Below are 109,189 nucleotides of genomic sequence, written 5' to 3'. Positions count from 1 at the left end.
GCATCGGCCCGCGCATCCGCGACCTGTACGAGGCGGGGGAGGGGGTGTTCGCCCTGTTCGGCGTGCATCAGGACGCCACCGGCGGCGCCCACGCCCTCGGACTGTCCTACGCCGCCGCGCTCGGCTGCGGCCGCAAGGGCATCCTCGAGACGACCTTCGCCGCCGAATGCGAGAGCGACCTGTTCGGCGAGCAGGTCGTGCTGTGCGGCGGGGTGGCCGAGCTGGTCGACGCCGCCTTCATGAAGCTGGTCGAGGCCGGCTATCCGCCCGAGGTGGCCTGGTTCGAATGCTTCTACGAGGTCAAGCTGGTCACCGACCTGATGTTCGCGCGCGGCGTCGCCGGCGCCTTCACCCGCATCTCCAACACGGCGGAGTACGGGGCCTATCTGACCGGCCCGCGGATCATCGGCGAGCCGTCGCGGGCGGCCATGGACACGGTGCTGGGCGAGGTCCGCGACGGGTCCTTCGTCAGACGTCTGATGGCCGACTATGACGCCGGCTCGCCCGATCTGCTGGCCCGCCGCAAGGCGCTGGCCGGGCGCACGATCGAGACCGTGGGCGCGCATCTGAAGGCGGTAGCGGATAAGGCGGGGGATTGAGAGGGGGGATTGAGGCCGGGGGACCTCGGGGCCCCGAAGGGCGGTCTCGTCTTTCCGGGGAAAGATGGTCGGAGTGAGAGGATTCGAACCTCCGACCCCTGCGTCCCGAACGCAGTGCTCTACCAGGCTGAGCCACACTCCGACTTGAGGAGGGGGCTTATAGCGAGGGGGTTTGCCCCCCGCAAGCGGGGAAACGCGCGGCCGCGAAATAGTCTCGAAAGCGGTTCTTGCATCCCCCGCGGCCTTGTCGTATCTCGCACGCCTTCCGGCGCTTCGGCCCCGGAAACGCCGGACCTGCTGGGGAATGGTGTAATGGTAACACTCCGGTTTTTGGTACCGTCATTCTAGGTTCGAGTCCTAGTTCCCCAGCCATCCGCCTCCGCTGACAGGGTCATCCCGCGGGCTTCCGTTCAGGCGCGGGCGGCTCAGTGGGTCCTGGCGGACTCCAGCGGCAGACGGATGCGCACGCCGACGCCGGCCTCCGGGGCCGTCTCGATGCTCATCGCTCCACCCAGATGCTCGACCAGACCCTGAACCATCATCAGGCCTTCGCCCGGGACCAGGGTCGTGGCGCCGAGGCCCGAGTCGCGGACCACCAGGCTGACGCCGCCCACGGCGCGGGAGAAGGCCACGGCGATGGAGCCGCGCCGGTTGTCGGGGAAGGCGTGACGGCAGGCGTTGGAGATCAGTTCGTGGGTGATGATCGCCAGCGGCAGCAGGTGGCTGTCCGGCAGCAGCGCCGTCTGCCCCCGCACGTCCACCCGCACCGGCCGCCCCTCGCAGGCGCGGGTCCAGAAATCGGCCACGTCTTCGAGATAGCCGGCGAAGTCCAGCGGCCCGTCCGCGGCCATCCGGCGGCTGATCAGCTCCATGGCGGCGGTGACGTCACTGAGCCAGGTCAGATGGCGCACGCTCTCCGGATCGGTGACCGCGCGCAGGCGGATTCCGACGAGGGTCTGCAACAGCTGGTATCCGCCGACCAGCCGCCGTTGAACCTCGACCAACCGGTCTTCCGCCGCCGCCATCGTCCCCCCGTGGCATCAAAAAAGCCAGAAATTCTTAGCCCAGCCTGAACCGAATTGCCATCAGCGCGTTCCGTGTCCGCTAACGGACACAAAGAGTGTTAATGCGTCAGGTTAGCGCCGGGGGAATACAGTGTCTGATGCGCCCGACCTTCGGGTCATGATTGTCGAAGACCAGGCCCTGCTCGCCATGGAGCTGGAACTGGTGCTGGCCGAATCCGGCTGGGACGTCGTCGGCTGCGCCATGGACAAGGCGGGCGCCCTCCTCATCGCCGACCGCGAGCGGCCGGATCTGGCGCTGATCGACATCAATCTGCTGGACGGCATGACCGGCCCCGGGATCGCCCAGCATTTGGTCAGCGAGTACGGCTGCGCTGTGATCTTCCTGACCGCCAACCCCGAACAGATCCCCGACGGATTCGCCGGCGCGCTGGGGGCCGTGTCCAAGCCGTTCGACGAGGAGACCATCCGGTCGGTCGTGGCCTTCGCCGGCCGATTCATCCAGCACCGCACCCTCGGCGATCCGCCGCGACGCTTTCGCCTCGCGCCCTGGCTGACCACGCCGCCGGCCGACATCGCGCCGCACTGACCCTCCGGCCGGCGCGGCGCGCGTCGTCCTCAGTCGATCGTGACCCGCGCGAAGATCATGCCCCCGTCAGGATCGCCGCCGTAGAGCGGCTCCAGCCCGGCCGGCACGCGGTTGACGCTGTAGAGCGCGCCGAGGCCGAAGCGCATGTTCCGCGCCACCCGCCAGTCCCGCACCGCCCCGATCGAGGCCTTGGATACGGTATAGAGCGGTCCGTGCCCGCCGCCCGGGCCGGCGACCAGTTCGTCGGTCTCGATTCGCTCGGCGCGCGCGAACACCGTCCAGACCCCGTCCGGGGTGAAGGCCGTCTCCGCCAGCCAAGCATCTTTCGATTCGTCGTGGTCGTTGGTCTTGCGGCCCCACGCCAGGGTCGAGGACCACCAGCCGTCGGCGCCGATGCGCCGGGTGTGGAGCACGCTGGCCGACAACTTGGTCTCGTCTTCGCCAGGCTCCAGCTGCTCCGGCGCGGTCACGTCGGCGTATGACGCCTGCAGCGACCATTCCGGGCCGGGATTCCACGACGCGCGCACCGCCCAGCTGTCCAGTTCCGGCGACTCGATGTCATAGCGATCCTCATCCGGCTCGCGGCCCCGGAACGACGAGGCCTCCAGTTTGAAGGCGTCGTGCGCCCACCCCACCGTCGCCACCCCGAAGACGATATGGGTCGAATCCAGCCAGTGGTGGGTGATCGGCGCTTCCGGGCTGTCCATGGCGCTCATGCGATGCATGAAGGGGGGCGGGCCGAACGCCGGTTCTCCGGGCAGGCCGATATAGGCGAAGACGCTGTCGTTCTCGCCCAGGCGTCGGGCGTAGGAGGCCGATAGCTCCATCACCAGTTCGTGCGGGTGTTGGCGGTCGACCAGCGGGCTGACTCCGTCGGCGGTCTCGCCGGCCGCCAGCAGCAGGGGGAAGCCTTCCTTGCCCATGAAGGGATCGGGGCTGAGCATTGCGCGCAGGTTCAGGGTCGAGCCGTCGTCGAAATCACGCCGGGCCGCGCCCATAATCATGCCGCTGACGAAGGTCTTTTCGTCGCCTCTCGGCCCGTTCTGCCGGTCATGGACGAGGTTCAGCCGGGCGTGGCCCATCAACGACCAGTCGCCGCGCCTGTCATGGACGCCGCCATGTTCGGACAGGTCCGGCTGCCAGCTGGTGCCCGAGGCGTCGCGGGTCATCGGCCAGGCGCCGAGCGCGCTGATCATCAGATGATCCATCGTCGCCATGTCGTGCGCTGCATGTGGATTGTCCCCGGCCGCCGTCGGCGGGGGCATGACGTGACCGGCGTGCGGATCGGCCGGGACGCTCTGGACGGGCGGCGGGATCTGGGTCGGCGGCGTGGCGTGGTGGGAGGAATGGTCCTGGGCGGCGGCGTGCGGCGCCGACGCCAGCAGGGACGCGCCGGCGAGCGACGCGAGAGGATGGACAGCCATCATGGCCTCCTGAATTGCATGGAGATCGCGCGCCGCCGTGAGCGGCGCCGTGAATACGGGACGCGATCAGGCCTTGGGCGGGCCGGGCTCCGGCGCGGGCGACAGGCCGACTGGAAGGCAGGCCGGGGCCGGCGCCGCGGGCGCTTCAGGATGGGCGGTCAGTTCGCGCGCCGGCGGCTGCGGCGCGGGCATGACGACGCAGGCGACACAGCAGGCCATGGCCATCGGCCTGTGGCGCTCTGCGGGAGCCTGGTGGTGCGTGCCGGTGGCCGCCGTCGCCTCGTGACACGGCGGCGCTGTGTCGCCCGTCATGGCCGAAGCCGGGACAGCGCCCAGCATCAGCACGGAGAGGGCGCCCAGCAGCATCAGGATGATCTTCAGGCTTCGCACGGCCTTGATCTAGGGCCGATGCGCCCCCGACTCAAGTCAGGCCGCCGGTCAGATCCAGGCCCGGCCCCGTCGGAGGCGCGCCTTCGGGAGCCAGGTCCAGCTGCATCAGGGTGACGTCCAGCCAGCGTTCGAACTTCCACCCCACCTGGCGATAGACCCCCGCGTCGCGGAACCCCAGCGACCGGTGCAGGGCGATCGAGGCGCCGCTGGTGTCGCTGTCGCTGATGGCGCCGATCATGTGCCGCAGGCCCCGGGCGCGGGCGTGTTCGATCAGGCCTTCCAGCAGGGCTCGCCCCACACCCCGGCGACGGGCGCCCGCCTCGATATAGATCGAGACCTCGACTCCGTAGCGGTAGGCGGGCCGCGGACGGAACGGCGAGGCGTAGGCATAGCCGGCGAAACCGCCGTCGATCTCGGCGACCAGCCACGGCAGGCCGTGGCGCTTCACCGCCGCAAAGCGCTGCGCCATCTCCTCGAGACCGGGCGGGGTGGTCTCGAAGGTCGCGGTGCCGCCCTCGACCTCAAGGGCGTAAAGCGCCGTGATCGCGGGCAGGTCTTCGAGGGTCGCATCGCGGAGAAACGGCCTCATCTGTCCAGCCGAGCGCTGGAGAGATCGTCAGCAACTGTCAGTAGCGTCACGGGAAAACCCTGTTATCTTGCGGGCGTATTCAGGGGAAGGGGATCATGAGAACACATCTCTTCATCGCGGCGATAGCCGTTTCGCTGGTCGCCGGCACGCCGGGCATGGCCGCCGCCCAGAGCAAGCCCGGCATGGCCCCGCCGGCGCCGGTGCGGCCGGCCACGGTCGATGTCCGGGTCTGCAACGAAAGCGGACGCAACGGGACCGTCGCGATCTCCTATGTCGAGGTCGGCACCGGCCGGTTCATCAATCGCGGCTGGTATGTCGTCAACGACGGCGCCTGCACCGAGCTGGTCTCGACCGACAATTCGAACTTCTACATGTACGGCGACACCCTCGACGGCTCGGGTCGCACCTGGTCCGGCAATCACGCCCTGTGCGTCCAGTATCCCGGACCCTACACCTTCTGGTCGGACGGCAGCGATACCTGCCCGGCCGGCTACGAGATCCGCAATTTCGTTCCCATGCGCGCCGAGGAAACGGGCCCCTTCACCTGGACGCTCGAGCCCTAGACGGGAGGGGGAGGGGCCCTCAGGCCCCCTCCCAGCCCCTGTCGATGGCCCAGACCGCGAAGGCGTAGTCGTGGGCGACCTCCTTCAGATAGTCGAAGCGGCCCGATGAGCCGGCGTGGCCGGCCTCCATGTTGATCTTCAGCAGGACCGGCTTGCCCGAGGTCGTGGCCGGCCGCAGCTTCGCGACCCATTTCTCCGGTTCCCAATAGGTGACCCGGGGGTCGGAAAGGCCTCCGGTCGCCAGCACCGCCGGATAGGCCATCGGGCCCACCTGATCGTAGGGGCTGTAGCTCATCATATAGTCGTAGGCCTCCGGGTCCTCGATCGGATTGCCCCATTCGGGCCATTCCGGCGGCGTCAGCGGCAGGCTGGTGTCGCTCATGGTGTTGATCACATCGACGAACGGCACCTGGCCGATCACCCCGGCCCACAGATCCGGCCGCATGTTGTTGACCGCCCCCATCAGCAGGCCGCCGGCCGACCCGCCCTGGGCCACGATATGCCCGGCCTTGCCGTGGCCGCTCGAGATCAGGTGTTCGGCGGCGGCGATGAAGTCGGTGAAGGTGTTCTTCTTGGTGAAGCGCCGGGCGTCGAGGAACCAGCCCCAGCCCTTGTCCGAGCCGCCGCGGATATGGGCGATGGCGTAGATCCAGCCACGGTCGACCAGCGACAGCCGGTTGGTCGAGAAGCTGGCGGCCATCGGGATGCCGTACGAGCCGTAACCGTACAGCAGCAGCGGCGCCGAGCCGTCGACCGGCGTCGACTTGCGGCGCAGCACCGTCACCGGCACGAGTTCGCCGTCGGGGGCAGGGGCGTTCAACCGCTCGACCACATAGTCCGACGCGTCGTGGCCCGACGGCACCTCCTGCACCTTGCGCAGGGTCCGCTCGCGCGTGGCGAGGTCGTAGTCATAGGTCGAGGTCGGCGTGGACGGAGAGTTGTAGCCGTAGCGCATCACCGTCGTGTCGAACTCCGACGCCCCGGCGAGGGACAGGGAGTAGGCGGGTTCGTCCACCGCGATCTCGTGGTCGGCGCCGGCGCGGTCGCGGATGACGATCTTCGTATTGGCGTCGGCCCGTTCCTGGCGGGCGAGGTGGGTCTTCACCAACGCCATACCCTCGATGTACCGGCCCGGCGTGTGCGGGACGAGGTCGGTCCAGTGCGCCTTGCCCGGCGTCGCCGTCGGGGCCTCGACGATCCGGAAGTCGATCGAGTCGTCGGCGTTGGTGCGGATCACCCAGCGGTCGCCCCAGTGGTCGGCGTCGTACAGCCGCCCGACGTGCCGCGGCTCAAGCACCGCAGGCGTCGCCGTGGGCGTGGCGGCCGGAATGACGCGGGCCTCGGACGTTTCCTGGTTGGCGATAGAGATGATGACAAAGGCGTCGTCGGCGGTGCGGCTGACGCTGATGAACATGCCGTCATCGGTCTCCTCATAGACCAGCGAGGCTTCGCCGCCGCGGGCCGGGCGCCGGAAGATCTTGTCCGGACGGCCGTTGTCGTCGCGGTTGGTCCAGAAGATCCACTGACTGTCCGGCGAGAAGGTGAAATTGCCGGTCGCCGAGCCGATCGGATCGGGCAGGACCTCGCCGGTCGCGAGATCCTTGACGAAAATCCGGTGCACCTCGGACCCTTGCGCGTCCTCGGCATAGGCGAACAGGGCATGGTCGGGGCTGTGGTCGGCGCTGGAGACCTCGGAATAGGCCTTGCCCTCCGCCAGAGCGTTGGCGTCGAGCAGCAGTTGGGCCTCTCCCGCGCCCGCCCGCGGCTTGCGCATGTACCGGGGATGCTGGTCGCCGGTCTTGTACTCGACGAAATACTCCCAGGCGCCGTCAGGCGAGGGGACCGACGAATCCGCCTCCTTGATCCGCCCTTTCATCTCCTCGAACATCGCCGCCTGCAGCGGCAGGGTCGAGGCCATCATGGCCTCGCGATAGGCGTTCTCGGCCTCCAGAAGTTCCTTCACATCCGCCTTGATCAGGGTCGGATCGCGCAGCACCGCCTGCCAGTTGTCGTCCTTCATCCACTGATAGTCGTCGACGCGGACCCGCCCCAGCTGCTCGATGCGGACCGGAATCTTCTTGGCGACGGGCGGGACGGGGGTTCCTTGAGGCATCGGGGCTCCGGATGGGCGGGCTTGGACGGGAAGGGCGGTTGCGGCGAGCGCGGCGGAGGCGGTGGCGAGAAGATCGCGGCGATTCATGACAGGGTCCCCGATTGTCCGGCGGACCTTGTGCGCGCGGGCCGCCCGCCGTCAAATGAACAAACGCCGCTGGCCGGATAGGAACGATGTTCGACCTTCAGACGCCGCCCGAGCCCGTTCAGGAGCCGCCCATCGCGGGCCTTGCCGCGCCGGCCTGGGACCTGACGGTCGGCCTGATCAGCGCCACGGTGCAGCTCGACCAGAACAACGGCGACGCGACCCGGCGCGTCGGCACAGGGTTCCTGATTGAGGCCCCGCGGCCGGATGGATCGCCGCGCACCGTTCTGGTGACCGCCCATCATGTGCTGGCCGGCATGGCCGCGCCCGAGGCGCGCATCGGCTGGCGCGTCGAAATGCCCGGCGGCGGCTGGCGGTTCGCCCCGGAGCCCTTGCGGATTCGGGACGAGGCGGGGGAGGCCGTCTGGACCAGACATCCCGAGCGTGACATCGCCGTGATGGAGATATCGGCCCCGCCGGTCTTCGCCCGCGCCGCCATCCCGCTGGGCTGGCTGGCCAGCGGCGACGACCTGACGGCCTGGCAGGTCGGGCCGGGTGACGAACTGCTGACCCTCGGCTTTCCGCGAGGATACTCCTCGAACACGGCGGGGTTTCCCATCCTGAGGGTGGGACGGATCGCGTCCTGGCCGCTGACGCCGATCGAGAGCTTTCCTGTCTTCCTGCTTGATTTTCCGGTCTTTCCGGGAAACTCGGGCGGTCCGGTGTTCTGGACGCCCGCGGCGCGCAAACTGCCGGGCACGGTTCAGCCCGACCATCCGTTCATCGCCGGCGTGCTGACCTCCGAGGTGCGTCCGTCTGATGAACCGCTCGGCATCGGTCTGGTCGCCCATGCGAGCTTCGTGCGCGAGGCCATCGCCTTGCTGGACGCCACGGACGTGACGGAACAGGGGCCTTAACCGCCTCAGGGCTCCACCGGCCTTTAATGCGCATAAGAGATATTATGCGAAATCAGATATGCGGTTTCGGCCCACTCAACGGGGCTCGCGACCCCTTGCGATCCGCCACAGCTCCAGCACAGAGACCAGTTGCCGCGCGCGCCACAGTCCAACCAGATAGACGACGGCCACGACCGTCAGGATCGACAGCATGTACCAGAACGCAAACTGGTTGGCCTTGAACGCCGCGATCAGATTGTCCGGCATCAGCTCGGCCGCGCCCAGAATGACTGTCACCGGAATGCTGAAATAGACCAGGGCGACGAAATGGAACATCTGCTCGTGCCGCGTCAGGTTCAGCCGGGCCAGCGCGACCACGCCGTCAAACTGGTCCGGCGCGGCGTCGAGCAAGGCGAAGGCCTTGTCGGTGGAGTCGTTTCGCCGCAGGCCCGTGACGAAGTCATTGCCGAAATAGCTCCACGATCCCGGTGAACCCACGGCCTCAGACGGCGCCGTCCAGATCGCGAACAGACTCTTCAAGGACCACCATAGCGCCCAGACCGGATGCGGCGGATTGCGCGGCAGCCAGAAATGGCGGGCCCGGCGGCGTCGCGGTGGCGTCAGCGCCTCGGCTTCCGGTCCTGCAATCTCGCCGCCAGGCTCGATGTGTCCCATCGCGATCCCCCCATGGATTGCACCTCGGAATAGAATTGATCGACCAGCGCCGTCAGCGCCAGATGCGCGCCATTGGCGCGGGCTTCATCGAGCACCAGCCCCAGGTCCTTGCGCATCCAGTCAACCGCGAAGCCGAAGTCGAACTCGCCCGCGGCCATGGTCTTCCAGCGGTTGTCCATCTGCCACGACTGGGCCGCGCCCTTCGAAATGGCGTCATAGGCCGCGTCCGTGTCGAGGCCCGCGACCTCGGCGAAATGCACCGCCTCGGCCAGGCCCTGGACGACGCCGGCGATGGCGATCTGGTTGACCATCTTGGTCAGCTGGCCGGATCCCGACGGACCCATGTGTTTCACGGCCTTGGAATAGGCCATCAGCGCCGGTTCGGCCCGCGCCAGCGCCGCCGCGTCTCCCCCGGCCATGACGCTGAGCTGGCCCTTCTCGGCCCCCGCCTGGCCACCCGAGACGGGCGCGTCGATGAAGGCGCGCCCCTGCCCCGCCGCCAGCCCGGCCATCTCGCGCGCGACACGGGCCGAGGTCGTGGTGTGGTCGACGATCACCGCGTCGGCGGCCAGATGCGGCAGCGCCTCGCTGACCACCTGCCGGACGTCGTCGTCATTGCCGACACAGAGAATGAACAGTTCGGCCCCGTCCGCGGCGTCCGCCACCGTGGCGGCGAAGCGGCCGCCCGTCGATCCGGCCCAGGCCCGCGCCTTGTCCGGCGAGCGATTGAAGCCGGCCACCGCGTGCCCGGCCTCGACGAGATGCCGCGCCATCGGCGCGCCCATGACCCCCAGGCCGGCCAAACCGATCTTCATGCCCCGGGCTCCTCGGCGACGCCGTAGCGTCCACGGAAATAGGTCAGGCCCGCCCCCGCCCGGGTCTCGAAGGCCGTCACGGCCCCGACGATGGTCGAATGGTCGCCCATCACGATCCGCTCCGTGGCGAGGCAGTCCAGCCGGGTCAGGGCGTTTTTCAGCCGCGGCGGCTCGGCGCTGGAGCTGTCGAACTCGTCCGACGACAGCCGGCAGACGCCCCAGGCGAATCGATCCGACATTTCACGGTCCTCGACCGGCAGCATGTGGATCGCGAACCGTTCAGCGCCCGCGAAGGCGTCGTGGCGGTCGGAGGACCGGTCGAGGCACCACAGCACCAGCGGCGGGTTCAGCGACACCGAGGTGAAGGAGTTGACGGTGATCCCGTAAGGCCCGTCCGGCGTATGGGCCGTGACCACGCAGACGCCGGTCGCGAACCCGCCGAGGGCGCGGCGATAGGCGGCGGAGTCAAAGGCGGCGGGATCGGTGATGCTCACGTCTGACGACTATGCGACCCCCCGCGTCCGGGCAAGGCGCGACATGGGAAACGCCGCCTTAACCTTGATCCCCCCACCCTGCCCCCAGTTCTCCGCCAAAGGTCCGCGTCCCCATGTCCCTGAGCGATCGCCCGATCCTCATCAAGAAGGTCAAGAAGGTCAGCGGCGGCGGCCACCACGGCGGCGCCTGGAAGGTCGCCTACGCCGACTTCGTCACGGCCATGATGGCCTTCTTCCTGCTGATGTGGCTGATCAACACGACGGATCCTGAACAGAAGCGCGGCATCGCCGAGTATTTCGCCCCGGCCAGTGTGTCGCAGACCACCTCGGGCTCGGGCGGCATCCTCGGCGGCACCTCGCTCGGCGACGACGGGGCCAAGGGGTCGGGTTCGCAGTCCGTCATCAGCGAACTGGCGCCCGAGGCGCCGCAGGATGCACCCCAGGAGGTCGGCCAGAACCAGAATCTGGCGGCGGCCAGTGAAGAGGCCCTGCGCGATGAGATCGCCCGGCGCGAGGCCGCCGAATTCTCGTCGGCCGCCGAATCGCTGCGCCAGGCCATGCAGTCGATGCCCGAACTGGCCGAGCTGTCGAAACAACTGATCATCGACCAGACGCCCGAGGGCCTGCGCATCCAGCTGGTCGACCAGGAAGGCCGTTCGATGTTCGAACAGAACTCGGCCCGGCCGAACGCCCGTGCCCAACTGCTGCTGCGGACCATTTCGCGGGTGATCAACCAGCTACCCAACCGCATCTCGATCACCGGCCACACCTCGGCCGCGCCCGGGGCGAACCGGGCCACCGGCCCCAATGACTGGACCCTGTCGTCGTCGCGCGCCAACGCCTCGCGCCTGATCCTGCAGAGCGCCGGCGTCGATGCGGATCGCGTCTACCAGGTCTCGGGCAAGGCGGGCTCTGATCCGCTGTATCCGGATGACCCGACCCTTGCGGGCAATCGTCGCATCGCCATCGTCCTGTTGCGCGAGGCGCCGGTCCTGCCGACGGACACCAGCCTGTGACTGCCCGCCCCGCACATGCGTGTGGGGTGAACGGACTTGCCCGCGGGCGTGCGCCGGGTGCAGATCAGGACATGAATCGACGTCCGCCCCACTGTCGGCGAAATCGGATGCGGATGTAGCGCCGTGACCTTTGTTCCCCAGCGCCAGCTTCGCTTCTACATGACGACCGTGGCCCCCTGCCCCTATCTGCCGGGGCAGACCGAGCGGAAGGTGTTCGCCAACCTGCCCTTCAGCGAGGGCGCCCACGTCAATGACGAACTGACCCAGGCCGGCTTCCGCCGCAGTCAGAACATCGCCTATCGCCCGGCCTGTGAATCCTGCGACGCCTGTGTCTCGGTCCGTCTGCCCGTGCCCGAGTTCGACTTCTCAAGATCGCAGCGCAAGGTGCTGAAACGCAACGCCGATCTGTCGCGCGACCTGGTCGAGGCCGAGGCCACGATCGAGCAGTTCGAGCTGCTCAGGCGCTACCTCAACGGCCGCCATCCTGGAGGCGGCATGAGCGCCATGACCTGGCTCGACTATGTCGCCATGGTCGAGGACACGGCCGTCCGCACCCATCTGATCGAATACCGCCTGCCCTCGCCCGACGGCGGGCCCGGCGATCTGGTCGGCGTCTGCCTGACCGACCTGCTCGGGGACGGGCTGTCGATGGTCTACAGCTTCTTCGACCCGACGCTGGAGGCCCGCAGTCTCGGCCGGTTCGCCATCCTCGACCATGTCCGCCAGGCCCGCATCGTCGGCCTGCCCTTCGTCTATCTCGGCTACTGGGTCCGGGGATCACGGAAGATGGACTACAAGGCCGGGTTCCGGCCGATGGAACAACTGACCAAGCTCGGCTGGGAACGTCTGGGCGATCAGCCCGCAGCGGGCGCCGAGGTCGCATAGCCGGCCGGCGGCCCGGACAGGGTTTCGCCGCCCCAGGGACCGGGATCCACCCCGCCGCCGAACCTGACCAGGGCGTCGACCCGTTTCTGGATCGGCGGATGGCTGGCGAACAGGCCTTCGAGACCGACACCGTCCGGCTGGTTGTCGAGGAACAGCTGCTGCAACTCGTCCGGGCCCTTCAGCGACGACCGGCCCTCGACCTTGCGCAGGGCCGAGATCATGGCGTCCGGGTTCTTGGTCAGCTCGACCGCCCCGGCGTCGGCGACATACTCCCGGGTCCGCGACAGCATCATGCGGATGACGATCGCCAGGGCGAAGCCGACCGCGGCGAAGGCCAGGCCGATCAGGATCAGCGGCATGGCGTTCTTGTTGTCCCGCCGGCCGCCGCCGCGCGAATAGACGAGACCGCGGAACACCAGTTCGGCGATGACGCTGATGATCCCCGCGAAGATCGAGGCGATCACCATGGTGCGCACGTCCTTGTTGATGACGTGGGTGAGCTCGTGAGCCAGCACGGCCTCGAGTTCATTGCGGGTCAGGGTGTTCACGAGGCCGCGGGTGACGGTGATGCTGTACTGACCCTCGTGCAGGCCGGTGGCGAAGGCGTTCAAACCCTCGCTGTCGATCACGCGCAGGGTCGGCGTCCGTAGACCGCGAGAGATCGCGAGGTTTTCCAGCAGGTTATAGAGGTCCGGCTCAGACTTCCTCTCAACCTTCCGGGCCCCGGTCATCACGTCGATCATGGCCTGGCTGCCGAAGTAGGAGATGGCGAACCAGATGCCGGCGACGATGAAGGCCAGCGGTATGGTGCCGGCCAGCCAGGAAGCGGCCAAGGCCATGTCGTCGCCCAGTCCGCGCCCGGTCCCGGGCAGGAAGCCGAACCCCATCAGCACCAGCTGCAGCCCGTAGATGATGAAGATCATCAGCACGGGGAAACCCGCCAACAGCAGGACCGAGCGGGTGTTGTTCGCCCAGATGTGGGTCTGGAGCCCGACGGCGGCCATCGATGCGGTTCCTTACGCCGTGAAGCTGACCTTGGGCGGTGCGGCGTTCATCGTGGCGCGCTCGCCCTCGCCCACGTCGAAGAAGGGCTTGTCCGAGCCGAAGCCGACCATGCCGGCGAACAGGACGGTCGGGAACTGGCGGCGGACGGCGTTGAACTCGCTGACGGCGTTGTTGAAGAAGCGGCGGGCGGCGGCCAGCTTGTTCTCGATGTCCGACAGCTCGCGCTGCAGCTCGAGGAAGTTGGTGTTGGCCTTGAGGTCCGGATAGGCCTCGGTCAGGGCGAACAGCCGGCCCAGGGCGCCCGTAAGCATATTCTCGGCCTCGACCTTGTCGTTGACCGAGGTGGCGGTCGTCGCGGCCGAACGGGCGGCGATGACAGCTTCCAGCGTGCCCTTCTCGTGGCTGGCGTAGCCCTTCACCGTATCCACCAGATTGGGGATCAGGTCATGGCGCTGCTTCAGCTGCACGTCGATGTCGGCGAACGACTGGTCGGCGCGCTGGTCCAGGGCGACCAGCTTGTTGTAGGCGCCCACGACGACGAACAGCACCAGGGCGACGATGACGGCGATGACGATCAGGGTGGTCAGCATGGCGGTCTCCAGCGTCGGCCGATGATCGACCGTTCAGTCAATATGGGGCCGGGCGACGCCGCCCCAAACTAAAATCGGCGTAACCGCGCGCCCACGCGCGTCACCGGAACTTCCTCAGCCCCCGCGGCCCCTGACGGCCGGCCCCGGCGCGCTTGCCCAGCCAGTCCTTCCAGTCCGGCCAGTTGCGGCGACGGCCGCCGCCGTCGACCCACTCCGGACCATGGGCGCCGTCGAACACGGCGACATCGGCGAGGCCGCCCTGTTTGTAGTTCTGCAGCTTCACCCCCTTGCCGCGGCCCATCTCGGGCAGCTCGGCGAGCGGGAAGATCAGCGCCTTGATGTTGTCGCCGATGACCGCGACCTGGTCGCCGTGGACGCGGATGGCCGCCAGCATCTCGCCGTTCAGCACCTGTTTGCCGCCCCGCTTCTGGGCCAGCAACTCGTCCTCGGGCGCGATGAAGCCATAGCCGGCCTTCGACGCGACCAGCAGCTTGCCGCCCGGCTGGTGCGCCAGAATGTTGATGATGTCGGCCTTCTCGTCGAGATCGATCATCAGCCGCAGCGGTTCGCCATGGCCGCGGCCCGATGCCAGCTTGTCGGCCCCGACCGTGAAGATGCGGCCGTCCGACGCCGCGACCAGGATCTTGTCGGTCGTATAGCCGGGCACGAGGAAGGCGAGGCTGTCGCCCTCCTTGAACTTCAGTTCAGACGGATCCTCGACCTTGCCGCGGGCGGCGCGGATCCAGCCGCGTTCGGACAGGATCACGGTGATCGCCTCGCGCGGAATGAAGGCCTCGACCGAGACGAAGGCCGATGAGTCCACGGCCTCGGCGATGGTGGTCCGGCGCGGCGAGACCAGCGCCTTGCGCACGGTCTCCAGATCCTTGCCGACCTGCTTCCACTGCTTGGCCGGCGAGGACGACAGCGACTGCAGCGCGGCAAGTTCGTCGGCCAGCGCTTTGTATTCATTCTCGATCGTCATTTCCTCGATCCGCGCCAGCTGGCGCAGTCGGGTGTCGAGGATGAAGTCCGCTTGGAGTTCGCTGAGGCCGAACCGCGCGATCAGGACGGCCTTGGGCTGTTCCTCCTCCCGGACGATGCGGATGACCTCGTCGAGGTTGAGGAAGACGATCCTCAGGCCTTCCAGCAGGTGCAGCCGCTTCTCGACCCGGTCGATCCGCCAGCCGGCCCGGCGCACCAGCACCTCACGGCGGTGATCGAGGAAGGCCTGCAGACAGGCCTTCAGCCCCATGACGCGCGGCGTCCCCGTGGCGTCCAGCACGTTCATATTGATCGGGAAGCGGATCTCGAGATCGGAGAGCTTGAACAGGCTCTCCATCAGCACCTCGGGCTCGACCGTGCGGCTCTTGGGCTCGATGACCAGCCGGATGTCCTCGGCCGACTCGTCGCGCACGTCGCCCAGCAGGGGCGCCTTCTTGTGCTCGATCAGGTCGGCGAGGTCGGCGATCAGTTTCGACTTCTGCACCTGGTACGGCATCTCGGTGACGATGATGCGCCAGACGCCGCGGCCGAGGTCCTCGGTCTCCCAGCGGGCGCGCAGGCGCACCCCGCCGCGACCGGTCTCATAGGCGTCGAGGATGGAGGCATGGCCCTCGACGGCGACGCCCCCGGTCGGGAAGTCCGGGCCGGGCACAATGCCGGCGAGTTCCTCCGTCGTGGCGTCCGGGCGGTCCAGCAGCAGATGGCAGGCGTCGATCAGCTCGCCGACATTGTGCGGCGGGATCGAGGTGGCCATGCCGACGGCGATGCCCGACGAGCCGTTGGCCAGAAGGTTGGGGAAGCCGGCCGGCAGGACGATCGGTTCTTCGCCCTGATCGTCGTAAGTGGGCCGGAAATCGACCGAGTCCTGATCAATGCCCTCCATCAGGAGGACCGCCGCCGGAGTCAGCTTGCACTCGGTGTAGCGCATGGCCGCGGCGTTATCGCCGTCGATATTGCCGAAATTGCCCTGCCCATCGACGAGCGGATAGCGCTGGGCGAAGTCCTGCGCCAGACGGACCAGGGCGTCATAGATCGAGGCATCGCCGTGCGGGTGATAGGTGCCCATCACGTCGCCGACGACCTTGGCGCATTTGCGCGCCGCCGCCTGCGGGTTCAGCCGCATTTGATGCATCGTGTACATGATGCGCCGGTGCACCGGCTTGAAGCCGTCGCGCACATCCGGCAGCGCCCGGTTGGTGATGGTCGACAGGGCGTAGGCGAGATAGCGGCGCGAGAGCGCCTCGCTCATCGGCTCGTCGACGATGCGTCCGCCTTCCGGCGGCGGGGTGTGAACGGTCATGGGCCTGCGAATCGGCGAAGAGAAGGCCTGAGTCTAGACCGGACCGCGGCCGAAGTGTTGGCGCGACCTGTGGGTCGATCCGGGGTTTCGTGGGCCCGACATCAGGGCGCCGGAGCCCGTTCCGCTGCCGGCGCAAACCGGTCGCCGTAGACGTTCCCCTCATACCAGAGCGGCGCGCGCTCGGCGTCGGCGATGGCCCGCGCGATCGCGGCGTTGACGCGAGCGAACCGGGCCGCGGCGCTCCAGTTCAAGGGCGTCGACAGGTCGTCGTTCGTCTTGTGATAGCCGTTGGCGAAGAACTGCCCCCAGGCCGCCTCGCCGCCGTTCGCATAGCCCGTGGCGAGCATGACCGAGGGGATCCCTGCCTGGACGAAGGAATAGTGGTCGGAGCGGGTGAAAACGTTCTGCTCCGGCATCGGATCGGGTGAGAGACGGACCCCCTCCGTCTGCGCCGCGGCGGCGACCAGCGGCCCCATGGTCGAGTGTTCCGCGCCGAACGCGACCACATCGGTGAAGTCGTAGGTCAGGATGGGCATGTCCAGATTGACGTTGGCGACCACGCCTTCGGCAACCGGATACCGCGCCAGATAGTCCGAGCCGATCAGGCCCATCTCTTCCGCGGACAGAGCCACGACGAGCACCGAGCGCCGGGGCGGCGCCTGCGCCAGCATGCGGGCCGCCTCCAGCATCGAGGCGACGCCGCCGGCATTGTCGAGGGCGCCGTTGTTGATCCGGTCCGGTCCGGTTCCGCTCAGGCCCAGATGGTCCAGGTGAGCGGTCATGATCACATATTCGGCCTTCAGTTCGGGATCGGAGCCCTCGATCATGCCGACGACGTTGGCTGTCTGCAGATCCTCACGTCGGGTGTGAACCTCGAACATCGCCTGTCCGGGCAGGGCGAAGCCCGCGGGCCGTCCGCCGGCGTCGGCGGCCTCCCGACGGATGTCCGCATAGGAGCGCGCGGCGCCGGCGAAGAGCGCTTCCGCGGCGGCGTCGCCCAGGAAGGCGGTCGCCCGGATGCCCGGGGCCTGTCGCCGCGGCGTGCCGTCCGGACTGATCCAGACCGTTTCCGTGCGCCCCGCGAACCGCCTCAGGAGCGCATCGGTGTATCGGCTCGCGCTGGCAGCGGTGTTCACCGTCACCGTGGCGATGGCGCCCTGCGCCTCGGCCGTCCGCGCCTTGGCGGCTTCCAGACGCTCGGCGACCGCCGGATCCGTCCCGACCGGCGCGCCGGACAGGAAGACGACGATCTTTCCGGTCACGTCCAGACCCGCATAGTCGGACATGCCCAATTCCGGCGCGTCGATTCCGAACCCGACAAACACCAGTTCGCCCGGCTGGACGAAACGGCCCGCCTCGCGGCCGATGCCGAACAGGGCCTCCTGCCCGCTACGCCAGATCACGGGCTCGCCACCCGCCGGAGTCCAGCTGAGCGTCGCGCCCTCCGCGGCGATGCCGAGCCGCGCCACCTTGAACGGCTGAAGCCATTGGCCCTCGGGTCCACCCGGGCGCAATCCGATGGACTGCATCCGGGACTGGACATAGAGCGCCGCCAGATCATAGCCGCGTTGACCGGTGCCGCGTCCCTCGAGGGCGTCGTCGGCGAGGAAGACGACGTCGGCCTCGATCCGCCGCTCGGCGCCGGGATCGGGCGCGACCTGGGCCGCCACGGGAGCCGCCTGCAGCAGGGCCAGACTGAGCGCAAAGGCGCGGACGACGGTCATTCTCATGGCGTGGGCTCCCCGATCACAGGTGGATGGCTAGCATGGCGACCGGCTCAAAGGCGACCCGCCTCGCGCAGCCTGTCGATCATCCACACCCGCGCCGGCGGGATCGGCCTGTTCTGCGGGTGGAAGACGAACTGTTCAAGGAAATGGGCGGTCAGGTCGAGGCCCGCCCCGACGTCGCCCTCCCCCAGCCCGGCCTGGGCGCCGAGCATGAAGGGCGGCAGCCGCAGGAGCTTGTCGGCATAGGGCGCGCCCGCGTCGGCGCTGACGGCGCGACCGGTGCGCGGGCTGACCCAGACCAGGTCGTCCATACCGCCGGTGACGGCGCAGCGGCTCAGGTCGAGACCGAAGCCGAGGTCCTCCAGCAGCCCCGCCTCGAAGCGGACGAAGATGGCGGGCCAGACCTCCGGCAGGGCGAAGGCCGACATCAGCGCCTCGAAGGCCAGGAAGGCCCCCGGATGCGGCTCGCGCTCCGGCAGCGATCCCTGCGCCACCGCCGCCGCCGCGGCGAGGCCGGTCAGGGCCAGCGGATCGTCGAACAGGGCGCTCGGCCCCTCCCCCACCGGCTCCAGCCGCGCCGATCCGAGATGGTCCGAGGTCCGCGCCTTGTAGTCGGCCGTGACCCGCGCCCCCGCCTGCAGGAAGGGCTTCATCCGACGCGAGGCCCCGCCGGCGACATAGGCGGCGCGGCGGCCGTGTTCCTCGGTCAGCAGTTCGACCACCACCCCGGTGTCGCCGTGGGCGCGGGCGGACAGGACGAAGGCGTCGTCGGTGAAATCCATCGCCCCCGCTTAGCCCGCGGGATGAGGGTTGGCCATACGTTCCACGCGCCCTCCCTGCTTGCGCGATCGGCGGCGACCCGCGAAAAGGGTCCTGCATTCGGGGGGATGATCATGGACAGATTCACCGGCCGCCGCCGCGCGACCTGGCAATCGAAGGCCCCCCTGTGGCCGTTCACGATCTCCGCCTTTGTTGTCGTCTTCCTGCTTTGCCTGGCCGCCAGCATCTTCGCGGTCGGCGTCCTTCTCGGCGACGGCACAGCAGGCGGGCGGGCGATCGTCTGGTTCAAGATGCTCTCGAACGTGCTCGTCCCGGCGATCGTCATCGGCCTGGCCGCCGGCTTCCTGCTGCACCAGCTGTTCCTGGCGCCGGCGGGTCGGGGCGGCGCCCTGATGTGGACCGGCCTCTTCATCCTGACCGGCGCCTTTGCGGGCCTGCCGGCCAATATCCTGCGGGGCTACACCGCGGACCGTCTCGGCTACGCCATGAAGCTGGACGCTTCGGTGGAAGAGGCGCGCACGGCCTCGCGGCGCAGCGAGCGGGAATTCTACCATCGCCTTGGGATCCTGATGCACAGCAACCCCTTTGATCCGGCGCGCCTGGCTGCTGAAGACGGGCTGGAAGGCGCGGGCCGGGTGATCGTTGTGCATCGCGATCTGGTCGCCGAGGCGCGCCGCAACTACGCCCCCGGCCAGGTGGAGGCCCGCGCCGCGCTCGCCCGCGCCATCGTCGACGAAATGGACCGCGAAGCGGTGCTCGAGCGGTTCGACGGAGTCGCGCCCGCGCGCAAGGCCCTGGTCGAACGGATCTGGGCCGCCCACGACCGCATCGCCGACCTGCGCGCCGACGAGTTGCAGGCCCTCAGCAGCAATCGCGGCGCCTGGCGCAAGGCCCCGGGCGGCGTCACCATCACCAGCGAAAGCCTGTTCAGCCGCGTCACCGGACTCGAACGGCGGATCAGGGAAGCCCGCGGCGACGCCAGCGCCGCCGAGGCAGAGCTCTACCGGCTCGACAGCGAGACCGACGCCGGGATCGACCGTGTGCTGGCGGCAGCCGTTTAACCGGACGGCAGCCGCCTGACCGTCGCCTTGAACAGGATTCCCCCTAGTCCGGGGCCCGGATCACGGCGACCACGGCGTCCGCCTTGTCGTTGGGCACGGCCAGGCTGAGGACATACTGCTCGATCTTCCAGCCGTCGTCGGTCAGGCGCATGACGCCCGAACCGCGCGTCTCGCCATAATGGGCGCTGTCCAGCCGCTCCTCGAACCAGGCGATGCAGCGGCAGTCGATCGGGGCGATGGTGATGGTCCGGTCCGTGGCCGGAAACGACCAGGCGGTGTCGCGGCGGAACCACGGCTCGGCGAAGGCCCGGAACTGCGGCATCGTCCAGTGCTCGGTGGCGTCGGTGCCGACATAGCGGGCGTCCGGCGTGAACAGGCTGAAATAGGTCGCTTCGTCCGCGGTGGACGACGCCTGGTTCAGGCGGTCCAGCACGGCGGCGACCTCGGCCTCGGCGGGATCGGGCGCGGTCTGCAGGGTCAGGGCGGCGACGGCGAGCAGCAGGGACATGGGACCTCCAGGATTGTGGAGGGCGAGGTTAGGCCGCCGGCGCGCTTTCGGGAACGGGATAAGTCGTCGGCTTCAACACGTTCGCCAGCGCCAGCAGATTGCGCGCGGCGTTGCGGCCGACCCGGTCCGAGTAGTCATGCCCCTGGTCGGTCTCGACATAGTCCGGGCCTGGGCCGGGGCCGAGGTGCCAGTAGGTCCAGCTCTGGCCCGGGATGGTGAAGCCCATGTCGATCAGGCCCTGACAGACGGTGGCGACGATGTTGTGGGCGCCGTCCTCATTCCCGGTGACCACCACCCCGGCGACCTTGCCGAAGGCGACCGGTCGGCCGCTGTCGTCGGTCTCCGCGAACAGGGCGTCCATCCGCTCAAGCGCGCGCAGGCAGACGCTGGACATCTGGCCCAGCCAGGTCGGGGTGGCGAAGACGACGATGTCGGCGGCCATGAGCTTGGCATGGACCGCGGGCCAGTCGTCCCCTTTCCCTTCGTCCGTCCGGATGCCGGGCTTGAGGTTCAGATCGACCAGCCGGACCATCTCGACGTCGGCCCCGCCCTTTTCGAGTTCGGCGATGACGACCCTGGCGAGGGCTTCGGTGCTGGACGTCTCGGGCGACGGCTTGAGGGTGCAGTTGAGGACGAGGGCTTTCATCGCAGGCTCCGGAGTTCGCCGGACGAACCCGCGCCGACGCCGGGTCGTTCCATGGCCGGAATCCGCTTTTATTTAACCGGTCAGTTGACAAGGAGGCGCGACGGACGCATTTAACCAGCGAGTTACACACGAAGTCCTGCGTCATGCAGACCGATCCCCTCTCCGCCAAATTCGCCGCCCTGGCCGATCCGACGCGTCGGGCCATCCTGGCCCGGCTGTGCGAGGGCGAGGCCAGCGTCAACGACCTGGCCGCGCCCTTCGACATGAGCCTTCCGGCCGTATCGAAACATCTCAAGGTGCTGGAGAAGGCCGGTCTGATCAGCCGCGGCCGCGAGGCCCAGTGGCGCCCCGCCCGCCTCGAACCCACGGGTCTGAAGGGTATCGCCGACTGGCTGGAACACTACCGCCGCTACTGGGACGCCAGCTTCGACCGTCTCGACGCCTATCTCAAGAAAATCCAGAAAGGGGACCCCGATGGCCCACGAAACTGACTCCAATCCCTGCAACACCGACGGCGTCGCCCATCAGCATGCGCTGGTGCTGCGCCGGGTCATCGACGCGAAGCCCGAGGCGATCTGGAAGGCCTGGATGACGCCGGAACTGCTGCAGCAGTGGTTCGTCCCCAAGCCCTGGTCGATTTCGGACATCCAGGTCGATCCCCGTCCCGGCGGCGTGTTCAACTTCGTCATGCACGGCCCGGACGGCGAGCGCATTCCGAACAGCGGCGTCTTCCTCGCGGTCGAGCCGAACCGGCGCTGGATTACGACCGACGCCTTCACGCCGGCCTGGGAGCCGGCCGGTCAGCCGTTCATGGTCGCCACGGTGGAACTCACCTCCATGGCGGACGGCAGGACCGAATATGTCGCCACGGCCCGCCACTGGAACGCCGAGACGATGAAACAGCATGAGGCGATGGGCTTCCACGACGGCTGGGGGACCTGCGCCGACCAGCTGGCTGAACTGCTCAAGACCCACTGACCCTCCCCGGCCGTGACCGGACCCGCTGAAGAGCCCGCCCGATGACCTTCGTCGATAGCATCGCCACCCGTCCGACCCTGCAGATGCAGCGCCAGTTCGACGCGCCGCGCCCGCTGGTGTGGAAGGCGTGGACGTCGCCCGAGGTCATGGTGCTGTGGCTGGGTCCGGTCGAATGGCCGGCGGTCAGCGCCACCCAGGACCTGAGGGTCGGCGGCGAATGGCGGGCCTGTCTGCGCTCGCCCGATACCGGCCAGGATCTCTGGCAGGGCGGGATCTATCGCGAGATCGTGCCGAACGAGCGGCTCGTCTTCACCTTCAAATGGGACGAGTCCCATGAGGACGGACCACCCGTGGATACGCTTGTGACCGTCCAGCTCCGCGACGCGCCGGACGGCGGCACCCTGATGGACTTCACCCACGAGGGACTGAAGTCCGAACAGAGCCTGATCGGACACAAACACGGCTGGACCAGCACCTTCGAGCGGCTGGAGGCCTTTCTGGCGGCGGGTGGCCCGTCCTGAGGGCGGCCCGGCCGGCGGATCAGTAGCAAACGCCTGGATCAACCTGCTCGAGGAGCAAGACCATGAAGATCGTGACCAGCCTCAGCTTCCGCGGCGAATGCCGCCAGGCATTCGAGTTCTACGCAAAGGTGCTCGGCGGCGAGATCACCGCCGCCATGCCCTATGGCGACGGCCCGCCCGACATGCCCATCGGACCCCAATACCGCGACTGGCTGATGCACTGTTGGCTACAGGTCGGCGACCAGGCGATCATGGGCGCCGACATGGATGTCGACTGGGCGCAGAACATCGACAAGCCGAAGAACGGCTTCGACGTCACCCTGCATACCGACGACGCGACCGAGGCCCGGCGCTGGTATGACGCCCTCGTCGAGGGCGGTCAGCCGACCATGCCGTTCGGCGAGACCTTCTGGTCGCCCGGCTACGGCGGTCTGATCGACAAATTCGGCGTGCCGTGGATGGTCAACACCACGCCGGCGATGACCTGTGAGGCGGTCCAGTGAAGGCCTCGCCCATGGTCTGGACCGGACGGGTGCTGAGCGGGCTGTTCGTCCTGTTCATGCTCGCCGCCTCGATCGCCCCGAAATTCCTTTTGGCCGACATGGTCGCCGAGCAGAGCCTGACGCCGCTCGGCTGGCCGGCGAAATACCTGCTGCTGATCGGCCTGATCGAGCTGGCCTGCGTGATCCTCTATGTCATTCCCCGAACCAGCCTGTTGGGCGCGGTGCTGATGACCGGGCTGCTCGGCGGCGCCATCGCGACCAATCTCCGGGTGGAGAACCCGCTGTTCAGCCACACCCTGTTCGGCGTCTGGCTCGGCCTGTTCATGTGGGGCGGGTTGTGGCTTCGCGACGCCTCGTTGCGGGCGGTCTTCCCGGTCCGGAGGGGCTGAGATGCGCAGGATCAGAACCGCGAGCTTCGTCAGTCTCGACGGCGTCATACAGGCGCCGGGGGGACCGGACGAGGACACAACCGGCGGCTTCTCCTTCGGCGGCTGGGTCTGGCCTCACTTCGATGAGGCCTCGGGCGGGCTGATGGGCGAGGCCATGGGCGAGGACTATGACCTGCTGCTGGGCCGCAGGACCTGGGAGATCTTCGCCGCCTACTGGCCGCAGATGGACGGCGAGATCGCCGACACCTTCAACGCCATCAACAAATACGTCGCCGCCGGGCCTGACACGCCCCTGACCTGGGCCCACAGCCACCGGCTCGAAGGCGACCTACCTGAGGCCGTGCGGGCTCTGAAGGCGACCGACGGCCGGGACCTGCTGATCCAGGGTTCGAGCGAGGTGATCCACACCCTTCTGGCCCACGACCTGATCGACCAACTGACCCTGCTGACCTTTCCCGTGATCCTTGGCGCCGGCAAGCGGCTGTTTGACGCCGGCGCGCATCCCGGGGCGTGGACACTCACCCGGACGCGACAGTCCGGTACCGGGGTCGTGGCTCATACGTACGAGAGGACCGAGCTGCCGCCGCCCACCGGGTCATTCGGCGAGATCGAGCCCGGCGAGGCCGAACTGGCGCGACGTGCGCGATGGGCCCGCGAGGGCTGACGCGACGATCTACGCAATCTAACGGGGTGGCCGCATCAGGCCCGGGGGCGTAGGCCACCCCATGGCTTCTTCCCGCATCCGCTCAACCGCCCTTCAATCGAAGATCATGAGCGCCGAGGCGGCGGCGGCGCTGATCCCGCCGAACAGCACGGTGGGGATGAGCGGCTTCACCGGCTCGGGCTATCCGAAGGTCATAGCCCCGGCGCTGGCCGCGCGCATCGAGGCCGAGCACGCGAAGGGCAATCCATTCCGCCTGAAGGTCTGGACCGGCGCGTCCACCGGACCCGAGCTGGACGGGGCCTTGGCCCGGGCCGACGGGATCGAGTTCCGCCTGCCCTACAACTCCGACCCCATCGCCCGGGAGAAGATCAACAGGGGCGAGATGGAATATCTCGACATGCACCTGAGCCAGGTCGCACCGATGGCCTGGCAGGGCTTCCTCGGGCCGCTGGAGACGGCGGTGATCGAGGTGTCGGGCATCCTCGAAGACGGCTCGCTGATCCCCTCGTCATCCGTCGGCAACAACAAGACCTGGCTGGACCGGGCCGACCAGGTGATCCTGGAGGTCAATTCCTGGCAGAATCCCGCGCTGGAGGGGATGCACGACATCTATTACGGCACCGCCCTGCCGCCGAACCGGGTGCCGATTCCGCTGTTGCGCGCCGACGACCGGATCGGTCAGCCCACCTTCCGCTGCGACCCGGCCAAGGTCGTCGCCGTGGTCGAGACCCATGCGCCGGACCGCAACGCCCCGTTCGCGCCGCCCGATGCGGCCGCGATGGCCATCGCCGGCCATCTGCTGGAGTTCCTGTCGCATGAGGTGAAGATGGGCCGCCTGCCCGCCTCGCTGCTGCCGCTGCAGTCGGGGGTCGGCAATATCGCCAACGCCGTCCTGACCGGACTGATCGACGCGCCGTTCGAGAACATGACCGCCTATACCGAGGTCATCCAGGACGGGATGCTGGATCTTCTCGACAGCGGAAAACTGCGCGTCGCCTCGGCCACCGCTTTCTCGCTGAGCCCCGACGCGGCGGCGGACCTCAACGCCCGGATGGAGGCGTTCCGCGAGCGGATCATCCTGCGGCCCCAGGAGATATCCAACCATCCCGAACTGATCCGCCGGCTGGGCTGTATCGCCATGAACGGCCTGATCGAGGCCGACATCTACGGCAACGTCAACTCCACCCATGTGATGGGGTCACGCATCCAGAACGGCATCGGCGGCTCGGGGGACTTCGCCCGCAACGCCTTCATCTCGGTGTTCATGACCCCCTCGACGGCCAAGGGCGGCAAGATCTCGGCCATCGTGCCGCACGCCAGCCATGTCGACCACATCACCCAGGATGTGCAGGTTCTGGTCACCGAACAGGGCCTGGCCGACCTGCGCGGTCTGTCGCCGAAGCAGCGGGCGGGCCTGATCATCCCCAACTGCGCCCATCCCGACTATCGGGATCAGTTGCAGGACTACTACGACCGGGCGCTCAGGGGCTCGTATGGCCTGCAGTCGCCGACGCTGCTGGATGAAGCCCTGTCGTGGCACCAGCGGTTCGTCGAGACCGGCACCATGCGGGTCTGACCGGTCAGCGGGCCATGGCGGTCGGGAACGCCCGCCCCATCGCCTCGGCCATGCCCTGCTGGGACAGCAGGAAAACGGCGTCGCGGGAATGGTAGTTGTTGGACAGGACGATCACCGTCACGTCCGCATCGGGCTGATACGTCACCATGTTCCGGAACCCCGACCAGCTGCCCGTGTGATAAATCTGGCGGTCGAGGAAGTCCGGGCTGACCCGGCGGCCGAGGCTGTTGGAGAACAGGCCGAAGCCCCAGTCGCGGCGGGGACGGCCGCGTTCGTCGGGCTTCGTTTCCGGGGCGTGGTCGGCGATCATCATCGCATAGCTGCGCGGCGTCAGAAGATGACCGCCATGCAGCGCCCGGTTCCAGACCAGCAGGTCGTCGAGGGTCGAGTACAGCGCCCCGGCGGCGAAGATGATGCTGACATTGGCGTCCGGCTGCTCGGTCGGGCCGCCGGCCAGGTTGGCGTAGCCCATGACCACGTCCGAGGCGTCGTCGTCATAGCCGGTGTCGGCCATGCCCAGCGGCTCGAAGAAGGCCTCGCGCAGATAGGTGTGGAGCGGTCGATCGCTGGCCTTTTCGACCACGGCGCCGAGCAGATTATAGCCGGCATTGTTGTACCGAACCTTCGTTCCGGGTGGAAACTGAAGTCCATAGCGCGCGGAGTCTGCTGTTAATTCTGCGACCGTCGCGGGCGTCACGCGGCGGATGCCCCAGGCCGGGCGCGCCATCAGGTCCGGCACGCCCGACGAGTGGCCGAGCAGGTGATACAGACGGATCGGCTCCCACGCCGGCGGGCACGGCTGGATCCAGCGGCACAGCGGATCATGCGTCGACAGCACCCCCTCGTCCTGCAGCCTCAATATGGCGGCGGCGGTGAACTGTTTGCTGACGGAGGCGAGGCGGAAGCGGGAGTTCAGTGCCAGCGGCTTGCCGAGATTGCGGTTGGCGAACCCGTGCACCTGCCGGAACAGCACCTCATCGCCGCGCGCGACCAGCACGCCGCCGGTGAACTGGCCCGAGCCGCCCCAGCGATCCAGCTGGGCCGTCAGTTGCGGCAGGGTCTCGACCGCCACCAGCGGCGGTCGCGGCGGCAGGGGGTCCGCCTCGGGCGTCGTCGGCAGGGGCCGCACGGTCGCCCAGGCGATCATCCCGGCGGCGAGAACGAACAGAACGGCGATGACGGCCAACGCCAGCCGGGGATGGCCCCCGGATTGTCTGGGAACGTGGAACAAGGGCCTAGACGTCGAAATCCAGCCCGAACTGGGCGTAGAGGGCTCTGGAGTCCTGCCATTTCGGGTCGACCTTGACCGTGATGAACAGGTGCACGGGCCGGTCCAGCAGCTCGGTCAGTTCCTCGCGCGACTTCTGGCCGATCCATTTCAGGGTCTGGCCGCCCTTGCCCAGCACGATGGGCCGCTGGCTCTCGCGCTCGACATAGATGATCTGTTCGATCCGGGCCGAGCCGTCGGCCTTGTCCTCGAAGGCCGTGGTCTCGACAGCCGCCGAATAGGGCAGTTCCTCGTGGACGCGCAGATAGACCTTCTCGCGCGTGATCTCGGCGGCCAGCACCCGCATCGGCACATCGGCCGACTGGTCCTCGGGATAGAGCCAGTGTCCCTCGGGCATCGACCGCGCCAGCCGCTGCTTCAGGTCGTCGACGCCGTCGCCGCTGAGCGCCGAGATCATATAGACCTCGGAATAGACGCCGGTTTCGAACAGGGCGTGGGACAGGGCCAGCAGGGTGTCACGGCGCATGCCGTCGATCTTGTTCAGGGCCAGGATGACCTGGGTCCCCGACGCCTTCAGATTGGCGATGATGGTCTCGGTGTCCTCGGCCGAGCGCCGGTCGGCCGCCTGGCCTTCCTTGCCTTCCGAGGCGATGTGCGAGGCCGCGTCGATCAGGTGGACGACGACGTCGGCGTCGGAGGCTCCGCCCCAGGCCGAGGCGACCATGGCGCGGTCGAGGCGGCGACGCGGGGTGAAGATGCCGGGCGTGTCGACCAGCACGATCTGGGCGTTCCCCTCGATGGCGATGCCGCGCACGGGAAAGCGCGTGGTCTGAACCTTCTGGGTGACGATCGAGACCTTGGTTCCTGTCAGGCGATTGACCAGCGTGGACTTGCCCGCATTGGGCGCGCCGATGATGGCGGCGAAGCCGGCCCGCTGGTTTTCTGTATCGGTCAAATCACGCCTTCACGCTGCAGCAGGCCGATCGCGGCCGCCTTCTCCGCGTCCTGACGCGAACGGCCTTGCGCGGTCAAGGGCGGATATCCGGCGACGCTGGCCTCGACGGTGAATGTCGGGGCGTGGTCCGAACCCTTGCGCTCGACGATCCGGTAGGCTGGCAGGGGCTTTCCGAGCCCCAGCGCCCACTCCTGCAGGGCCGATTTCGGATTGGTCAGCGATTTTTGCGGGGGGGCCGACAGTTCGTCCTTCCACGCCATGTCGAACACGGTCCGGACCGCCTCGAAGCCGCCGTCCAGCCAGACCGCCGCCAGCAGGGCCTCCATGGCGTCGCCCAGCACGCCCTCGCGCCGCCGCCCGCCCTGTTTGGTCTCGCCCGGCGACAGCCGCAGGGCGTCGCCGACCCCCAGGGCCTCGGCGACGCGGGCGCAGGCGGCCTTGTCGACGAGGGCGTGAAGGCGCGAGGACATCTCGCCCTCGTTCGATCCGGGAAAATCGCGCACCAGACGGTCCGCGACCAGCAGACCCAGCACCCGGTCGCCGAGGAACTCGAGACGCTGGTTGTCGGCGAACGGCCGGCCTCGCGCGTCGCGCTCGGCCCCCTCCCCCACGCTGGCGTGGGTCAGGGCCAGGTCCAGCAAGGCCGGGTCCCGGAAATCGTGGCCGAGGCGGCGCCTCAGCGCCTGAACAGCCTCGGCCCGTCTGTCAGCCATCAGTCGAGGACGGTGAAGAACCGGCTGGGACGGACCTTCTGGAACCAGCTGACCGGGTTCCACAGCGAGGCGCCGGGCTTCCACGAGAACAGGATGATCTCGGCCTTGCCGATCAGGTTTTCGGCCGGGACATAGCCCACACCGACCGACTGGTCGTAGCGGCTGTCCTGCGAGTTGTCGCGATTGTCGCCGATCATGAAGTAGTGGCCGGCCGGCACCTCGAACACCGGGGTGTTGTCGGAGATGAAGCCCGGACCCCAGTCCTGGATGTTGATCTCGCGGCCTTCCGGCAGCGTCTCGCGCAGCTGGATGGTCAGCTGGGTCCCGTACAGGTTCTGAACGTCCTGGCGGCTCATCTCGACGTCGCGCACGGCCGTTCCGTTGATGAACAGCACATTGTCGATCATCTGGATGCGGTCGCCGGGCAGGCCGATCAGGCGCTTGATGTAGTCCGTCGTATTGTCACGCGGCAGCTTGAACACCACGATGTCGCCGCGCTTCGGCTCCTGGCCGAGGATCCGGCCGTTGAAGATCGGCGGGCTGAACGGGATCGAGTGTTTCGAATAGCCGTAGGTCCATTTGGACACGACGATGTAGTCGCCCTCGGACAGGTTCGGCTCCATCGAGGCCGACGGAATGGTGAAGGGCTGGAACAGCACGACGCGCAGCACCAGGGCGATCAGCAGGGCGAAGAAGATCGTCTTGAAGATCTCCATGCCCTCGTTGCTCGAACCCTTGGACTTGCGCTTCTTGCCGCCCTTGCCGCGGGCATAGACCGGGGTCGCGTCGACGTCCTCGAACGGGGCGTCGCCGGAGTCGCTCCACACCGGAGCCTTGGTCGAGGCGGCGGCGGCGGCGACGGCCGCGCCCCCCGCGACCGCGGCGGCGATCGGGGCGGCGTGATCGTCGTGGCTGTGCGCAACCGGCGCGGCGTGACCGTGGTCGACGTCATGGGCGTGGGCCGCATCGGCCGGCGCGTCGTGGGCATGGGCGTCGTGCCCGTGATCGTCATGGCCGTGCGCAGACGGGGCGGCATGACCGTGGTCGTCATGACCATGCGCGGCAGAGGCGGCATGACCGTGGGCGTCGTGCCCGTGATCGTCATGGTGCGCAGACGGGGCGGCATGACCGTGGTCGTCATGACCGTGCGCGGCAGGGGCGGCATGACCGTGGTCGTCATGTCCATGCGCCTCGGCGGGGGCGTGGTCGTCGTGACCATGCGCGGCGGGGGCCGCATGTCCATGGTCGTCGTGGCCGTGATCGTCGTGGCCATGCGCGGCCGGGGCGGCATGGCCGTGATCGTCAGCGCCGTGGGCGTCGTGACCGTGGGCGTCCGCCGCCGGTTTGGCGGCGTGATCGTCGTGACCGTGGCCCGCATCGTGGCCGTGGTCGTCGTGCGGCTTGTGCTCGTCGCTCATCGTGACTCTGTCCCCCAGCCGCTATCCGCGGTCTTTGCGGCGAAATCGGTATAACGTGATTAAGCTATCGGCAAGGCTTCGATCACCACGAAGGCGAGTGCGTAGGGGTGTTCGTCGCTCAGCGTCAGATGTATCCGCGCTTCGTGACCGGGCGGTGTCAGCCTGGACAGGTGTTCCGCGGCGTGTCCGGTCAGCGCCAGGGTCGGCTGGCCGGAACGCATGTTCACCACCCCCATGTCGCGCCAGTAGACGTCCCTTCGCATGCCGGTGCCCAGCGCCTTGGCGCACGCCTCCTTGGCCGCGAACCGCTTGGCGTAGCTCCAGGCCGGGTCGGGCTTGCGGTCCGATCGGGCGCGCTCGACGTCGGTGAAACAGCGCGCTCTGAACCGGTCGCCGAACCGGTCCAGCGAGGTCTGGATGCGCCGAATGTCGGTCAGGTCGGCGCCGACGCCGACGATCATGCGGCCGCTTCCATGGCCGCGCGCATCCGGTGGACGGCCGTGGTCAGGCCGACGAACAAGGCCTCGCCGATCAGGAAATGGCCGATGTTGAGCTCGCGCACCTCGGCGATGGCCAGCATGTCGGCGGCGGTCACATAGTCGAGCCCGTGGCCCGCATGGACCTCCAGTCCAAGGTCGAAGGCCCGCGTCGCCGCCGTCTGCAGCCGCTCGAACTCCACGGCCCGGTCGTCCCCGGACAGGTGACAGTAGCGGCCCGTGTGGAACTCCACGACCTGCGCCCCCACCGCATGGGCGGCGTCGACCTGCTCCGGCGCCGGCTCGATGAACAGCGAGACCCGGATTCCGGCCCCGGCCAGCGCCTTCGCCACCGGCGCGATCCGCGCCTCATGACACGCCACCGCCAGCCCGCCCTCGGTCGTCACCTCCTCGCGCCGTTCGGGCACCAGGCAGGCGGCGTGCGGCCGGTGCCGGAGGGCGATGGCCAGCATCTCGTCGGTGACCGCCATCTCGAGGTTGAGGGGCCGCCCGGCCTCGGCGCACAACAGGCTCAGAGCCTCGATGTCCGGGTCGGTGATGTGGCGCCGGTCCTCACGGAGGTGAGCCGTAATGCCGTCCGCCCCGGCCGCCAGCGCCTCGCGTGCGGCCCGCACAGGATCGGGATGCACCCCGCCCCGGGCATTCCGCACCGTCGCCACATGGTCGATATTGACGCCAAGGCGCACCGGAGAGGTCATCGGTCTAACCCTTGCTCGCCAGCCGGCGGCTGCCGGGATCCTCGACCGGCAGGGCGGCCAGTTCGGGCGGCAGGGCGTCGGCCGGATAGGCCGGCACGTCCAGCGTCGCCAGCGCCACCAGCGGCACGCCGACATCGGCCCGTCCGCCCGATCGGTCGACGATACAGGCCGCCGCAACAACCGTTCCACCCGCCGCCTCGATGGCCGCGATGCATTCGCGCGAGCTCAGCCCCGTGGTGACGATGTCCTCGACCATGACGACCTTCTGGCCCGGCTCGACGTGGAAGCCGCGGCGCAGTTTGAACGTGCCGCCCTCGCGCTCGACATACATCGACGGCACGCCCAGCCAGCGGGCGGTCTCATAGCCGGGGATGATGCCGCCGACGGCGGGCGAGATCGCCACATCGACCGGCCCGACCGCCGCCGTGATCTTCTCCGCCAGCGCCTTGCACAGGCGGGCGCAGCGGGCCGTATCCATGAAGACCAGGTTCTTCTGCAGGAAGACGGGGCTGTGCAGTCCCGAGGACAGCACGAAATGGCCTTCGCGCAGGGCGCCGGCGCCGCGGAATTCGTCGAGAACGTCGTCTGAGGTCATGGCTGGTCTCTAGCTCAGCCGTGGCCGCAACAGAAGCCGTCCGCCCGGGTCATTCGATGTTTTCGCCCGGCTTCAGCCCTCCGGCCAGCAGGGCCTGCCACACGCCCTCGGCGTCCTCGGCGAAGCGGAACAGCTCGAGGTCCCCGGGGGCGATCATGCCATGCTGGACCAGGGCGTCGAAATTGATCACCGATCGCCAGTAGCCCTCGTCGAACAGCACGATGGGAATGGCGGGCGACTTGTCGGTCTGGCGCAGGGTCAGAAGCTCGAACAGTTCGTCAAAGGTGCCGAAGCCGCCGGGGAAGACCACCAGGGCGTTGGCCCGCATCGCCAGGTGCATCTTGCGCATGGCGAAATAGTGGAAGCGGAAGGTCAGTTCGGGCGTCGACCAGGGGTTGGGCTCCTGCTCGTTCGGCAGGGTGATGTTGAAGCCGATCGACGGGGCGCCGACATCATGGGCGCCGCGGTTGGCTGCCCCCATGATCCCCGGACCGCCGCCGGTGGCGATGACATTGTCCCGGGGCTGGCCGTTCGGACCGTGCAGCGCCCCGCCGCGTTCCGAAGCCAGCCGGCCGAACGCACGCGCCTCGGCGTACCAGCGGCTGTGCTGACCGTCGCCGTTCTCACCGATCCGGGCGCTGCCGAACACCACGAGGGTGGAGCGTACGCCCCAGGCGCGCAGGGCGCTCTCGGCCTTGGCGTACTCCATCAGGAAGCGCACGCCGCGCATCGGGTCGCTGAGCAGGAAATCCTGGTCGAAGGCCGCGAGCCGGTAAGAGGGCGAGGCCCTCTGGGCGGCGTTCAGGCCGGCGGCCGCCGGGTCGCTCACCCCCGCGCCCGTTCGACGGTGTCCACTGACGGATTGGTCCGCAGCGCCGCCATGATGGCGGTGGCGTGTTTGGCGTCCTCGACCTCCATGTCGATGTCGACGTCGAAGAAGTCCTGCTGTCGGTGGCTCATGACCAGATTGAGGATGTTGCCGCCGGCCTCGCCGATGATGGTGGCGACCTGGCCCAGAACGCCCGGCGCATTCTTGATGGTGGCGCGGATCCGGGCCGAGGCGACCGCCCCCTGCTCGGCCTGGGGCGTCCATTGCAGGTCCTGCCAGACCGAGTCGTCGTCGGCGTACTCCGCCAGTTGCTGGCAGTCGATGGTGTGGACCGTCAGTCCGGCCTCGGGCTCGAGAATGCCGACGATGCGGTCGCCGGGCACAGGCGAGCAGCAGTGTCCGAAATGGACGCTGATGCCCGGCGTCAGTCCGCCGCCGCGCACGAACAGACGCGCCTGTTCGTCGCCGATGCGTTTCCGGTCGGGCCCGGCCTTCAGCCGGCCCTTCAGCGCCGGGAACAGGGTCTCGCCGACCTTGGCCGCCGAAACCCGGCCGCGCCCGATCGCTTCGTACAGATCCTCCTCGGACGCGAAGGCGAAGGTCTCCAGCATGGCTTTCAGCGACACCTCGGCCAGGGTCTTGCCGGCGCGTGACAGGGTCTGATCCAGCGTCGCCCGGCCCAGTTTCTGGAACTCGCCGCGCTCGGAGGTGCGGATATGTCGGCGGATCGCCGAGCGCGCCCGGCCGGTGACGGTCAGGGAGCGCCAGTCGACCGGGATCTCGCGCTTGGCTCCGCGCACAATCTCGACCACGTCGCCGTTCTGTAGCTGGGTCCGCATCGGCTTGAGCTCGCCGTTGATCTTGACCCCCACGGCCGTATCGCCGACCTCGGTGTGGACGGCGTAGGCGAAGTCCAGCGCCATGCCCCCGCGCGGCAGGGTGATCAGCGATCCCTTGGGCGTGAAGACGAAGACCTGCTCGAGATACATCTCCAGCTTGGCGTGTTCGACCCAGTCCTCGCCGCCCTCGCCGTGCTCGATCACCTGGACCAGGTGGCGCAGGTTCTGCAGCGGGTCGCGGCCGCCGTCGGCCTCCATGGCCTCGCGGTCGAAGCCGTAGGACTTGTTCTTGTAGGCCCAGTGCGCCGCCACACCGTCCTCGGCGACCCGGTCCATCGGTTCGGTGCGGATCTGCATCTCGATGCGCAGACCCGACGGCCCGACCACGGTCGTGTGCAGCGAGCGGTAGTTGTTCGACTTGGGCGTGGAGATGAAGTCCTTGAACCGCTCCGGCACCATGGGCCAGGCGCGGTGGATCACCCCCAGGGCGCGGTAGCAGTCGTCCTCGGCCTCGACGATGACGCGGAAGCCGTAGATGTCGGACAGGGACGAGAAGCCCACCGACTTGCGCTGCAGCTTGCGCCAGATCGAATAGGGCGTCTTCTGCCGGCCGAACACCTGGGCGTGGACCCCGGCCTCTTCCAGCACGCGCTCGACCTCGCGGGAGACCCCGTCGATGGCGCGGCCGTGCTCCAGCTTCAGCGCCTCCAGCCGCCGCTCGATGGCGGTGCGGGCCGTCGGGTTCAGATGCTCGAACGCCAGCTCCTCAAGCTCGGAGGCGATCGAATGGATGCCGATCGACCGGCCGAGCGGGGCGTAGACCTCGAGGGTCTCGCGGGAGATGCGCTCGCGCTTCTCCGGCTTGACGTATTTCAGGGTCCGCATGTTGTGCAGACGGTCGGCCAGCTTCACCAGCAGGACGCGGACGTCCTTGGAGATGGCGAGGATGAATTTGCGCAGGTTCTCGGCCTGGCGCGTATGCTCGGCCTGAAGCTCCAGCCGCGACAGCTTCGTGACCCCCTCGACCAGCGAGGCGATCTCCTCGCCGAACATGCCGGCGATGTCGTCACGTGTGGCCGAGGTGTCCTCGACTACATCATGCAGCAGGGCGGTGACGATGGTGGCGGTGTCGAGCCGGTAGTCGGTCAGGATGCCCGCGACCTGGATCGGATGGGCGAAATAGGGATCGCCGGAGGCCCGCAGCTGCGAGCCGTGCATCTTCATCGCATAGACATAGGCGCGGTTCAGCAGCGCCTCGTCCGCGGTGGGATCATAGGCGCGAACCGCCTCGACCAGTTCGAACTGGCGCAGCACCCGCGAGCGGGGATGGAAGTCCGCGTCCACATGAGGGCGCGGACCGCCGGGGTCATTGAGATTGGCGGGTTCGGGCGTCGGCGCGGGCTGCCGCGCCGGCAGGATGGTGATACCGTTGGCGGGTTCCGCCGTCAGTAGCGTTCCTCCTGCCCGCCGTCGCGGTCGCTTTGCAGCGCGCGGATCAGCTCGGCTTCGGCCATGTTCATGTGCTGGGGTTCAGCCAGCAGGCCCACGATTTCGGCCTCGTCCTCGGCTTCGGTGCGCTCGTCGACGCGTTGCAGGGCGACGATCACCGTCTCGCGCAGCTCTTCCGGCGCGACGGTGGAGTCGGCCAGTTCGCGCAGGGCGACGACGGGGTTCTTGTCGTTGTCCCGATCGAGGGTCAGCGGCGCGCCGTTGGCGATGGCGCGGGCGCGGTTGCCCGCCAGCAGAACCAGGCCGAACCGGTTCGGCACCTTCTCGATGCAGTCTTCGACAGTGACGCGAGCCATGAATATCCTCGGGCGCGGGGGGAGAACCGCACAAACTATAGGGTCAGCCTCAATTGTGCAACGCCGCATGGGCGGGAATGAGGCGTCACGGCAGCGGGGTCGCGTCATTTCCCACGGAGGCTCGCTCGGCCAGCGCCAGGGCCGTCTGCCCGTCCGGATGCCGCCACCCCGGCGCGATCTCCGCCAGCGGGCCCATCACGAACTTCCGCACCGCCGCGCGCGGGTGCGGCAGGATCAGGCCCGCCAGGTCGCCGGTCGTGCGACCATAGGCGATCAGGTCGAGATCGAGGGTCCGCGGGGCGTTGGCGGCGGCGCGCTGGCGGCCGAACGCGTCCTCGATCCGGCCGAGGGCCGCCATCAGTTCGTGCGGACCGTGGGCGGTGTGGACGATCACCACCCCGTTCAGGAACGGCGGATCGTTCGGATCCGGCCAGGCGACCGAGCGCCACCATGACGACCGCGCCACCACATCGATGCCTTCGGCCCGGAACCGCGCCAGCGCCGCCTCCAGCGCCTGGCGGCAGTCGCGCCATGCGCCCGGATCATTGCAGCCCAGGGCCACGACCACGGCGTCGTCCAGCCCCTCCGCACCGGTGAACGGGACGGGCCGCGCCGCCGTGTTCTCCGGGCCGGGCTTTTCCATGCCCGCATATTACACCAATGAAGGCCGGCGCGCCCGCCCGTCGCCGAAGGATTCGCCCGCCTTGCCGATCGCCCCTTGTGAACCGCCCCGCGACTGTCCCCTGTGCCCGCGCCTGGTCGAATACCGTCGTGAGAACCAGCGCCAGAACCCGGACTGGTTCAACGGTCCGGCGCCCTCCTTCGGCGACCCGGACGCCCGGCTGCTGGTCGCGGGCCTGGCTCCCGGCCGCACCGGAGCCAACCGGACCGGCCGCCCCTTCACCGGCGACGGCGCGGGCTGGATTCTCTACGAGACGCTGATCAAGACCGGCTTCGCCACGGGCGTGTACGAGGCGCGGCCCGACGACACGCTTCAGCTGGTCGACTGCATGATCACCAACGCCGTCCGCTGCGCCCCGCCCGGCAACAAGCCGCTGCCGGCCGAGGAGGCCACCTGCCGTCCCTTCCTGACCGCGCGGCTGGCCGCCCTGCCCCGGCTCAAGGTCATTGTCACCCTCGGCGACGTGTCGCGGCGCAATGTGCTCAAGGCGCTGGGCCTCAAGGGCTCCGCGGCGCCCCCCGGGCACGGCGTCGAGGCCGACCTTGGCGGCTATGTGATCCTGAACAGCTATCACTGCTCCCGCCTCAACACGAACACCGGCCGGCTGACCCCCGCCATGTTCGAAGCGGTGTTCCGGCGCGCCCGTCAGATCATCGAAAGCTGACCCTCCCACTCGCCTGACCGGCGAGTGTGGCTCTCCCGCAACGCGAATCAGTGGGCGGCGGGTGTACCCTCCGGGGTCAGGAACAGTGCTGCGTACCTTGCGTTGATCGAACAGCTTTGGAGGGCTGTGATGCGTAGGTCGAACGGGGTCTTCTCACCTCAGGAACGCAAGACGGCGCTGTGGGCGCTGCTGATGGCGGGCCTGATCGCCGCCATGGGGATGGTGATCCAGCAATGGAGCCAGCCCTCCGTGGGTCCGGGCGGTATCGAAGCCTATATGACGGCGCCAGCCCCGGGGGTTCTGGACGCCCAGCCGGTCGTCGATCTCGGCTCGCCGTTGGGCTGACCGCGCCGCGGACCCAACGGGCGCGGATTTGACAGACGGATCGGCCGATCGTCTCTGAACCTCGGTTTGGGTGGAGTTGAAGATGCGCGGCATCGCAGCAGTCCTGTTCGGCCTCGCCGTCGCCGCGTCCGGATGCGCGACGGCGCCCGTCCATGAGGCGGTCGTGGTGAATCTCAAACTATCCGACGCTGAGTTCGGCGCGAGCGGCGAGACGTTCGCCCTGTATCCGGTTGAGGACGCCCTCAGCCGGGCTGTCGGCTCCCTCGGTGTCGTGGATGGACACGAGATCGGTGGCGGCTATTTCGTCATCTACATCTACGGCGAGAGCGCCGACCGGATGTACGAGGCCATCAAGCCGACCCTGAACAACCTTGGCGCAAGAACAGGGTCCTTCGTGGTCAAGCGCGGCCCCAACGATTCCATCGGCGAGCGGCTGGAACTCTAGCGACTCGCCCTTATCCCCGGTCCTTCATCAGTCGCGCCTTGTCCCGCTGCCAGTCGCGCTGGGCCGTGGCCTCGCGCTTGTCGTGCAGCTTCTTGCCCTTAGCCAGGGCGATCTCGATCTTCGCCTTGCCCGCCTCGTTCAGGTACAGCTTGACCGGAATGATGGTCTGGCCGTCGCGCTGGACGGCGCCGATCAGCTTGTCGATCTGCTTGCGGTGCAGCAGCAGCTTCCGGTGCCGGCGCGGCTCGTGGTTGAAGCGGTTGGCCTGTTTGTAGGGCGGGATGTCGGCGTTCACGAGCACGATCTCGCGCCCCTCCACCGCTGCATAGCTCTCGGCGATATTGGCCCGTCCGTCGCGCAGCGCCTTGATCTCGGTGCCGAGCAGCATGATGCCGGCCTCGATGTAATCCTCGAGGAAATAGTCGAATTTCGCCCGCCGGTTCTCGGCGATGATCTTCATCTTCGGCGCCGTGGAAGCCATCAGCCCAGACCCGCATCCGCCATGGCGCGGTCGATGGCCGGCTTGACCGCATCGGACGTCAGGGACAGGGGCAGACGGATCTCCTCGCCGCACAGCTGCAGGCGCGACAGGGCGTATTTCGTCGGCGCCGGCGAGTTGTCGAGGAACAGCGCCTTGTGCAGGCCGATCAGCCGGTCCTGCCAGTCGCGCGCCGTGGCGTAGTCGCCCGCCGCCGCCGCCTCATGCAGGGCGACCATGGCCTCCGGCGCAACATTCGACGTCACCGAGATCACGCCCACGCCGCCCTGGGCATGGTAGCCGAGGTAGCTGGGGTCGTCGCCCGAGATCAGGTCGAACTGCCCGCCGATGTTGGCCCGCATCCAGCTGACCCGCGACAGGTCGCCGGTCGCGTCCTTGATGCCGACGATGTTCGGATGCGCCGCCAGCCGGGCCACCGTCTCGTTCGACATGTCCACACCGGTCCGGCCGGGGACGTTGTACAGCAGCACCGGAAGCTGGACGGCCTCGGCGATCGCCTCGAAATGCAGGGCCAGGCCCGCCTGCGAGGGCCGGTTGTAATAGGGGGTGACGATCAGGGCGCCGTCGGCGCCGACGGTCTTGGCGAACCGCGCCAGCTCGATGGACTTGTCCGTCGCCGACGAGCCGGCGCCGGCGATCACGCGGATCCGTCCGGCCGCGACCTGCACGCACAGCTCCACCACGCGCTTGTGCTCGTCGAGCGTCAGGGACGCGCTCTCGCCCGTCGTGCCCATCGGCACGACGCCGTGGATGCCGGCGGCGATCTGGCGTTCCAGAAGTTGCGTGAAGGCGGCTTCGTCCACCTTTCCGTCACGAAGTGGTGTGATCAGGGCGGTGATCACGCCCTTGAACAAGGGAGCGGTCATTGAGACAGTTGGTCCTGCGTGGAAGATCGGGGCGACAGTCGCCGGATATTAAGCGTTGGAGGGTAGGTTGCCGGTCGCCCGACCGCAACCGCGACGCATGGAGATCGGACAGGCAATGATCGCTACCAGCCTTGCGGCCGCATTGGCCCTGCTTGTCCCCGCGCCCGAGAGCCTGCTGCCCCAGGAGGTCCCCTACAGCGCCGTGGCCTCGGGGCCGGTCAGCAACCAGGCCCGGCTGCTCAACGATCAGGACACCGTGCTTTTCCGCCAGGGTCTGGCCGCCGCCCGCGCGCGTGACATCTCCGGCGCCCGCAATGCCGCCGCACAGATCAGCGACCCGGTCGCCCGCAAGCTGGTCGAATGGGCCCTGCTCGATACCTCGGCCGCCCAGATGCCCTACAGCGATCTGGCCGCCGCCCAGCGCGGATTCGCCGGCTGGCCGCGCGCCGAGAGCCGCCGCACCGCCGCCGAACAGGTGCTGGACCGGTCCTACGCCGGCAGCGCCTCGGCGCTGGCCCTGTTCGCGCAGCGCAGCCCCACGACGATCGAGGGGGCGATCGCCCTCGCCGAAGCGCTCGAACAGGGCGGACGCGGCGAAGAGGCCCGCCGGCTGATCGGCGAATGGTGGCGCACCCGATCGTTCGAGGAGGCGACCCAGTCGCGCGTGCTGACCCGCTGGGGCGCCGCCCTGACCCAGGCGGACCATGAGGCGCGGCTGAACATGCTGCTGCTCGGCCCGCATGGACCGGCGACACGGGCCATGATCCAGTTGGTCTCGTCCGAGCGCCGCGCCGTCGCCGAGGCGGCCATGGCCCTGCGCACCGCCTACAGTCCGGACGCCGTGGTCGCCAACCTCAGCCCGTCGCAGGCGATGGATCCCGCCGTGGTGCTGGAGCGTGTCCGCATCCTGCGGTCCCAGAACCGCCAGTCGGAGGGCTTCGCCCTGCTGGCCGCCCTGCCGCCGGCCCCCTCACACACCGAGGGCCAGAACACCCTGTGGAGCGAGCGCCGCAACTATTTCCTCGACGCGCTGGAGCGTCGGAACTGGCAGGCGGCCTATGATTCCATGGCCGGCCACGGCTTCCCCGGCGGCGAACGCATGGTCGACGCCGAGTTCTTCGCCGGCTGGGCGGCGCTGGTGAAGCTGAACGACCCGGCCCGCGCGACGCGCCATTTCGAGGCCCTGCGTCAGATGTCGTCGACGCCGATCACCCAGGGCCGCGCCCTCTACTGGCTGGGTCGCGCCGCCGAGGCCCAGGGCAATACGCCCGCTGCGGTTCAGCACTATCGGGACGGCGCCCGCCACATCCAGACCTTCTACGGCCAGCTGGCCGCCGAGAAGGCCGGCCTGACCACGATCACCCTGCCGGCCGACCCGGTCCCGACCAGCGCCGACATTGCCGCCTTCGAGGCCAATGAGGTGGTGCGCGCCCTGCGCATCCTCGGCGAGACCGGCGAGGCCAGCCTGTTCCGTGTCTTCGCCTATCAGCTCGACGATGACCTGCCCGGACCCGAGGGCCTGGCCCTGCTGATGGACCTGTCGCGCAACTACGGCGAAGGCTTCACCGCCATGATGATCGGGCGGGCCGCCAGCCAGCGGGGCTTCCTGATGCCCGAGCGCCAGTATCCGATCCGGATTCCGCCGTCCGTGCCGGGCGCCGCGCCGCTGGAGTTCACTCTCGCCATCACGCGCCAGGAATCCAGCTTCGACCCCCGCGCCCGTTCCCACGCCAACGCCCGCGGCATGATGCAATTCCTGCCCGCCACCGGTCGCGCCGTGGCCCGCCAGCTGGGTCTGCCCTATTCCGACGAGCGGCTGTACGACGGCGACTTCAACATGACGCTGGGCAGTTTCCACCTCGGCGACCTGACCAGCGATTTCGGCGGTTCGATGCTGCTGACCACCATCGGCTACAACGCGGGTCCCGCCCGCCCCCCGCAATGGATCGCCCGTTGCGGCGATCCGCGCGGCGGCGCGGTCGATCCGGTCGACTTCATCGAGTGCGCGCCCTTCACCGAAACTCGCAACTACATGATGCGAGTCATGGAAAATATGCAGGTTTATCGGGCCCGCCTGAACGGCGGCTCGGCCCCGCTGACCCTGTCGTCCGACCTGCGCCGCGGCGCCCCGGCGGGCCCCAGCCCTTACACCTATGCCGGCGCCGACGGCGTGCGCGCGCCCGAGGGCGAACCGGCGGAGTAGCGACCGCTCGACAACAGCGGTCCGTCGGGTCCTTCGACCCACCGCGCCGTCAGCCCGAAAGTGTTCGCCATGACCGCCGGCGTCAGCGCCGTCATCGGCGCGCCGTTGGCCACAACCCGCCCTCTCTCCAGCACCACGACCCGATCCGCGAACCGCGCCGCCAGCGCGAGGTCGTGCAGGCTGACCAGCACCGCCTGCCCCGTCCTCGCCCGGCCTTTCAGCCGATCCAGCACCATCAGCTGCGCCTCGGGGTCGAGCCCGGCGGTTGGCTCATCGGCCAGCAAGGCCTGGGCGCCCGTCGCCAGCGCCCGCGCCAGCAGGACCCTCGCCCGCTCGCCGCCCGACATCTCGGCCACGCCCCGGTCCGCCAGATGCCCGGCCTCGACCTCGTCCAGCGCGGCGCGGGCGGCGGTCAGGGCGTCGACGCCGTTGAGAAAGGGCGCACCCAGGGCGGCGACCTCGACGGCGGGCAGGTTCCAGGCGATTCGCCGCTCCTGCGGCAGATAGGCGGCCCGCGCCGCACGCTCGCGCGGCGACAGACCGGCCACATCGTCCCCGTTCAATCGCGCCCGTCCGGCCGTCAGCGGCAGCAGGCCAGCCAGCGCCCGGATCGCGCTCGACTTGCCCGCGCCGTTCGGCCCGACCACGGCCACGAGCTCGCCGGCGGCCACCGACAGGTCGACCCCGTCCAGCACGGTCCTGGCGCCCAGCATGGCCGTGGCGCCCGTCAGGCCCATCGCGCTCACAGCCGCCACTCCCTTGCCGCCCGCCAGGCGATCAGCGCGAACAGCGGCGCCCCTACCAGGGCGGTGAACACGCCCAGCTTCAATTCCTGATCGGTCGGCGTCATCCGCGCCAGCAGGTCCGCGACCACCAGCATCAGCGCCCCCGCCAGGGCCGAGGGCAGCAGCAGCCGCCCCGGATCGCCCCGCACCGCGCTGCGCACCAGATGCGGCGCCGCCAGACCGACGAAGCCGATCACCCCGGCCACGGCCACCGCCGCGCCGGCCGCCAGCGCCGTGGCCGCCAAGGCCAGCAGCCTCAGGCGCGCCATCGGCAGGCCCGAGGTCCGCGCCGTTTCCTCGCCGAGGCTCAGCATCCGCAGCCCCGGCGCCGCCGCGGCCGCCAATGCAGCGGCCACCAGCACCGCCGGGGTCACCCAGGCCACGTCGATCCAGCTCCGATTCTGCACCGAGCCCAGCAGCCAGTTCATCACCTCGGCCGTGGCGATGGGCGATGGCGACAGGTTGAAGATCAGGGCGGTGGCCGCGCCGGCGAAGCTGGACACCGCCACCCCGAACAGGATCAGCGCCTCGGGCGAGCGCACCCGCGCTGAGAACAGGATCAGCAAGCCTCCCGCCAGACCGGCGCCGATCAGGGCCGAGACCTCGACCGCGCCCGGGATCGCCGCCGCGCCGAGCACAATGGCACCCGCCGCCGCCAGGGCCGCCGCCGCCGACACGCCCAGCACGCCCGGATCGGCCAGCGGATTGCGTAACAATCCCTGCATCACCGCGCCTGACAGACCCAGCGCCGCACCCACCATCAGCGCCGTCGCCACGCGCGGCGCCCGGACCTGCCAGAACACCTCCGCCGGTCCGGAGCCCGGATCGGTAAAGGCCTGGGTGATCTGCGCCATGTTGAAAACGGTCTCGCCCAGCAGGATTCCCATCACCGCCGCCACCGCGATCAGGCCTGCGAGAACCAGCGTAAGCCTGGACGGCCGGGTCACGCCGCGGCCTTCAGCATCGCCGCCGCATCGGCCGCGAACCAGGCCGGGCAGGTCAGGGCCTCCGCCGGCAGCCTTGCCGCCACCCGCCCCTTCGCCACTCGCCGCACGACCGGATGCCGACCCGGCCCGCGCCAGTCGCTGCGCGTCTGGTCGAAGAAGCCCAGCACGAACCGCGCGGGCGGAAACAGGGCGATCCGCTCGACGCTGACCGGGGCGAAGAACGGCCCCCTGGCCGCATTGCTGAACCCGGCCGCCTTCAGGATGGCGTCCACCAGCGTCCCCTTGCCGGCCGTGAACCCCCCCGCCGTCAGATACAGCGCCGACCGTTCCGGCGTCTCTGGACCGGGCGCGGCGTCCCGCAGCGTCGCATCCATCCGCGCCGCGAGGGCCTGGCCACGGGCGGGCACGCCCAGACCTTGCGCCACCGCACGAATATCCGCCCGCACCCCGTTGAAATCCGTCGCATCCGCTATGGTGACGACCCGCACGCCCGTCGCTTCCAGCCGGGCCAGAAGGCGCGGTTCGCCGCCCCAGTAGCGCACCACCACATCCGGCCGGAATGCGATCGCCGCCTCCAGCGTCGGGCGCACCCGACGTCGTCCGGCGGCCGCCTCGCGCAACCAGGCGTCGGGATCATCGGCGCGTGGCGACAGGGCCAGTTCGGCGTCCGGCCTCAGGGCCAGCACATACTGGTCGGCGCACTGGTCCAGCGCCATCACCCGCAACGGCCGGGCCTCGGCGACGCCGGCTCCGACCATCGCCAGCCCGGCCAGCCCCCATGCGAGCCACCTCACGGTTTCAGCAGGCCCGCGAACAACCCCTCAAGCAGGGTGGTCACCAGCGTCTCGCGATCGACCCAGTCAAAATAGGGTTTGGTGATCACCAGCGACACCACCCCATGGCACCCGGCCCACAGCGCCTGGGCCGTCGTCCGGGCGTCGCCGCGCAGCAGGCCGGCGGCCTCGGCGTCCTCGACCACCTGTTCGAACGACCGGTACAGCGAGCCGCCCAGCTCCTGCGCCGCCGACAGGGCGCCGTGCTGCAGCTCCGCCGGCCGGGTCATATAGATCAGCCGATAGGCGTTGGGGTTGGCGAAGCCGAATTCGATATAGGCCGCCATCATCCGCCTCAGCCGCGCCTCGGGCCCGCCCGGCTCGGCCACGATCGACTCGTTCATCTCCAGCAGGGCGGCGAAGGCCTGGCGGCAGATTTCGTGGAGGATTTCGCCCTTCTCGGCGAAATGCATGTAGAGCGCGGTCGAGGACAGGCCGACCTCGTCGGCAATCTTGCGGATCGTCGCCCCCTCATAGCCATGCTCGACGAAGATGCGTTCGGCGGCGGCCAGAATCTCCGCGCGACGCGCATGGCCTTCGCCCTTGGGCTTGCGTTGCGAACGCAGGTTCGGGGGGGTGGCGAGGGTCACGCGGCGGGCTCCGGACGTCCGGCCCTGAATAGCGGCATTCCCCGGCTCGCGCCAACCACTTGCTCCGCGCGAATCACCAAGGTAACCCTTGGTAGTGGAGAGGGCTGAGATCAGCGATCTGGAAGATCGCCGGCGCGACGCCGCGCGATATGGGCCGCCGCCCGAACAGAGCGCGGTCATGAGAGGTATCGCGCCCTTCCAGCTTGTGACACTTGTGGTCCTCGCGGTCGCGCTGGCCCTCATCGTGTGGCTTCGGCCCCATCAGCTGGCGAGCGGCGTCGTCGCCGGCGCGGCGGGCGTCTTCCTCGCCGTGGCGCTCTGGCGCGTGCTGCTGATCCTGGTCAGCGTCGTCCGCCTCCCTGAGCCCGCCATTCCGGAACACTGGCCCCGCTACACCGTCCTCGCCGCCTTGCATGACGAGGCCGAAATCGTCGGCCAGCTGATCGAACGCCTGTCGCGCATCGACTATCCGGCCGACCGGCTCCAGGGCCTGCTGGTGCTCGAGGCCCACGACCACGACACGATCGCCGCCGCCCGCGCCGCGCCGCGACCGGACTGGCTCGACATCCTCGTCACGCCGCCCGGCAAGCCGCAGACCAAGCCGCGCGCCCTGAACTACGCCCTCGCACGGGCTACGGGCGAGTTGCTGACCGTCTATGACGCCGAGGACGCTCCCGACCCCGGACAACTGCGCGAAGCGGCCGCGCGTTTCGCCGCTGACCGGACCGGCCGGCTGGCCTGCCTCCAGGCGCCGCTCCGCATCCGCGCCGCGCCCGGCTTCATCGCGCGTCAGTTCAGCGCCGAATACGCCAGCCTGTTCGAGGCGGTCCTGCCCGGCATGGCCCGGCTCGACCTCCCCTTCCCGCTCGGCGGCACCAGCAATCATTTCCGGGTCGACCGGCTCCGCGAGGCCGGCGGGTGGGACGCGTGGAATGTCACCGAGGACGCCGACCTCGGTTTCCGCCTGTGGTCGCGGGGCTGGCGGCTCGGCGTCCTGGCGCGGCCGACGTGGGAAGCGCCGCCGGGCGGGTTTCCTCTCTGGCTCCCGCAGAGAACGCGCTGGCTGAAGGGGTATCTGCAGACCTGGGGCGTGCATACGCGACAGCCCTGGCGGCTCGGCCTGCGCGGGGCGTTGGCGCTGTTGATGACGCTGGGCGCGGGCCTTGCCTCGGCGGCGATCCATGGCCTGTGCCTCGCCTGGGTCGCGGTCACGGTGCTGGTCCCCCTCGTGGCCGGACTTCCGCCCGAGACTCCGCGGCTGGCGCTCAGCGTGCTGGTGCTCGGGGCCGCCTCGGCCTGGCTGTCGTGCGCCATCGGGGCCCGGCGCGCCGGTGTGCCCTATGGCCCGATCGACATGCTCGCGGCGCCGGCCTACTGGGCCCTGTTGAGCGTGGCCTTCGCCCATGCCGCCTGGCGGCTGGTCCGGGAGCCCTTCGCCTGGGACAAGACCCCGCACCGGCGCGACGCATCGCCTGATACGGACGACCCCGCGCCGGCCACCGCCGAAACGCACGATGCGCTGGACGCGACCGCGCCTCTCCGCCTATCAGCGGGTCATGTCGCCGCGCCTGAACCCGTCGCCTGAGACCCTCGTCACCCGCGCCTGGGCGGATTACGCCCTGCTGGACAGCGGCGGCGGGCGCAAGCTCGAGCGCTATGGGCGCCATACCGTGGTCCGGCCCGAGCCCCAGTGCTTCTGGTCGCCGCGCGATCCGGCCGCGTTCGACGCCGCCGACGCCGTCTTCGATCCGACCGACGAGGACGAGACCGGCCGCTGGCGGTTTGCCGGAAATCCGATCGACAGCTTCCCCCTGGCGTGGCGCGACGTGCGCTTCACCAGCCGGTTCACTCCGTTTCGTCACCTGGCCTTCTTCCCCGAACAGGCCGCCAACTGGGAGTGGCTGGACGGACGCATTCGTCGCCTGAAGCAGCCGAAGATCCTCAATCTGTTCGGCTACACCGGCGTCGCCAGCCTCGCCTGCGCCGCCGCGGGGGCTGAGGTCACCCATGTCGACGCCTCCAAGAAGTCGGTGGCCTGGGCCCGCGAGAACGCCGAACTGTCCGGCATGGCCGACCGCCCGATCCGCTGGATCGTCGAGGACGCCCGCAAATACGTCGCCCGCGAGGTCCGGCGCGGCTCGAAATACGACGGCATCATCCTCGATCCGCCGAAATACGGCCGGGGCCCGACGGGCGAGGTCTGGCGGCTGTTCGAGGATATGCCGGCCCTGCTGAAGGACTGCGCCGCCCTGCTCTCTGACGACGCCTCCTTCCTGCTGCTCAACGCCTATGCCGCCCGCGTCTCCGGCCTGTCCCTGGCCCATCTGATGGCAGAAGCCACCGCGGATCGCGGCGGGGTCATCGACTGGGGCGAGTTGGCCTTGGCCGAGGACGGGCCGGACGGGCGAGCCATCGGCCTGAGCTTCTTCGCGCGCTGGTCGGCATGAACGACCGCCTGATCACCTCCCTGACCAATGATACGGTCAAGAACGTCCGCGCGCTGCATATGCGCAAGGAGCGCGAGGCGACCGGCCGGTTCCTCGCCGAGGGCTTGAAATTCATCGGCGAGGCGCTGGATCAGAACCGCGCGCCGCGGCTGCTGATGGTCGGCGAGGACGCCCGGCCGCATCCGATCCTCGACCGCGCCCGCGAGGCCACCCGGGCCGCCGGCGGCGAGGTGGTGATCGTGACCCACGCCATCCTCGAGAAGATCAGCCGGCGCGACAACCCCCAGACCGTGCTGGGCGTGTTCGACCAGGTCTATACGCCCCTGTCGGCCATCCAGCCCGCCACCGCCCCGGCCTGGGTGGCGCTGGAGCAGGTCCGCGATCCTGGCAATCTGGGCACCATCATCCGCACCGCCGACGCGGCCGGCTGCGGCGGGGTCATCCTGATCGGCGACTGCGTCGACCCCTTCTCGGTCGAGGCCGTGCGGGCGACCATGGGCTCGGTGTTTGCGGTCGCCATCGCCCGCGCCACGCCGGCCGAGTTCATCGCCTGGCGCCAGATGTGGCCCGGCAGCGTCATCGGCACGCGGCTGGACGCGACGGTCGGCCACCACGACGCCGCCATCGAATATCCGGCCCTGATCCTGATGGGCAACGAACAGGCCGGACTGACCGACGCGCTGGCCGCCGCCTGTGACGTCAACGTCAAGATTCCCATGCGCGGCCGGGCCGACAGCCTGAACCTGGCCGTGGCCACGGGGATCATGGTCTATGCGGTGACCGACAGGGCCTAGAAGCTGCGCCCGTCCACCCGCTGCGCCGTCCAGCTGAACGGTTCGATGTCGGTCAGGGTGCGGATGTTGACGGCGATCATCGCCTTGCCGTCGGCGGTCGAGCCGCGGGCGAAGGACTGGACGCCGCAGGTCTCGCAGAACAGGTGGCGGATCTTGTGGGTGTTGAACTGATATTCCGTCTGCGGCCCGTCCGCGGTCAGGCGGAAGGCGTCGGGCGCGACGAAGGCCAGCACCAGCCCCTTGCGATAGGAGTGCGAGCAATTGCACTCGATCAGCCCCTCCAGATCGGTCTCGACCTCGAACGCCACCGCGCCGCAGCGGCATGATCCGGTGTGGTTTTGGGCCATGTCAGTCTTCCGTGTTTCCAGCCCGGTCGAGCCGGAATACGCCCAGTTCGCCGGCCTCCCGAATCTCCTGCAAGGGACTTTCGGAAGCGGCCTCGAATATCGGACGGGCCCGCTCATCGGCCAGTGTGGCCAGTTGCGTCAGCGCCCAGAGCCGGGTGCCCGGGCGGTCGGAGGCTGCGAGGTCCATGCAGGCCGTCGTCAGAGCGCCCCAGTCCGGATTGACGATGGCCTCGAGACTGTGGCGCAGGCCTCGCATCATCTCACCGGGATCGCCGAAACTGGCCCGTTCAAGCAGCAGGGGGATCGCGGCTCTCAACCTCCGAATCGCCGCTACGTCGGCGAGGGCGGTGTAGAGATTCGCCCGATCCCAGGTCTGTTCGTCATCCCATTCGGCGCTGTCCTCGTCGGGAAGCGGAGCCAGGGCGGCCAAGGCCTGCAGGACCTCCTCATCCGTCCGTGCGGCGAAGCTCGCCACATGGTCGGCGATGACCTGGTGCGGCGGCCGATCCGGCCCTTCAGCCATCACGCATCCTCCAGCAACACCACCCCCGGCGCCGACTTCAGCGCCCCGCGCAGGGCGCCGTCCAGCCGGTAGCGGCCCGGCAGTTTCAGCTCGACCTCGCGGCGGCCGTCGAGGGAGGCGACCAGCGAGACCTCCCCGCCCTTGCCTTGGGCGCGCGCCTTCTCCAGCCGGGTCCTGAGCGCCTCCGCGTCGGCGGTCCGGGCCGAGACATGGATGCGCAGGCCCATGGCGCCGTCATCGATCAGCGTGTCGAGACGGCTGGCGTCGTCGCCGAAGAAGCGCACCTCGCCGTCGGCCGACTTGGCCCGCACCCGCACCATGATCGAGGCCCCGACCTCCAGCACCTCACGGCATTTGCGCAGCTGTTCGGGCGGGAACAGACATTCGAACTCGCCCGTCGGGTCGGAGAAGGTGACGAAGGCGAACTTCTCGCCGGACTTGGCGCTGGCCCGCTCCTGACGGCGGCGGACGACGCCGGCCATCAGGAAGGCCTCGTGGCCGCTCTCGGCCAGGGCCGTGGCCTCGGCGACGAAGGTGACGCGCTTGCGCTTCAGCGCCGGGGCCATGTCCTCCAGCGGGTGGCCGGACAGGTAGAAGCCGACGGCGGCCAGCTCCTGGTCCAGCTTCTCGGGCCCGACCCAGGGCTCGACCGGCTTGAGGCGTGGGCGGGCGGCGCCGGCCTGGTCGCCGCCGAACAGGGACACCTGCGACGAGGCGCGTTCGGCCGCCACGCTCTGGCAATAGGCCATCAGGGTGTCGGCCTGTTCGAACAGCTGGCGGCGGTTGGAATGGAAGCTGTCGAAGGCGCCGGCGCGGGCGAGGTTCTCGAGCGCCCGCTTGTTGACGCTTCGCGGGTCGACGCGCTCGAGGAAGTCAAAGATGTCGGTGAACCGGCCGCCGGTCTCGCGCACCTCGACCAGATGCTTCATCGCCTCGAGGCCGACGTTGCGGATGGCGCCCAGGGCGTAGAGGACGGCCCCCTTCCCGCCCTCCCAGGCGACGTCGAAATCGGCCGAGGACCGGTTCACGTCCGGCGACTTGATCGGCACCTCGAACCGGCGACAATCCTGATAGAAAACGGCCAGTTTGTCGGTATTGCTGAGATCGAGACTCATGGACGCGGCCATGAACTCGACCGGATGGTTCGCCTTCAGCCAGCCGGTCTGGAAGCTGATCAGGGCGTAGGCGGCGGCGTGGGACTTGTTGAAGCCGTAGCCCGCGAACTTGGCCACCAGATCGAAAATGCCGCCGGACTGTTCCTCGGACACCCCCTTCTCGGACGCGCCGGCGATGAAGCGCGCGCGCTGGAAGTCCATCTCCTCCTTCTTCTTCTTGCCCATGGCGCGGCGAAGAAGGTCGGCCTCGCCGAGGCTGTAGCCGGCCAGGACCTGGGCGATCTTCATCACCTGCTCCTGGTAGATGATGACGCCATAGGTCTCGGTCAGCACCTCGGTCAGGGAGGGGTGCAGATAGTCGACCTGCTGCCGCCCGAACTTCCGGTCGATATAGGTGTCGATCATCTCCATCGGCCCGGGCCGGTAGAGGGAGATCAGGGCGGTGATCTCCTCGATCGAACCGCAGCGCATCTTGCGCAGGGTGTCGCGCATGCCCTGGGATTCCAGCTGGAACACCCCGACGGTCTGGCCCGAGGCCATCAGCTCATAGGTCTTCGGATCGTCGAGCGGCAGGCCGTTCCAGTCGACGGCGGCGCCGCGCCTTTCCAGATACTGCCGCGCGCGGTCCAGCACGGTCAGGGTCTTGAGGCCGAGGAAGTCGAACTTCACCAGACCGGCGGCCTCGACCCATTTCATGTTGAACTGGCTGGCCGGAATGGTTGAGCGCGGGTCCTGGTACAGCGGCGCCAGCTCGATCAGCGGCCGGTCGCCGATGACGATGCCGGCGGCGTGGGTCGAGGCGTTGCGGTACAGCCCCTCCAGCTCCAGCGCCGTTTCCAGCAGGGTCGCCACCGCCTTGTCGCTGTCGCGGGCCTCGCGCAGGCGGGGCTCGATCTCGATGGCCTGGGCGAGGGTGACGGGGTTGGCGGGGTTGGCCGGCACCATCTTGGCGAGGCGATCGACCTGGCCCAGCGGCATCTGCAGCACCCGGCCGACGTCGCGCAGCACGGCCCGCGCCTGCAGGGTGCCGAAGGTGATGATCTGGGCCACCCGGTCCTTGCCGTAGCGGGCCTGGACGTAGTCGATCACCTCTTCCCGCCGCTCCTGGCAGAAGTCGATGTCGAAGTCGGGCATGGAGACCCGTTCGGGGTTGAGGAACCGCTCGAACAGCAGGCCGAAACGCAACGGATCCAGATCGGTGATGGTCAGGGCCCAGGCGACCAGCGAGCCCGCGCCCGAACCCCGGCCCGGCCCCACGGGGATGCCGTGGTTCTTGGCCCATTTGATGAAGTCCGACACGATCAGGAAATAGCCGGGGAAGCCCATCTGCTGGATGATGCCGACCTCCCATTCGAGGCGGGCCCAGTAGTCGGCCTCCGGCGCGACGGGAGTCACGGCCGCCAGCCGCGCCTTCAGCCCCTCGCGGGCCTGATGCATCAGCTCCTCGGGCTCGGTGCGGCCGGCGCCGGCGTCGAACCGGGGCAGGATCGGCGCGCGGGTGGGGGCGAGGAAGGCGCACCGGCGTGCGATTTCGATGGTGTTGTCGCAGGCCTCGGGCAGGTCGGCGAACAGCTCCCGCATGGCTGCCGCGGGCTTGAACCAGTGCTGGCCGGTGACGCGGCGGCGGTCCTCCTGTCCGGTGAAGGCGCCGTCGGCGATGCACATCAGGGCGTCGTGCGACTTGGCCTGGGCCGCCTTCGCATAGTGGACGTCGTTGGTGGCGACCAGCGGTGCGTCGTTCGCATACGCCCATTCGACCAGACCGCGTTCGGCCTGGCCCTCGCTGGCGAGGCCGTGGCGCTGCAGTTCGACATAGAAGCGGTCGCCGAAGACGCGGGCCATTTCGGCGAGGGCGGCGGCGGCCTCATCGGGCCGGGACTGGACGAACAGGGGGTCGACGGGGCCGTCAGGGCCGCCCGACAACAGGATCAACCCCTCGGACCGTTCGGCCACCATGGTCCAGGGCACGCTGGGCTCATCCATCGCGCCGGCGTCGAGGAAGGCCGAGGACGACAGGGCGCACAGGTTCAACCAACCGGCCTCGTTCTGGACCAGCAGGACGACGGTCGGGACCCTGGCCCAGCGCTCGTTGATCTTGCCGCCGATGCCCGTGACCGGGATGGCGCAGGCCACGACGGGCTGGACCCCCGCCCCTTTCGCCGCCTCGGAAAACTCCAGCGCCCCGAACAGGTTGGCGCGGTCCGCCACGCCGACCGCCGGCATGCCTGCGTCCGCCGCCAGGACCGGAACCTTGCCCGCCTTGATCGCGCCTTCCAGCAGCGAATAGGCCGAGCGGACCCGGAGGTGGATGAAGCCCTGGCTGTTCAGCGTCTCGGTCAAACCGGTCCCGTTCCTTCGCCTGCTCCTGTTCTGAACCGAGTCTCACATCGCGGGCGACGGCGACACCGGAAAGCGGCCGAACGCGCGCTCCCAACCGGGACCGTCTGTGGATAGCCGCCCCAGCCACCCCCGGGGCTCCGGGCCACACGGAAAAACAACCGTCCACATCGTTCACATCGACCGCGCCCGGGCTGCAACTCCTTGAATTCGCGGGACCCGACAGGTGGACGGTCCGGACTCCTCAGACCGCCGAGGTCATCAATGCCGCCTGCCACATCACCCAGACGAAGCCGCCGCACGACGCCAGCGACAATGTATCCCGAACCCAACGCGCCATGACGGCCTCCCTTGCGTGTTCTGGGTATGTTCTAAGTTGCGGCTTTGTTCTCGTCAAGCGGCGTTTGTCGAGTGACACAGGAGCGTGAAGGCGCGCTACACTGTCTGCGCGTCGCCTCCCCGCCCTCCCGGCGGTCTGCGTCCCAGGAGTTCAGGTCATGGCCAAGGGTCAAGTCAAATCCAACAAGGAAGTCCGTAAACCCAAGGCCGAAAAGCCCAAGCCGGCGGTGTCGGTCGGCAGCTCGCCCTTCACCACGCCGCCCGGGAAGAAATAGGATTTCCCTTCCCCTTCACGGGGGAAGAGTCAGGCCGACAACCGCGCGTCGCACTCGGCCACGCCGGCGGCGATTCCGGCCTCTGCGTACAGGTCCCGCGCCGTGGTCCAGGCCAGCCGCGCCGGCTCCTGACGCCGCAGGCTGTCGAGCGCCAGCGCCTTCAGTCGTACGGCGTTGGCCATGTCGAGCGAAGCCCCCTGTCCATTGGCGCGGTACAGGGCGGCCGCCTGTTCGGCGTGGGCCAGCGCCTGGTCTGGATGATCCGCCTCACGGTCGAGGTCGGACAGATGCCGCAGGGCACGGGCCTGCAGCAGGGGTGCGCCGCTCTCGCGGCTGAGAGCGGCGGCGCGGGCATAGCTGTTACGGGCGTCGGCCGCGCGGCCCTCGGCCATGGCCTCACGCGCCGTGGTCAGATGGGCTTGGATGGCGTCGGTCATCCGCCGACCCTAGCACGCCGGCTTCAGTAGGCGTGGCTCTCGGCCGGACGTTCTTCCAGATGGCCGTCCTTCAGGGCGAAGACCCGATCCATGTGCCCGGCCAGCTCCATATTGTGGGTGGCGATCAGGGCGGCGACGCCGGTGTCCTTGACCAGCCGGTGCAAGGCCTCGAACACGGTCTGGCTGGTGGCGGGGTCGAGGTTGCCGGTCGGCTCGTCGGCCAGCAGCAGGCGCGGACGATTGGCCAGGGCGCGGGCGACGGCGACGCGCTGTTGTTCCCCGCCGGACATCTGGGCCGGCTGGTGGGTCAGACGCTCGCCGAGCCCCAGGGCGACCAGCACCTCGCTGGCCCGCTCGCGGGCCTGGGCCTGGCCGACGCCGGCGATGCGCAGCGGCAGGGCGACGTTGTCGCGCGCGTCGAACTCGGCCAGCAGGTGGTGGAACTGGTAGACGAAGCCGATGCTGGCGAGACGGATATGGGTCCGCGCCCGCTCGTCGAGGCCGCCGACGTCGGCGCCGTCGATGCGGATCTCGCCCGAGGTCGGCCGCTCCAGCAGACCGGCGGCGTGAAGCAAGGAGGACTTGCCCGAGCCGGACGGCCCGATCAGGCCGACGACCTCGCCCGGCATGACGTCGAGATCAACGCCCTTGAGCACGGTCAGGCCGCCCGAGGCGGTCTCATAGGTGCGGGTCACGCCGCGGACGGAAAGGACGGGGACCTTACTCATAGCGAAGCGCCTCGACCGGATCCATTTTCGCGGCCCGCCACGACGGCAGCAAGCTGGCCACGCAGGACATGAAGACCGACCACAGGGTGACCCAGATCACGTCCATGGCGTCGACCTCGGCCGGGATGGACTCGAGCATATAGACGTCGGCGTTGAACAGCTGGACCTGGAACAGCCATTCGAGGAAATGCTGGATGGCCGCGATGTTGAGGCAGAAGACCAGCCCCAGGACCAGTCCGGTGATGGTGCCGGCCACGCCGATGGCCGCGCCGGAGATGAAGAAGATGCGCAGCATGGACATCTGACTGGCCCCGACGGTGCGCAGGATGGCGATGTCTCGCGTCTTGTTCTTCACCAGCATGACGATGCCGGAGATGATGTTGAGGGCCGCGATGGCGACGACGAGGCCGAGAATGATGCTCATGGCCACCCGCTCGACCTTCAGCGCGCCCCAGAAGGCGGCGAGGCGGTCGCGCCAGTCGCTGACGATGGCGCGGTCACCGGCGGCGGCGCGGACCGGCCCGGTCAGATACTCGACCCGGTCGGGCTCGGCGACCTTCAGCTCGATGACGTCCCAGACGCCCTCCTTGCCGAAGAACAACTGGGCCTGCTCCAGCGGCATGAAAATGAACAGCCGGTCGAAATCGGCAGTGCCCGAGGTGAACAGGCCGCCGACGCGATAGGTCTTCTCCAGCCCGCCGAGATTGCCGAAGGCGCTGTCGGCGCCGGTCGGGGAATACAGGGTGATCGGATCGCCGATGCGCAGGCCCATGCTTTCGGCCAGCGACTTGCCGATCAGGACGTTGTCTCCGCCGTATGGCCCCTGGCCGAAGGTCCGGCGCGCTTCGTCGGACAGGCTGTCGTTGACATAGGCCATAGAGTCGAGGTCGCCGGCGCGGATGCCGCGCACCATGGCCCCGGTCGTCTGGCCGGCCGCGCGGACGATGCTCTGGTTCTCGGTCAGCGGAGAAATGCTGACCACGCCGGGGACCGCCGCGATGCGTTCGACCGCGGCCTCGCGCTCGGCATCGCTGAGCACCGGGCCCTGGACGTACATATGGCCGTTGAACGACAGCATCCGGTCCAGCAGCTCGTTCCGGAAGCCGGCCATGATGCTCATGACGATGATCAGGGCCATGACCGCGAGGGCGATGGCGACATAGGAGATGATGGCGATCAGGGCGATGCCGCCCTCCTTGCGCCGGGCGCGCAGGTATCGGAACGCCAGTTCGAACTCCCAGGCCGAAAAGGGGCCGGCGGGTTTGGTCGGCTTCAGCGCCGCCGGGACATCCGTCATCCGCGCACCCTCGCCAGGGCCTCGTCCAGCGGGACCGAGACCTTTTCGCCGGTCGCCCGGCGCTTGAGCTCGACCAGTCCCTCGGCCACGCCCTTGGGACCGATGGTCAGCTGCCAGGGAATGCCGATCAGGTCGGCGGTGGCGAACTTGCCGCCCGGCCGCTCGTCGGTGTCGTCATAGAGGACGTCCTTGCCGAGGGCTTCCAGCTTGGCCACGGCCTCTTCGCAGGCGACGCAGACCGCCTCGTCATTGACCCGCAGATTGATCACGACGACGTCGAACGGCGCGACGGAGTCGGGCCAGATAATGCCGCCCTCGTCGTGGCTGGCCTCGATGATGGCGCCCAGCAGGCGCGACACGCCGACGCCGTAGCTGCCCATGTGGACGTCGGTGTCCTTGCCATCCGGCCCGGCGACGCGGGCCTTCATCGGGGCGGAGTATTTGGTGCCGAAATAGAAGATGTGGCCGATCTCGATGCCGCGCGCCGTCAGGCGGTCGCCCTCGGCCGTCTGGCTCTCGAACTGACCGGCGTCGTGCATTTCCTCGGTCGCCGCGTAGAGCCCGGTCCGCTCGTCGACGATGGCCTGCAGGTCGTCCCAGTCCACGCCGGCGCCGGGCGCGGGCATCTCGACCAGTTTCCGGTCGCAGAACACCTGGCTCTCGCCGGTGTCGGCCAGGACGATGAACTCATGGCTCAGATCGCCGCCGATGGGGCCGGTGTCGGCGCGCATCGGCACGGCCTTCAGACCCATCCGGGCGAAGGTGTTCAGATAGGCCACGAACATCCGGTTGTAGGCCTTGCGCGCCGAGGCCTCGTCGATGTCGAAGGAATAGGCGTCCTTCATCAGGAATTCGCGGCCGCGCATCACGCCGAAGCGCGGACGGCGCTCATCGCGGAATTTCCACTGGATGTGGAAGAGGTTGAGGGGCAGCGCCTTGTAGCTCTTCACGAAGCCGCGGAAGATGTCGGTGATCATCTCCTCGTTGGTGGGCCCATAGAGAAGCTCGCGCTCGTGCCGGTCGGTGATGCGCAGCATCTCGGGGCCGTAGGCGTCATACCGCCCCGACTCCCGCCACAGGTCGGCGAGCTGGAGAGTGGGCATCAGCAGTTCGACGGCCCCTGCCCGCTCCTGCTCCTCGCGCACGATCTGCTCGATCCGGTTCAGCACCCGCAGGCCCAGCGGCAGCCAGGCGTAGATGCCGGCGGCCTCCTGTTTGATCAGGCCGGCGCGCAGCATCAGCTGGTGCGAAACGATCTGGGCGTCCGAGGGCGCCTCTTTCAGCGTGGGCAGAAAATAGCGCGACAGGCGCATGGGGTCAGAATCTCGGCAAGCGAAGGGGAGACAAGCTTTAGCCGGGCGACCGGGGCGAAAGCTAGGCCGGGTCGGGGATTAGGGATGCGGCCGTGCGATCCCGTATCGCGCCGTCAGATAGGGGATGATCGCCTCGTCCTGCAGGAAGCGCCGACCGGTCGCCGCCGAAGTCAGCGCCTCGGGCCAGTCGAAAGATCCGTCCAGTACCAGGATGGGGCAACCCTGGTGGTCCTCGCCAACCAGTTCGATCACCGGAGGACGGGGCCGCGGGTGATCCAGGTAGCGGATTTCCAGCTGGTCCCGCAGGGCCGGGTGGAAAGCCAGCACGCCCTCCACGACCGCGCCGGCCGGGCAGTACCAGGGCCCGCCCTCGTCATCGGTCCAGCCGGGATTGAGCAGGAACAGGCGATCCGTCATCCGGGCCTCACGGAACCGGCGGCGCCAGGTCGGGCAGCGGCATCCAGCCGATGTAGACCAGCACCATCACCAGCAGCCAGACCAGGGCCGCGACCCAGGTGGTGGTGATGAATTTGCGTTTGAGATCGGGCTTGTCCGGTGCGCCCCACTGGCCGCCGTCGGTCGGCGGCTCGTGATGCTCCCTCGACGAGCCGAGGGGCAGGACGGTGAACAGCACGACCCACCAGCAGACGATGTAGATGGCGATGATCGTGAACGGTCCGATGGGCATCAGTGGCCTCCGTCTTTCGGCGTTTCCATCAGTTCGACCAGCACCCCGCCCATGTCCTTCGGATGGACGAAGATGATGGGGGTGCCGTGGGCGCCGATGCGCGGTTCGCCCGTGCCGAGGATGGTCGCCCCCTTCTCCCGCAGGGCGTCGCGCGCGGCCAGGATGTCCTCGACCTCGAAACAGACGTGGTGCTGGCCGCCCTTGGGGTTCTTCGCCAGAAAGCCATGGATCGGGCTGTCGTCGCCCAGCGGCTCGATCAGTTCGATCTGGCTGTTAGGCAGGTCGATGAAGCAGACCCGCACCCCCTGCGCCGGCAGGTCGAAGGGGTCGTGCGCCTTCGTGGCCCCGAGAATGTCGCGATACGTCGCAACGCTGGCCTCGATCGAGGGGGTGGCGACGCCGACGTGGTTCAGTCTTCCGATCATGCCGCTGGTCTAGCCGGTGTCGGGCGCGCGGAGAAGGCGTCGTGATTGTCGCGTCACGACGCCCTCATCCCTCACTGGAACGGAAACGGATCCGTCGGCGTCGGCCGGGTCGGGGTCGGCATGCGCGGCAGGGGCTCATCGCTGTTGGCGGCGTTCAGCAGGAAGCTGGCCAGGATGATCGCGGCCTGACGCAGATCCTCGGCCCGCAGGTGATCGTAGCTGTCGATCGAGGTGTGGTGCAGGCGCGCGCTGTAGTCGAGCGGGTCCTGGATGAACTGGAAGCCGGGAACGCCGACGGTCTGCAGATAGACGTGGTCGGTCCCGCCGGCGGTGCGCATGGACACCGTCGTCGCGCCCATGGCGTTGAACGGCTCCAGCCAGTCCTGGAAGATCGGAGCGGCGGCGACATTGCCCTCGGCGTTGATGCCGCGGATCTTGCCCGAGCCGTTGTCCAGGTTGAAGTAGGCGACCAGATCGCCGTAGCCCTCGCGCGGCTGGATCGGCCAGCGCCGGCCCCAGGTGCGGCCGTTCGGCAGGGCGTCCAGCGCGGGGTCGCCCAGCGGCGCGCGGGTCGCCAGATACCGGTCGACATAGGCCAGCGAGCCCCAAAGGCCCTGCTCCTCGCCATTCCACAGGGCGAAGCGGATCGTGCGTTTGGGCCGCACGCCCAGCGCCTTCAGGATGCGCGCGGCCTCCATGACCACGGCCGTGCCGGCGGCGTTGTCCACCGCGCCGTCCGAGGCGACCCAGCTGTCGAGGTGGGCGCCGGCCATCACATATTCGCCCGACCGGCTCGTGCCCGGGATGTCCGCGAGGATGTTGTTGGCGTTGATGTCCTCCTCATGGAAGCGGACGTCGCTCATCAGCTCGAGGGTCGGCTTCGCGTCCTCCGTCTGCGCCAGTCGGGCCAGACGGCGATAGTCCTCGGCCGCCAGCTCCATGCCGGGCGTGAGCCGCCGATCATCCATGCGGTAGCCGGAGCCGGTGCCGTGCAGCAGGCCGCCGTCGCGCTGGGACATCCGGACCCAGGCCAGCGCGCCCTCCTCCTGCAGGAAGGCGTCCAGCTGACGGGCGAAGTCGGGCCCCGTCAGGCTGGCGGTCGAGGGCGCCGCAATGTTCGGCATATTGTAGGTGTTGGCGTTGCGCAGATCCTCGTCGGTGAGGCGCCGGAAGGCGGGCTGCGTCGGGTCTGTGACCGCGGTCGGACGCGAGACCAGGACGATCTTGCCCGCCAGTTGACCGCGCCATTTGGCGAAGTCGCCGGCGTTGGCCATCGGGGCGACGATCACCTCGCCGCTGATCACGCCGGGCGTGGACGGGGTCCAGGCGATCGGCATGGCCCGAAGGTCGAGGGGGCGAGGCGCGGTCATGCGCGCGCTGGACCGGACGATCGACCAGCCACGACCGAACTCGAACGGGTCGGCGCGAACGTTGGACAGGCCCCAGTCGCGGAACTGCTGGGCCGTCCAGGCCTCGGCCTGGCGCATCTGCGGGGAATTGGTCATCCGCCCGCCGATCCGGTCGGTCAGATGTGCGGCGGTCTGCATGACCTCGCTGTGATTCAGCCCCTGGTCGATGATGCGGTTGATCGCGGCGCGGTCCACCTCCTGGGCGAATACCGGGCTGGTGGCGAGAATGGCGATGGCCGAAACGGCGACGAGCAGGCGCTTCATGAACAGTCCCCCGTGAATCAATCGGCCCGCATTTGACCCAAGAGCGCCGCTCGCGCAAAGCGAAACGAAAAAGGGGCCGGCGATTGCGCGCCGGCCCCTTCGTTCGTCTGATGGCGTCGGAGGCCTACTGGCCGCCCGTCATCTGGGCGACTTCGGTGGCGAAGTCCGGGCCCTCGACCTTCTCCACGCCTTCGCCGAGCGCGAGGCGGACGAAGCCGGCGAGGTGCAGACCCGGATGGCCCAGTTCCTTGCCCGCGTCGGCGACCAGCTGTTCGATGGTCACGTCGGGGTTCATGACGAACGGCTGCTTGATCAGCACCACGTCCTTCTGGAACTTGTTGATCTGGCCTTCCACGATCTTGGCGATCATGGCTTCAGGCTTGCCTTCTTCCTTGGCCTTCTCGGTCAGGACCTGACGTTCCTTCTCGATGGCGGCCGGGTCCAGATCGTCCGTGTTCAGCGACAGCGGAGCCGTGGCCGCCACGTGCATGGCGATCTTGCGGCCCAGTTCGCGGAGGGCGGTCTTGTCGCCGCCGCCGTGCAGGGCGACCAGCACGCCGATGCGGCCGACGCCCGGCGACACCGCGTTGTGGACGTAGGAGGCGACCACGCCCTCGTCGACCGACAGGCGGGCGGCGCGGCGCAGTTGCATGTTCTCGCCGATGGTGGCGATCATGCTGGTGACCTCGTCCTGGACCGTCTTGCCGGCTTCCAGTTCGGCTCCGTGCAGGGCCTCGACCGAAGCGTGCTCGAGACCCAGCTGGGCGAACCGCTTGGCGGCGTTCTGGAACAGCTCGTTGCGCGAGACGAAATCGGTCTCGGCGTTGAACTCGATGGCGGCGCCGACTTCACCGGCTCCGACTTCCTTCGAGGCCACGGCGACCAGGCCCTCGGCGGCGACGCGGTCGGCCTTCTTCGCGGCCTTGGACAGGCCCTTGGCGCGCAGCCAGTCGATCGCGGCGTTGATGTCGCCGTCGGTTTCCTGGAGCGCCTTCTTGCAGTCCATCATGCCGACGCCGGACTTGGCGCGCAGTTCCATCACGAGGGCGGCTGTGATCTCGGCCATGGGATATCTCCTTGGTATGCGTATGCGGGAACGGCCGGACCCGTTTTCAGGTCCGGCCGCATATCAGGTTCACCGTCGGTGGAAGGCGGGTGGTTAGACCGCGGCCTTCTCGGTTTCGACGGCGTCGTTGGCTTCCGAGGTCGCGGCCTGGGCGGCTTCGTCGGCGACGGCCGGTTCGGCCGGCGCGTCTTCAGCAGCCGGTTCAGCGGCGGCGATCATTTCCTCGGCGACAGCTTCAGCCTCGGCCGGGGCGACTTCGGCTTCAACAGCCTTGGCCGCCTTCGGAGCCTTGGCTGCGCGCAGCATGGGCTCGTCCGGGTTGACCGCGGCGCCCAGATCGACGCCTTGCGACGCCTGGCCGGCGGCCAGACCGTCGAGGACGGCGTCGGCGATCAGGTCGCAATAGGTCTGGATGGCGCGGGCCGCGTCATCGTTGCCGGGGATCGGATAGGTGATGCCGTCCGGATCGGAGTTGGTGTCGAGGATGGCGATGATCGGGATGTTCAGCTTGCGGGCTTCGAGGATCGCGATCGCTTCCTTGTTGGTGTCGATCACGAAGATGATGTCCGGGATCGAGCCCATGTCCTTGATGCCGCCCAGCGACAGCTCGAGCTTGTCCTTCTCGCGCTGCAGGTTCAGCAGCTCCTTCTTGACCCGGCCGTCGCCGCCCGACTCCAGAAGGCCTTCCAGCTCGCGCAGGCGGGCGATCGAGCCCGACACGGTGCGCCAGTTGGTCAGGGTGCCGCCGAGCCAGCGGTTGTTCATGTAATACTGGGCGCAGCGCTTGGCTGCCTCGGCCACCGGATCCGACGCCTGACGCTTGGTGCCGACGAACAGCACGCGACCGCCCTTGGCGGCGACGTCGCGCACGGCGACCAGCGCCTGGTGCAGCAGCGGGATCGACTGCGACAGGTCGATGATGTGGATGTTCGAGCGCGATCCGAAGATGTAGCGCTCCATCTTCGGGTTCCACCGGTGCGTCTGGTGACCGAAGTGCGCGCCGGCTTCGAGCAGCGAACGCATGGAGAATTCTGGCAGAGCCATGAGGTTAGTCCTTTATCCGATTGATCCGCCGCAGACGGGTAAAGGCCTTTTGGCCCTCGGAACGGAGCAAACGGGATTTCTCCCCGTCAGCGCCACGCCTGCGTGTGAAGTGGGCGGGCATGTAGGCGGGTTGGGGACAAAAGGCAAGCGCCATCCACGCCTGGGCGGCGGCTCGCTAGACGAGCGGCACCGCGAGGGTGGCCTTGTGGCGCTTCTTGACGAAACTGGTCTCGAACCGGCGCACGACCGGCTGTTCGAGAACGGACAGGGTGAAGGCGTTGAAGACCTCCATGTCGGCGGCCACGACCAGAAGGACGATATCGAAGGCCCCGGCGATATCGAGACAGAGCTGGACCTGGGGATGGGCTATCAGACGCTGACGCAGGCGGTTGCTCTCGTGCGGGACGTGGCTCTCCAGCTGGACATGGATCACCGCCGACAAGGGATGCCCCGCCGCCGCATCGGACAGAACCGCCGTCTCGGCGGCAATGGCGCCCTCGGCCCTCAGACGCCGGACGCGACGGGCCACCGCCGAGGACGACCGGCCGACCTGCTCGGCCAGGCGATCCGCCGTCTGCATATTGTCCTGCTGCAGGCAGGCGAGCAGGGCCCGGTCCAGCTGATTCAATTTGCACATCTCCCGCAGCCGGCCGCCAAGTTTTGCCAGTTTCTGGCAAGCCGGGGCCCACGAATGCCCGAATTCCTCATCCCATCCAAGCGATAACAGGGGATCAAACCAACAGGTTCTTTTCGTATGCATTTCGCCGTTCTCCTGGCCACCGTCGCGCTCGCCGCGACCGCTCTGCCCGCCCATGCCGGGGCCCAGCCTTCCACTGCTACGGCGGCCGCCCAGGCCGTCGACCCGGCGACCGTCGTGGCCGAAGTCCGCCGGGTGATCGGTGAGCGCTATGTCCTGCCCGAGCGTCGTCCGGCGCTGGACGCCGTGCTGGCGGAGGGCCTGGCCTCGGGCCGCTACGCCGTCGCGGACGGCGCGGCCCTCGCGGAACAGATCAATGCCGATCTCGAACGGGTCGGCCAGGACCGGCATCTGAGTTTCCGCTTCGATCCGCGCACGGTCGCCGTGATCGCGGGTGGAACCGGAGACGCGCCGGGCGACCTCGTCGCCTACGAACGGCTGGTCCGTCAGGCCAACCACGGAATCACCGAGCTGCGCGTCTTGCCCGGCAATGTCCGGCTGATGACCTACGACGGCTTCCACTGGATCGGGGCCGAGAGCGCCGCCGCCCTCGACGGGGCCATGCGCTTTCTCGCGGGTGGCGACGCCGTGATCATCGATCTGCGCGGCAACGGCGGCGGCAGCCCCGAGGCGGTGCAACATATCATCAGCCGGTTCCTGGCCGTCGATACGCCGCTGGTGACCTTCTATATGAACGGCTCTGCGGAAGCCGACGGCCTGTCGACCCTGGCGGCGCCGCCCGAACAGCGCATGATCGGCAAGCCCCTGTACGTCTTGACCAGCGAGGCGACCGGATCGGCCGCCGAGGAATTCACCGGCCACGTCGCGGGCTATCAACTCGGCCAGATTGTGGGCGCCAATACCGCCGGGGCGGGCTTCCGCAATGACATTGTCGCCGTCGGCGATCAGTTTGTCCTCAGCGTCTCGGTCGGGCGCGCGGTGCTGGCCTCCACCGGCAAGGACTGGGAAGGAGTCGGTCATGCGCCGACGATCGAGGCGGGGGTCCCTGTCGCCCTCGACACAGCCCACGCCGCGGCGCTGCGCACCCTGATCGGTGCTGCCCCGGCCGAGGAACGCCCCGCGCTGGAGGCCGTGGCCGAGGCCATGGAGTCACGCGCACTGGGGCGCACCGCTGATCTCGCCCTGGCGGCCTATGCCGGCGTCTATGGCGAGCGCACCCTCACCACGGACGGCGTGCGACTGTTCACCCGGCGGGGTGAGCGGCCAGCGATCGCGTTGATCCCCCTCGGCGGCCATCGCTTTGCCGTCGAAACCGCCCTGGGCATGCGGATGGTGTTCGAGACATCCGGCTCGACGGTGCAGGCGATGACGGTCGACTTCGCTGGCGGGCCCGCACAGCCGCGGATCGAGCGAACGGCCGACGCCCGCTGATCCTCACGTCCCGCGCGGCTTGGCCCGGCTGGTCGCTTCGGCCTTCGTAGGATCCTCGGGCCAAGGGTGCCGGGGATAGCGGCCCCGCATCTCGCTGCGCACCGCCGCCCAGCTGCCGGCCCAGAAGCCGGGCAGGTCCTTGGTCACCTGCACCGGCCGCCGCGCCGGCGACAGCAGGGCGAGGGTCAGCGGAACCCGTCCGCCGCCGACCGTCGGATGGGTCGTCGTTCCGAACAGCTCCTGCACCCGGATATCCACCCGCGGCCCGCCCTCGGCCGCATAGTCGATCGCCGCGGATCCCAGCGGCGTCGCCAGCCGCGCCGGGGCGAGTTCGTCCAGCGCCCGCTGCCGGTCCCACGGGATCAGCGCCCGCACGCCTGCTTCCAGCGCACCGTCGTCGATCTTGTCCAGCGCCTGCACCGCCTCCAGCAGCGGCCACAGCCAGGTCTCCCGGGCCGTCGCCAGGCCCGCGTCCGACACGTCCGGCCAGCCGGTCTCCAGCGCGGCCACGAAGGCCAGCCGGGCCCGCAACCCCGCCGCCCGCTCGCCCCAGCGCAGGGCCGCCAGTCCGTCCCGCTCGACCTCGGCCCGCAACGCCGCCGTGATCGCCGCCCGGTCCGGCGTCCCGAAGATCTTCTCATCGACCACGATCGCCCCGATGCGGCGGATGCGGCGCAGCGTCATCCGCCCCGACGGCTCGCGGCCCAGACGGTCCTCGATCTCGATCCGCCCCTCCAGCGTCGCCGGATCGACCGGAGCCGCCAGCCGGATGCGGTCGCGCGCATCGCCGCCGCCCAGTTCCGCCACCGCCAGCCAGGGCTCGCGCGCAAGGGCATCCGTCGGATCAAGGAAGGCCCCCCGCCCCGAAGCCAGCAACACCTCGCCCGGCTTGCCGCGCGCCTTCGCCACCCGTTCCGGGAAGGCCTCGGCCAGCAGCACGCCCACGTCAGCCTCGCCCCCCTGCCCGGCCCCGGCCGCCCGCGCCCAACGGTCCGCCAGCTTGAGGGCGTCCCGGCCCCCCGGGGACCGGTCGCGCTCCAGGCCGCGCAGCCGGTCTCTGAGATCGACGTCGTTGCCGCCCAGTCCCGGCTCGCTCAACACCGCCGCGATCCGGGCGCCCAGCGCGGCGTCTCCCGCATCGCTGGCCAGGGCGACCATATGCGCCAGCCGCGGCGGCAACGGGATGCGCGTCATTCGCCGCCCGTGCGTGGTCAGGGCGCCGGTCTCGTCGAGCGCGCCCAGCCGCGTCAGCACCTTGCGCGCCTCTGCGAAGGCGCCCGCCGGCGGCTGGTCCAGCAGGGCCAGGGTCTCTGTGGAGCGCGCGCCCCAACGCGCCAGATCGAGCGCGAAGCCGGTCAGGTCGGCCTCGAGGATCTCGGGCCGTTGATGCGGAACCAGCCCGCGGGTGGCCGCCTCGTCCCACAGCCGGTAGCAGACGCCCGGCTCCGTCCGCCCGGCCCGGCCGCGCCTCTGTTCGGCGGAGGACCGGCTGACCCGCACCGTCGCCAGCCGCGTCAGGCCGCTGGACGGCTCGAACCGCGGCACGCGCGACAGGCCGCCGTCGATGACCACCCGCACCCCCTCGATGGTCAGACTGGTCTCGGCCACCGACGTCGCCAGCACGACCTTGCGCCGCCCCTGCGCCGCCGGCTGGATGGCGCGGTCCTGGGTCTCCCGGTCCAGCGCGCCGTAAAGGGGAACGACATCCACCGCCGGATCGCGCAGCCGCCCGGCCAGCCGCTGCGCGGTGCGGTGGATTTCGCCCTGCCCCGGCAGGAAGACCAGCAGTGAGCCGGGCTCCTCACCCAGCGCCTGGATGACCGCGCGCGCGGCGGCGTCCTCGATCCGCTCGACCGGATTGCGACCGGAATAGCGGGTCTCGACCGGGAACATCCGGCCCTCGGCCTCGATCACCGGCGCCCAATCCCCCGCTTCATTGGCCAGCAGTCTGGACACCCCGGCGATGTCCAGGGTCGCCGACATCACCAGCAGCCGCAGGTCCTCACGCAGCAGCCCCTGGGTCTCCCGCGCCAGCGCCAGTCCCAGATCGGCGTCCAGCGACCGTTCGTGGAATTCGTCGAACAGCACGGCCCCGACGCCCTCCAGGCCCGGGTCGTCGAGAATCATCCGCGCGAACACCCCTTCGGTGATCACCTCGATCCGCGTGCCCGGCCCGATCCGGCTCTGCAGCCGGGTGCGATAGCCCACCGTCCCGCCGGTCGCCTCGCCCAGGGTCGCCGCCATCCGTTCGGCCGCCGCCCGCGCCGCCAGCCGCCGCGGCTCCAGCACCAGCAGCTTGCCGCCGGCCAGCCAGGGCGCGTCGAGCAATGCCAGCGGAACGACCGTGGTCTTGCCGGCTCCCGGCGGTGCGGCCAGCACGGCCGCGTTTCCCCCGACCAGGGCGGCCTTCAACGGCTCGAGAACGGCATGGATCGGCAACATCGCCTGCGGTCTAGCGGCAACGCCCCCCTTCACGAAAGCGTCGTCCGCGCTTCACCATTCGGAAACCGCGTTGCCAGCGGCCCCCTCCGCCGCTAGCGTCCGCGCCATTGAAGGCGGTCCGGGGAGGACTCGCCGTGTATCAGGGGGCGAGACTCTATGTCCGCAGAAGGCCTTAGGCCCAAGGGGAACCGCCTGTTCCTCAAGAAATCCGTAGCCCAGATCCAGAAGGAAGCCGCCAAGAGCGAGCTGAAGCGGTCTCTGGGTCCCATCAACCTGATGAGCCTCGGCATCGGCGCCATCATCGGCGCCGGCATCTTCGTTCTGACCGGCCAGGTCGCCGCCGCCCACGCGGGCCCGGCCATCATGCTGTCGTTCGTGGTCGCGGGCATCGCCTGCGGTCTCGCCGGCCTCTGCTACGCCGAACTGGCCTCGACCATGCCGGTGTCCGGCTCGGCCTACACCTATGCCTACGGCACCCTGGGCGAGGTCTTCGCCTGGATCATGGGCTGGCTGCTGGTGCTTGAATACGGCGTCGCCGCCTCGACCGTCGCGGTCGGCTGGTCCGGCTATGTCGTCTCCATCCTGCGCGACTTCGGGGTGGCCGACGGCCTGTTCCCGATGATCCAGTACGCCGGCGGCGAAGGGCCCTCCTGGGCCACGCCGCTGATCCAGGCCGTGACCTCCGACACGGGCGTCGCCAGCTTCCCGATGACCGGCACCTTCAACCTGGTCGCCGCCATCGGCATCGCCGCGGTGTGCAGCCTGCTGGTCCTCGGCGTCAGCGAGTCGGCCTCGATCAACAACATCATCGTGATGATCAAGATCGTGGTGCTGCTGACCTTCATCGCGGTCGGGATCCAGTACATCAATCCTGAGAACTGGGTGCCCTTCATCCCCGAGAACACGACCGGCAAGTTCGGCGAGTACGGGGCCACCGGCATCCTGCGGGGTGCCTCGATCATCTTCTTCGCCTACGTCGGCTTCGAGGCGGTCTCGACCGCCGCGGCCGAGGCCAAGAACCCCTCCAAGGATGTCCCCGTCGGCATTCTGGGCGCCCTGATCGTCTGCACCCTCATCTATATGGCCGTCGCCGCCGTCATGACCGGCGTGGTGCCCTACCTCGAGCTGGCCAGCCCGGCCCCGGTGGCCGTCGCCATCGACCGCATGGGTCTGGAATGGGCCGACACGGCGTTCATCACGCCCGATGGCAGCCCGCTGAACCTGATCAGCTTCCTGATCAAGATCGGCGCCATCACCGGCCTGTCCTCGGTCATGCTGGTGCTGTGCTACGGCCAGACGCGGATCTTCTACACCATGGCGCGTGACGGCCTTCTCCCGAAAGCCTTCGCCGTCATCCATCCGAAGTTCCGCACCCCGTGGATCGGCACCATCCTGCTGGGCATCCTGATCGCCGTCGCGGCGTCCTTCCTGCCCATCTCGATCCTCGGCGACCTGGTGTCGCTGGGTACGGCCGTGGCCTTCTCGATCGTCTGCCTGAGCGTGATCTTCCTGCGCATCAAGCACCCCGAGATGGAGCGTCCGTTCAAGGTGCCCGGCGGCATCGCCACGGCCGTCGCGGGCATCCTCGCCTGTCTGTCTCTGGCGGCCTTCAACTTCTGGCCGATGATCCAGCACGCGATGGACGGCAATCCGCTGCCGCTCACCATCCTCGGCGCCTATGCCGCGGTCGGCGCGGTGATCTACATCATCTACGGCTTCTGGCACTCCAAGCTCGCCAAGGGCATCGACATCACCGAAGAGACCACGATGTCGTCGCCCGCCGAGGCCATGGGTTCCGGCGTGGACAACCAGAAGGACTGATCTCCGGATCGGACCTCACGTCAGACCAACCAAGAGGAAAGGCCCGGGAGCGATCCCGGGCCTTTTTTCGTTTTCGATCTCCTCCGGCGCGCGCGTTCGCCAATCACCGATACGCCATTGACTCCCGTCCTGGTTGATATTCTATTCCCGCAATCATCGTGGGGGCGAAAATGAACAACTCAGGCAGGATTCTCGTGGCGCTGCTGGCGTCCACGGCGTTGGCGGGATGCGGGACGTTGCAGAGAGCCGCCAGCGCCCTCAACGAAAAGCCGGTGGATCCCCCGCCGTCCCCCGCCCTTCAGCTCGCCGCGGCCAGTCGCGCCAATCTCAACGGCCTGGGAAACGCCCTCGCCCATCGCGACGTCCCCAACTGCGACGGCTTTGTGGACCACAACGGAAATCCCAGGACCGTCGGCCAGACTGAAACCTGTTCCCGCAGCTCGGACCGGAACCTCAACGAACGCGACATCGACATCTATCTGGACCGAAGCATCTTCATCATCGACGCCTATTGCGACGCCTATCTGGCGTCGCTCGCACAGCTGGGCGACACCAACCGATGGACCCGGTCCCAGTTCAATACCGTCGCCGACTATGTCGGCGTGCTGATGGCCCTCGCCGGCGAGCCGACCGAGAGCCTGGGTTACCTCAACGCCGCCGCAGGCTTCTTCAACGCCTCCGCCGACAGTCTCGAGACCTTTGTGACGATCAGCCCGACCCCCGGGAAGATCGGACCCCTGGTTGCCAACGCAAAGGCCCAGAAGTTGACGGCCGTCTCGGGATTGGCTCAGGGCGACCCCACCCTGCGCTGGTCGAGGACTTCACGCTGGATCCAGGATTACGCCGCCCAGTGCACACCACGCGGCATCCGGCTGCTGATTGACGACGCCATCGACAGCAGCGCGCCCAGCGGCACGCCCGCACAACAGGCGGACGCCGCACGACAGTATGGCGCGGTGCTCGGCTCGGCGCTCAGCGGCATTCCCGGCGTCAATGTGGCCGCGCTGGACCGTTCCGCGCTCGACAACCCGGCCGTTCTGGGCGCGTTGGCCTGGCGGATCAGCGATTCAGAAAACATGACCCAGGCGCAGCAGGACCACGTCGCAGGCCTGCTGGGCAGCAACCTCGACCAGACGATCGACGCCGTCATGGCCGATCCGGCCAAGCGTCAGGTTTTGACCAACGTCGTCGCAGGCCCCGGCCGTCCCGCTTTCGACCAACTGATCCGCAACGCGAAGGCAGCCGAGGCGGCGCAGAGCAGCGCGGCATTGGCCCGGGCCGCTGAAATCCGGGTCGAGATCGAAAAGAAGCGCGCGGACGAGGCGGAGGCCCTCGCGGCTGAGCGGCAAGAGCGGATTGATGAGCTGCGAGCCCTCGTTCCGCCGCAGCCAGTCCGGGACGGCCTGAACCAGGAATGACCGGCGCAACCGTTGCACCACCCCACGGTCTCGCCTAGACCACGCCGACCTGAGCGGATGTGGCGGAACTGGTAGACGCACCAGATTTAGGTTCTGGCGCCGCGAGGCGTGGAGGTTCGAGTCCTCTCATCCGCACCATCCTGTTTCGCCCTTCGGGCTTCGCCGGACAGGTCCCGCCAAAAGTAGCCGGGCGACGCAGGGCCGCCCCCACATCTCGATCGTACCCTGGCGCTAAAGACCGCCGGCGCAGAAGTTCTTGCTTTGTTCTCACTTCCCGCTACAGTCCGGAAATGGCTGAGGCGGCGAAAGGACGGGGCGCGCGATCGAATGCGAGCGGCCGGTTCGAGCCGGAAACCGTGCAGGCCTTCGATGACGGCTGGACCGGCGACGATGTCGAGGCCGCGCCCCTGCGCACGACCCTGACGCCCGAGCACGCCCGGACGATCATCGCCAGGAACACCAGTCCGGACATCGGTTTCGACCGGTCCATCAACCCCTACAAGGGCTGCGAACATGGCTGCATCTACTGCTACGCCCGTCCGTCCCATGCCTTCATGGGCCTATCCCCGGGCCTGGATTTCGAGAGCCGCCTCTTCTTCAAGCCCGAGGCCGCGCGTCTGCTGGAGCGGGAGCTCTGCAAGCCGGGATACGTCTGCAAACGCATCCACATAGGCGGCAACACCGACCCCTATCAGCCGGTCGAACGCGAGCTGAACTCGACCCGCTCGATCCTTGAGGTGATGCGGCGCTTCAATCACCCCTTCAGCATCATCACCAAATCGGTGCTGATCGGCCGCGACGCCGACATTCTCGGACCGATGGGCCAGGCCGGCCTCGCCTCGGCCTGCGTTTCCATCACCACCCTCGACCGTGGTCTGGCCCGCGCGATGGAGCCGCGCGCCTCGACGCCGGCGAAGCGGCTGGAGGCCATCTCGCGACTGGCCGAGGCGGGCTGCCCGGTCACGGTCGGCTTCGCGCCGGTGATCCCCGGCCTCAACGATCACGAGCTGGAATCCGTGCTCGAGGCCGCGTCAAAGGCCGGCGCGACCTCGGCCATGTATGTGACCCTGCGTCTGCCGCTCGAGATCAAGGATCTGTTTCGAGAGTGGCTGGCCGACGCCCGGCCCGACCGCGCCGCCCGCGTCATGTCCCTGATCCGCCAGACCCGCGGCGGCCGCGACTACGACCCCGACTGGAGCCACCGGATGAAGGGTTCCGGACCGGTGGCCGAGCTGATCGCCACGCGGTTCAGGGGCGCGGTGAAGCGCTACGGCCTCGACGCGCCGCGAAAGCCGCTGGATGAGACGCAGTTCCGGGTTCCGGCGGATATGAAGAAGCAGGGCGACCTCTTTGACTTCCCTTCCCCCATTTCGGGGGAAGGTGGGCCGCGAAGCGGGTCGGATGGGGGCTTGCCGGATGCAGCCTGAACGGACGATCAAGCGGGCTCGTCGCTTGCGCAGGACACCGGCCCGAGCGGAAGAGTTCTTCTGGTCGCTGGTTCGCGACAGGGCGCTCGATGGCCTTCGCTTTCGGCGTCAGGTCCCGATCGGGTTCTATGTGGCGGATTTCGCCTGTCTGTCGGCCCGGTTGGTCATAGAGGCCGATGGCGGCGTCCATGCGTTGCGGACGTTCGACGACGCCAAACGCGATGGGTGGCTGACCTCACAAGGCTTTCGGGTTCTGCGCTTTTCGAACTCGGAGATCCTCGCCCGACCGAACCACGTGCTGGCTGCGATCCGTCACGCCGCCAAAGAGCCCCCATCCGAGCGGCTTCGCCGCCCACCTTCCCCCGAAATGGGGGAAGGAAGACGAATCTAGTCTTCCCCCGCCGCCGGATCGATCGCGTTCGTGACCATCTCGCGCCAGGCCGGATCGCTCGCGTCGACCAGATCGACATCCTCCAGCAGGGCCACCGCCCCGCCTCCGTCGGGCAGGATCAGACCGAGGACCTCCATCTCCTCGCCGTCCGGCCCCAGATGGGTTTCGGCCTGCACCGCGACGGCCGCCTGCCCCGCTCCGTCCTCGTCCCACCAGATCACCGGCTGCGGCAGGTCCATGGCGATGGGGCGCGGATCGTCCGTGTCGCCGAGGGCGAACACCGCCCGGCGCGCCTGAACGTCGTCCAGGGTCGCCACCGCGCCGGTGAACGGCGTCAGCCGGGTCCAGTCCTCGGCGTCGAAACCGCCGCCGTCCTCTTCGTGCGCGTCATCGTCCGTGGTCATCGTCTACCGCCTGAACACCGCTGCCAGCTCGACATGCGCCGACCACAGGAACTGGTCCACCGGCGTGACCCGCTCCAGCCGGAAGCCGGCGTCGATCAGCACCCGGGCGTCGCGGGCGAAGGTCACCGGATTGCAAGACACATAGACGACCACGGCCGCCTTCGACGGGGCGATCTGCCGCGTCTGCTCCAGCGCCCCGGCGCGCGGGGGGTCCAGCACCACGGCGTCGCAGCCGCGCAGGTCATAGGGGGCCATCGGGCGGCGGAACAGGTCGCGGACCTCGGCCGTGACCGGCTTCATCCCCGGCCCGGTTCCGATCCCCGCCTTCAACGCCGCAATCCCCGCCGCCGAGGCGTCCGCGGCCAGCACCGGCGCGATCGTTGCGAGGGGGAAGGTGAAGGTCCCCGCCCCGCAGAACAGGTCGGCGATCTTCTTCGCCCCCTTCACCGCCTCCATCGCCCGCGCAACCATGGCCGCCTCGGCCTCGGGCACGGCCTGCAGGAAGCCGCCCGGCGGCAGGGGCACGGTCGCCGGGCCGAAGGCGACCTTCGGCTGACGCTCCATCATCAGGGTCTCGCCGGCCAGGCTCAATCGCGCCAGACCGGCCGCGGCGGCGGCTTCGATGGCCCGCATCTGCGCATCGCGCGACAGGCCGCCCGAACGGCGCTCCACCCCGGTCACGTCGACGTCGAGCCCGGTCAGGGTCGCTGTCACATGCAGGGTCGGCGCTGATTTCGGATGCTCCAGGAAGGCCTCCGCCACCCGCGCCAGCGCCGGAAAGGCCGAGACCAGCCGCGGATCCGCCACCGGACAGGCGGTCACCTCGACCAGCCGCCAGCTCTTGCGCGCCTTGAAGCCCAGCACGACCCGCCCGTCCTCGCCGCGCCGGGCATGCAGGGCCAGCCGCCGCCGCGTGCCCGGCGGGACGGCCACGGTCGCCTCGATGTCGGTCTCGATCCCCTCGCGCGCCAGGGCCAGCCGCACCTGCTCCCGCTTCCAGTCCAGATACGGCCCGGCCGCCCAGTGCTGCAGCGAACAGCCGCCGCAGTCGCCGTAGTGGGGCGAGACGGGCGCGATCCGGTCGGGGCTGGCGACGACGATCTCGACCGCCTCGAGCCGCCCGTCGCGGACCTCGCCGCGCACCGTCTCGCCCGGCAGGGTCAGGGGGGCGAACACCGGCCCGGCCGGGGTTTCGGCGATCCCGTCGCCCTGCCCGCCTACGCGGCTGATGGTCAGCGTTTCCGTCATCGCCCGCTTCTAGGGCGCCCCGGCGTCTGGCGAAACCTGAACGAAGATGAACGGCCCGCTCAAAGGCCGTTCAGTTTCGGCGCGCTAGATATCGAGACACAGGCAGGGGCGCCGGATGGTCGGCTCCCAACTCCAACAGGGACAGGATCTCCGCAATGTTCGCCCGTCTTTCCATGAAGACCGCCGCAACCGGCGCCGCCCTCGCCGCCGCCGCCATGTTGGCGGCCCCCGCCACGGCCTCGGCTCAATCCTACGGCCAGCCGTACGGCTACCAGGACCGCGGCTACGACACCTATCAGGACGGCGGCGACTATTGCCGCAGCGACCGCAGCAACCGTCGGGGCGCCGGCGTCGCCATCGGCGCCACGATCGGCGCGGTAGCTGGTTCGCAGTTCGCCGCCAACGGCCGCCGCACCGAGGGCAGTGTGCTCGGCGGCGTGCTCGGCGCCATCGTCGGCGCCAGCGTCGGCGGCTCCTCCGCCCGCGATTGCGACCGCGGCTATGATCAATCGCAGTACGGCTATCGCGACAACGCCTACGGCCAGTCGCAGTACGGCTACCGCGACAACGCCTATGGCCAGTCCCAATACGGCTATGGCGACAACGCCTATGGCTACCAGGACCGTTACGACGATCGCGCCCAGGCCTATGACCGGTACGATGATCGCTATGACGATCGCGGCTCCGGCTACCGGACCGACGACCGCGCCTGCCGCACCGTGTCCGTCCGCGCCCGTGACCAGTACGGCCGGCTCGTCACCCGCTACGAGCAGTCCTGCACGGACCGCTACTGACCGAATTGCGTCGCCGATTATTTTTCAGCCCCCCTGTCGATCGGCGACGTGACGGAGACCCCCGGTGGAGCAATCCACCGGGGGTTTTTCCTTTTTGGGGCGCTATCGCTCGCGACGCGGCCGCTCGCTGCTTGAGCGCGTCTCGTCTCCTCCCCATGCAATGGGGAGGGGGACCATGCGAAGCATGGTGGAGGGGTGGAGGCTGAGCGCATGCGATCCGGCGACGGGCTTCAGGCTCCGCCGCGCCTCGCCCACAAGAGAAACTCCACATTCCCGTCCGCGCCGGTGATCGGGCTTTCCGCCGACGCCTGCACGGCCCAGCCCTCGCCTTCCAGCCATACAGATACCGACGTCAGCGCCGCCTGCTGCGCGGCGGAGTCCCTGACCACGCCCTTCTTCGTCCCCCCCGGTCCCCCCGCCTCGAACTGCGGCTTGACCAGGGTGACCAGATCCGCGCCCGGCGCGGCGAGCGACAGGGCCGCCGGCAGCACCTTGGCGAGGCCGATGAAGCTGGCGTCGCAGACGATCAGGCCCGGGGTCTCGGGGATCAGATCGGGCGCCAGGTCCCGCGCGTCGGTGTGCTCCAGATTGACCACCCGCGGATCGCCGGCCACCCGCGCGTGCATCTGGCCCGACCCGACATCCACCGCGAAGACGCGCGCCGCGCCGCGTGACAGGCAGACCTCGGTGAAGCCGCCGGTCGAGGCGCCGATGTCCAGCACCGTCCGCCCCTCGACCGCCACCGGCCACAGCGTCAGGGCGTGGTCCAGCTTCAGGGCCCCGCGCCCGACCCAGCGGTGGGCGTCGGCATAGAACACGACCGCATCCTCGCCCACGGCCTGGGACGCCGCCCGGGCCGGGGCGCCGTCGACCGTCACCCCGCCCGCCTCGATCGCCGCCTTGGCCCGCGACCGGCTCTCGGCCAGACCGCGCGCAACCAGCAGCTGGTCGAGCCGGGTCTTGCTCACCCCACCGCGTCCAGCCGCGCCAGCGCCGCCTGCAGCTTGGCCCGCCCAGCCTCGGCCTCGGCCAGTTTCTCGCGTTGCTCCTCAACCACCTCGGGCGCGGCGCGGCCGACGAAGTTCGGGTTGCCCAGCTTCTTGTTCACATGGTCGATGTCGCTGTCGAAGGCGGCGATCTCGCGCGTCAGCCGCGTCCGCTCGGCCCCGATGTCGACCAGCCCGGCGAGGGGCAGGAAGGCCGAGGCGCCGCCGATCAGGATCGAGATCGATCCCTCCGGCTGCACGCCCACCGTGGTGATCGCCTCCAGCCGGGCCAGGCCGCGCAACAGATCGCCGTGCCGTTCGAACCGCGCGGCCACGTCCGCCGACGGATTGTAGAGGGCCAGGGTCAGTCTGGCGCCGGGGGGGATGCCGATCTCGGCGCGGCTGGAGCGGATCTGGGTGACCGACTGGATCAGCCAGTTGATCTCTTCCGAAGCGGCGGCGTCGAGCCAGGCGTCGGGCAGGTCCGGCCAGGCCGCGCCGATCAGCGTGGCCTCGGCGCGCGGCGCGCCTTCCGTCGCCAGATTGTCCCACAGATCTTCGGTGATGAAGGGCATGATGGGGTGCATCAGCTTCAGCGTCTGGTCGAGCGTCCACGCCGTCATCGCCCGGGTCTCGGCCCTGGCGGCCTCGTCGGCGCCGGTAAACACCGGCTTGGCCAGTTCCAGATACCAGTCGCAGAAGACGTTCCAGACGAACCGGTAGAGGGCCGAGGCGGCGTCGTCGAACCGGCCGCCCTCGATGGCGACGGCCACCTCGCGCTCCGCCTTGACCAGCTCGTCCCGGACCCAGCGGTTCAGCGTCTGCTCGACCGCCGCCGGGTCGAAGCCCTCGACCCGCCGCGCCTCGTTCATCTGGGCGAAGCGGGCGGCGTTCCACAGCTTGGTGCCGAAATTGCGATAGCCTTCAATCCGTTGGCGCGACAGTTTGATGTCCCGCGTGCCCGACAGAATGGCCATGGTGAAGCGCAGCGGATCGGCCCCGAGCTCGTCGATGATGGTCAGTGGGTCGATGACGTTCCCCTTCGACTTGCTCATCTTCTGGCCCTTCTCGTCGCGGACCAGGCCATTGATGATGACCCGTTTGAACGGAACCTCATCCATGAAGTGAAGCCCCATCATCATCATCCGGGCGACCCAGAAGAAAATGATGTCAGCAGCCGTCACCAGATCGCTCGTCGGATAGAAGCGGCGCAGGTCTTCCGTGTCCTCCGGCCAGCCCATGGTCGAGAACGGCCACAGGGCCGAGCTGAACCAGGTGTCGAGGACGTCCTCGTCCTGCGTCAGCGCCTTGCCGCCGGCCTGGGCGATAGCTTCGGCCTCGTTCTCGGCGACGTAGATGTTGCCGTCGGCGTCATACCAGGCCGGGATGCGGTGACCCCACCACAGCTGGCGCGAGATGCACCACGGCTCGATGTTGCGCAGCCATTCGAAATAGATCTTCTCGTAGGACTTCGGCTCGAAGACCGTGTCGCCCTGCTCCACCGCCTTGATGGCCGGCTGGGCCAGGGTGTGGGCGTCGACGTACCACTGGTCGGTCATCCACGGCTCGATGACCACGCCCGAGCGGTCGCCGTGCGGGATCACGTGGCGCGTCTTCTCGATGTCCTTCAGCCAGCCTTCAGCCTCGGCGCGGGCCACGATGGCCTTGCGCGCGGCGAAGCGGTCCATACCCTCGTAGTCGGCGGGCACGTCGGGCGTATCGGCGGCGGTGATGCGGCCGAAGGCGTCCATGACGTTCAGCGCCGCCAGCCCGGCCCGCTTGCCGACCTGGAAGTCGTTGAAGTCATGCGCCGGCGTGATCTTCACCGCGCCCGAGCCCTTGGTCGGATCGGCGTAGGCGTCGGCGACGATCGGAATGCGTCGGCCGACGATCGGCAGGGTCACGAACTTGCCGACCAGCCCCGCGTAGCGCGCGTCGTCCGGATGCACGGCCACGCCGGTGTCGCCCAGCATGGTCTCGGGCCGGGTCGTGGCGACGACGATATAGTCGCGCGTCTCCCACTCCGTGGCCTTGCCCTCGTCGTCGAAGGCCGCCGGGTGCTCATAGGTCACGCCGTCGGCCAGCGGATAGGCGAAATGCCAGTAGGACCCGTCCATCTCGCGCTGCTCGACCTCGAGGTCCGAGATGGCGGTCTGGAAATGCGGGTCCCAGTTCACCAGCCGCTTGTCGCGATAGATCAGGCCTTCCTTGTGCAACTGGACGAAGACCTTGCGCACGGCGTCCTGAAGCGTCGGATCGAGGGTGAACCGCTCGCGCGACCAGTCACACGACGACCCCAGCCGGCGCAGCTGGTTCTGGATCGAACCGGCGCTGGTCGCCTTCCATTCCCAGATCTTCTCGACGAAGGCCTCGCGGCCCATCTCGCGCCGCCCGACATTGCCGGCGGCGGCCAGCTGGCGCTCGACCACCATCTGGGTGGCGATGCCGGCATGGTCCGTTCCCGGCAGCCACAGCACCGCCTTGCCCTGCATCCGGTGATAGCGGGCCAGGATGTCCTGCAGCGTGTTGTTCAGCGCATGGCCGATGTGCAGCGACCCCGTCACGTTCGGCGGCGGAATGACGATCGAATAGGCTTCGGCGGCCCCGTCGGTCTTCGGCGCGAACAGGCCGCTCGCCTCCCACATCGCGTACAGGCGGGGTTCGGCGGCGGACGGGTCAAAGGTCTTGTCGAGCATTGGGAAGGGTCTTTTTTTGGTTCCCTACCGCTCCGCGCGCGGCGCGTCGCTGCATGAGGGCGGTAGACAAAGAGAAAGGGCGGCCCCGACTGGAGCCGCCCCGAAATGATCTAGCCTTGATCGGGTCGCGGGTGAAGTCAGCCGGCGTTGCGGGCGATGCGTTCGACTTCCTTGCGTACCTGGGCCTCGACGATGGCCGGCAGATTGGCGTCCAGCCAGTCCTTCAGCATCGGCCGCAGCAGCGAGCGGGCCAGTTCATCCAGGGTCGGGCCGGTTCCGGTCGGGGGTTCCATGGGTTCGGGCTTCCTGATCGTGGAGGCGAAACCGGCGAAGGCCGAGGCGGCGCTGGCCGCGGCGCTGTCGCCGACCAGGCTGTCGTAGGTCGTCGTCGGGATGGAGGGATGCTCGGGCGTGTGAACCTCGACCGGCTCCTCGGTGAAGACCGACTCGCTGACCGGCGCGCTCGGGAACGGCTCGGCCGCCGAGATGTCGAGGTCGCCGAGGCTTTCGGCCGCAGGGGCCTCATAGGCGTCGGTCAGCTCCAGCACGTCGTCATCCGCGGCCGGCTCTTCCATCGACGGCGTCTCGTCCATCAGGGCCGGAGAGACGACCGGTTCTGGCTCCGGGTCCGGCGCGGGCGCGGCAGCGACCGGGGCGGTTTCAGCCGGGGCGTCGTCTTCGGAGATGATCCGGCGGATCGACGCCAGGATTTCCTCCATCGTCGGTTCCTGGGCGGTCTGATCGGTCATGTCGAAACCCCGGTGCGCGCGGCGAACGCACGTTCAAGTCCAATTGCGGCGCGGAAGAGGAGCCCCCTCCCACGTCCTGTCGTCGCATCTCAGGCCGCTGGAATCAACGGGCGTTTTCGCGTCACAGGTTAACACACAGCGCCGCGAGTCGCCCCGCGGGCGACCGGTCCCGGATCAGTCGCGAGGCGCGGTCTGCACGACTTCGGACTTCAGCTGGGTATCGATCGGCGCATCGGCCGCGTCATTGGCCGGTACGACCGGCGGCGCGGCCAGACGGTCGATCGTCTCGACCAGACCGTCCCACGGCAGACCGCCGCGGTTGCGCACATGGTTATAGTTGGCGGCGGGGTCATAGACGGTCATGGCGGCGTCCAGATCCTGACCTTCCAGCCGGCCCATGGAGGCCAGAAGATTGGCCTGGGCGACGTATTCATTGCGCCGGGCGCTGGCCAGGGTGACCTGGGCCGAGCGCAGCTCCAGCTCCTGGTTGAGCACGTCGAGAGTGGTGCGCAGGCCGACCTGGGCCTCCTGCCGCACGCCCTCTGCGGCCACGGTTGCGGCGCGGACGGCTTCCTCGCCCGCCTGGAGCGTGGCCCGGGCCGAAATCGACTGGGCATAGGCCGAGCTGACGGCCTGCAGGGTGCTGCGGCGTTCGCCCTCGACATTGATCTGGGCCGCATTGGCCCGTTCGAGGGCCTGGGCGACGCGCGAACCGTTCAGCCCGCCGGTGAACAGCGGCACCGAGATGGTGGCTCCGGCCTGGAAGCGCGTCTCGTCGGCGATGTCGTTCAGATTGCCGAGATCGCCGGCCGATCCGCCATAGGAAGCGGTCAGCCGGGCCGACGGCATGTACTCCGCCTTGGCCGCCGCGACGTTGGCCTCGGCCGCCCGCAGGCTGTAGCCGGCCGAGCGGATGCCGGGATTGTCGAGCAGGGCCACATCGAGGGCGTTGTCGAAGTCGGTCGGTATGCCCGGCAGCACCGGCATCGGCGCCAGGTCGCCCGGCGCCTGACCGACGACCGCGGCATAGGTCGCGCGGGACACCGAGAGCTGGGCCCGGGCGTTGGCCAGGTCGGCCTCGGACTGGGCCAGCCGCGATTCGGACTGGGCCACATCGGTGCGGGTGATCTCGCCGACCTCGAACCGCGCCGAGGCTTCTTCCAGCTGGCGTTGCAACACGCCCAGATTGGACTCGCGAATGGACAGGATTTCGGTGTCGCGGATCACATCGGCATAGGCCTGGATGACCGAGGCCAGGACGGTCTGTTCGATGTCGCGCAGGTCCTCGCGCCCAGCCAGGATGTTGGCCTCCGCCGCCGAGATGCCGTGGCCGATGCGGCCGCCCGACCAGAGGGTCTGCGACAGGCCGAGGCTGACGCCGCCGGTGTCGCTTTCGGAGTTCCCGAGCGAGTCGCTGTAGGTGCGCGCATAGTTGGCGCTGACCGTCACGTCGAGCGACGGCCGAAGCCCGGCCCGCGCCTGGACGATGGACTCATCCAGCGCCCTCTGGTTGGCCCGCTGGGCCAGCAGCGAGGGATTGGTCTGATAGGCCAGCGCCAGGGCTTCCTGCAGCGTTTCCGCCCAGGCGGGCGCGCCCATGCCGGTCATGACGGCGATGATGGCGACCGAGGCGAGCGCGCGCGAACGTTTCAGCATGTCTGTTCCTGCCTGGCGCGGGGAGGCGCGCCCTTCATATCTCGTAGGTCTGATGGGGGACGGTTTGCGCCCACGCCAGTTAAGTTTTTTTCACGCGCCCGCCGGTGAAGTCCGTCGGCCCTCGGGAAACTACAGCGCGAAGATAGGTTCGGGCGAGAGTTCCGCCAGCATCGGCGGCGCGGCGTTGAACAATTCGCGGCGGGAAACACCCTGTTCGCCGCGCACATACAGCACGGCCTTGCCCACCGGCCCGGCCCGCTCGACGACCGCCAGCCGGCCGCCGACCTTCAGGGCCTTAAGCCAGGCGTCGGGCCGGCCGGGAATCGCGCCTTCGCAGATGATCACGTCATGCTCGCCGCCCGTCGGCGCCGCCAGCGGGCCGACGACCGTGCTGACGCCCGCCTCCGCCAGAACCTCGCCGACCACCTCGAACACGGCAGCGTCGGATTCCTGGGCCGTGACCTCGAGGCCCAGTTCCGCCAGAACCGCCGCGGCATAGGGCGCCGCCAGGGCCAGGGCCGTCTCGCCCTGCCGGGCGTCCAGCGCCATCAGCAGTTTCGACAGGTCGCGCGCCATCATCAGCCGGCGTTCTCCCGCGATCTCGGGCTCTATCTCGGCATAGGCGGACCAGGCCCGCTCCTGCGGCAGGAAGCGCTCGCGCGGAACGGCCAGCAGCGCCGCCTGCAGGGCGCGGTCGGTGACGTCGTTCACGCGGATCTGGCTGTCGACCATGACCTTGCGGGCTGCGGCGAAATCCATGGAGCAACGATCCTGCGGCTGAGGGCGCCCGGCGGCGGCCGGGAAATCTGGCGCGCTTATAGGTCTGTGCGTTGCGAGGGACAATCCGATCTGATAGCGAACGCCCCTCGCGATGGCGCGGCCGTTCCAAACGGCCCAGGGCCTGATGGCGGAGTGGTTACGCAGAGGACTGCAAATCCTTGCACCCGAGTTCGATTCTCGGTCAGGCCTCCATCGCGATTTCGTCCCACACGCCCTTCGGCGTAGGCAAGCGCCGATTGCGCGCAGCGTGCGAGATTCCCGTTTCGGTGTCCTCACGCCCGTGGTTAAGGTTCTCCGGAGAGCCGGGGGGCGATGTATGCCGAGCCGTACAGACCGACTGACCGACCGCGAGCGTGAATGCCTGCGCCTCGTCCACGCCCATCTGAATTCCAAACAGATCGCGCGCCGCCTCGGCATCAAGCCCGCCACCGTCGATCGCCATTGCGAGAACGCCGCGCGCAAGCTGAAGGCGTCGGGCCGCGTCGACGCCGCCCTGCTGCTGATCGCGGATCAAACCGTTCCGAACGACTCGGTATCCGAACCGGCCCCAATCGCTTCCGACCCCTTCAGCGCGTCCTCTGACAGGGCGAACGGGGTGACACATGACCGATACCGAAGGACGGGTGCCAGACATCAGCTGGGCGCAACTGCAGACGGTGCTCCTGGCGCTGGCGGATACGCCGATGAAACGGATGATGGTTCAGCATCTGGTGGAAGGCACGCGCAAACAGGCGACGTTTCTCTCACCCGAATGCACGTTCAGGGAGATACTCCACATTGGAGCAGCCTTGCTGGACTCAGGCTTCCAGCCGGTGGAATCGGACATGAACACCTCGGCCGCATCCTGTTCGTCTTCGCCATTGCGGCAGTAGCCGTTCTGGCCCTGACGAGCGTCATAGGTGCGGAGCGGTTCGCCTTCATCCTGCAAGGCATCCGATACGGCGGCTGATCCGCGCTGCCTCTCAAGATAGGTGAGCCAATGAAACGCAGCGAACATGCAGCGGCCGTTGTCGCGCGCCTGGCGTCGGACCTGTTCCAGGCCGAAGCCAGCCAGGACGAGGCCGTCAGCCAGTTGGGCCAGCTGGCCCAGTCCTTGACGCGAAGCCGCCGCGAGGCCGGTCTCTCGGCCACGGTGGGCCAGGCGGCCTTCGACGCCCTCGCCGACGCCGTCGCGGCCCAGGTCGGGGCCCAGCGCGCGATGGTCGCGCTTCACGAGGCCTTGGCGGATGTAAAGCGGTCGACCTCCTACCGCGGCGTCCGGATGGGCGGCATGGAGAAGCTGGAAGACCCCGTCCCGCGGCCGGTGGGGCTTGCGCTCGTGGCCTGATTTGGCGATGCCGGGGATATGTCGCCCATCTATGCGGTTTCCCTGGGCCTGCTGATCGTGTCCGCAGCGCTCGCGTTCTGGCGCGGCGGCGGGTGGGAACGCGCAACGGCGGCCGCTCTGGTCCTGGTCTGGATCGGGACGGCCTTCGTCGCGCCGTTCAACCATGCCGAGCCGCCCTGGGTCATCATCGGGCTCGACGGCGCAACCATGCTGTTCCTGCTGTATCTGGCCCTCTATTCGAAACGCCAGTGGACGATCTGGGCGGCCGCGTTCCAGTTCCTGCTCATGGCCAACCACCTGGCCTTCGTTCGCTTCCGTGAGCTCGATCAGTGGGCCTATGTCACGGCCTACTATGTCTGGGGCGACGCGGTCTTGCTGTGCCTGATCTCGGGCGTGATCTGGGGCGCGCACAAGGCCGCGCCCGCAGCCGGGCCGGCGGACTGAACGGACAGCGTGTGCGGGGGATCAGGCGACCGGCGCAGTGATCCAGCCGATGACGCTGGCGGCGCTGACGCCTGCCGCGACGATCCCGACCGCCAGCGCGATGCGCGCATTGCGGTGAATGAAGACGAAAACCCCACCGAACATGACTGAACTCCCCCCGGACGCCCACACACCGACACAGCTTTGCCGGTTCATCAAGGTGTACAAAGCGTTAATCGCAATACCGTGATCGATTCACGCCCGTCGGGAGAAATGATGCAGCGCAATTCCACTGGCGACCGAAACGTTCAGCGAATCAAAGCCGCCTGACATCGGAATCCCGACGGGCCGGCAGCGGGCGATGACCTCCGGGGACAGGCCGGGCCCCTCGGGTCCCAGCAGGATGGCGACCCGCCCTCCCCGCGGCGCGCGATCCAGAGGCTCGCGCGCGCCCGGCGTCAGGGCGATGACCTCGAACCCCGCCGCCTTCAGACCCTCGACCATGGCGAGGGCGTCGAGCCCGACCGCCATCGGCGTGCGCAGCACCGCGCCGACCGACACCCGGATCGCCTTGCGATAGAAGGGATCGCAGCACTGCGCGTCCAGCAGCACCGCGTCCGCCCCGAACGCCGCCGCATTGCGGAACAGGCCGCCCATGTTGTCATGGTTGCCGATCCCGCAGGCCGCGACCACCACGGCGTCCGGCCCCATCTCCGCCAGGCTGGCCTCCAGGGTCCGGACCGGCGGCTTCTCGCCGAGCGCCAGGATGCCGCGATGCAGGTGAAAGCCGGCGATCGCATCCAGCACCGGCGGCTCGGCGACATAGACCGGCGTCTCCTCCGCCAGGCGCGCGAGCACGCCGGCCAGCCCCTCGACCCGCTTGCGGTCCAGCAAAAGCGCGACGGGACGGCACAGGGACCGGTCCGACGTCAGCACGTTCAGGACGACCTCGCCCTCGGCCACGAACAGGCCCTGCCTGCCCGTCAGGTCCCGCTCGCGGATGTCGCGGAAGCCGGCGATGCGCGGATCTTCGGGGTCGTCGATGCGGATCACGGCCAAGATCGGATATTTCCCGTTGCGTCAGTCTGACTCGCGCTGCTATAGCGCCCGCCTTCCCGAGAGGAAGTGTTCCGCGGTAGCTCAGTGGTAGAGCAGCCGACTGTTAATCGGCTGGTCGTAGGTTCGAATCCTACCCGCGGAGCCACTCTTTCCCTTCATCGCAGATCGAAAAAAAGCCCGACGCGAGCGCCGGGCTGAAGAAGTTCGGTGATGGTGGGTGTCCTCGAGAAGGAAGACATCCTTCCGATGCCGTGAATTGGTTAACCGTCCGTAAACCCTCTCAGTCCGCGTCGGGCAGCCATGTCGTCTGCCGCCCGCCCGCCGGGCCGCTCCAGACCACCCGCCAGCCGGCGCCGGCCCGTTCGACCCGCGGCGCCGCGTCCGCCGCCCCGTCGCCGGGCCAGGCGAAGGTCCGCCCGCCGACCCGGATCTCGTCCGGTCCCGTCGCGGGGGTCAGCACCAGGCTCCAGCGGCCTGATGTGTCGGGAGTCACCTGAACCGTCTCGCCGCCGGTCTGAAGGTCGACCGGCGTGTCGGCCGGGGAATTTCGCCCGGAGGCGAGCCGCATCCGCCCGTCGCTGTCGACCGCGCCGAGCGCCGGCGCCCGGTCCAACCGCCGGGTCGCGCCGCCCGCCCGCAGGATCGCCACGGGCCCCCGCCCCCCGGCCACGATCAGCAGCCGCTCCGGCGCCGGGACCGCGTCCTGGCCCACCTGGGTCTCGGGCCGCAGCAGCAGGTCGCCCGCCGGCGGCGTCATGCGAATCTCGAACCGTCCCTCGCCGTCGGCCGCCGCGGCGTAGGCGGGCCCCGAATCGCTGCGCAGCACGACGCGGGCGCCCGGCTCCGCCCGGCCGGTGAAGATCAGGCCGCCCGACATGCGCTGGACCGACACGATCATCGGCGGACGGGTCCAGCCCTCGACCGCCCCGGGGCCCCGGGGCTTCTCGGCCGCCGGCGTGGCGGGCGGAGAACAGGCGGCGCTCGCGACGCACAACAGAACCGCCAGAATCGCCTTGTCGAACATGGCCCGTTTCATCGCATGCCTCCGACCGCTAGGAGTAGCGGTCCAGATAGCGCGCCGGCACGGCCGCTGTCTCCCATCCGTTCCCGAGGCCCCATGTCTTCGCCTGCCGCCATCCAGCCTTTTGACGGTCAGTCCGTCTGCCTGTTCTGCGGGTCTTCGGAGCTGTCCGACCCGGCCTACACCGAGGCCGCCCGCGCCTTCGGGGCCCAGACGGCGGCGGCCGGCTGGCGGCTGGTCTATGGCGGCGGCGGCGTCGGCCTGATGGGCGCCTCGGCCCGCGCGGCCCACGCGGCCGGCGGCCGGGTGCTGGGCGTCATGCCGGGCTTCCTGCGCAGCCGCGAGCGTCTGTTCGACGACGTCGAGACCCTGATCGTGCCGTCGATGCACGAGCGCAAGACCATCATGTACGACCAGTCCGACGCCTTCGTGGTCGCCCCCGGCGGCGTCGGCACCCTGGAAGAGGTCATCGAGGTGCTGTCGTGGAAGCGGCTGGACCTGCATGCCAAGCCGGTGATCTTCCTCAATCTCAACGGCTTCTGGGAGCCCCTGCTGGCGGTGATGGAGCACAGCATCGCCGAGCGGATGACCCCCGACAGCTTCCGCCAGGCCTGGGTCGTCTGCGACACGGTCGAGGCCGCGATCGAGGCCATGCAGGGCGCGGGCGAGATGCCGCACTTGCAACATGATCGCCGATAAGTAATCAATGGTCAGTCAGCCGGGTTGATCCGTTTCTTTTAGCTACGCACCTTGACAGTTGCGTATGAAAACGGACACTGGCGATGCGGGGCGGATAACCGCGCCCGCCCAAACCGGAGACCTCCCCCATGCGCGCTCTGCTCATCGCCGCGGCCCTGTTCGCCGCCGCCCCCGCCTTCGCCCAGACCTCGGCCCCCGCCACCAGCGCTGTCCTCGCCGACGCCGCCCGCGCCCCGGCCAGCCGCACCATCATCGACGGCGCCACCTGGCGCTGCGACGGCGCATCCTGCACCGCCACCGGCGGCACCAGCCAGCCCGCGACCCGCGCCTGCCGCCGCGTCGTGGCCCGCTTCGGCGCCGTGTCGTCGTTCAGCTACAAGGGCGACGTCCTGTCGGCCGAACAGATCGCCGCCTGCAACGCCTGATCCGCCGACGCACGATCAGAAAAGGGCCGCCCCCGATCCGGGGGCGGCCCTTTTTCGTAGACCCCGCGGTGGAAGGCCTCAGGCCGTTTCGCCGCTCAGACGCTTCACGATCCGCTCGCGCCCGATCATCGGCGCCAGGGTCGCCATGTCCGGACCGTGCTGCTGGCCGGTGATCATCATCCGCAACGGCATGAACAGGGCCTTGCCCTTGGCCCCCGTCGCCTCCTTCACCGCCGCCGTCCAGACCGGCCACAGGGTCTCGTCGATGGTCTCCGGCAGGGCCGCCAGCGCCGCCGCGGCGAAGGCCGGGTCCTCGATCAACGGCGTGACCGGACCTCGAACGATAGTCGCCATTTCAATGACATCAGCGAACTTCTGAAGGTTGCCACGCACCCCGTTCCAGAAGGCTTCACCCAAATCGGCGCCCAGATCCGTCAGCCGTGGCCGCGCCACCGCATACGGCATGGCGTGCAGCGCCTGGGCGTTCAGACGATCCAGATCGGCGGTGTCGTAGCGCGCCGGCGACCGGCCCATTTTCGAGAAGGCGAAGCTGGCGCCGAGCGCGTCGATGGACTCCCCCACCTCCAGCGGATCACTGGTGCCGATCCGGCCCAGGTGGCTGGTGATGGCGATCGGCTCATAGCCCTGATCGCGCATCTCGGCGATCGACAGCGACCCCAGCCGCTTCGACAGCGCCTGCCCGTCCTCGCCGACCAGCAGGGGCATGTGGGCGAAGGCCGGAACCGGGCCGCCCCAGCCCTCGCCGATCAGCGCCTCGAAGATCTCGATCTGGGCCCCGGTATTGGTGACATGGTCCTCGCCGCGGATCACATGGGTGATGGCCATGTCGAGGTCATCGACGACCGACGGCAGGGTGTAGAGGAACAGCCCGTCCTCGCGGATCAGCACCGGGTCCGACATCGACGCCGTATCCACCTCGGCATGACCGCGCGACAGGTCTTCCCAGGCCACGCGGCGGCCGTCCAGCTTGAAGCGCCAGTGCGGTTTGCGCCCCTCGGCCTCATACGCCGCCTTCTCCGCTTCGGTCAGGGCCAGGGCGGCCCGGTCGTAGATCGGCGGCAGGCCGCGCGACAGCTGCACCTTGCGGCGTCGGTCCAGCTCCTCGGAGGTGTCGTAGCAGGGGTAAAGCCGCCCGGCCGCCTTCAGACGCGCCGCGGCGTTTTCATAGCGGTCGAACCGCTTCGACTGGTTGTGGCGTTCGTCCCAGACCAGGCCCAGCCAGGTCAGGTCATCCTCGATGCCCTGTTCGAACTCCGGCGTGGACCGCGCCAGATCGGTATCGTCGATGCGCAGCACGAATTTGCCGCCCTGCCCCTTGGCGAACATCCAGTTCACGAGAGCAGTGCGGACATTGCCGACGTGCAGCCTACCCGTCGGCGACGGGGCGAAACGGACCTTGACGGACATGGAGAGACCTTGAAACGCGAGGCGGCTAGGTCGCGCTCCAACCCGGCGAAGTCAAGGCGGCGTGGTCAACCGGGGGCTTCGCAGGCCATCCTCAGCGCGGCGACCTGCCGCGAGAACGCGCGCGCCCTGTCCATCGTCTCGAACGGGATGGCGTGGTCGCTGGCCTGCCCGGTGACATTGGTGAGATGGCCGCGCTGGATGCACTCTGATCCATCCACGCACCGAAAGCGCAGGACGGCGGCGCCGCTGGCGGCCTCCTCCGGACCATCCTCGACAACGGCGGCCAGCGGCATGATCCAGCGGCCCCAGGCGGCGTTTCGGCCGTGGCTGTGGTCCACCGTGGCGCAGTCGCCGGAAAGCCTGTGATAGAAATAGGCCCCGCTGCCGGTCCCCCAGAAGGAAAATCCCGGGGCCGACGCGGGGGCATCATTGTCCTGGGCCTGAACAGCCGTCCCCGAGACGGCCAGAAGGCAGAATCCGGCCCCGATCATCCACCGTTTCATCAACGATCTCCCCGACCCGCGTCATGCCAGATGATCGCGGGGTCAATGAACGTCGAATGAACGCTGTTGCGTCAGTCGTCCCGGTGAACCCGCTCGCGGCGCTCATGCCGCTCCTGGGCCTCGACGGACAGCGTCGCCGTGGGGCGGGCCTCCAGCCGTCCGAGGCTGATCGGCTCGCCGGTCTCCTCGCAATAGCCGTAGGAGCCGTCCTCGATGCGCCGTAGCGCCTCGTCGATCTTGGAGATCAGCTTGCGCTGGCGGTCGCGCGTCCGCAGCTCCAGCGCCCGGTCGGATTCCGACGACGCCCGGTCGACCAGATCCGGATGATTCTCCGTCTCGGCCTTCAGGTTGACGACAGTCCCCTTGGACTCGCGAAGGATGTCATCCTTCCAGTCCATCAGCTTGCCCTTGAAGTAGGCGAGCTGCCGCTCGTTCATGAACGGCTCGTCGTCGGACGGCCTGTACGCGGCCGGCTCGACGATCACAGACGCCAATGCGGTCATAATCGCACTCACGGTCTTTAACAGCGCCCCCCTGTGGCGCAGCCCTGCCTATAGGGATGACGAAGAGTCGCGGCAACAACGCTCGCGCGAGCGTGACCGCTGAAGCTGACAGTCCTGCGGCGAGCGTGACATTTCTTCATCACTCGAGGCTCGCCCAACCGATTTTCGCAAGGGATTACGAAGGCTTATGCTGCACTGCGGCGTAGATCCGCCTTGGCCAGCTCCACCGCGGCCCGCAGATCGATCTGGTCCAGCAGCGCGTTGAGGCCCGCGTCCGCATCGATCGGCCGTTCCTCGCGCAACGTGCGGGTCAGCCGCTCCAGGGCGCCCTCGCCGGCCTCGCCCTGCAACAGGGCCAGCTTCAGCTCTTCCAGCCGGTCCAGCAGGCCGCCGCCGCGCCGGATCGCGCGCCGGCGGCGTTCGGTGACGTCCTCGACCCCCTGCAGGGCCATCAGGGCCGAAACGTTGGCCACGCCGGCCGGGGCCGAGGCCGGGCTCGCGGCGGCGGCGGAAGCGGCGGCGCCGGCCGAAGGCACCGAGAAACCGGCGCCGGGGCGCGCGGCTCGGGTCCCCTGGGCGGACGACGGTCCGGATGGGCCTGTGACCTTCATGGAAAGCGACTCCAGCACATCAGCCGAACATCGGTGGCCCCCGTCACCGTTTGGTTAACGGCCCGGCAGTTTCTGCCGCTGCCGCCCCGCCCCGCGAGCACCTTTCGACTGTTTTTATAGAAGATTTCCACTGGCACGTCCCTCGCATGACAGGGGATGCAACAGTCCGTGGACGCCCCGCCTATGCAGAAACTGCTCGCCTCGCTCCTGACCGCCGCCGCCCTGGCCGGATTCGCGTCCCCGGTCCTGGCCCAGTCGCGCATCAAGGACATCGCCGCGATCGAGGGGGTCCGCTCCAACCAGCTGGTCGGTTACGGCCTCGTGGTCGGACTGAACGGCACGGGCGACAGCCTGCGCAACTGCCCCTTCACCCGCCAGTCGCTCGAGGGCATGACCGAGCGTCTCGGCGTCAACATCCGCGGGGCCAACGCCAACTCCAAGAACATGGCCGCCATCATGGTGACGGCCGAACTGCCGCCCTTCGCCACCCCGGGCTCCCGTATCGACGTCAACGTCGCCTCGATGTGCGACGCCAAGAGCTTGCTGGGCGGCACCCTGCTCGTCACCAGCCTGCAGGGCGCCGACGGTCAGGTTTATGCGGTGGCGCAGGGATCGATCCAGACCGGCGCGGTGTCGGGCGGCGGCGCCTCCGGCTCTTCGGTCACGCGCGGCGTCCCCACCGCCGGCCGTATCGCCTCGGGCGCCACGGTCGAGCTGGAGACCGGCTTTCACCTCGCCAATATGACCGAGGTCCGCCTGACCCTGCGCAATCCCGACTTCACCACGGCCCAACGCATGGCCGCCGCGATCAACCAGGTCTATCCGAACTCCGCCCTGGCCGAGAACGGCACCGTCGTCGCCCTGCGCGCCCCGGGCCAGATGGGCATGGCCGGCTTCATCAGCCGGGTCGAGAACCTCGAGGTCATGGTGGACTCGCCCGCCCGGGTGATCATCGACGAGGTCAATGGGGTCATCGTCATGGGCGACGCCGTCCGCGTCTCCACGGTCGCCATCGCCCAGGGCAATCTGACCATCTCGGTGCAGGAGAACCCGCAGGCGAGCCAGCCCACCCCCTTCAGCCGCGGCGGCGAGACCGTCGTCCTGCCCCAGACCGATGTCGCGGTCGAGGAGGAGCTGGGCCGCGAGATGCGCATCGTCGGCGGCGGCGCCTCCCTGTCCACCCTGGTCAACGGCCTCAACGCCCTCGGCGTCAGCCCCCGCGACATGATCAGCATCCTGCAGGCCATCAAGGCCGCCGGCGCCCTGCAGGCCGAAATCGAGGTGATGTGATGAGCGACCCGATCACAGCCCCCGGCGCCCTGCCCCCGCCGGCCGCCGTCGCGCCCGCCTCCGTCGTCACCGCCCGCATGCGCGAGACGGCCGAGGCGTTCGAGGCCTCCTTCCTGTCGCAGATGCTCAAGCCGATGTTCGATGGCCTGTCGACCGAGGCCCCGTTCGGCGGCGGCGAGGCCGAGGGCACCTGGCGCGGCTTCCTCGTCGAGGCCATGGCCAAACAGACCGTCCGCGCGGGGGGCATCGGCCTGGCCGATCAGGTCGTCGCCCAGATGCTGAAGATGCAGGAGCAGGGTCAATGACCGACGCCGCCACGCTGAACGCGACCGCCCGCGTCCGCCAGTTGACCGACCTGACCACCCGCCTGACCGACCGTCTGAGCGAGGAGTCACGGGTGTTCGAATCGCACCGGCCGCAGGACGCCGCGGCTTCCATGGCCGCGACCCAGGACCTCGCCAACGCCTATCGCCGCGAGTCGGCGCAGGTGAAGGCCAATCCTGCCTCGATCGCCGCCGCCCCCGCCGCGGACCGCGCCGCGCTGATCCGCGCCACCGAGGCCTTCGAGGCCGTGCTGTCGCGCCACGCCCGCGCGGTCGAGGCGGCGCGCACCATTTCCGAGGGCCTGGTCCGCACCATCGCCGCCGAGGTCGCCGGCCAGCGCGGCAGCCCTTCGGCCTACGGCGCCTCGGGCAAGGCCAACGCCGGCGACGGCCGCGCCGTGGCCTTCAACCGCCAAGCCTGATTTCGTTAATCGTCTTCGTCGAGGCGGTCTTCATCTCCCTCCGGTAACCGGTAGGCATGAATACCAAATCGCGTTTGCTCGGAATGGCCTTCGCCGCCGCCGACACCCTGCTCGAACTTGACGCTGACGGCCGGGTCGACATGGCGCTCGGAGCGGGCCCCTGTCCGCGCGGTCCTGTCGCCGAGACCTGGCGCGGCAGCCTGCTCGCGGACCTCGTCGGCAAGGCGGGACAGAAGCCGCTGGCCGAAGCCCTCGCCGCGATCCGCCCGAATGAGCGGGCCGCGCCGATCGACACCCTCGTCCTGTGCGGCCCGGACTACGTCCGCCGCGCCCGCCTGCGTCTGTTCCAGTTGCCCGATCTGGCGCCGGCCGTCTCCTGCGCCATCACCTATGACGGCGCGCCCTTCACCCTCGCCGTCCCCGAAGCGCCACAGCTGCTCAGCGCCGACGGCCTGCTGTTCCGCGTGCGCACCTCGCTGGCGGAAGCGGACGGCGACGTCGCGGTGGCCTTCGTCGACGTGCCCGGCCTCGCCGCCCCGGGCGACGCGCATCAACGCGCCGCCGCGCGGGTCGCCGCCGTGCTCCAGGCGTCTTCCGTCGATGGGGCCTCGGCCGCCCGCCTCGCGCCCGAACGGTTCGCCCTCGTCCGGGCCGCCGACAGTCAGACCGACCTTGTCACCGAGGTTCGCGACGCCGCCGCCGCCGAAGGTCTGGATCTCGCGGTCCGAACGACCGAGGCCGCCCTCTCCGGCGTCGCCCCGCCCGAATCGACCGTGCGCGCCCTCCGGTTCGCGCTCGAGGCCTGTATCCGCGAGGGCGGCATCGACGGCGCGGGCGCGGCCTTCTCCGAAAGCCTGAAACGGACGCTCAAGGAGGCCGACCGCTTCCGCGCCATGGTCAAGTCGCGCGATTTCGCCCTCGAGTACCAGCCGATCGTCGACCTCTCGACCGGCGTCACCCGCCATTTCGAGGCCCTGGCCCGGTTCGGGTCCCGCGGACCCGCCGACTCCATTCGCCTGGCCGAGGAACTCGGCCTGATCGAAGGCTTCGACCTCGCGGTCGCCGAGAAGGCGCTGCAGCAACTGCGCCGTTCCGGCTTCGGCCTGACCCGGATCGCCGTCAATGTCTCCGGGGCCTCCCTCGGCGCGGACGGCTATGTCGACGGCCTGCTGAGGCTGACCGCCGCCTCGCCCGACATTCGCAACCGAATCCTCGTCGAGGTCACCGAGACCGCCGCCGTCGCCGATATCGAGGCCGCGGCCCGCCGCCTCACGGGCCTGCGCCGCGCGGGCATCAAGGTCTGTCTGGACGATTTCGGCGTCGGCGCCGCCTCGCTCGACTATCTGCACCGCCTCCCCGCCGACACGGTCAAGATCGACGGCCGCTTCGTCCGCGAGATCGCCACCGATCAGAGGGCGCGCAACCTCGTCGCCCGTCTGGTCGAGCTGTGCGCCGACCTGAAGATGAGCACCATCGCCGAGATGATCGAGACCGAAAGCCAGGCCGACGCGATCCGCGCGCTCGGCGTCGGCTATGGCCAGGGCTGGCTGTTCGGCCGGCCGGCGTCCGAGCCGACCGTCGCGCCCCCGAAGCCGGTGGCCGCGCGCCGCCAGGGGGCCGTGGCCAGCTGGGGCTAGGCCAGCGCCACCGTTCGCTCGACGCCGATCGCCGTCAGGAAGTCGTCGTCATGGCTGACCACCACCAGCGCCCCGTCCCAGGCGGCCAGCGCCGCCTCGACCGCCGCGATCGAATCGAGATCCAGATGGTTGGTCGGCTCGTCGAGGATCAGCAGCTGCGGCGGCCGGGCCCCGGTCATCACACAGGCCAGACCGGCCCTCAGCCGCTCCCCGCCTGACAGGGTCCCGACCACGCGCTGCGCCGCCGCATTGCGGAACAGGAACCGCGCCAGCGCCGCATGGGCCGCGTTCGCCGTCGCCTCCGGATTGATCCGCCTGTAGGCCTCGATCAGCGTCTCGTCGGGCCGCAGCAGCGCCGTCTCCTGATCCAGCAGCGCCGCTTGCGCCGGCCGCTCGACCCGGCCCGCCGACGGCGCCGACTCGCCGGTCATCAGCCGCAGCAAAGTCGTCTTGCCCGCGCCATTGGGTCCCGTGACCGCCACTCGTTCAGGTCCGGTCAGCCTCAGCGACACCGGCCCGACGACCCGCCGTCCGTCCGGCGCGTCCCACGCCGCATCCTCCAGCGCCAGCACCGTCCGCCCGGCCGCCAGCCCCGTCGTCGGCAGCGGGATCTCCAGCGCCCGGATCCGCTCCACCCGCTCCCGCGCCTCCATCAACGCCGCCTGCGTCGCCTCCGCCCTTCGCTCGGCCAGCCGGTTCTCCCGCGCCCCGCTGTTCTCGGCCCGCTCGGCCATGGCCCCGAGCAGGATCTTCGGCTCGGACTTCCTGGCCGCGAAAGCGCGCCCCGCCTTGTCCCGCCGCGCCTTCTTCTCGACCGCCCGCTGGCTCTCGCGCGCCGCGCGACCCGCAGCCTGCTCCGCGACATCCAGCCCGTGCTCGGCCGCCGCCCGCTCCGCCGCCTTGCGTTCGGCGTACAGGTCGTAGCCGCCGCCATAGGTCGCCGCGCCCAGCGACGACAGTTCGACGATCCGGTCCATCCGCCGCAGCAGGCTCCGGTCGTGGCTGACCACCACGGCCCCGCCCTTCCAGCGCTCCACCACCCCGGCGACGAGGGCCCGCCCCGCGCGGTCGAGGTGGTTGGTCGGTTCGTCCAGCACCAACAGGTCCGGCCGCGCCAGCAACAGCGCCGCCAGCCGCAGCCGCGTCTGCTCACCGCCGCTGAGCGTTCCGGTCAGTCGCGCCGGATCAAGGTTCCCCAGCCCGACCTCGTCGAGCACGGCGCCGATGCGCTCCTCCAGGGTCCAGTCCGCCTCGGCCAGATCGTCCGGGCTGCCCTCTCCGGCCAGCACCCGGGCCACGATCGCCCGTCCGGAGGCCACGCCGAGCGTGTCGGCGACGGTCTCGCCCGACTCCGGGTCGCCGCGCTGATCCAGCCAGCCGATCCGGCCATGACGCGCGATCGAGCCGTCGCCGGGCGCCGACCGGCCGGCGATCAGGCGCAGAAGCGTGGTCTTGCCGGCGCCGTTGCGGCCGACGACGCCCGTGCGCTCACGCCCGAAGGCGAGGCTCAGGTCAGAAAATAGGGTGTGGCCGTCAGGCGTGCGGGCCGCGACGCGATCGAGCGTCACGAGTGCGGATGCGGACGGGCTGGGGACGAGGCTGGAACAGGACATAGGCGAGCACGAGCAGCGGAACGGAAAGGGCGAAACCGGTTTCCAGGGCGCTGATCATGATCGTCGAACTCCAGTGATACTCACTCGAAGAAGCCAAGATGAGGTCGAATGACCTTTCTGGCAAGCCATTTCAGCAATGGCGCCGCTGACGTGACCGTGAGACGGTGCCGATCCAGGAGAGATCATGCGCCGCATCCCGTCCGTCACCGCCGTCATCCTGCTGGTCGCCCTGACCGCCTGCGCCCATGCGCCCGAGGCCGCGCCGACCGCCCCCGACTACACTCCCATCGCGGGCGATCCGGCCCCGCCCAACGCCCGCTTCTACGCCGACTGCATCGGTCAGGCCGCGGCGTCCGGCGCCTTCCGGCGAGCCTCTGACGGCGGCGGCGACGAGCTGATCCTGTTCACCTGCACCGGCGCGCCCGCCCGCGCCTTCTACGACGCTCTCGGTCTGTGGAGCGTCCGGCTGGGCACGGGCTTCCTGCATGATGGCCGCTCCTATCGCTCGACCGCGAAGGTCGTCGCCAACATGTTCGGCGTCGACTCCTGCTCCGTGGACGCCTCCAACGGCGACCCTCGCTGCGTCATCACCTTCAACGCCGGCGACTTCCTCGACGGCGAATAGCCGCATTGGCGGTCCGGCGTCCGGCCGCCTATCTGGGGTGGGTGACAATCTCCGACGATCCCGAAACGCGCCGCCAGGCCGCCGTCCGGCGTATCGAGGCCGACACCGGCATCGACGAGCCGATGATCGCCCGTCTGGTCGACGCCTTCTATGACCGCGTCCGCGCCGATCCGCTGATCGGCCCCGTCTTCGCCGACCGGATCACCGACTGGGGTCCGCACCTCGAACAGATGCGCCTGTTCTGGTCGTCCGTGGCCCTGATGAGCGGCGTCTATCACGGGCGGCCGATGCCCAAACACCTGCCCCTGCCGGTCGACGCCCGCCATTTCGACCGCTGGCTGGAGCTGTTCGAGGCCACGGCCGCCGGGGTCTGCCCGCCCGCGGCGGCGGCCCATTTCATCGAACGCGCCCGCCGCATCGCCGAGAGCCTCGAACTCGGCATCGCCGGCGCCAACGGCGCGCTCCTGCGCAAGGGCGAGCGGTACCTGCGGCCGATGCAGGCCTGGACGCCGGAGTCCTAGGCGGGATCAGCCGGCGCCGCGGCCGGCGCCGCGACACCGGATTTCATGCGCGCATTGACGTTGAAGCCTTCCACCTTCCAGACCGCGCCTTCCTTGAGGAAGGTCGTGTCCGTGCGCACGAACCGGTCCGGGTACTCATACTCCTGGGCCAGGACATAGCGCTGGCCATTGGTGCTCGCGGTCGAGCTCCAGCCGAGCGATGTCGGCTCGGGCGGCGGTCCCGGAGGCGCGAACGTCCGGATCATCGGCAACTGGGCCCGCACCGCCGCCGGGTCGTTGCCCGACGACATCCTCGCCAACAAGGCGTCATCCCGTCCCTCGGCCAGATCGGTGTACAGGGCGTGGGCCTCTGCGGCCCGCTGGGGATCGCCCGCCATGTTCGGCATGGAGCAGGCCGCGAGGCCGCAGGCCGCCAGTAGTCCCAAGACCCGTCTACGCTGCATGATCCCCTCCACTCAATCCGACGCTACATCTTCGGCGACGTGTCGCCAACCGTTGGGTCCCGATGCCGCATCACCGATGTCACCCACTGTCAGCAGCATTGCCGCAGGCCCCAATGTTCCCACAATGTTCTTGCTGAATCCCGCGAATTGATCCCCATATAGCGGCGTCGCGCCGGACCCTCCCCGGCCCTGCCGCGTTCCTGTATTCCCAGTCTTCAGGCCTCATGACCGAAAAGCACAACTTCATCCGCGTGCGCGGCGCCCGCGAGCACAATCTCAAGGGCGTCGACCTCGACATTCCGCGCGAGCAGCTCGTGGTCATGACCGGCCTGTCCGGCTCGGGCAAAAGCTCGCTCGCCTTCGACACCGTCTATGCCGAGGGCCAGCGCCGCTATGTCGAGAGCCTGAGCGCCTACGCCCGCCAGTTCCTCGAACTGATGGGCAAGCCGGACGTCGACCTGATCGAGGGTCTGTCGCCGGCCATCTCGATCGAACAGAAGACCACCTCGAAGAATCCGCGCTCGACCGTCGGCACGGTGACCGAGATCCACGACTATATGCGCCTGCTGTGGGCGCGCGTCGGCGTGCCCTATTCGCCCGCCACCGGCCTGCCGATCGAGAGCCAGACCATCTCCATGATGGTCGACAAGCTGACCGCCCTGCCCGACGGCGAACGGCTGATGCTGCTGGCCCCCGTGGTCCGCGGCCGCAAGGGCGAATACCGCAAGGAAATGGCCGAGTGGCAGCGCGCCGGCTTCCAGCGCCTCAAGATCGACGGCGAATACTACGCCATCGAGGACGCCCCGACCCTCGACAAGAAGTTCAAGCACGACATCGACATCGTCGTGGACCGGATCGTCACCAAGGCGGGGCTGGAGAGCCGCTACGCCGACAGTCTGCAGACCGCCCTGGGTCTGGCCGACGGCATCGCCGTGGCCGAATGGGCCAATGTCGCCGAGGGCGAGACCGCGCCGCGCCGCCTGACCTTCTCCGAGAAATTCGCCTGCCCGGTCTCCGGCTTTACGATCAGCGAGATCGAGCCGCGGCTGTTCTCGTTCAACAACCCCTTCGGCGCCTGCCCCACCTGCGACGGCCTGGGGGTCAAACTGGCCTTCGACGCTGACCTGGTCATCCCCGACCGCGACAAACATCTGCACAAGGGCGCGGTGGCCCCGTGGTCGCGCGGCCCCTCGCCGCTCTACACCCAGACGCTGCAGTCACTGGCCCGCCACTACGGCTTCTCGATGGATGTGCCGTGGCGCGACCTGCCGGAGCAGGCCCAGGCCGTCATCCTGCGCGGCACCGGGTCCGAGAAGATCAAATTCACCTATGACGACAACGCCCGCAAATACGAGGTCTCCAAGGCCTTCGAGGGCGTGCTGCCGAACCTCGAGCGCCGCTGGCGCGAGACCGACTCCGCTTGGGTGCGCGAGGAGCTGGGCCGGTTCCAGTCCGAGACTCCGTGCGAGGCCTGCGGCGGCAAACGCCTCAAGCCCGAGGCCCTGGCGGTCCGGATCGACGGCTCGGACATCTCGGACATCAACTTCCTGTCGATCGCCAAGGCATACCAGTGGGTCTCGACCCTGTCCGAGCGGCTGACCGACAAACAGCTGGAGATCGGCCGCCGCATCCTCAAGGAAATCGGCGACCGGCTGCGATTCCTCAACAACGTCGGCCTCGACTATCTCAGCCTGTCGCGCGCCTCGGGCACCCTGTCCGGCGGCGAGAGCCAGCGCATCCGCCTCGCCTCCCAGATCGGCTCGGGCCTGACCGGCGTGCTGTACGTGCTCGACGAGCCCTCCATCGGCCTGCATCAGCGTGACAACAGCCGCTTGCTGGAAAGCCTGCGCGGCCTGCGCGACCTCGGCAATTCCGTCCTCGTCGTCGAGCATGACGAGGAGGCGATCCTGACCGCCGACTACGTCATCGACATGGGCCCGGCCGCCGGCATCCACGGCGGCGAGGTCTGCGCCCAGGGCACCCCGGCCGAGGTCATGGCCAACCCGAACTCCCTGACCGCCAAATACCTGACCGGGGAGCGCGAGATCGAACTGCCCGCCGAGGGCCGCCGCCCCATCGACCGCAAGAAGATGCTGCGCATCTCGGGCGCGACGGGCAACAATCTGAAGAACGTCACGGGCGAGATCCCCGGCGGCGTCTTCACCTGCATCACCGGCGTGTCCGGCGGCGGCAAGTCGACCTTCACCATCGAGACCCTCTACAAGGCCGCGGCCCGCCGGCTGCACAACGCCTCGGACGCCCCCGCCCCCTTCGACCGCATCGAGGGGCTGGAGATGTTCGACAAGGTCATCGACATCGACCAGTCGCCGATCGGCCGCACCCCGCGCTCCAACCCGGCCACCTACACCGGCGCCTTCGGTCCCATCCGCGACTGGTACGCCGGCCTGCCCGAGTCCAAGGCCCGCGGCTACGGCCCCGGCCGCTTCAGCTTCAACGTCAAGGGCGGCCGCTGCGAGGCCTGCCAGGGCGACGGCCTGATCAAGATCGAGATGCATTTCCTGCCCGACGTCTACGTCACCTGCGACGTCTGCAAGGGCAAGCGCTACAACCGCGAGACGCTGGAAATCGTCTTCAAGGGCAAGAGCATATCTGACGTTCTGGACATGACGGTTGAAGAGGCCGGAAGCTTCTTCAAGGCCGTGCCGTCGATCCGCGACAAGATGCTGACCCTGAATCGCGTCGGCCTCGGCTACGTCAAGGTCGGCCAGTCGGCGACCACCCTGTCCGGCGGCGAGGCCCAGCGGGTCAAGCTGTCAAAAGAGCTGTCGAAACGGGCCACCGGCAAGACCCTCTACATCCTCGACGAGCCCACCACGGGCCTGCATTTCGAGGACATTCGCAAACTGCTGGAAGTGCTCCAGGAACTGGTCGACAACGGCAACACCATCGTCGTCATCGAGCACAATCTCGACGTCATCAAGGTCGCCGACTGGCTGCTCGACTTCGGGCCCGAGGGCGGTGACGGCGGCGGCGAGATCGTCGCGGTTGGCACCCCGGAACAGGTCGCCGCCAATCCCAAGAGCTGGACCGGCAAATACCTGAAAGAGGTCCTCGACCGCCACGAAACCCGCCGCAAGGCGCGGGTGCAGGCGCTCAAGAAGAGCGCCTGACGGCTCAGACCGTCGCCGGGGCCGCTTCCACGCCGTGGTCCCGGGTCCGGCCCCGCAACGCCAGCACGACCGTGCCGGTCAGCAGCACCGCCGTGGTGACGACGCTCGCCTCCGGTCCGAAGGCCCCGCCGGTCAGCCACCAGGCCGCGCCCTGCGCCGCCGTCAGGTCGGTGATCAGCGGCAGGGTCTCGATCTTCATCCCTGACACCTCCAGGCCGAACCCGAGGCCCAGCAGCCAGTTCCACGCCGCATGCCAGCCGCACACGCCCCACAGCGACCCCTCGCGCACGGCGTAGAGGCTGATGAACAGACCGAACAGAACGATATTGGCCAGGCCGACATACAGCTCGTTCGAGGGCTCGATATTCCCCGCATGGGCCAGGGCGAACAGGACCGAGTTGGCGACCACGGCGATCCACAGTCCGTGCCGCGAGGCGATCAGCTGCATCAGCCAGCCCCGGAACAGCAGTTCTTCCGTCGAGCCCTGGATAATGAACCCCAGCATCAGGACAAAGATCGGCAGCAGCGCCGCGCCGACCGCGGCCGAACCGAACGCCCCCGCCCCCTCGACGACATAGCCCCCGGCGGCCCAGATCACCCCGACCACGGCCACCAGGAAGGCCACGCCGATCAGATAGCCGCGCACGAAGCGCATCGGCCCGCGGGCGTTCAGACCCAGCGCGGACGGCCCGCGTCGCTCGAAGAAGCGGGCCCATAGCAGCAGGAGCACCGCGCTCAGGCCGAACGCCGCCGCCAGCTGATAGGCCAGCTGCGGCCAGCCGTCCGTACCCCCGCCCGGCGTGATGAAGCCGGCAGCGATCGCGGGGAAATAGGCGCCCAGCTGTCCGCCGAGCATGAAAACCACGCACAGCACGATCGCGGCGAGGGTCCAGGTCCGGCGGTGGCTCTGCTTGCGTTCGGCGTAGAGTTCAATGCCGGCCATGCGGCGCTCCTTGTGAGGGTTCAGCGGACGGGGATCCGTTCCGGGAGAGGCGGCGGGGCCGCCCGATGGATGCATCAGGCTTGCGGATTTCGGCGCGACCCCCGCCGCGATGAAAGACCTAACCGAACACCTCGGCGCTCGGCTGACCGCCCTTGATGTCCCGATAGGCGGCCGAGAATGGTGCATAGAGGACGGCGACGGTCAGGGCGTAGACGAAGGCGTTCACGACCGAAGACGCGACGATCCACGGGTTCGTCGGATTGAAGTTCCGGAACATTTCCGTGGGGTCTTCGCCCATGTTTCCGAACATCGACATGCCGCCCATCATACTGATCGGCATCGTCACGATCCCGGCGAGGAGCGAGACGACAATCACCATGACGAAGGCGATGACCGCCATGCCCAGCAGCGGCCAGAACCGGCCCTTGGTCACGGCAAAGGAGTCGAAAAACGCAAACTTCTTCTGATCGACCGTGATCGGCACGGCCAAGCTCCAGCGCACGCCGAGCCAGATCATGAAGGCGATCGCCGCCAGCACGGCCAGCACCATCACCAGGGCGCCCCAGCCTTCCATGACGCTGATGGCGATCCCGCCGATGATGAAGGCCGCCGCCAAGGCGATCGCGGTCGCGACAGCGTAAAGGATCGCGATGACGAGGGTCACGACGAAGACCCGCACCTCGTCCATGCCCAGGCGCATATATCCGAAGCCGCCGGTCCCCGGCGTGAGCACAGCCCGGGCGATCGCCGCCATCAACACGGCGCCGATGACCAACGACAGGGGAATGGCCCAGGCCATGTGGCTCATCGCGGCCATATAGGATTCCATGATCGGGACCAGGGCCTCGGGCGAGCTCGGCGGCGGTCCGGCCTCAAGGGCCTCCACCTGCTCCATCCACACCGCCATGGACCGCATCATGCCGCCGGCCGCGAACAGGGAGGCAAGGGTGTAGACCAGATAGAGCAGCGTCCACCCCACCAGGGCGACGGGGTTGCGGCGTACAAGGCGGAAGCCTTCAAACGCCGCGTCGGTCGCGGAAAAGCTCATGGTGTTATCCCCTCGAAGTCTGCTGCGAGCCTAGTCGGCGCTGCCACGCCTGTCAGTGGAATTCCTCGGCCACCTTCGCCGGCTCGTCGCGCCCGGCGAGCGCCTGCACCACGTGGGCGTAGGGCGCGGTGAAGAGCGCCTGCGAGAACCCCTGCAACCAGGCCACGGGGATCAGCAGAACCAGGGCGATGCCGGCCAGCAGGGCGGGCTGTTTCAGGACGCCCTCGACCCAGGCCTCGACGGCTTCAGGACCGGTGGCCTGTGCCCCGCCGCCCACGACCAGCATGACGATGAAGAACAGGATCATGAAGGCGATGCCGACCATGATCGCGATGACGAACAGGATCAGCCACAGGCCCAGCAGGCTCCAGGTCTTGCCGCGGCCCAGTTTCCATCCCTCCTCGAAGGCGAAGGCCCGATAGTGGACGCTGGCCGGCGCGAGCAGCGAGAGGCGCCCCCACAGCAGCATCAGACCGAGAACAACCCCGACGCCCATGGCGATCGTGAGCAGCCAGCGCCAGGGATCGCCCAGTTGCCAGACCGCGAACCCGATCCCGCCCGCCAGCAGGATCGCAATCATGGCGACAAGACAGAATCCGACCGTGACGGCCAGGCCGACAACCGCCACCTGAAGTTCCGTCATGCCGATCCGCAGGAAGAAGGCGCGCTCGCTCTTGCGACCCGCGAAGACGCCGCGAATGATCGCCGTCGTCACCAGCAGAAGGCTCACACATCCCAGCAACTGGCCCAGGTTGGACCAGATCTGGAACTGCATCATCGACGCCATATCGTCGCCGAACAGGATTGTTTCCGGATCCGCGTCGGGTCCGAACGCCGTGGGGTCCAGCCCGCCGGCGAACATTTCACCGAGCAGGGGCATCATGGCCCCGAACACCAGCAGCCCCGGCGCCAGCAGCACCAGGCCCCAGACAATGGTGGCCAGCGGCCGTCGGCCGACCAGCCGGAACGGCTCGGCGGCCGCATTCATGATCGAAAAAGTCTTCATCTCGCCCTCCCCAGGACGACCGATCATACGCCAGTCGACAAGCTGCGCCATACCCGTCGCGTTTCCCATGCTGACGGAATGACCCGGCGTGGCTACAAGGCCGCCATGACGGACAATGAAATCCAGCCCATCCACGTCGTCGGCGGCGGTCTCGCCGGCTCGGAAGCCGCCTGGCAGATCGCCAGTGCGGGCGTCCCCGTCGTCCTGCACGAGATGCGCGGCGTGCCCGGCGTCAAGACCGACGCCCACCACACCGATGGTCTCGCGGAGCTGGTCTGCTCCAACTCGTTCCGCTCCGACGACTGGGAGCACAACGCCGTCGGCCTGCTCCACGCCGAGATGCGGGCGCTCGACTCCATCATCATGGCCTGCGGCGACGCCCATCAGGTCCCCGCCGGCGGCGCCCTCGCCGTCGACCGCGACGGCTTCTCACAGGCCGTGACGGCGAAGCTGGAAGCCCACCCCCTGGTCACCATCGTGCGCGAGGAGATCGCCGGCCTGCCGCCGGAAGAGTGGGACAATGTCATCGTCGCCACCGGCCCCCTGACCTCCCCGGCCCTCGCCGCCGCCATCCTCGACCTGACCGGCGAGGACGCCCTCAGCTTCTTCGACGCCATCGCCCCCATCGTCCACGCCGACAGCATCGATTTCGACATCGCCTGGCGACAGTCGCGCTACGACAAGGAAGGCCCGGGCGGAGACGCCGCCGCCTACGTCAACTGCCCGATGGACAAGGCCCAGTACGAGGCCTTCATCGACGCCCTGCTGGACGGCCCCAAGGCCGAGTTCAAGGAGTGGGAAAACGTCCCATACTTCGACGGCTGCCTGCCCATCGAGGTGATGGCCGAGCGCGGCCGCGAGACCCTGCGCCATGGCCCGATGAAGCCGGTCGGCCTGACCAACCCCCGCGACCCCCAGGTCAAGTCCTACGCCATCGTCCAACTGCGCCAGGACAATGCCCTCGGCACCCTGTTCAACATGGTCGGCTTCCAGACCAAGCTGAAGCACGGCGCCCAGGCCGAGGTCTTCCGCATGATCCCCGGCCTGCACGAGGCCCAGTTCGCCCGCCTCGGCGGCCTGCATCGCAACACCTTCCTCAACAGTCCCAAACTGCTCGACCGCCAGCTGCGCCTCAAGGCCATGCCGCGCCTGCGCTTCGCCGGTCAGGTCACCGGCGTGGAGGGCTATGTCGAGAGCGCCGCCATGGGCCTGCTGACCGGCCGCCTCGCCGCCGCCGAACGGCTCGGCCGTCCCCTGGAGGCTCCGCCCGTCCACACCGCCATGGGGGCCCTGGTCGAGCACATCACCGGGGGCCACCTCGACGGCCCCGGCGGCATCTCCAAATTCCAGCCGATGAACATCAACTACGGCCTGCTGCCCCCGCTGGAAGCGCCCAAGGTCGACGAGGCCGGGGTCAAGATCCCGATGAAGGAACGCGGCCGCGCCAAGAAGCGGCTGATGAGCGTTCGGGCGATCGAGGCGCTGAAGGCGTGGCGGGACGCGGGGTGATCCTGGAACCCGCCAAGGTCGCCATCCGCCAGCGGATCACCGACATCTTCAACGACGCCGAGCGCGGCGAGCGCCCGGCCCTGCGCCGCGCCGACGCCCTGTTCGCGCCCGACTCCGTCGCCTGGCGTGTGAACGGCGACATCGTCACCATGATGATCGGCGGCGTCTCCGGCCTGCTGCTGCAGATGCTCCACCCCGCGGTTCTGGCCGGCGTCTGGGACCATTCCGACTTCCGCTCAGACATGCATGGCCGCCTGCGCCGCACCGCCAAATTCATCGCCGTCACCACCTATGACCACGCGGAAGCGGGACGCGCGGCCATCGACAAGGTCAACCGCATCCACCGCAAGCTGGGCGGGACCCTGCCCGACGGCACGGCCTATCGCGTCTCCGACCCCGAACTGCTGGCCTGGGTCCACGTCACCGAGACGATCAGCTTCCTCGACGCCTGGATCCGCTACGCCGAGCCGGCCATGAGCCGCGCCGACCAGGACGCCTATTTCGCCGAGACGGCGCGCATCGGCGAGGCGCTGCACGCCGATCCCGTCCCCCGCACCCGCGCGGAGGCCGAGGCCCTGATCCAGAGCGTCCGTCCCCGGCTGCGCGCCGACGCCCGCACCCATGAGGTCGCCGCCATGGTCATGCGCCAGACCATCGGCTCGCCCGCCGTCGACCTCGCCGCCGGGGTGATCATGCAGGCCGGCATGGACCTGCTGCCCGACTGGGCCCGCGCCCTGCACGACCAGCCGCGCAGCCTGCCCCGACCGCTGACGCGCGGCCTCGCCCGGACCGTCGCCCGCACCCTGCAATGGGCCTATGACGGCTCGCCCAACCGCGAGGTCTGGCCCGACGCGGTCACGGTCTGGCCGCGCGGCTGAGCGGGGTCAGTCCGGCGTCACCACGTCCACCCACTGGGCGGTGTCGGTGTACTGCTGCATGTGTGTGATCTTGCCGTCGGTCACGGTGAAGACATGGACGAACTGGGCGTCCAGCGCCTCGCCCGTCGCCCGGTTGGTCCCGGTATAGCGCCCCAGCGACACGACCCGGTCGCCGCTCGGCAGCAGGGTCGCCGGCGTCACGACGAAGCCTTCGAACTCGGCCCCGATCCGCCCGAACACCCCTTCAAACACCGCGCCCGGACCGTTGTAGGGATTGCGGTCGGCATAGGGGCCGCCCTCGGCCTCGATCCAGACCAGGTCGGCGGCGAGCAGGCCGCTGATCGTGGCCCCGTCGCCGGCCGCGAACGCCTGGTAGAGGGACTCGACCACGCCCGTGTTGGCGGCGTCGCTCGCGGGGTCGGCCCACGCGGCCAACGGCGCGCCCAGGGCGCATACAGCGGCCAGCGCCGCCATCAGGACTGTTCGAACGATCATGATTTCCCCCTCGCCGACCGGCGGTTTGCCGCTATCTGCACCGTTTCGCGACAGGGGTCGATCCCTTGCCGACAGCCGGCCGGCGGCGTCAGATCCGTCCGCGGAGGCTGGCGGAGATGAGCGCCAGCCGCTTGAGAAACTCCGGCGCGTCCGGCTTCGCCAGGGTCGCCGCCGCCACGGCGGGAAAGCCACCGACCGGCAGCCCGGCCAGCGCCCGGTTGGCCTTCGTCTTCAGGGCTTTCGCCTCGTTCACCTGACCGGTCTGCGCCAGCCCCCTGACCCGTCCGGCCTCCACGACCGCTTCGTCATGCCCCGGCCCGGCCAACATCCGCGCGGCGACCTGCATCGGCCCGACATAGAAGGCGTCCAGATCGTGCGGCTCGCCATGCACCCGGCCGATATGGGCCTCGATCAGGGCGTCAAACGGGGCGCGGTCCAGCCCGTGGCGCGCCACCACATCCGTCAGCGCCTCCAGCACCGGATGGCCCTTGCGCGCGAGGCCGGCGAACACCCCGTCCATCTGCTCGCGCCACCAGACATAACGCATCTCGGCCAGCAGCGGCTGGGTCACCCGCGCCGGGATCGCCATCAGCTCCGCTTCGAAGGCATACAGCGCGATCAGGTCCGCGCGCAGCCCCTCATCGGCCACGAACCGGCTGGACAGCCAGCGGTCGATGTCGGCGGCGCGGACCTGGGCGTCGAGACTTAAGGGGGGATTCAAGCCCGGCTCGCCGGCAGCGAACCCCGCGCCAGCGCCCAGCCGAACGCCAGCAGGAAGACCGCCAGCGAGCCTTCCAGGGCGCGCTGAAACACACCGCCCAGTTCGACATCGACGATGATCGCGGCGAAACCAACCGCAGCCACGCCCGCGCAGACCAGACCCAGGGGTCGAAGCCATCCGGCCTCACCGGAGCGGACGGCCAGAGCTGCGATGGCCACACCCAGAACCCCGGTCAGATAGCCGGTCCCGCCGACCAGATCATGCATCATGGCGTCGAAGGTGACCTCGGTCCGGGCGCACTCGAACGCACAGGGGTATATCCCCGCCGCCGAAAGGCTGAGCCCGTACCAGGCCAGCATGAGGCAGGCCACGACCGCCAGCACGTTCCGCCTCAGCAGCCAGGCCGCCATCAGGCAGAAGGCGGTGATCAGCAGGCCGCTGGGCACGAAGCCCCACCAGCTCACCGCCGGGCCGGTCACCGCCCCGGTGGCGCCCAGTTCGCTGATATACTGACGCGCGTGGTCATAGCCCGGATAGGCCGCGCCACCCACAAGCACCGCGCCCAGTTGGATCAGTTCTCCGACGACCAGCAGACCGAAGGCGAGGCGCGCGAACGACATCGCCGCTCTCACCCGAACAGGGTCTGGTACATCGCCATCGAGGTCAGCATCGGCAGCGACAGCAGCAGATTGGTGCGGCTGCCCAGCATGGCGATGCGCGCGGCCTTCGCCTTGGCGTCGTCATCGACCACCACGATGCCCAGGGCCCGCTTCTGGTTCGGCCAGATGATGCCCCAGACATTGAGGAACATGATGATCGCCAGCCAGACGCCGATCCCCATCAGGGTGAAGCCCTTCTGGTCCTCGGTCAGCCCCTGCGCGAAGCCGAAGCTCAGCACCTCGGCCGCATAGGCGTGGCCGCGTGCGAACATGACGCCCAGACCCGCCAGCACCGTCACCAGCGCCGACCAGCGGAACCAGAACAGGGCCTCGGGCGCGATGTATTTGCCGATCGCCGGCTTCAGCTCGGCCGGGATCGACGGCATGACCCGGATCTGGACGAAGTTGAAATAGTACAGCAGGCCGATCCACAGGATGCCGGCCACGACGTGGATCCAGCGCAGGGTCGCCTGCCAGAAGGCCTCGCCAAAGCCGCCCGACACCTGGCCGAAGGCGAGGATCATCACCCCGGCGAGCGCGACGCTCAGCAGGAAGGTGGTGCGAAAATTCGAAAGCAGCTTGCCCATGGTCCGCCCCTCCCCGGGCGATTCGTGAAGCGGCACCTTACCTCTCCCTCCCCATCATGGGGAGGGTGTGCGCGTTCTCCCTCCCCCGAAGTGGGGAGGGAAGTCGTCGCGAAGCGACGACAGGGTGGGGAATGGCGAAGCCGGGCGCCGGCGGTGCGGGACTGGCGTTCCCCACCCGGTCGCTACGCGACCACCCTCCCCACAAGGGGAGGGAGACGCGCCCCCTCCTACGGCCGCGACGCCATCCCCAGCTTGATCGGCTTGGCTTCCTCGTCCTTGCCGCCGCGCTTGATGCCCCACAGCAGCAGGACGGGGGCCGCGACATAGACCGAGGAATAGGTGCCGACCACGATGCCGAAGATCAGGGCGATGGCGAAGGGCTGCAGCGGTCCGCCGCCCAGCACCGCCAGCACGCCCAGGGCGAACAGGGCCGTGACCCCGGTCATGATGGTGCGCGACAGGGTCTCATTGATCGACAGGTCGATCAGCTCGCCAAGCGGCATCTTCTTGTACTTGCGCAGGTTCTCGCGGATCCGGTCATAGACCACGACGGTATCGTTCATCGAATAGCCGATCACCGTCAGGACCGAGGCCACCGCCGTCAGGCTGAACTCCATCCCCGTCACGGCGAACAGGCCGAAGGTCAGGATCACGTCGTGGAACAGGCCGATCACCGCCCCGAGGCCGAACTGCCATTCGAAGCGGAACCAGATGTAGATCATCATCAGCACGATCGCGACGACCAGGGCCATGATCCCGTTGGTCAGCAGTTCGCCGGACACCGCGGCGCCGACGGCCTCGGTGCGCGTGAACCGGACGTCCGGACCGAGGTCCCGGGTCAGGCCGGCCTTGACCTGATTGATCGTCTCGGCGGCGTTGACGCCTTCGATATTCCCGAATTTGGCCATCGCGTGATAGCGGCCGGTCGGGTCCGATCCTGGCACGGAATAGCTCTGTACCTGGGCGTCGGGCACGCCAAGTCCGTTCAGGCTGGCGCGGATTTCCGCCAGATCGACCGGTTCGGGCCGGGTCGACATCTCGATCAGATTGCCGCCCAGGAAGTCGACGCCGCAGGTCAGGCCGCCGCATTTGTTGTCGGCGGGCCAGACGGTGAAGAAGATCGAGCCGACGACCAGCAGGACGGACAGGGCGCCGAACAGCCGGGCGTATTTGACGAACTGGAAATTCGTCTTGATCGGCAGCAGTTTGATGAGAGGCCAGAATTTCGACATGGGCGACCTCACGACGCGATCGGCAGGGATTTGGGCCGCCGCAGCCGGAGCCAGAACACGAGCAGGACCTGGGTGACCAGCACGGCGGTGAAGACCGAGGTCACCACCCCGATCGACAGCGTCCAGGCGAAGCCGCGCACCGGCCCGGCCCCGAACCAGAACATGATCAGGGCGGCCAGGATGGTGGTCAGGTTGGCGTCGACGATGGTCACCATGGCCCGGTTGAAGCCGGCGTCCATGGCCGCGATCGGCGAGCGCCCGGCATTGGCCTCGTCACGCATCCGCTCATAGATCAGCACGTTGGCGTCCACCGCCATGGCCAGGGTCAGGATCAGACCGGCGATGCCCGGCAGGGTCAGGGTCGCCCCGGTCATCGACATGGCGGCGATGATCAGGATCCCGTTCATCAGCAGGGCCACGACCGAAATGCCGCCGAACAGCAGGCCGTAGGACAGGACCATGAAGACCAGCACGCCGATGAAGGCGATCATCGTGGCCAGCTGACCGGCCCGCACCGCATCGGCGCCGAGCGAGGCCGTCACGCTGCGGCGCTCCTCGACCGTCAGCGGCGCCGGCAGCGAGCCGCCGTTCAGCAGATTCACCAGCTCCGAGGCCGAGGCGATGGTGAAGGTGCCTTCGATGATGCCGCTGCCGCCGGTGATGGCGCTGTTGATGACCGGGGCCGAGATCACCTTGCCGTCGAGGATGATGGCGAAGGGCCGGCCGATATTGGCGGCCGTGGTGTCGCCGAAGCGGCGCGCGCCCTGGCCGTCGAAGCGGAAGCCGATGGCCGGCCGGTTGCTTTGGTCGGTGGTGACGTTGGCGTTGACCAGGTTCTCGCCCGAGACGATGACCCGGCGCTTGACCAGATAGGGCGTGCCGTCCTCGCCCATCAGCAGTTCGGCGTCGGGCGGAACGGCCCCGGCCATCGCTTCCTGGACGGAATTGTCGACATCGACCATCTGGAAGGTCAGCTGGGCCGTCTGGCCGATGACCCGCTCCAGCTGGGTCGGGTCGCTCTCGCCCGGGGCCTGGACCACGATCCGCTCGGCGCCCTGACGGGTGATCGAGGGCTCGCGGGTGCCGAGGCTGTCGATGCGGCGGCGCACCACCTCGATCGACTGGTCGACCGCGGTCGGCCCCATGGCCGTCATGGCCGCGTCGGTGAAGGCGTAGCGGATGCGGTTGTCGCCCTGGCGGGTGATCGTGCGGTCCGAGGCCAGGCCCGACGCGCCGCCGCCCAGCAGATTGCGCATCTCCGTGACGGCGGGGTCCATCTGGGCCGGGTTGGTCAGGGTCACCACCACGCCGTTGCCGTCGCGCACGATGCCGCCGACGGCGATCTGCGCTTCCGACAGGGTCTGGCGCGCGTCCTCGCTCAGGTTGGCGATGCGCTTCTCGCGCATGGCGTCCACATCGACCTGCAGCAGCAGATAGGACCCGCCCTGCAGGTCGAGGCCCAGGTTCAGCGTCGGCTTGGGCAGCCAGCCGGGCAAGGCCTCGCGTTGCGCCGGGGACAGGGCGTTGCCGTAGGAGAACAGCAGCCCGAGCGCGAGCGACAGGGCGAGAAGAATGATCTTCCAGCGCGACAGATGAACCATGCGGGGGGCCCCGACCTTTTCAGTACGGCGTCAGGACTTGGCGATGGTCTTGGTGTCGTTGGCGGCCACCGCGGTGCGGTCGCGCACCTGGGTGATCATCTGACGGACCACGCGAACGTTCACGCCCTGGGCGATCTCGACCATGACCTCATCGTTCTCGACCCGGGTGACCTTGCCGATCATGCCGTTCGACATGACCACGGTGTCGCCGCGCTTGAGACCGGCGACCAGCGCCTGATGGGCCTTCATCTGCTTCTGCTGCGGACGGATCAGCATGAAGTAGAACAGGATGATCACGGGGACGAAGAAGATCAGGGTGCCGAACGGCCCCGCCATAAGTTCCGCCACGATAGTCTCCGCAAACGTCTGGAGCCGCGTCAGGCGGCCCTTGAAAATGAGGCGCGGAAACTAGGGCGCGTCGCCGCATATTGCAACGAGACGTCTGTTCGCCGCGTCGCTTTGCGTTATCGCGGCAACACGGTCAGCGGATCGACGGCGTTCGGCTGGTCGCCGCGCATCCGCCAGGTCTCGAAATGGATCGAGGGCCGGCCGTCTCCGGCGGTGTTTCCGACCGTGCCGATCTGCTGGCCGGCGCGGATGTCGTCGCCGTCGCGCACCAGCGCCGTGCCCAGATGGCCATAGACGGTGCGCCAGCCGTCGCGGTGCACGATCAGCACCGTCAGCCCCTGCCCGGCCAGGTCGTCGCCGACATAGCCGACCCGACCGGCCGCCGCCGCGCGGACCTCGGAGCCTTGCGGCGCGCCGATATTGACCCCGTTGTTGCGCTCGCCCAGCCCGACCGGGCCGAAGCGCCGCAGGATGTCGCCGCGCACCGGCCAGTCCAGCCCCACCGAAGCGACCGGCGCGGGTCCCGCGCTATCCGCCGGCGCGCGCGGCGGCGGCGGGCTGGCGACATG

118 protein-coding genes, 5 tRNA genes and 1 pseudogene (1 of these 124 cut by a window edge) are annotated in these 109,189 nt (G+C 68.9%); 48 read left to right on the top strand and 76 right to left on the bottom strand.

Features of this window, described 5'->3' with window-relative positions:
* Positions 1-599, top strand: the 3' portion of a protein-coding gene (ilvC, locus tag B2742_RS06510) for a ketol-acid reductoisomerase (protein WP_292064245.1). It extends 418 nt beyond the left edge of the window; 599 of the gene's 1,017 nt are visible here — the last part of the coding sequence; its start codon lies off the left edge, out of view; the stop codon is at positions 597-599.
* A 65-nt stretch (positions 600-664) separates the two neighbouring features.
* On the opposite strand, the gene B2742_RS06505 is transcribed toward ilvC, so the two are convergent.
* Positions 665-741: transfer RNA gene (locus B2742_RS06505), tRNA-Pro, on the bottom strand.
* A gap of 156 nt (positions 742-897) precedes the next feature.
* On the opposite strand from B2742_RS06505, the gene B2742_RS06500 reads away from it, so the two are divergent.
* Positions 898-971: transfer RNA gene (locus B2742_RS06500), tRNA-Gln, on the top strand.
* A 53-nt stretch (positions 972-1,024) separates the two neighbouring features.
* Here the strand turns inward: B2742_RS06500 and B2742_RS06495 are convergent.
* On the bottom strand, positions 1,025-1,624 hold the full coding sequence (locus B2742_RS06495; RefSeq protein WP_292064243.1) for a sensor histidine kinase: 600 nt from the start codon (positions 1,622-1,624) through the stop codon (positions 1,025-1,027).
* A gap of 157 nt (positions 1,625-1,781) precedes the next feature.
* Between B2742_RS06495 and B2742_RS06490 the strand changes: the two genes are divergently transcribed.
* Entirely contained in the window at positions 1,782-2,210 is a 429-nt protein-coding gene (locus B2742_RS06490) for a response regulator (RefSeq protein WP_292064241.1), read from the top strand.
* A 29-nt stretch (positions 2,211-2,239) separates the two neighbouring features.
* Here B2742_RS06490 and B2742_RS06485 read toward each other — a convergent pair whose 3' ends face one another.
* The 3 genes from B2742_RS06485 to B2742_RS06475 form a co-directional block, all read right to left on the bottom strand.
* Complete coding sequence (locus tag B2742_RS06485) at positions 2,240-3,634, bottom strand: hypothetical protein (RefSeq protein WP_292064239.1); 1,395 nt, start codon at positions 3,632-3,634, stop codon at positions 2,240-2,242.
* Positions 3,635-3,700: 66 nt separating this feature from the next.
* On the bottom strand, positions 3,701-4,024 hold the full coding sequence (locus B2742_RS06480) for a hypothetical protein (RefSeq protein WP_292064237.1): 324 nt from the start codon (positions 4,022-4,024) through the stop codon (positions 3,701-3,703).
* A 31-nt stretch (positions 4,025-4,055) separates the two neighbouring features.
* Positions 4,056-4,613: a GNAT family N-acetyltransferase gene (locus tag B2742_RS06475; RefSeq protein WP_292064235.1), complete on the bottom strand. Its 558-nt coding sequence runs from the start codon at positions 4,611-4,613 to the stop codon at positions 4,056-4,058.
* Between the two features lie 95 nt (positions 4,614-4,708).
* Between B2742_RS06475 and B2742_RS06470 the strand changes: the two genes are divergently transcribed.
* Complete coding sequence (locus tag B2742_RS06470; protein WP_292064233.1) at positions 4,709-5,176, top strand: DUF1036 domain-containing protein; 468 nt, start codon at positions 4,709-4,711, stop codon at positions 5,174-5,176.
* 19 nt (positions 5,177-5,195) lie between these two features.
* On the opposite strand, the gene B2742_RS06465 is transcribed toward B2742_RS06470, so the two are convergent.
* Positions 5,196-7,376, bottom strand: a complete 2,181-nt coding sequence (locus B2742_RS06465) for a S9 family peptidase (RefSeq protein ID WP_292064231.1) — start codon at positions 7,374-7,376, stop codon at positions 5,196-5,198.
* Positions 7,377-7,462: 86 nt separating this feature from the next.
* On the opposite strand from B2742_RS06465, the gene B2742_RS06460 reads away from it, so the two are divergent.
* Positions 7,463-8,290, top strand: a complete 828-nt coding sequence (locus B2742_RS06460) for a trypsin-like serine peptidase (RefSeq protein WP_292064229.1) — start codon at positions 7,463-7,465, stop codon at positions 8,288-8,290.
* Positions 8,291-8,365: 75 nt separating this feature from the next.
* On the opposite strand, the gene B2742_RS06455 is transcribed toward B2742_RS06460, so the two are convergent.
* The 3 genes from B2742_RS06455 to B2742_RS06445 form a co-directional block, all read right to left on the bottom strand.
* On the bottom strand, positions 8,366-8,809 hold the full coding sequence (locus tag B2742_RS06455) for a hypothetical protein (protein WP_292064227.1): 444 nt from the start codon (positions 8,807-8,809) through the stop codon (positions 8,366-8,368).
* Positions 8,810-8,889: 80 nt separating this feature from the next.
* Positions 8,890-9,759, bottom strand: coding sequence for an NAD(P)-dependent oxidoreductase (locus tag B2742_RS06450; RefSeq protein WP_292064225.1), 870 nt, complete (start codon positions 9,757-9,759; stop codon positions 8,890-8,892).
* Positions 9,756-10,253, bottom strand: coding sequence for a flavin reductase family protein (locus B2742_RS06445; protein ID WP_292064223.1), 498 nt, complete (start codon positions 10,251-10,253; stop codon positions 9,756-9,758). The genes B2742_RS06450 and B2742_RS06445 overlap by 4 nt, the downstream gene beginning before the upstream one ends.
* A 113-nt stretch (positions 10,254-10,366) precedes the next feature.
* On the opposite strand from B2742_RS06445, the gene B2742_RS06440 reads away from it, so the two are divergent.
* The gene (locus tag B2742_RS06440; RefSeq protein WP_292064219.1) at positions 10,367-11,269 is read left to right on the top strand and encodes a flagellar motor protein MotB; all 903 of its coding nucleotides are present in this window, start codon (positions 10,367-10,369) and stop codon (positions 11,267-11,269) included.
* A gap of 123 nt (positions 11,270-11,392) precedes the next feature.
* Positions 11,393-12,154: an arginyltransferase gene (locus B2742_RS06435; RefSeq protein ID WP_292064217.1), complete on the top strand. Its 762-nt coding sequence runs from the start codon at positions 11,393-11,395 to the stop codon at positions 12,152-12,154.
* On the opposite strand, the gene B2742_RS06430 is transcribed toward B2742_RS06435, so the two are convergent.
* The 5 genes from B2742_RS06430 to recO all read right to left on the bottom strand — a co-directional run bounded on the left by B2742_RS06430 (position 12,124) and on the right by recO (position 18,560).
* Complete coding sequence (locus B2742_RS06430; RefSeq protein ID WP_292064215.1) at positions 12,124-13,158, bottom strand: M48 family metallopeptidase; 1,035 nt, start codon at positions 13,156-13,158, stop codon at positions 12,124-12,126. The genes B2742_RS06435 and B2742_RS06430 overlap by 31 nt on opposite strands.
* A 12-nt stretch (positions 13,159-13,170) precedes the next feature.
* Positions 13,171-13,749 carry a LemA family protein gene (locus B2742_RS06425; protein ID WP_292064214.1) on the bottom strand — a complete coding sequence of 193 codons (579 nt, stop codon included), beginning with the start codon at positions 13,747-13,749 and terminating at the stop codon, positions 13,171-13,173.
* Positions 13,750-13,849: 100 nt separating this feature from the next.
* Positions 13,850-16,051 (bottom strand): DNA topoisomerase IV subunit A, encoded by a 2,202-nt coding sequence (gene parC / locus B2742_RS06420; protein ID WP_292064212.1) that lies wholly within the window; start codon positions 16,049-16,051, stop codon positions 13,850-13,852.
* A 101-nt stretch (positions 16,052-16,152) separates the two neighbouring features.
* Positions 16,153-17,781 carry a M28 family peptidase gene (locus B2742_RS06415; RefSeq protein WP_292064210.1) on the bottom strand — a complete coding sequence of 543 codons (1,629 nt, stop codon included), beginning with the start codon at positions 17,779-17,781 and terminating at the stop codon, positions 16,153-16,155.
* Between the two features lie 47 nt (positions 17,782-17,828).
* Positions 17,829-18,560, bottom strand: a complete 732-nt coding sequence (gene recO, locus B2742_RS06410) for a DNA repair protein RecO (protein ID WP_292064207.1) — start codon at positions 18,558-18,560, stop codon at positions 17,829-17,831.
* A 111-nt stretch (positions 18,561-18,671) separates the two neighbouring features.
* Here recO and B2742_RS06405 point away from each other — a divergent pair, with 111 nt between their 5' ends.
* Positions 18,672-19,619 carry a hypothetical protein gene (locus tag B2742_RS06405; protein ID WP_292064205.1) on the top strand — a complete coding sequence of 316 codons (948 nt, stop codon included), beginning with the start codon at positions 18,672-18,674 and terminating at the stop codon, positions 19,617-19,619.
* A gap of 43 nt (positions 19,620-19,662) precedes the next feature.
* Here the strand turns inward: B2742_RS06405 and B2742_RS06400 are convergent, their stop codons facing one another.
* Together B2742_RS06400 and B2742_RS06395 are read right to left on the bottom strand one after the other, a co-directional pair.
* Positions 19,663-20,127: a nuclear transport factor 2 family protein gene (locus B2742_RS06400; RefSeq protein ID WP_292064202.1), complete on the bottom strand. Its 465-nt coding sequence runs from the start codon at positions 20,125-20,127 to the stop codon at positions 19,663-19,665.
* Positions 20,128-20,155: 28 nt separating this feature from the next.
* Positions 20,156-20,773, bottom strand: coding sequence for a flavodoxin family protein (locus B2742_RS06395; RefSeq protein ID WP_292064200.1), 618 nt, complete (start codon positions 20,771-20,773; stop codon positions 20,156-20,158).
* Positions 20,774-20,916: 143 nt separating this feature from the next.
* Here B2742_RS06395 and B2742_RS06390 point away from each other — a divergent pair, with 143 nt between their 5' ends.
* From B2742_RS06390 to B2742_RS06360, 7 genes are all read left to right on the top strand, one after another.
* The gene (locus B2742_RS06390) at positions 20,917-21,264 is read left to right on the top strand and encodes an ArsR/SmtB family transcription factor (RefSeq protein ID WP_292064197.1); all 348 of its coding nucleotides are present in this window, start codon (positions 20,917-20,919) and stop codon (positions 21,262-21,264) included.
* Entirely contained in the window at positions 21,248-21,751 is a 504-nt protein-coding gene (locus tag B2742_RS06385) for an SRPBCC family protein (RefSeq protein WP_292064195.1), read from the top strand. Before B2742_RS06390 ends, B2742_RS06385 begins: the two co-directional genes overlap by 17 nt.
* A 41-nt stretch (positions 21,752-21,792) precedes the next feature.
* A complete protein-coding gene (locus tag B2742_RS06380) occupies positions 21,793-22,272 on the top strand; it encodes an SRPBCC family protein (RefSeq protein WP_292064192.1) in 480 nt (159 codons plus the stop codon).
* 62 nt (positions 22,273-22,334) lie between these two features.
* Complete coding sequence (locus tag B2742_RS06375) at positions 22,335-22,775, top strand: VOC family protein (protein ID WP_292064190.1); 441 nt, start codon at positions 22,335-22,337, stop codon at positions 22,773-22,775.
* The gene (locus B2742_RS06370; RefSeq protein ID WP_292064188.1) at positions 22,772-23,164 is read left to right on the top strand and encodes a DoxX family protein; all 393 of its coding nucleotides are present in this window, start codon (positions 22,772-22,774) and stop codon (positions 23,162-23,164) included. Before B2742_RS06375 ends, B2742_RS06370 begins: the two co-directional genes overlap by 4 nt.
* Position 23,165: 1 nt before the next feature.
* Complete coding sequence (locus B2742_RS06365; protein WP_292064186.1) at positions 23,166-23,828, top strand: dihydrofolate reductase family protein; 663 nt, start codon at positions 23,166-23,168, stop codon at positions 23,826-23,828.
* 61 nt (positions 23,829-23,889) lie between these two features.
* Entirely contained in the window at positions 23,890-25,404 is a 1,515-nt protein-coding gene (locus tag B2742_RS06360; protein WP_292064184.1) for an acetyl-CoA hydrolase/transferase family protein, read from the top strand.
* A gap of 4 nt (positions 25,405-25,408) precedes the next feature.
* On the opposite strand, the gene B2742_RS06355 is transcribed toward B2742_RS06360, so the two are convergent.
* Genes B2742_RS06355 through lepB form a run of 4 tightly spaced genes read right to left on the bottom strand, consistent with a single transcriptional unit; the run spans position 25,409 to position 29,016 of the window.
* The gene (locus tag B2742_RS06355; protein ID WP_292064182.1) at positions 25,409-26,635 is read right to left on the bottom strand and encodes a serine hydrolase domain-containing protein; all 1,227 of its coding nucleotides are present in this window, start codon (positions 26,633-26,635) and stop codon (positions 25,409-25,411) included.
* A gap of 4 nt (positions 26,636-26,639) precedes the next feature.
* Entirely contained in the window at positions 26,640-27,587 is a 948-nt protein-coding gene (gene era, locus B2742_RS06350) for a GTPase Era (protein ID WP_292064180.1), read from the bottom strand.
* Complete coding sequence (gene rnc / locus B2742_RS06345; protein WP_292064178.1) at positions 27,584-28,300, bottom strand: ribonuclease III; 717 nt, start codon at positions 28,298-28,300, stop codon at positions 27,584-27,586. Before rnc ends, era begins: the two co-directional genes overlap by 4 nt.
* Positions 28,300-29,016 (bottom strand): signal peptidase I, encoded by a 717-nt coding sequence (lepB, locus tag B2742_RS06340; protein ID WP_292064703.1) that lies wholly within the window; start codon positions 29,014-29,016, stop codon positions 28,300-28,302. The genes rnc and lepB overlap by 1 nt, the downstream gene beginning before the upstream one ends.
* Positions 29,017-29,199: 183 nt before the next feature.
* Between lepB and B2742_RS06335 the strand changes: the two genes are divergently transcribed.
* Positions 29,200-29,772 carry a hypothetical protein gene (locus tag B2742_RS06335; protein ID WP_292064177.1) on the top strand — a complete coding sequence of 191 codons (573 nt, stop codon included), beginning with the start codon at positions 29,200-29,202 and terminating at the stop codon, positions 29,770-29,772.
* Positions 29,773-29,777: 5 nt separating this feature from the next.
* Here the strand turns inward: B2742_RS06335 and acpS are convergent, their stop codons facing one another.
* The 7 genes from acpS to folK form a co-directional block, all read right to left on the bottom strand.
* Positions 29,778-30,179, bottom strand: a complete 402-nt coding sequence (gene acpS / locus B2742_RS06330) for a holo-ACP synthase (protein WP_292064175.1) — start codon at positions 30,177-30,179, stop codon at positions 29,778-29,780.
* Entirely contained in the window at positions 30,176-30,913 is a 738-nt protein-coding gene (locus B2742_RS06325) for a pyridoxine 5'-phosphate synthase (protein ID WP_292064173.1), read from the bottom strand. Before B2742_RS06325 ends, acpS begins: the two co-directional genes overlap by 4 nt.
* A gap of 4 nt (positions 30,914-30,917) precedes the next feature.
* On the bottom strand, positions 30,918-31,508 hold the full coding sequence (pyrE, locus tag B2742_RS06320; protein ID WP_292064171.1) for an orotate phosphoribosyltransferase: 591 nt from the start codon (positions 31,506-31,508) through the stop codon (positions 30,918-30,920).
* Between the two features lie 49 nt (positions 31,509-31,557).
* A complete protein-coding gene (locus B2742_RS06315; RefSeq protein WP_292064699.1) occupies positions 31,558-32,313 on the bottom strand; it encodes an LOG family protein in 756 nt (251 codons plus the stop codon).
* A gap of 20 nt (positions 32,314-32,333) precedes the next feature.
* Entirely contained in the window at positions 32,334-34,520 is a 2,187-nt protein-coding gene (locus B2742_RS06310; RefSeq protein ID WP_292064168.1) for a RelA/SpoT family protein, read from the bottom strand.
* Between the two features lie 101 nt (positions 34,521-34,621).
* Positions 34,622-34,981, bottom strand: coding sequence for a DNA-directed RNA polymerase subunit omega (gene rpoZ, locus B2742_RS06305; RefSeq protein ID WP_292064166.1), 360 nt, complete (start codon positions 34,979-34,981; stop codon positions 34,622-34,624).
* Positions 34,982-35,066: 85 nt separating this feature from the next.
* Positions 35,067-35,624 (bottom strand): 2-amino-4-hydroxy-6-hydroxymethyldihydropteridine diphosphokinase, encoded by a 558-nt coding sequence (gene folK, locus B2742_RS06300; RefSeq protein ID WP_292064163.1) that lies wholly within the window; start codon positions 35,622-35,624, stop codon positions 35,067-35,069.
* Between folK and B2742_RS06295 the strand changes: the two genes are divergently transcribed.
* The 3 genes from B2742_RS06295 (at position 35,623) to B2742_RS06285 (ending at position 37,117) form a co-directional block, all read left to right on the top strand.
* Positions 35,623-36,327, top strand: coding sequence for a uracil-DNA glycosylase (locus B2742_RS06295; RefSeq protein ID WP_414633048.1), 705 nt, complete (start codon positions 35,623-35,625; stop codon positions 36,325-36,327). The two genes, folK and B2742_RS06295, sit on opposite strands and share 2 nt — an antisense overlap.
* A 129-nt stretch (positions 36,328-36,456) precedes the next feature.
* Positions 36,457-36,672, top strand: coding sequence for a hypothetical protein (locus tag B2742_RS06290; RefSeq protein ID WP_292064159.1), 216 nt, complete (start codon positions 36,457-36,459; stop codon positions 36,670-36,672).
* An 82-nt stretch (positions 36,673-36,754) separates the two neighbouring features.
* Complete coding sequence (locus B2742_RS06285) at positions 36,755-37,117, top strand: hypothetical protein (protein ID WP_292064156.1); 363 nt, start codon at positions 36,755-36,757, stop codon at positions 37,115-37,117.
* 10 nt (positions 37,118-37,127) lie between these two features.
* On the opposite strand, the gene smpB is transcribed toward B2742_RS06285, so the two are convergent.
* Together smpB and dapA are read right to left on the bottom strand one after the other, a co-directional pair.
* Positions 37,128-37,577, bottom strand: coding sequence for an SsrA-binding protein SmpB (smpB, locus tag B2742_RS06280; protein ID WP_292028137.1), 450 nt, complete (start codon positions 37,575-37,577; stop codon positions 37,128-37,130).
* A gap of 20 nt (positions 37,578-37,597) precedes the next feature.
* The gene (dapA, locus tag B2742_RS06275) at positions 37,598-38,482 is read right to left on the bottom strand and encodes a 4-hydroxy-tetrahydrodipicolinate synthase (protein ID WP_292064153.1); all 885 of its coding nucleotides are present in this window, start codon (positions 38,480-38,482) and stop codon (positions 37,598-37,600) included.
* A gap of 115 nt (positions 38,483-38,597) precedes the next feature.
* Between dapA and B2742_RS06270 the strand changes: the two genes are divergently transcribed.
* Positions 38,598-40,685 (top strand): lytic transglycosylase domain-containing protein, encoded by a 2,088-nt coding sequence (locus tag B2742_RS06270; protein ID WP_292064150.1) that lies wholly within the window; start codon positions 38,598-38,600, stop codon positions 40,683-40,685.
* Here B2742_RS06270 and B2742_RS06265 read toward each other — a convergent pair.
* Genes B2742_RS06265 through B2742_RS06250 form a run of 4 tightly spaced genes read right to left on the bottom strand, consistent with a single transcriptional unit; the run spans position 40,634 to position 43,840 of the window.
* Entirely contained in the window at positions 40,634-41,422 is a 789-nt protein-coding gene (locus B2742_RS06265; RefSeq protein ID WP_292064696.1) for an ABC transporter ATP-binding protein, read from the bottom strand. The two genes, B2742_RS06270 and B2742_RS06265, sit on opposite strands and share 52 nt — an antisense overlap.
* Before the next feature lie 5 nt (positions 41,423-41,427).
* Positions 41,428-42,417, bottom strand: coding sequence for a FecCD family ABC transporter permease (locus tag B2742_RS06260; RefSeq protein WP_292064148.1), 990 nt, complete (start codon positions 42,415-42,417; stop codon positions 41,428-41,430).
* A complete protein-coding gene (locus tag B2742_RS06255; protein WP_292064693.1) occupies positions 42,414-43,175 on the bottom strand; it encodes an ABC transporter substrate-binding protein in 762 nt (253 codons plus the stop codon). The genes B2742_RS06260 and B2742_RS06255 overlap by 4 nt, the downstream gene beginning before the upstream one ends.
* A 32-nt stretch (positions 43,176-43,207) precedes the next feature.
* Entirely contained in the window at positions 43,208-43,840 is a 633-nt protein-coding gene (locus tag B2742_RS06250) for a TetR/AcrR family transcriptional regulator (RefSeq protein ID WP_292064146.1), read from the bottom strand.
* Between the two features lie 178 nt (positions 43,841-44,018).
* Between B2742_RS06250 and B2742_RS06245 the strand changes: the two genes are divergently transcribed.
* Genes B2742_RS06245 through B2742_RS06235 form a run of 3 tightly spaced genes read left to right on the top strand, consistent with a single transcriptional unit; the run spans position 44,019 to position 47,081 of the window.
* A complete protein-coding gene (locus tag B2742_RS06245) occupies positions 44,019-45,425 on the top strand; it encodes a glycosyltransferase family 2 protein (protein WP_292064145.1) in 1,407 nt (468 codons plus the stop codon).
* Positions 45,397-46,287, top strand: coding sequence for a class I SAM-dependent methyltransferase (locus tag B2742_RS06240; RefSeq protein ID WP_292064143.1), 891 nt, complete (start codon positions 45,397-45,399; stop codon positions 46,285-46,287). The genes B2742_RS06245 and B2742_RS06240 overlap by 29 nt, the downstream gene beginning before the upstream one ends.
* On the top strand, positions 46,284-47,081 hold the full coding sequence (locus B2742_RS06235) for a TrmH family RNA methyltransferase (RefSeq protein ID WP_292064141.1): 798 nt from the start codon (positions 46,284-46,286) through the stop codon (positions 47,079-47,081). Before B2742_RS06240 ends, B2742_RS06235 begins: the two co-directional genes overlap by 4 nt.
* Here the strand turns inward: B2742_RS06235 and B2742_RS06230 are convergent.
* Genes B2742_RS06230 through dnaE form a run of 3 tightly spaced genes read right to left on the bottom strand, consistent with a single transcriptional unit; the run spans position 47,078 to position 51,406 of the window.
* A complete protein-coding gene (locus B2742_RS06230; RefSeq protein ID WP_292064138.1) occupies positions 47,078-47,428 on the bottom strand; it encodes a GFA family protein in 351 nt (116 codons plus the stop codon). The two genes, B2742_RS06235 and B2742_RS06230, sit on opposite strands and share 4 nt — an antisense overlap.
* A gap of 1 nt (position 47,429) precedes the next feature.
* Positions 47,430-47,951 carry a hypothetical protein gene (locus tag B2742_RS06225; protein WP_292064135.1) on the bottom strand — a complete coding sequence of 174 codons (522 nt, stop codon included), beginning with the start codon at positions 47,949-47,951 and terminating at the stop codon, positions 47,430-47,432.
* A complete protein-coding gene (gene dnaE, locus B2742_RS06220; RefSeq protein WP_292064133.1) occupies positions 47,951-51,406 on the bottom strand; it encodes a DNA polymerase III subunit alpha in 3,456 nt (1,151 codons plus the stop codon). Before dnaE ends, B2742_RS06225 begins: the two co-directional genes overlap by 1 nt.
* A 494-nt stretch (positions 51,407-51,900) precedes the next feature.
* Between dnaE and B2742_RS06215 the strand changes: the two genes are divergently transcribed.
* A complete protein-coding gene (locus B2742_RS06215; protein ID WP_284223103.1) occupies positions 51,901-52,017 on the top strand; it encodes a hypothetical protein in 117 nt (38 codons plus the stop codon).
* 29 nt (positions 52,018-52,046) lie between these two features.
* Here B2742_RS06215 and B2742_RS06210 read toward each other — a convergent pair whose 3' ends face one another.
* The 11 genes from B2742_RS06210 to B2742_RS06160 form a co-directional block, all read right to left on the bottom strand.
* Positions 52,047-52,454, bottom strand: a complete 408-nt coding sequence (locus B2742_RS06210; RefSeq protein WP_292064130.1) for a hypothetical protein — start codon at positions 52,452-52,454, stop codon at positions 52,047-52,049.
* Positions 52,455-52,477: 23 nt separating this feature from the next.
* The gene (locus tag B2742_RS06205; RefSeq protein ID WP_292064128.1) at positions 52,478-53,182 is read right to left on the bottom strand and encodes an ABC transporter ATP-binding protein; all 705 of its coding nucleotides are present in this window, start codon (positions 53,180-53,182) and stop codon (positions 52,478-52,480) included.
* On the bottom strand, positions 53,175-54,479 hold the full coding sequence (locus tag B2742_RS06200; RefSeq protein ID WP_292064125.1) for a lipoprotein-releasing ABC transporter permease subunit: 1,305 nt from the start codon (positions 54,477-54,479) through the stop codon (positions 53,175-53,177). Before B2742_RS06200 ends, B2742_RS06205 begins: the two co-directional genes overlap by 8 nt.
* Positions 54,476-55,792, bottom strand: coding sequence for a proline--tRNA ligase (proS, locus tag B2742_RS06195; RefSeq protein WP_292064123.1), 1,317 nt, complete (start codon positions 55,790-55,792; stop codon positions 54,476-54,478). Before proS ends, B2742_RS06200 begins: the two co-directional genes overlap by 4 nt.
* A gap of 78 nt (positions 55,793-55,870) precedes the next feature.
* Entirely contained in the window at positions 55,871-56,209 is a 339-nt protein-coding gene (locus B2742_RS06190) for a DUF3088 family protein (protein WP_292064120.1), read from the bottom strand.
* Positions 56,210-56,216: 7 nt separating this feature from the next.
* Positions 56,217-56,480, bottom strand: coding sequence for a DUF1467 family protein (locus B2742_RS06185; protein ID WP_292064117.1), 264 nt, complete (start codon positions 56,478-56,480; stop codon positions 56,217-56,219).
* A complete protein-coding gene (gene mce / locus B2742_RS06180; RefSeq protein WP_292064116.1) occupies positions 56,480-56,905 on the bottom strand; it encodes a methylmalonyl-CoA epimerase in 426 nt (141 codons plus the stop codon). Before mce ends, B2742_RS06185 begins: the two co-directional genes overlap by 1 nt.
* A 71-nt stretch (positions 56,906-56,976) precedes the next feature.
* Positions 56,977-58,578, bottom strand: a complete 1,602-nt coding sequence (locus B2742_RS06175) for a M20/M25/M40 family metallo-hydrolase (protein ID WP_292064114.1) — start codon at positions 58,576-58,578, stop codon at positions 56,977-56,979.
* 124 nt (positions 58,579-58,702) lie between these two features.
* Complete coding sequence (gene tsf / locus B2742_RS06170) at positions 58,703-59,644, bottom strand: translation elongation factor Ts (protein WP_292064112.1); 942 nt, start codon at positions 59,642-59,644, stop codon at positions 58,703-58,705.
* Between the two features lie 93 nt (positions 59,645-59,737).
* Entirely contained in the window at positions 59,738-60,688 is a 951-nt protein-coding gene (rpsB, locus tag B2742_RS06165; RefSeq protein WP_292064110.1) for a 30S ribosomal protein S2, read from the bottom strand.
* 175 nt (positions 60,689-60,863) lie between these two features.
* Positions 60,864-61,325 carry an Lrp/AsnC family transcriptional regulator gene (locus tag B2742_RS06160; RefSeq protein ID WP_292064108.1) on the bottom strand — a complete coding sequence of 154 codons (462 nt, stop codon included), beginning with the start codon at positions 61,323-61,325 and terminating at the stop codon, positions 60,864-60,866.
* Positions 61,326-61,442: 117 nt separating this feature from the next.
* Here B2742_RS06160 and B2742_RS06155 point away from each other — a divergent pair, with 117 nt between their 5' ends.
* The gene (locus B2742_RS06155) at positions 61,443-62,777 is read left to right on the top strand and encodes a S41 family peptidase (protein ID WP_292064107.1); all 1,335 of its coding nucleotides are present in this window, start codon (positions 61,443-61,445) and stop codon (positions 62,775-62,777) included.
* A 3-nt stretch (positions 62,778-62,780) separates the two neighbouring features.
* On the opposite strand, the gene hrpB is transcribed toward B2742_RS06155, so the two are convergent.
* Positions 62,781-65,219 carry an ATP-dependent helicase HrpB gene (hrpB, locus tag B2742_RS06150; protein WP_292064106.1) on the bottom strand — a complete coding sequence of 813 codons (2,439 nt, stop codon included), beginning with the start codon at positions 65,217-65,219 and terminating at the stop codon, positions 62,781-62,783.
* A gap of 156 nt (positions 65,220-65,375) precedes the next feature.
* Between hrpB and B2742_RS06145 the strand changes: the two genes are divergently transcribed.
* The 5 genes from B2742_RS06145 (at position 65,376) to B2742_RS06125 (ending at position 70,276) form a co-directional block, all read left to right on the top strand.
* The gene (locus tag B2742_RS06145) at positions 65,376-67,040 is read left to right on the top strand and encodes an amino acid permease (RefSeq protein WP_292064105.1); all 1,665 of its coding nucleotides are present in this window, start codon (positions 65,376-65,378) and stop codon (positions 67,038-67,040) included.
* A 194-nt stretch (positions 67,041-67,234) separates the two neighbouring features.
* Positions 67,235-68,458 (top strand): hypothetical protein, encoded by a 1,224-nt coding sequence (locus tag B2742_RS06140; protein ID WP_292064104.1) that lies wholly within the window; start codon positions 67,235-67,237, stop codon positions 68,456-68,458.
* Between the two features lie 53 nt (positions 68,459-68,511).
* Positions 68,512-68,596, top strand: a tRNA-Leu gene (locus B2742_RS06135).
* Positions 68,597-68,748: 152 nt separating this feature from the next.
* The gene (locus B2742_RS06130; protein WP_292064103.1) at positions 68,749-69,885 is read left to right on the top strand and encodes a PA0069 family radical SAM protein; all 1,137 of its coding nucleotides are present in this window, start codon (positions 68,749-68,751) and stop codon (positions 69,883-69,885) included.
* A complete protein-coding gene (locus B2742_RS06125) occupies positions 69,875-70,276 on the top strand; it encodes an endonuclease domain-containing protein (protein ID WP_292064102.1) in 402 nt (133 codons plus the stop codon). Before B2742_RS06130 ends, B2742_RS06125 begins: the two co-directional genes overlap by 11 nt.
* Here the strand turns inward: B2742_RS06125 and B2742_RS06120 are convergent.
* Together B2742_RS06120 and B2742_RS06115 are read right to left on the bottom strand one after the other, a co-directional pair.
* Complete coding sequence (locus B2742_RS06120) at positions 70,273-70,680, bottom strand: hypothetical protein (RefSeq protein ID WP_292064101.1); 408 nt, start codon at positions 70,678-70,680, stop codon at positions 70,273-70,275. The two genes, B2742_RS06125 and B2742_RS06120, sit on opposite strands and share 4 nt — an antisense overlap.
* A 3-nt stretch (positions 70,681-70,683) precedes the next feature.
* Positions 70,684-71,928, bottom strand: a complete 1,245-nt coding sequence (locus B2742_RS06115; RefSeq protein WP_292064100.1) for a class I SAM-dependent RNA methyltransferase — start codon at positions 71,926-71,928, stop codon at positions 70,684-70,686.
* A gap of 155 nt (positions 71,929-72,083) precedes the next feature.
* Between B2742_RS06115 and B2742_RS06110 the strand changes: the two genes are divergently transcribed.
* The gene (locus B2742_RS06110) at positions 72,084-72,722 is read left to right on the top strand and encodes a glycine zipper 2TM domain-containing protein (RefSeq protein ID WP_292064099.1); all 639 of its coding nucleotides are present in this window, start codon (positions 72,084-72,086) and stop codon (positions 72,720-72,722) included.
* Between the two features lie 230 nt (positions 72,723-72,952).
* Here B2742_RS06110 and B2742_RS06105 read toward each other — a convergent pair whose 3' ends face one another.
* The 5 genes from B2742_RS06105 to B2742_RS06085 all read right to left on the bottom strand — a co-directional run bounded on the left by B2742_RS06105 (position 72,953) and on the right by B2742_RS06085 (position 79,568).
* The gene (locus B2742_RS06105; RefSeq protein WP_292064097.1) at positions 72,953-73,690 is read right to left on the bottom strand and encodes a TlyA family RNA methyltransferase; all 738 of its coding nucleotides are present in this window, start codon (positions 73,688-73,690) and stop codon (positions 72,953-72,955) included.
* Positions 73,687-76,404 carry a valine--tRNA ligase gene (locus B2742_RS06100; protein WP_292064095.1) on the bottom strand — a complete coding sequence of 906 codons (2,718 nt, stop codon included), beginning with the start codon at positions 76,402-76,404 and terminating at the stop codon, positions 73,687-73,689. The genes B2742_RS06105 and B2742_RS06100 overlap by 4 nt, the downstream gene beginning before the upstream one ends.
* Positions 76,405-76,541: 137 nt before the next feature.
* Positions 76,542-77,153, bottom strand: coding sequence for a DUF2497 domain-containing protein (locus B2742_RS06095; RefSeq protein ID WP_292064091.1), 612 nt, complete (start codon positions 77,151-77,153; stop codon positions 76,542-76,544).
* A 174-nt stretch (positions 77,154-77,327) separates the two neighbouring features.
* Positions 77,328-78,809: a TolC family outer membrane protein gene (locus tag B2742_RS06090; protein ID WP_292064090.1), complete on the bottom strand. Its 1,482-nt coding sequence runs from the start codon at positions 78,807-78,809 to the stop codon at positions 77,328-77,330.
* 129 nt (positions 78,810-78,938) lie between these two features.
* Positions 78,939-79,568, bottom strand: a complete 630-nt coding sequence (locus B2742_RS06085; protein ID WP_292064088.1) for a protein-L-isoaspartate O-methyltransferase family protein — start codon at positions 79,566-79,568, stop codon at positions 78,939-78,941.
* Between the two features lie 139 nt (positions 79,569-79,707).
* Here B2742_RS06085 and B2742_RS06080 point away from each other — a divergent pair.
* The 5 genes and pseudogenes from B2742_RS06080 to B2742_RS06060 all read left to right on the top strand — a co-directional run bounded on the left by B2742_RS06080 (position 79,708) and on the right by B2742_RS06060 (position 81,360).
* Positions 79,708-79,781, top strand: a tRNA-Cys gene (locus tag B2742_RS06080).
* 124 nt (positions 79,782-79,905) lie between these two features.
* Positions 79,906-80,028 (top strand): annotated as a pseudogene (locus B2742_RS06075) (LuxR C-terminal-related transcriptional regulator); the annotation flags it as partial.
* 163 nt (positions 80,029-80,191) lie between these two features.
* Entirely contained in the window at positions 80,192-80,461 is a 270-nt protein-coding gene (locus B2742_RS06070) for a hypothetical protein (protein WP_292064733.1), read from the top strand.
* A 107-nt stretch (positions 80,462-80,568) separates the two neighbouring features.
* Positions 80,569-80,916, top strand: coding sequence for a hypothetical protein (locus B2742_RS06065; protein WP_292064086.1), 348 nt, complete (start codon positions 80,569-80,571; stop codon positions 80,914-80,916).
* 18 nt (positions 80,917-80,934) lie between these two features.
* Complete coding sequence (locus B2742_RS06060) at positions 80,935-81,360, top strand: hypothetical protein (protein WP_292064083.1); 426 nt, start codon at positions 80,935-80,937, stop codon at positions 81,358-81,360.
* A gap of 21 nt (positions 81,361-81,381) precedes the next feature.
* On the opposite strand, the gene B2742_RS06055 is transcribed toward B2742_RS06060, so the two are convergent.
* On the bottom strand, positions 81,382-81,504 hold the full coding sequence (locus tag B2742_RS06055) for a hypothetical protein (protein WP_292064080.1): 123 nt from the start codon (positions 81,502-81,504) through the stop codon (positions 81,382-81,384).
* A gap of 90 nt (positions 81,505-81,594) precedes the next feature.
* Positions 81,595-82,398 (bottom strand): TrmH family RNA methyltransferase, encoded by an 804-nt coding sequence (locus tag B2742_RS06050; RefSeq protein ID WP_292064078.1) that lies wholly within the window; start codon positions 82,396-82,398, stop codon positions 81,595-81,597.
* A 70-nt stretch (positions 82,399-82,468) separates the two neighbouring features.
* Here B2742_RS06050 and B2742_RS06045 point away from each other — a divergent pair.
* Positions 82,469-82,543, top strand: a tRNA-Asn gene (locus B2742_RS06045).
* 135 nt (positions 82,544-82,678) lie between these two features.
* Here B2742_RS06045 and B2742_RS06040 read toward each other — a convergent pair.
* Complete coding sequence (locus B2742_RS06040; protein WP_292064076.1) at positions 82,679-83,434, bottom strand: hypothetical protein; 756 nt, start codon at positions 83,432-83,434, stop codon at positions 82,679-82,681.
* A gap of 81 nt (positions 83,435-83,515) precedes the next feature.
* Between B2742_RS06040 and B2742_RS06035 the strand changes: the two genes are divergently transcribed.
* Together B2742_RS06035 and B2742_RS06030 are read left to right on the top strand one after the other, a co-directional pair.
* Positions 83,516-84,118 carry a TIGR00730 family Rossman fold protein gene (locus tag B2742_RS06035; protein ID WP_292064074.1) on the top strand — a complete coding sequence of 201 codons (603 nt, stop codon included), beginning with the start codon at positions 83,516-83,518 and terminating at the stop codon, positions 84,116-84,118.
* Between the two features lie 128 nt (positions 84,119-84,246).
* Positions 84,247-84,543, top strand: a complete 297-nt coding sequence (locus tag B2742_RS06030) for a CC_3452 family protein (RefSeq protein ID WP_292064072.1) — start codon at positions 84,247-84,249, stop codon at positions 84,541-84,543.
* Between the two features lie 78 nt (positions 84,544-84,621).
* Here the strand turns inward: B2742_RS06030 and gltX are convergent, their stop codons facing one another.
* The 4 genes from gltX to B2742_RS06010 all read right to left on the bottom strand — a co-directional run bounded on the left by gltX (position 84,622) and on the right by B2742_RS06010 (position 87,588).
* Complete coding sequence (gltX, locus tag B2742_RS06025) at positions 84,622-85,971, bottom strand: glutamate--tRNA ligase (protein WP_292064070.1); 1,350 nt, start codon at positions 85,969-85,971, stop codon at positions 84,622-84,624.
* A gap of 65 nt (positions 85,972-86,036) precedes the next feature.
* Positions 86,037-86,474, bottom strand: coding sequence for a hypothetical protein (locus B2742_RS06020; RefSeq protein ID WP_292064069.1), 438 nt, complete (start codon positions 86,472-86,474; stop codon positions 86,037-86,039).
* A gap of 71 nt (positions 86,475-86,545) precedes the next feature.
* Entirely contained in the window at positions 86,546-86,977 is a 432-nt protein-coding gene (dksA, locus tag B2742_RS06015; RefSeq protein ID WP_292064067.1) for an RNA polymerase-binding protein DksA, read from the bottom strand.
* Positions 86,978-87,162: 185 nt separating this feature from the next.
* On the bottom strand, positions 87,163-87,588 hold the full coding sequence (locus tag B2742_RS06010; RefSeq protein ID WP_292064065.1) for a flagellar assembly protein FliX: 426 nt from the start codon (positions 87,586-87,588) through the stop codon (positions 87,163-87,165).
* 183 nt (positions 87,589-87,771) lie between these two features.
* Between B2742_RS06010 and B2742_RS06005 the strand changes: the two genes are divergently transcribed.
* The 4 genes from B2742_RS06005 to B2742_RS05990 are packed head-to-tail and all read left to right on the top strand — an operon-like array spanning position 87,772 to position 91,260.
* Entirely contained in the window at positions 87,772-88,878 is a 1,107-nt protein-coding gene (locus B2742_RS06005) for a flagellar basal body P-ring protein FlgI (protein ID WP_292064063.1), read from the top strand.
* Positions 88,878-89,183, top strand: coding sequence for a rod-binding protein (locus B2742_RS06000; protein WP_292064062.1), 306 nt, complete (start codon positions 88,878-88,880; stop codon positions 89,181-89,183). The genes B2742_RS06005 and B2742_RS06000 overlap by 1 nt, the downstream gene beginning before the upstream one ends.
* On the top strand, positions 89,180-89,623 hold the full coding sequence (locus tag B2742_RS05995; protein ID WP_292064060.1) for a flagellar basal-body protein FlbY: 444 nt from the start codon (positions 89,180-89,182) through the stop codon (positions 89,621-89,623). The genes B2742_RS06000 and B2742_RS05995 overlap by 4 nt, the downstream gene beginning before the upstream one ends.
* A gap of 56 nt (positions 89,624-89,679) precedes the next feature.
* Positions 89,680-91,260: an EAL domain-containing protein gene (locus B2742_RS05990; protein ID WP_292064058.1), complete on the top strand. Its 1,581-nt coding sequence runs from the start codon at positions 89,680-89,682 to the stop codon at positions 91,258-91,260.
* On the opposite strand, the gene B2742_RS05985 is transcribed toward B2742_RS05990, so the two are convergent.
* Together B2742_RS05985 and B2742_RS05980 are read right to left on the bottom strand one after the other, a co-directional pair.
* The gene (locus tag B2742_RS05985; protein ID WP_292064054.1) at positions 91,257-92,828 is read right to left on the bottom strand and encodes an ATP-binding cassette domain-containing protein; all 1,572 of its coding nucleotides are present in this window, start codon (positions 92,826-92,828) and stop codon (positions 91,257-91,259) included. The genes B2742_RS05990 and B2742_RS05985 overlap by 4 nt on opposite strands.
* Positions 92,794-92,931, bottom strand: a complete 138-nt coding sequence (locus tag B2742_RS05980) for a hypothetical protein (protein WP_292064053.1) — start codon at positions 92,929-92,931, stop codon at positions 92,794-92,796. Before B2742_RS05980 ends, B2742_RS05985 begins: the two co-directional genes overlap by 35 nt.
* Before the next feature lie 126 nt (positions 92,932-93,057).
* Between B2742_RS05980 and B2742_RS05975 the strand changes: the two genes are divergently transcribed.
* Complete coding sequence (locus tag B2742_RS05975; protein ID WP_292064051.1) at positions 93,058-93,498, top strand: hypothetical protein; 441 nt, start codon at positions 93,058-93,060, stop codon at positions 93,496-93,498.
* Between the two features lie 5 nt (positions 93,499-93,503).
* Positions 93,504-94,019, top strand: coding sequence for a group III truncated hemoglobin (locus B2742_RS05970; protein ID WP_292064049.1), 516 nt, complete (start codon positions 93,504-93,506; stop codon positions 94,017-94,019).
* On the opposite strand, the gene B2742_RS05965 is transcribed toward B2742_RS05970, so the two are convergent.
* Positions 94,016-94,462, bottom strand: a complete 447-nt coding sequence (locus B2742_RS05965; RefSeq protein ID WP_292064047.1) for a hypothetical protein — start codon at positions 94,460-94,462, stop codon at positions 94,016-94,018. The genes B2742_RS05970 and B2742_RS05965 overlap by 4 nt on opposite strands.
* Before the next feature lie 224 nt (positions 94,463-94,686).
* Here B2742_RS05965 and uvrA point away from each other — a divergent pair, with 224 nt between their 5' ends.
* Positions 94,687-97,593 (top strand): excinuclease ABC subunit UvrA, encoded by a 2,907-nt coding sequence (gene uvrA / locus B2742_RS05960; RefSeq protein WP_292064045.1) that lies wholly within the window; start codon positions 94,687-94,689, stop codon positions 97,591-97,593.
* A 4-nt stretch (positions 97,594-97,597) separates the two neighbouring features.
* Here uvrA and B2742_RS05955 read toward each other — a convergent pair whose 3' ends face one another.
* The 3 genes from B2742_RS05955 to B2742_RS05945 form a co-directional block, all read right to left on the bottom strand.
* On the bottom strand, positions 97,598-98,536 hold the full coding sequence (locus B2742_RS05955) for a CPBP family intramembrane glutamic endopeptidase (protein ID WP_292064043.1): 939 nt from the start codon (positions 98,534-98,536) through the stop codon (positions 97,598-97,600).
* 118 nt (positions 98,537-98,654) lie between these two features.
* On the bottom strand, positions 98,655-99,584 hold the full coding sequence (locus B2742_RS05950) for a hypothetical protein (RefSeq protein WP_292064040.1): 930 nt from the start codon (positions 99,582-99,584) through the stop codon (positions 98,655-98,657).
* 52 nt (positions 99,585-99,636) lie between these two features.
* The gene (locus tag B2742_RS05945) at positions 99,637-100,590 is read right to left on the bottom strand and encodes a hypothetical protein (protein ID WP_292064038.1); all 954 of its coding nucleotides are present in this window, start codon (positions 100,588-100,590) and stop codon (positions 99,637-99,639) included.
* 105 nt (positions 100,591-100,695) lie between these two features.
* Here B2742_RS05945 and trmFO point away from each other — a divergent pair, with 105 nt between their 5' ends.
* The gene (gene trmFO / locus B2742_RS05940; protein ID WP_292064691.1) at positions 100,696-102,099 is read left to right on the top strand and encodes a methylenetetrahydrofolate--tRNA-(uracil(54)-C(5))-methyltransferase (FADH(2)-oxidizing) TrmFO; all 1,404 of its coding nucleotides are present in this window, start codon (positions 100,696-100,698) and stop codon (positions 102,097-102,099) included.
* Positions 102,096-102,977: an oxygenase MpaB family protein gene (locus B2742_RS05935; RefSeq protein WP_292064036.1), complete on the top strand. Its 882-nt coding sequence runs from the start codon at positions 102,096-102,098 to the stop codon at positions 102,975-102,977. The genes trmFO and B2742_RS05935 overlap by 4 nt, the downstream gene beginning before the upstream one ends.
* Positions 102,978-102,983: 6 nt before the next feature.
* Here B2742_RS05935 and B2742_RS05930 read toward each other — a convergent pair whose 3' ends face one another.
* From B2742_RS05930 to B2742_RS05895, 8 genes are all read right to left on the bottom strand, one after another.
* Entirely contained in the window at positions 102,984-103,472 is a 489-nt protein-coding gene (locus tag B2742_RS05930; protein ID WP_292064034.1) for a nuclear transport factor 2 family protein, read from the bottom strand.
* An 88-nt stretch (positions 103,473-103,560) separates the two neighbouring features.
* Entirely contained in the window at positions 103,561-104,193 is a 633-nt protein-coding gene (locus tag B2742_RS05925; RefSeq protein ID WP_292064033.1) for a squalene/phytoene synthase family protein, read from the bottom strand.
* Positions 104,190-104,813 (bottom strand): DUF998 domain-containing protein, encoded by a 624-nt coding sequence (locus B2742_RS05920; protein WP_292064031.1) that lies wholly within the window; start codon positions 104,811-104,813, stop codon positions 104,190-104,192. The genes B2742_RS05925 and B2742_RS05920 overlap by 4 nt, the downstream gene beginning before the upstream one ends.
* Positions 104,814-104,821: 8 nt before the next feature.
* A complete protein-coding gene (locus B2742_RS05915) occupies positions 104,822-105,439 on the bottom strand; it encodes a hypothetical protein (protein WP_292064029.1) in 618 nt (205 codons plus the stop codon).
* 227 nt (positions 105,440-105,666) lie between these two features.
* On the bottom strand, positions 105,667-106,671 hold the full coding sequence (gene secF / locus B2742_RS05910) for a protein translocase subunit SecF (protein WP_292064027.1): 1,005 nt from the start codon (positions 106,669-106,671) through the stop codon (positions 105,667-105,669).
* An 8-nt stretch (positions 106,672-106,679) separates the two neighbouring features.
* Positions 106,680-108,272, bottom strand: coding sequence for a protein translocase subunit SecD (gene secD, locus B2742_RS05905; protein ID WP_292064022.1), 1,593 nt, complete (start codon positions 108,270-108,272; stop codon positions 106,680-106,682).
* Between the two features lie 30 nt (positions 108,273-108,302).
* Entirely contained in the window at positions 108,303-108,608 is a 306-nt protein-coding gene (gene yajC, locus B2742_RS05900) for a preprotein translocase subunit YajC (RefSeq protein WP_292064688.1), read from the bottom strand.
* 128 nt (positions 108,609-108,736) lie between these two features.
* Positions 108,737-109,189, bottom strand: a 453-nt coding sequence (locus B2742_RS05895) for a murein hydrolase activator EnvC family protein (RefSeq protein ID WP_292064019.1), incomplete at its 5' end; no start/stop codon positions are given.

The organism is Brevundimonas sp. UBA7664 (assembly GCF_002483305.1).
Taxonomy (GTDB): Bacteria; Pseudomonadota; Alphaproteobacteria; order Caulobacterales; family Caulobacteraceae; genus Brevundimonas.
The sequence above is the reverse complement of the archived record's forward strand: the minus strand, read 5'-3'. Positions and strand labels throughout refer to the sequence as shown.

Coding starts and splice junctions, on each gene's coding strand:
- B2742_RS06175 (WP_292064114.1), bottom strand. CDS start 58,578: ATGAAGCGCCTGCTCGTCGCCGTTTCGGCCATCGCCATTCTCGCCACC.
- B2742_RS06495 (WP_292064243.1), bottom strand. CDS start 1,624: ATGGCGGCGGCGGAAGACCGGTTGGTCGAGGTTCAACGGCGGCTGGTC.
- recO (WP_292064207.1), bottom strand. CDS start 18,560: ATGGATTTCACCGACGACGCCTTCGTCCTGTCCGCCCGCGCCCACGGC.
- B2742_RS05965 (WP_292064047.1), bottom strand. CDS start 94,462: ATGCAGCGTAGACGGGTCTTGGGACTACTGGCGGCCTGCGGCCTCGCG.
- B2742_RS05930 (WP_292064034.1), bottom strand. CDS start 103,472: ATGATCGTTCGAACAGTCCTGATGGCGGCGCTGGCCGCTGTATGCGCC.
- rpsB (WP_292064110.1), bottom strand. CDS start 60,688: ATGGCTCTGCCAGAATTCTCCATGCGTTCGCTGCTCGAAGCCGGCGCG.
- B2742_RS05990 (WP_292064058.1), top strand. CDS start 89,680: ATGAATACCAAATCGCGTTTGCTCGGAATGGCCTTCGCCGCCGCCGAC.
- B2742_RS06095 (WP_292064091.1), bottom strand. CDS start 77,153: ATGACCGATCAGACCGCCCAGGAACCGACGATGGAGGAAATCCTGGCG.
- B2742_RS05955 (WP_292064043.1), bottom strand. CDS start 98,536: ATGGCCGGCATTGAACTCTACGCCGAACGCAAGCAGAGCCACCGCCGG.
- B2742_RS06010 (WP_292064065.1), bottom strand. CDS start 87,588: ATGAAGGTCACAGGCCCATCCGGACCGTCGTCCGCCCAGGGGACCCGA.
- B2742_RS06255 (WP_292064693.1), bottom strand. CDS start 43,175: ATGGTCGGAGCCGGCGTCGCCGAGGCCCGGCCGTTGCGGGTGATGGCG.
- B2742_RS06375 (WP_292064190.1), top strand. CDS start 22,335: ATGAAGATCGTGACCAGCCTCAGCTTCCGCGGCGAATGCCGCCAGGCA.
- B2742_RS06415 (WP_292064210.1), bottom strand. CDS start 17,781: ATGAGAATGACCGTCGTCCGCGCCTTTGCGCTCAGTCTGGCCCTGCTG.
- B2742_RS05980 (WP_292064053.1), bottom strand. CDS start 92,931: ATGATCAGCGCCCTGGAAACCGGTTTCGCCCTTTCCGTTCCGCTGCTC.
- B2742_RS06385 (WP_292064195.1), top strand. CDS start 21,248: ATGGCCCACGAAACTGACTCCAATCCCTGCAACACCGACGGCGTCGCC.
- B2742_RS06120 (WP_292064101.1), bottom strand. CDS start 70,680: ATGACCACGGACGATGACGCGCACGAAGAGGACGGCGGCGGTTTCGAC.
- B2742_RS06460 (WP_292064229.1), top strand. CDS start 7,463: ATGTTCGACCTTCAGACGCCGCCCGAGCCCGTTCAGGAGCCGCCCATC.
- B2742_RS06325 (WP_292064173.1), bottom strand. CDS start 30,913: ATGACCTCTCCGGTGCGCCTTGGCGTCAATATCGACCATGTGGCGACG.
- rnc (WP_292064178.1), bottom strand. CDS start 28,300: ATGGCTGACAGACGGGCCGAGGCTGTTCAGGCGCTGAGGCGCCGCCTC.
- B2742_RS06100 (WP_292064095.1), bottom strand. CDS start 76,404: ATGCTCGACAAGACCTTTGACCCGTCCGCCGCCGAACCCCGCCTGTAC.
- B2742_RS05945 (WP_292064038.1), bottom strand. CDS start 100,590: ATGAAGACTTTTTCGATCATGAATGCGGCCGCCGAGCCGTTCCGGCTG.
- B2742_RS06240 (WP_292064143.1), top strand. CDS start 45,397: ATGTCGCCGCGCCTGAACCCGTCGCCTGAGACCCTCGTCACCCGCGCC.
- B2742_RS06475 (WP_292064235.1), bottom strand. CDS start 4,613: ATGAGGCCGTTTCTCCGCGATGCGACCCTCGAAGACCTGCCCGCGATC.
- rpoZ (WP_292064166.1), bottom strand. CDS start 34,981: ATGGCTCGCGTCACTGTCGAAGACTGCATCGAGAAGGTGCCGAACCGG.
- parC (WP_292064212.1), bottom strand. CDS start 16,051: ATGACCGTTCACACCCCGCCGCCGGAAGGCGGACGCATCGTCGACGAG.
- B2742_RS06065 (WP_292064086.1), top strand. CDS start 80,569: ATGAAACGCAGCGAACATGCAGCGGCCGTTGTCGCGCGCCTGGCGTCG.
- B2742_RS06115 (WP_292064100.1), bottom strand. CDS start 71,928: ATGACGGAAACGCTGACCATCAGCCGCGTAGGCGGGCAGGGCGACGGG.
- B2742_RS06160 (WP_292064108.1), bottom strand. CDS start 61,325: ATGTGCAAATTGAATCAGCTGGACCGGGCCCTGCTCGCCTGCCTGCAG.
- B2742_RS06085 (WP_292064088.1), bottom strand. CDS start 79,568: ATGGATTTCGCCGCAGCCCGCAAGGTCATGGTCGACAGCCAGATCCGC.
- B2742_RS06215 (WP_284223103.1), top strand. CDS start 51,901: ATGGCCAAGGGTCAAGTCAAATCCAACAAGGAAGTCCGTAAACCCAAG.
- B2742_RS06405 (WP_292064205.1), top strand. CDS start 18,672: ATGGACAGATTCACCGGCCGCCGCCGCGCGACCTGGCAATCGAAGGCC.
- B2742_RS06185 (WP_292064117.1), bottom strand. CDS start 56,480: ATGCCCATCGGACCGTTCACGATCATCGCCATCTACATCGTCTGCTGG.
- B2742_RS06265 (WP_292064696.1), bottom strand. CDS start 41,422: ATGGGCCTGACGGGCGCCACGGCCATGCTGGGCGCCAGGACCGTGCTG.
- yajC (WP_292064688.1), bottom strand. CDS start 108,608: ATGGCGGGGCCGTTCGGCACCCTGATCTTCTTCGTCCCCGTGATCATC.
- B2742_RS06190 (WP_292064120.1), bottom strand. CDS start 56,209: ATGACGGATCGCCTGTTCCTGCTCAATCCCGGCTGGACCGATGACGAG.
- tsf (WP_292064112.1), bottom strand. CDS start 59,644: ATGGCCGAGATCACAGCCGCCCTCGTGATGGAACTGCGCGCCAAGTCC.
- B2742_RS06070 (WP_292064733.1), top strand. CDS start 80,192: ATGACCGATACCGAAGGACGGGTGCCAGACATCAGCTGGGCGCAACTG.
- B2742_RS06040 (WP_292064076.1), bottom strand. CDS start 83,434: ATGAAACGGGCCATGTTCGACAAGGCGATTCTGGCGGTTCTGTTGTGC.
- B2742_RS06145 (WP_292064105.1), top strand. CDS start 65,376: ATGTCCGCAGAAGGCCTTAGGCCCAAGGGGAACCGCCTGTTCCTCAAG.
- B2742_RS05915 (WP_292064029.1), bottom strand. CDS start 105,439: ATGGGCAAGCTGCTTTCGAATTTTCGCACCACCTTCCTGCTGAGCGTC.
- B2742_RS06490 (WP_292064241.1), top strand. CDS start 1,782: ATGATTGTCGAAGACCAGGCCCTGCTCGCCATGGAGCTGGAACTGGTG.
- B2742_RS06450 (WP_292064225.1), bottom strand. CDS start 9,759: ATGAAGATCGGTTTGGCCGGCCTGGGGGTCATGGGCGCGCCGATGGCG.
- B2742_RS06235 (WP_292064141.1), top strand. CDS start 46,284: ATGAACGACCGCCTGATCACCTCCCTGACCAATGATACGGTCAAGAAC.
- B2742_RS06465 (WP_292064231.1), bottom strand. CDS start 7,376: ATGAATCGCCGCGATCTTCTCGCCACCGCCTCCGCCGCGCTCGCCGCA.
- B2742_RS05920 (WP_292064031.1), bottom strand. CDS start 104,813: ATGTCGTTCGCGCGCCTCGCCTTCGGTCTGCTGGTCGTCGGAGAACTG.
- B2742_RS06055 (WP_292064080.1), bottom strand. CDS start 81,504: ATGTTCGGTGGGGTTTTCGTCTTCATTCACCGCAATGCGCGCATCGCG.
- B2742_RS06430 (WP_292064215.1), bottom strand. CDS start 13,158: ATGGCCGCCGTCGGGCTCCAGACCCACATCTGGGCGAACAACACCCGC.
- trmFO (WP_292064691.1), top strand. CDS start 100,696: ATGACGGACAATGAAATCCAGCCCATCCACGTCGTCGGCGGCGGTCTC.
- B2742_RS06035 (WP_292064074.1), top strand. CDS start 83,516: ATGTCTTCGCCTGCCGCCATCCAGCCTTTTGACGGTCAGTCCGTCTGC.
- B2742_RS06125 (WP_292064102.1), top strand. CDS start 69,875: ATGCAGCCTGAACGGACGATCAAGCGGGCTCGTCGCTTGCGCAGGACA.
- B2742_RS06360 (WP_292064184.1), top strand. CDS start 23,890: ATGGCTTCTTCCCGCATCCGCTCAACCGCCCTTCAATCGAAGATCATG.
- B2742_RS06290 (WP_292064159.1), top strand. CDS start 36,457: ATGCGTAGGTCGAACGGGGTCTTCTCACCTCAGGAACGCAAGACGGCG.
- B2742_RS06440 (WP_292064219.1), top strand. CDS start 10,367: ATGTCCCTGAGCGATCGCCCGATCCTCATCAAGAAGGTCAAGAAGGTC.
- B2742_RS06395 (WP_292064200.1), bottom strand. CDS start 20,773: ATGAAAGCCCTCGTCCTCAACTGCACCCTCAAGCCGTCGCCCGAGACG.
- B2742_RS06005 (WP_292064063.1), top strand. CDS start 87,772: ATGCAGAAACTGCTCGCCTCGCTCCTGACCGCCGCCGCCCTGGCCGGA.
- dapA (WP_292064153.1), bottom strand. CDS start 38,482: ATGACCGCTCCCTTGTTCAAGGGCGTGATCACCGCCCTGATCACACCA.
- B2742_RS06365 (WP_292064186.1), top strand. CDS start 23,166: ATGCGCAGGATCAGAACCGCGAGCTTCGTCAGTCTCGACGGCGTCATA.
- B2742_RS06425 (WP_292064214.1), bottom strand. CDS start 13,749: ATGCTGACCACCCTGATCGTCATCGCCGTCATCGTCGCCCTGGTGCTG.
- B2742_RS06000 (WP_292064062.1), top strand. CDS start 88,878: ATGAGCGACCCGATCACAGCCCCCGGCGCCCTGCCCCCGCCGGCCGCC.
- B2742_RS06205 (WP_292064128.1), bottom strand. CDS start 53,182: ATGAGTAAGGTCCCCGTCCTTTCCGTCCGCGGCGTGACCCGCACCTAT.
- folK (WP_292064163.1), bottom strand. CDS start 35,624: ATGGAAAAGCCCGGCCCGGAGAACACGGCGGCGCGGCCCGTCCCGTTC.
- B2742_RS06295 (WP_414633048.1), top strand. CDS start 35,623: ATGCCCGCATATTACACCAATGAAGGCCGGCGCGCCCGCCCGTCGCCG.
- B2742_RS06060 (WP_292064083.1), top strand. CDS start 80,935: ATGTCGCCCATCTATGCGGTTTCCCTGGGCCTGCTGATCGTGTCCGCA.
- mce (WP_292064116.1), bottom strand. CDS start 56,905: ATGATCGGAAGACTGAACCACGTCGGCGTCGCCACCCCCTCGATCGAG.
- B2742_RS06155 (WP_292064107.1), top strand. CDS start 61,443: ATGCATTTCGCCGTTCTCCTGGCCACCGTCGCGCTCGCCGCGACCGCT.
- B2742_RS06030 (WP_292064072.1), top strand. CDS start 84,247: ATGCGCGCTCTGCTCATCGCCGCGGCCCTGTTCGCCGCCGCCCCCGCC.
- B2742_RS06400 (WP_292064202.1), bottom strand. CDS start 20,127: ATGTCCCTGCTGCTCGCCGTCGCCGCCCTGACCCTGCAGACCGCGCCC.
- B2742_RS06090 (WP_292064090.1), bottom strand. CDS start 78,809: ATGCTGAAACGTTCGCGCGCGCTCGCCTCGGTCGCCATCATCGCCGTC.
- acpS (WP_292064175.1), bottom strand. CDS start 30,179: ATGATCGTCGGCGTCGGCGCCGACCTGACCGACATTCGGCGCATCCAG.
- gltX (WP_292064070.1), bottom strand. CDS start 85,971: ATGTCCGTCAAGGTCCGTTTCGCCCCGTCGCCGACGGGTAGGCTGCAC.
- B2742_RS06210 (WP_292064130.1), bottom strand. CDS start 52,454: ATGACCGACGCCATCCAAGCCCATCTGACCACGGCGCGTGAGGCCATG.
- uvrA (WP_292064045.1), top strand. CDS start 94,687: ATGACCGAAAAGCACAACTTCATCCGCGTGCGCGGCGCCCGCGAGCAC.
- B2742_RS06130 (WP_292064103.1), top strand. CDS start 68,749: ATGGCTGAGGCGGCGAAAGGACGGGGCGCGCGATCGAATGCGAGCGGC.
- B2742_RS05950 (WP_292064040.1), bottom strand. CDS start 99,584: ATGAGCTTTTCCGCGACCGACGCGGCGTTTGAAGGCTTCCGCCTTGTA.
- B2742_RS06380 (WP_292064192.1), top strand. CDS start 21,793: ATGACCTTCGTCGATAGCATCGCCACCCGTCCGACCCTGCAGATGCAG.
- B2742_RS05975 (WP_292064051.1), top strand. CDS start 93,058: ATGCGCCGCATCCCGTCCGTCACCGCCGTCATCCTGCTGGTCGCCCTG.
- B2742_RS06285 (WP_292064156.1), top strand. CDS start 36,755: ATGCGCGGCATCGCAGCAGTCCTGTTCGGCCTCGCCGTCGCCGCGTCC.
- secF (WP_292064027.1), bottom strand. CDS start 106,671: ATGTCGAAATTCTGGCCTCTCATCAAACTGCTGCCGATCAAGACGAAT.
- B2742_RS05995 (WP_292064060.1), top strand. CDS start 89,180: ATGACCGACGCCGCCACGCTGAACGCGACCGCCCGCGTCCGCCAGTTG.
- smpB (WP_292028137.1), bottom strand. CDS start 37,577: ATGAAGATCATCGCCGAGAACCGGCGGGCGAAATTCGACTATTTCCTC.
- pyrE (WP_292064171.1), bottom strand. CDS start 31,508: ATGACCTCAGACGACGTTCTCGACGAATTCCGCGGCGCCGGCGCCCTG.
- dksA (WP_292064067.1), bottom strand. CDS start 86,977: ATGACCGCATTGGCGTCTGTGATCGTCGAGCCGGCCGCGTACAGGCCG.
- lepB (WP_292064703.1), bottom strand. CDS start 29,016: ATGGAGATCTTCAAGACGATCTTCTTCGCCCTGCTGATCGCCCTGGTG.
- B2742_RS06020 (WP_292064069.1), bottom strand. CDS start 86,474: ATGAAACGGTGGATGATCGGGGCCGGATTCTGCCTTCTGGCCGTCTCG.
- B2742_RS06390 (WP_292064197.1), top strand. CDS start 20,917: ATGCAGACCGATCCCCTCTCCGCCAAATTCGCCGCCCTGGCCGATCCG.
- B2742_RS06245 (WP_292064145.1), top strand. CDS start 44,019: ATGAGAGGTATCGCGCCCTTCCAGCTTGTGACACTTGTGGTCCTCGCG.
- secD (WP_292064022.1), bottom strand. CDS start 108,272: ATGGTTCATCTGTCGCGCTGGAAGATCATTCTTCTCGCCCTGTCGCTC.
- B2742_RS06470 (WP_292064233.1), top strand. CDS start 4,709: ATGAGAACACATCTCTTCATCGCGGCGATAGCCGTTTCGCTGGTCGCC.
- B2742_RS06225 (WP_292064135.1), bottom strand. CDS start 47,951: ATGGCTGAAGGGCCGGATCGGCCGCCGCACCAGGTCATCGCCGACCAT.
- B2742_RS06485 (WP_292064239.1), bottom strand. CDS start 3,634: ATGGCTGTCCATCCTCTCGCGTCGCTCGCCGGCGCGTCCCTGCTGGCG.
- B2742_RS06230 (WP_292064138.1), bottom strand. CDS start 47,428: ATGGCCCAAAACCACACCGGATCATGCCGCTGCGGCGCGGTGGCGTTC.
- hrpB (WP_292064106.1), bottom strand. CDS start 65,219: ATGTTGCCGATCCATGCCGTTCTCGAGCCGTTGAAGGCCGCCCTGGTC.
- proS (WP_292064123.1), bottom strand. CDS start 55,792: ATGCGCCTGTCGCGCTATTTTCTGCCCACGCTGAAAGAGGCGCCCTCG.
- B2742_RS06200 (WP_292064125.1), bottom strand. CDS start 54,479: ATGACGGATGTCCCGGCGGCGCTGAAGCCGACCAAACCCGCCGGCCCC.
- B2742_RS06110 (WP_292064099.1), top strand. CDS start 72,084: ATGTTCGCCCGTCTTTCCATGAAGACCGCCGCAACCGGCGCCGCCCTC.
- B2742_RS06270 (WP_292064150.1), top strand. CDS start 38,598: ATGATCGCTACCAGCCTTGCGGCCGCATTGGCCCTGCTTGTCCCCGCG.